The sequence below is a fragment of the Desulfitobacterium chlororespirans DSM 11544 genome (genome assembly GCF_900143285.1).
Lineage (GTDB): Bacteria > Bacillota > Desulfitobacteriia > Desulfitobacteriales > Desulfitobacteriaceae > Desulfitobacterium > Desulfitobacterium chlororespirans.
Genome location: NZ_FRDN01000013.1, coordinates 114,489 through 209,302 on the forward strand (window position 1 = coordinate 114,489; position 94,814 = coordinate 209,302).

Annotated in this window: 87 protein-coding genes, 1 tRNA gene and 1 pseudogene (1 of these 89 only partly in view); 25 read left to right on the top strand and 64 right to left on the bottom strand. The window is 48.2% G+C overall.

The features are described 5' to 3' along the window. From BUA14_RS19925 to BUA14_RS19940, 4 genes are all read left to right on the top strand, one after another. Positions 1-442, top strand: the end of a protein-coding gene (locus tag BUA14_RS19925) for an ABC transporter permease (RefSeq protein ID WP_072774195.1). The gene continues 788 nt to the left of window position 1, outside the view; only the last 442 of its 1,230 coding nucleotides appear in the window; its start codon lies beyond the left edge, outside the window; it ends in the stop codon at positions 440-442. A gap of 339 nt (positions 443-781) precedes the next feature. Continuing rightward, positions 782-991, top strand: a complete 210-nt coding sequence (locus tag BUA14_RS19930; RefSeq protein WP_072774196.1) for a helix-turn-helix transcriptional regulator — start codon at positions 782-784, stop codon at positions 989-991. Beyond that, positions 981-1,427: a DUF6773 family protein gene (locus BUA14_RS19935; protein WP_072774197.1), complete on the top strand. Its 447-nt coding sequence runs from the start codon at positions 981-983 to the stop codon at positions 1,425-1,427. Before BUA14_RS19930 ends, BUA14_RS19935 begins: the two co-directional genes overlap by 11 nt. A 103-nt stretch (positions 1,428-1,530) precedes the next feature. Beyond that, positions 1,531-2,694: a DUF4317 domain-containing protein gene (locus BUA14_RS19940; RefSeq protein ID WP_072774198.1), complete on the top strand. Its 1,164-nt coding sequence runs from the start codon at positions 1,531-1,533 to the stop codon at positions 2,692-2,694. A 137-nt stretch (positions 2,695-2,831) separates the two neighbouring features. On the opposite strand, the gene BUA14_RS19945 is transcribed toward BUA14_RS19940, so the two are convergent. From BUA14_RS19945 to BUA14_RS19970, 6 genes are all read right to left on the bottom strand, one after another. Then, the gene (locus BUA14_RS19945; protein WP_072774199.1) at positions 2,832-3,455 is read right to left on the bottom strand and encodes a DUF2812 domain-containing protein; all 624 of its coding nucleotides are present in this window, start codon (positions 3,453-3,455) and stop codon (positions 2,832-2,834) included. Then, positions 3,452-3,793, bottom strand: coding sequence for a PadR family transcriptional regulator (locus BUA14_RS19950; RefSeq protein ID WP_427846697.1), 342 nt, complete (start codon positions 3,791-3,793; stop codon positions 3,452-3,454). Before BUA14_RS19950 ends, BUA14_RS19945 begins: the two co-directional genes overlap by 4 nt. A gap of 569 nt (positions 3,794-4,362) precedes the next feature. Then, the gene (locus BUA14_RS19955) at positions 4,363-5,655 is read right to left on the bottom strand and encodes an MFS transporter (RefSeq protein WP_242954703.1); all 1,293 of its coding nucleotides are present in this window, start codon (positions 5,653-5,655) and stop codon (positions 4,363-4,365) included. Positions 5,656-5,916: 261 nt separating this feature from the next. Continuing rightward, positions 5,917-6,567, bottom strand: a complete 651-nt coding sequence (locus tag BUA14_RS19960) for a Crp/Fnr family transcriptional regulator (protein WP_072774201.1) — start codon at positions 6,565-6,567, stop codon at positions 5,917-5,919. Positions 6,568-6,695: 128 nt separating this feature from the next. Beyond that, positions 6,696-7,676: a D-2-hydroxyacid dehydrogenase gene (locus BUA14_RS19965; RefSeq protein ID WP_072774202.1), complete on the bottom strand. Its 981-nt coding sequence runs from the start codon at positions 7,674-7,676 to the stop codon at positions 6,696-6,698. A 30-nt stretch (positions 7,677-7,706) separates the two neighbouring features. Beyond that, positions 7,707-8,885 (bottom strand): M24 family metallopeptidase, encoded by a 1,179-nt coding sequence (locus tag BUA14_RS19970; RefSeq protein ID WP_072774203.1) that lies wholly within the window; start codon positions 8,883-8,885, stop codon positions 7,707-7,709. A gap of 1,156 nt (positions 8,886-10,041) precedes the next feature. Between BUA14_RS19970 and BUA14_RS19975 the strand changes: the two genes are divergently transcribed. The 3 genes from BUA14_RS19975 (at position 10,042) to BUA14_RS19985 (ending at position 12,981) form a co-directional block, all read left to right on the top strand. Continuing rightward, positions 10,042-10,308 (top strand): type II toxin-antitoxin system Phd/YefM family antitoxin, encoded by a 267-nt coding sequence (locus BUA14_RS19975; RefSeq protein ID WP_072774204.1) that lies wholly within the window; start codon positions 10,042-10,044, stop codon positions 10,306-10,308. An 801-nt stretch (positions 10,309-11,109) separates the two neighbouring features. Further along, positions 11,110-11,559, top strand: coding sequence for a hypothetical protein (locus tag BUA14_RS19980; protein WP_072774205.1), 450 nt, complete (start codon positions 11,110-11,112; stop codon positions 11,557-11,559). 33 nt (positions 11,560-11,592) lie between these two features. Beyond that, the gene (locus tag BUA14_RS19985) at positions 11,593-12,981 is read left to right on the top strand and encodes a 4Fe-4S binding protein (RefSeq protein ID WP_072774206.1); all 1,389 of its coding nucleotides are present in this window, start codon (positions 11,593-11,595) and stop codon (positions 12,979-12,981) included. Positions 12,982-13,189: 208 nt separating this feature from the next. On the opposite strand, the gene leuB is transcribed toward BUA14_RS19985, so the two are convergent. From leuB to ilvE, 8 genes are all read right to left on the bottom strand, one after another. Then, the gene (gene leuB, locus BUA14_RS19990; protein WP_072774207.1) at positions 13,190-14,248 is read right to left on the bottom strand and encodes a 3-isopropylmalate dehydrogenase; all 1,059 of its coding nucleotides are present in this window, start codon (positions 14,246-14,248) and stop codon (positions 13,190-13,192) included. Next, positions 14,241-14,729, bottom strand: a complete 489-nt coding sequence (locus BUA14_RS19995) for a 3-isopropylmalate dehydratase small subunit (RefSeq protein ID WP_072774208.1) — start codon at positions 14,727-14,729, stop codon at positions 14,241-14,243. Before BUA14_RS19995 ends, leuB begins: the two co-directional genes overlap by 8 nt. Continuing rightward, a complete protein-coding gene (gene leuC / locus BUA14_RS20000; RefSeq protein ID WP_072774283.1) occupies positions 14,729-15,994 on the bottom strand; it encodes a 3-isopropylmalate dehydratase large subunit in 1,266 nt (421 codons plus the stop codon). Before leuC ends, BUA14_RS19995 begins: the two co-directional genes overlap by 1 nt. A 249-nt stretch (positions 15,995-16,243) precedes the next feature. After that, complete coding sequence (gene ilvC / locus BUA14_RS20005) at positions 16,244-17,245, bottom strand: ketol-acid reductoisomerase (RefSeq protein WP_072774209.1); 1,002 nt, start codon at positions 17,243-17,245, stop codon at positions 16,244-16,246. 228 nt (positions 17,246-17,473) lie between these two features. Next, entirely contained in the window at positions 17,474-17,953 is a 480-nt protein-coding gene (ilvN, locus tag BUA14_RS20010; RefSeq protein WP_072774210.1) for an acetolactate synthase small subunit, read from the bottom strand. A 5-nt stretch (positions 17,954-17,958) separates the two neighbouring features. Next, the gene (ilvB, locus tag BUA14_RS20015; protein WP_072774211.1) at positions 17,959-19,644 is read right to left on the bottom strand and encodes a biosynthetic-type acetolactate synthase large subunit; all 1,686 of its coding nucleotides are present in this window, start codon (positions 19,642-19,644) and stop codon (positions 17,959-17,961) included. A 6-nt stretch (positions 19,645-19,650) separates the two neighbouring features. Beyond that, positions 19,651-21,342 (bottom strand): dihydroxy-acid dehydratase, encoded by a 1,692-nt coding sequence (gene ilvD, locus BUA14_RS20020; RefSeq protein WP_072774212.1) that lies wholly within the window; start codon positions 21,340-21,342, stop codon positions 19,651-19,653. Positions 21,343-21,475: 133 nt separating this feature from the next. Further along, positions 21,476-22,357, bottom strand: coding sequence for a branched-chain-amino-acid transaminase (ilvE, locus tag BUA14_RS20025; protein ID WP_072774213.1), 882 nt, complete (start codon positions 22,355-22,357; stop codon positions 21,476-21,478). A gap of 481 nt (positions 22,358-22,838) precedes the next feature. Here ilvE and BUA14_RS20035 point away from each other — a divergent pair, with 481 nt between their 5' ends. The 4 genes from BUA14_RS20035 to BUA14_RS20050 all read left to right on the top strand — a co-directional run bounded on the left by BUA14_RS20035 (position 22,839) and on the right by BUA14_RS20050 (position 26,031). Continuing rightward, positions 22,839-24,134: a homoserine dehydrogenase gene (locus BUA14_RS20035; RefSeq protein WP_072774215.1), complete on the top strand. Its 1,296-nt coding sequence runs from the start codon at positions 22,839-22,841 to the stop codon at positions 24,132-24,134. Between the two features lie 39 nt (positions 24,135-24,173). Continuing rightward, positions 24,174-25,067, top strand: a complete 894-nt coding sequence (gene thrB / locus BUA14_RS20040; protein WP_072774216.1) for a homoserine kinase — start codon at positions 24,174-24,176, stop codon at positions 25,065-25,067. Between the two features lie 257 nt (positions 25,068-25,324). Further along, positions 25,325-25,795: a DUF2975 domain-containing protein gene (locus tag BUA14_RS20045; RefSeq protein WP_072774217.1), complete on the top strand. Its 471-nt coding sequence runs from the start codon at positions 25,325-25,327 to the stop codon at positions 25,793-25,795. A gap of 11 nt (positions 25,796-25,806) precedes the next feature. Continuing rightward, positions 25,807-26,031 carry a helix-turn-helix domain-containing protein gene (locus BUA14_RS20050; protein ID WP_072774218.1) on the top strand — a complete coding sequence of 75 codons (225 nt, stop codon included), beginning with the start codon at positions 25,807-25,809 and terminating at the stop codon, positions 26,029-26,031. A gap of 2 nt (positions 26,032-26,033) precedes the next feature. Here the strand turns inward: BUA14_RS20050 and BUA14_RS20055 are convergent, their stop codons facing one another. From BUA14_RS20055 to BUA14_RS20065, 3 genes are all read right to left on the bottom strand, one after another. Next, positions 26,034-26,744: an SDR family NAD(P)-dependent oxidoreductase gene (locus tag BUA14_RS20055; protein WP_072774219.1), complete on the bottom strand. Its 711-nt coding sequence runs from the start codon at positions 26,742-26,744 to the stop codon at positions 26,034-26,036. A gap of 44 nt (positions 26,745-26,788) precedes the next feature. Next, on the bottom strand, positions 26,789-27,472 hold the full coding sequence (locus tag BUA14_RS20060; protein WP_072774220.1) for a YjjG family noncanonical pyrimidine nucleotidase: 684 nt from the start codon (positions 27,470-27,472) through the stop codon (positions 26,789-26,791). Positions 27,473-27,676: 204 nt separating this feature from the next. Further along, positions 27,677-28,558 (bottom strand): NAD(P)/FAD-dependent oxidoreductase, encoded by an 882-nt coding sequence (locus tag BUA14_RS20065; protein ID WP_072774221.1) that lies wholly within the window; start codon positions 28,556-28,558, stop codon positions 27,677-27,679. Between the two features lie 245 nt (positions 28,559-28,803). On the opposite strand from BUA14_RS20065, the gene BUA14_RS20070 reads away from it, so the two are divergent. Continuing rightward, on the top strand, positions 28,804-29,175 hold the full coding sequence (locus tag BUA14_RS20070; RefSeq protein ID WP_072774222.1) for a potassium channel family protein: 372 nt from the start codon (positions 28,804-28,806) through the stop codon (positions 29,173-29,175). Between the two features lie 158 nt (positions 29,176-29,333). Here the strand turns inward: BUA14_RS20070 and BUA14_RS20075 are convergent, their stop codons facing one another. The 15 genes from BUA14_RS20075 to polA form a co-directional block, all read right to left on the bottom strand. Further along, positions 29,334-30,308, bottom strand: coding sequence for a (4Fe-4S)-binding protein (locus tag BUA14_RS20075; protein ID WP_242954700.1), 975 nt, complete (start codon positions 30,306-30,308; stop codon positions 29,334-29,336). 16 nt (positions 30,309-30,324) lie between these two features. Beyond that, positions 30,325-31,278, bottom strand: a complete 954-nt coding sequence (gene cysK / locus BUA14_RS20080) for a cysteine synthase A (protein ID WP_072774224.1) — start codon at positions 31,276-31,278, stop codon at positions 30,325-30,327. Between the two features lie 73 nt (positions 31,279-31,351). After that, complete coding sequence (locus BUA14_RS20085; RefSeq protein ID WP_072774225.1) at positions 31,352-32,131, bottom strand: ABC transporter permease; 780 nt, start codon at positions 32,129-32,131, stop codon at positions 31,352-31,354. A 19-nt stretch (positions 32,132-32,150) separates the two neighbouring features. Next, positions 32,151-33,224: an ABC transporter substrate-binding protein gene (locus BUA14_RS20090; protein WP_072774226.1), complete on the bottom strand. Its 1,074-nt coding sequence runs from the start codon at positions 33,222-33,224 to the stop codon at positions 32,151-32,153. 46 nt (positions 33,225-33,270) lie between these two features. Beyond that, positions 33,271-34,161, bottom strand: coding sequence for an ABC transporter ATP-binding protein (locus BUA14_RS20095; protein WP_072774227.1), 891 nt, complete (start codon positions 34,159-34,161; stop codon positions 33,271-33,273). Between the two features lie 68 nt (positions 34,162-34,229). Next, positions 34,230-34,898, bottom strand: a complete 669-nt coding sequence (locus tag BUA14_RS28575; RefSeq protein WP_072774228.1) for an ABC transporter ATP-binding protein — start codon at positions 34,896-34,898, stop codon at positions 34,230-34,232. A gap of 3 nt (positions 34,899-34,901) precedes the next feature. Beyond that, complete coding sequence (locus BUA14_RS20105; protein ID WP_072774229.1) at positions 34,902-36,110, bottom strand: ABC transporter permease; 1,209 nt, start codon at positions 36,108-36,110, stop codon at positions 34,902-34,904. Next, positions 36,082-36,528, bottom strand: a complete 447-nt coding sequence (locus tag BUA14_RS20110) for a DUF4418 family protein (RefSeq protein ID WP_242954701.1) — start codon at positions 36,526-36,528, stop codon at positions 36,082-36,084. Before BUA14_RS20110 ends, BUA14_RS20105 begins: the two co-directional genes overlap by 29 nt. 219 nt (positions 36,529-36,747) lie before the next feature. After that, a complete protein-coding gene (locus BUA14_RS20115; protein WP_072774231.1) occupies positions 36,748-37,917 on the bottom strand; it encodes a mandelate racemase/muconate lactonizing enzyme family protein in 1,170 nt (389 codons plus the stop codon). Positions 37,918-38,379: 462 nt separating this feature from the next. Continuing rightward, complete coding sequence (locus BUA14_RS20125; RefSeq protein WP_072774233.1) at positions 38,380-38,979, bottom strand: lytic transglycosylase domain-containing protein; 600 nt, start codon at positions 38,977-38,979, stop codon at positions 38,380-38,382. Between the two features lie 217 nt (positions 38,980-39,196). After that, positions 39,197-39,799 (bottom strand): dephospho-CoA kinase, encoded by a 603-nt coding sequence (gene coaE, locus BUA14_RS20130; protein ID WP_072774234.1) that lies wholly within the window; start codon positions 39,797-39,799, stop codon positions 39,197-39,199. 29 nt (positions 39,800-39,828) lie between these two features. Continuing rightward, complete coding sequence (gene ytaF, locus BUA14_RS20135) at positions 39,829-40,485, bottom strand: sporulation membrane protein YtaF (protein WP_072774235.1); 657 nt, start codon at positions 40,483-40,485, stop codon at positions 39,829-39,831. Between the two features lie 67 nt (positions 40,486-40,552). Then, positions 40,553-42,415 (bottom strand): ABC-F family ATP-binding cassette domain-containing protein, encoded by a 1,863-nt coding sequence (locus tag BUA14_RS20140; protein ID WP_072774236.1) that lies wholly within the window; start codon positions 42,413-42,415, stop codon positions 40,553-40,555. Between the two features lie 773 nt (positions 42,416-43,188). Beyond that, positions 43,189-44,010 carry a bifunctional DNA-formamidopyrimidine glycosylase/DNA-(apurinic or apyrimidinic site) lyase gene (gene mutM / locus BUA14_RS20150; RefSeq protein ID WP_072774237.1) on the bottom strand — a complete coding sequence of 274 codons (822 nt, stop codon included), beginning with the start codon at positions 44,008-44,010 and terminating at the stop codon, positions 43,189-43,191. Between the two features lie 97 nt (positions 44,011-44,107). Next, complete coding sequence (gene polA / locus BUA14_RS20155; RefSeq protein ID WP_072774238.1) at positions 44,108-46,729, bottom strand: DNA polymerase I; 2,622 nt, start codon at positions 46,727-46,729, stop codon at positions 44,108-44,110. A 221-nt stretch (positions 46,730-46,950) separates the two neighbouring features. Here polA and BUA14_RS20160 point away from each other — a divergent pair, with 221 nt between their 5' ends. The 3 genes from BUA14_RS20160 to BUA14_RS20170 are packed head-to-tail and all read left to right on the top strand — an operon-like array spanning position 46,951 to position 48,784. Further along, entirely contained in the window at positions 46,951-47,457 is a 507-nt protein-coding gene (locus tag BUA14_RS20160; RefSeq protein WP_072774239.1) for an RNA polymerase sigma factor, read from the top strand. Beyond that, entirely contained in the window at positions 47,450-47,998 is a 549-nt protein-coding gene (locus tag BUA14_RS20165; RefSeq protein ID WP_072774240.1) for a zf-HC2 domain-containing protein, read from the top strand. Before BUA14_RS20160 ends, BUA14_RS20165 begins: the two co-directional genes overlap by 8 nt. 6 nt (positions 47,999-48,004) lie before the next feature. Then, positions 48,005-48,784 (top strand): YfjL-like protein, encoded by a 780-nt coding sequence (locus tag BUA14_RS20170; protein ID WP_072774241.1) that lies wholly within the window; start codon positions 48,005-48,007, stop codon positions 48,782-48,784. A gap of 60 nt (positions 48,785-48,844) precedes the next feature. Here the strand turns inward: BUA14_RS20170 and BUA14_RS20175 are convergent, their stop codons facing one another. Then, a complete protein-coding gene (locus tag BUA14_RS20175; protein WP_072774242.1) occupies positions 48,845-49,324 on the bottom strand; it encodes an HD domain-containing protein in 480 nt (159 codons plus the stop codon). 196 nt (positions 49,325-49,520) lie between these two features. On the opposite strand from BUA14_RS20175, the gene BUA14_RS20180 reads away from it, so the two are divergent. After that, positions 49,521-49,898, top strand: a complete 378-nt coding sequence (locus BUA14_RS20180; RefSeq protein ID WP_072774243.1) for a RidA family protein — start codon at positions 49,521-49,523, stop codon at positions 49,896-49,898. A 206-nt stretch (positions 49,899-50,104) separates the two neighbouring features. Here the strand turns inward: BUA14_RS20180 and BUA14_RS20185 are convergent, their stop codons facing one another. The 10 genes from BUA14_RS20185 to BUA14_RS20230 form a co-directional block, all read right to left on the bottom strand. Then, positions 50,105-51,331 (bottom strand): MFS transporter, encoded by a 1,227-nt coding sequence (locus BUA14_RS20185; protein WP_072774244.1) that lies wholly within the window; start codon positions 51,329-51,331, stop codon positions 50,105-50,107. A gap of 166 nt (positions 51,332-51,497) precedes the next feature. Further along, entirely contained in the window at positions 51,498-51,971 is a 474-nt protein-coding gene (locus BUA14_RS20190) for a MarR family transcriptional regulator (RefSeq protein ID WP_072774245.1), read from the bottom strand. A gap of 232 nt (positions 51,972-52,203) precedes the next feature. Continuing rightward, the gene (locus BUA14_RS20195) at positions 52,204-53,625 is read right to left on the bottom strand and encodes a tryptophanase (RefSeq protein ID WP_072774246.1); all 1,422 of its coding nucleotides are present in this window, start codon (positions 53,623-53,625) and stop codon (positions 52,204-52,206) included. A 111-nt stretch (positions 53,626-53,736) separates the two neighbouring features. Continuing rightward, entirely contained in the window at positions 53,737-55,125 is a 1,389-nt protein-coding gene (locus BUA14_RS20200) for an amino acid permease (RefSeq protein ID WP_072774247.1), read from the bottom strand. Positions 55,126-55,347: 222 nt separating this feature from the next. Then, positions 55,348-56,382, bottom strand: a complete 1,035-nt coding sequence (locus BUA14_RS20205; RefSeq protein ID WP_072774248.1) for an ABC transporter substrate-binding protein — start codon at positions 56,380-56,382, stop codon at positions 55,348-55,350. A 157-nt stretch (positions 56,383-56,539) separates the two neighbouring features. After that, positions 56,540-57,337 (bottom strand): ABC transporter ATP-binding protein, encoded by a 798-nt coding sequence (locus tag BUA14_RS20210; RefSeq protein WP_072774249.1) that lies wholly within the window; start codon positions 57,335-57,337, stop codon positions 56,540-56,542. A gap of 17 nt (positions 57,338-57,354) precedes the next feature. Further along, complete coding sequence (locus tag BUA14_RS20215) at positions 57,355-58,440, bottom strand: FecCD family ABC transporter permease (RefSeq protein WP_084078744.1); 1,086 nt, start codon at positions 58,438-58,440, stop codon at positions 57,355-57,357. Next, positions 58,415-60,220, bottom strand: coding sequence for an ABC transporter ATP-binding protein (locus BUA14_RS20220; protein ID WP_084078746.1), 1,806 nt, complete (start codon positions 60,218-60,220; stop codon positions 58,415-58,417). Before BUA14_RS20220 ends, BUA14_RS20215 begins: the two co-directional genes overlap by 26 nt. 19 nt (positions 60,221-60,239) lie before the next feature. Then, a complete protein-coding gene (locus BUA14_RS20225) occupies positions 60,240-61,991 on the bottom strand; it encodes an ABC transporter ATP-binding protein/permease (RefSeq protein WP_072774250.1) in 1,752 nt (583 codons plus the stop codon). Positions 61,992-62,010: 19 nt separating this feature from the next. Then, positions 62,011-63,384: an ABC transporter substrate-binding protein gene (locus BUA14_RS20230; protein ID WP_072774251.1), complete on the bottom strand. Its 1,374-nt coding sequence runs from the start codon at positions 63,382-63,384 to the stop codon at positions 62,011-62,013. A 526-nt stretch (positions 63,385-63,910) separates the two neighbouring features. On the opposite strand from BUA14_RS20230, the gene BUA14_RS20235 reads away from it, so the two are divergent. Genes BUA14_RS20235 through BUA14_RS20245 form a run of 3 tightly spaced genes read left to right on the top strand, consistent with a single transcriptional unit; the run spans position 63,911 to position 69,053 of the window. Continuing rightward, a complete protein-coding gene (locus BUA14_RS20235) occupies positions 63,911-65,653 on the top strand; it encodes a radical SAM protein (RefSeq protein WP_072774252.1) in 1,743 nt (580 codons plus the stop codon). Between the two features lie 59 nt (positions 65,654-65,712). After that, entirely contained in the window at positions 65,713-67,911 is a 2,199-nt protein-coding gene (locus BUA14_RS20240) for a YcaO-like family protein (RefSeq protein ID WP_207649558.1), read from the top strand. A gap of 17 nt (positions 67,912-67,928) precedes the next feature. Further along, entirely contained in the window at positions 67,929-69,053 is a 1,125-nt protein-coding gene (locus BUA14_RS20245; RefSeq protein ID WP_072774254.1) for a radical SAM protein, read from the top strand. Positions 69,054-69,110: 57 nt separating this feature from the next. On the opposite strand, the gene BUA14_RS20250 is transcribed toward BUA14_RS20245, so the two are convergent. Both BUA14_RS20250 and BUA14_RS20255 read right to left on the bottom strand, forming a co-directional pair. Continuing rightward, on the bottom strand, positions 69,111-69,620 hold the full coding sequence (locus BUA14_RS20250) for a GNAT family N-acetyltransferase (protein WP_072774255.1): 510 nt from the start codon (positions 69,618-69,620) through the stop codon (positions 69,111-69,113). 128 nt (positions 69,621-69,748) lie between these two features. Further along, the gene (locus BUA14_RS20255; protein ID WP_072774256.1) at positions 69,749-70,699 is read right to left on the bottom strand and encodes a sensor domain-containing diguanylate cyclase; all 951 of its coding nucleotides are present in this window, start codon (positions 70,697-70,699) and stop codon (positions 69,749-69,751) included. A 50-nt stretch (positions 70,700-70,749) separates the two neighbouring features. Between BUA14_RS20255 and BUA14_RS28310 the strand changes: the two genes are divergently transcribed. Then, positions 70,750-70,941 carry a hypothetical protein gene (locus BUA14_RS28310; protein WP_072774257.1) on the top strand — a complete coding sequence of 64 codons (192 nt, stop codon included), beginning with the start codon at positions 70,750-70,752 and terminating at the stop codon, positions 70,939-70,941. Positions 70,942-71,274: 333 nt separating this feature from the next. On the opposite strand, the gene BUA14_RS20265 is transcribed toward BUA14_RS28310, so the two are convergent. The 8 genes from BUA14_RS20265 to BUA14_RS20300 form a co-directional block, all read right to left on the bottom strand. After that, positions 71,275-71,910, bottom strand: coding sequence for a TetR/AcrR family transcriptional regulator (locus BUA14_RS20265; protein ID WP_072774258.1), 636 nt, complete (start codon positions 71,908-71,910; stop codon positions 71,275-71,277). A gap of 58 nt (positions 71,911-71,968) precedes the next feature. Beyond that, a complete protein-coding gene (locus BUA14_RS20270) occupies positions 71,969-73,144 on the bottom strand; it encodes an efflux RND transporter periplasmic adaptor subunit (RefSeq protein ID WP_072774259.1) in 1,176 nt (391 codons plus the stop codon). Positions 73,145-73,175: 31 nt separating this feature from the next. Then, entirely contained in the window at positions 73,176-75,554 is a 2,379-nt protein-coding gene (locus BUA14_RS20275; RefSeq protein ID WP_072774260.1) for an ABC transporter permease, read from the bottom strand. After that, positions 75,554-76,258 carry an ABC transporter ATP-binding protein gene (locus BUA14_RS20280; RefSeq protein ID WP_072774261.1) on the bottom strand — a complete coding sequence of 235 codons (705 nt, stop codon included), beginning with the start codon at positions 76,256-76,258 and terminating at the stop codon, positions 75,554-75,556. Before BUA14_RS20280 ends, BUA14_RS20275 begins: the two co-directional genes overlap by 1 nt. A 454-nt stretch (positions 76,259-76,712) precedes the next feature. After that, on the bottom strand, positions 76,713-77,939 hold the full coding sequence (locus BUA14_RS20285; protein ID WP_072774262.1) for a sensor histidine kinase: 1,227 nt from the start codon (positions 77,937-77,939) through the stop codon (positions 76,713-76,715). A 183-nt stretch (positions 77,940-78,122) separates the two neighbouring features. After that, positions 78,123-78,506 (bottom strand): hypothetical protein, encoded by a 384-nt coding sequence (locus BUA14_RS20290; protein WP_072774263.1) that lies wholly within the window; start codon positions 78,504-78,506, stop codon positions 78,123-78,125. Positions 78,507-78,733: 227 nt separating this feature from the next. Continuing rightward, entirely contained in the window at positions 78,734-79,327 is a 594-nt protein-coding gene (locus BUA14_RS20295; protein ID WP_242954702.1) for a GNAT family N-acetyltransferase, read from the bottom strand. Between the two features lie 138 nt (positions 79,328-79,465). Then, positions 79,466-80,416, bottom strand: coding sequence for a hypothetical protein (locus BUA14_RS20300; protein WP_072774264.1), 951 nt, complete (start codon positions 80,414-80,416; stop codon positions 79,466-79,468). Positions 80,417-80,732: 316 nt separating this feature from the next. On the opposite strand from BUA14_RS20300, the gene BUA14_RS20305 reads away from it, so the two are divergent. Continuing rightward, positions 80,733-81,149, top strand: coding sequence for a hypothetical protein (locus BUA14_RS20305; RefSeq protein WP_072774265.1), 417 nt, complete (start codon positions 80,733-80,735; stop codon positions 81,147-81,149). Between the two features lie 24 nt (positions 81,150-81,173). After that, on the top strand, positions 81,174-81,365 hold the full coding sequence (locus BUA14_RS29005) for a tyrosine-type recombinase/integrase (protein WP_072774266.1): 192 nt from the start codon (positions 81,174-81,176) through the stop codon (positions 81,363-81,365). Positions 81,366-81,497: 132 nt separating this feature from the next. Here the strand turns inward: BUA14_RS29005 and BUA14_RS20315 are convergent. The 11 genes from BUA14_RS20315 to BUA14_RS20370 form a co-directional block, all read right to left on the bottom strand. Next, positions 81,498-81,584: transfer RNA gene (locus tag BUA14_RS20315), tRNA-Leu, on the bottom strand. 111 nt (positions 81,585-81,695) lie between these two features. Further along, positions 81,696-82,655, bottom strand: a complete 960-nt coding sequence (locus BUA14_RS20320; protein ID WP_072774267.1) for an acetyl-CoA carboxylase carboxyltransferase subunit alpha — start codon at positions 82,653-82,655, stop codon at positions 81,696-81,698. Next, positions 82,655-83,572 (bottom strand): acetyl-CoA carboxylase, carboxyltransferase subunit beta, encoded by a 918-nt coding sequence (accD, locus tag BUA14_RS20325; protein WP_072774268.1) that lies wholly within the window; start codon positions 83,570-83,572, stop codon positions 82,655-82,657. Before accD ends, BUA14_RS20320 begins: the two co-directional genes overlap by 1 nt. 2 nt (positions 83,573-83,574) lie before the next feature. Further along, a complete protein-coding gene (locus BUA14_RS20330) occupies positions 83,575-83,775 on the bottom strand; it encodes a putative signal transducing protein (protein ID WP_011459626.1) in 201 nt (66 codons plus the stop codon). A 139-nt stretch (positions 83,776-83,914) separates the two neighbouring features. After that, a complete protein-coding gene (gene coaD / locus BUA14_RS20335) occupies positions 83,915-84,406 on the bottom strand; it encodes a pantetheine-phosphate adenylyltransferase (RefSeq protein WP_072774287.1) in 492 nt (163 codons plus the stop codon). A 26-nt stretch (positions 84,407-84,432) separates the two neighbouring features. Then, positions 84,433-88,005 carry a DNA polymerase III subunit alpha gene (locus BUA14_RS20340; RefSeq protein WP_072774269.1) on the bottom strand — a complete coding sequence of 1,191 codons (3,573 nt, stop codon included), beginning with the start codon at positions 88,003-88,005 and terminating at the stop codon, positions 84,433-84,435. Between the two features lie 133 nt (positions 88,006-88,138). Next, positions 88,139-89,452: a DRTGG domain-containing protein gene (locus BUA14_RS20345; protein WP_072774270.1), complete on the bottom strand. Its 1,314-nt coding sequence runs from the start codon at positions 89,450-89,452 to the stop codon at positions 88,139-88,141. A gap of 136 nt (positions 89,453-89,588) precedes the next feature. Then, on the bottom strand, positions 89,589-89,846 hold the full coding sequence (locus BUA14_RS20350; protein WP_427846698.1) for an alpha/beta-type small acid-soluble spore protein: 258 nt from the start codon (positions 89,844-89,846) through the stop codon (positions 89,589-89,591). A 290-nt stretch (positions 89,847-90,136) separates the two neighbouring features. After that, a complete protein-coding gene (locus BUA14_RS20360) occupies positions 90,137-90,838 on the bottom strand; it encodes a metal-dependent hydrolase (protein ID WP_072774273.1) in 702 nt (233 codons plus the stop codon). A gap of 42 nt (positions 90,839-90,880) precedes the next feature. Beyond that, positions 90,881-91,927 (bottom strand): glycosyltransferase family 4 protein, encoded by a 1,047-nt coding sequence (locus tag BUA14_RS20365; RefSeq protein ID WP_072774274.1) that lies wholly within the window; start codon positions 91,925-91,927, stop codon positions 90,881-90,883. 55 nt (positions 91,928-91,982) lie between these two features. Continuing rightward, positions 91,983-92,450 carry a tRNA (cytidine(34)-2'-O)-methyltransferase gene (locus BUA14_RS20370; protein ID WP_072774275.1) on the bottom strand — a complete coding sequence of 156 codons (468 nt, stop codon included), beginning with the start codon at positions 92,448-92,450 and terminating at the stop codon, positions 91,983-91,985. A 271-nt stretch (positions 92,451-92,721) separates the two neighbouring features. Here BUA14_RS20370 and BUA14_RS20375 point away from each other — a divergent pair, with 271 nt between their 5' ends. From BUA14_RS20375 to BUA14_RS20385, 3 genes and pseudogenes are all read left to right on the top strand, one after another. Next, positions 92,722-93,219 carry an Lrp/AsnC family transcriptional regulator gene (locus BUA14_RS20375; protein WP_072774276.1) on the top strand — a complete coding sequence of 166 codons (498 nt, stop codon included), beginning with the start codon at positions 92,722-92,724 and terminating at the stop codon, positions 93,217-93,219. Beyond that, the gene (locus BUA14_RS20380) at positions 93,216-94,379 is read left to right on the top strand and encodes an aminotransferase class I/II-fold pyridoxal phosphate-dependent enzyme (RefSeq protein WP_072774277.1); all 1,164 of its coding nucleotides are present in this window, start codon (positions 93,216-93,218) and stop codon (positions 94,377-94,379) included. The genes BUA14_RS20375 and BUA14_RS20380 overlap by 4 nt, the downstream gene beginning before the upstream one ends. A 243-nt stretch (positions 94,380-94,622) precedes the next feature. Further along, positions 94,623-94,814 (top strand): annotated as a pseudogene (locus tag BUA14_RS20385) (IS21 family transposase); the annotation flags it as partial.

The window sequence follows — 94,814 nt, forward strand, 5'->3', positions numbered from 1 at the left end:
CTCCGGCCCGCTCTTTAAAGAACGCAGTGCTGATAAAGTCTTAACCGAAATTGGCCTCAAGGGATTTTTGCGCCACCGTTCCAACATGCTCTTTTATCTGCAAGTCGTGGGCATCTATGGAGCTTTTCTTACGATCTTGCCTTCTCTATGGCAATGGATCCTCTGGGGTGGGGCCATCTTCTTTTTGGCCTCCCTGGGAAAGCTGCAGTGGCTTGAGTGGATCAACTCCCCCTTCGTCTCCTTATTTGTCCTGGACCGGGAAATAAAGCAAAAAGCCGCCGGCCGGTTTCTCTTTTTCTTCATTTGTCCCGGGCTTATCTTTTTGGGTTTGGCGGTCACCCTCTTGACACAACAATGGCTTTTAGGGCTGGTGTTACTGCCTGTTGGGGTTTTCCTCAGCAAAATTACTGCGGATAGCCTGACGTTCTTTCAAAGCAACTAGATACTCATGCTCCATCTATAGCACAAAGGGTATTGCTCTATCTTGATAATGACCCTCACGAGGATCGATAGTATCTGGAGATCCAGTCGCCCTAGGTCGCTGGGTCTTTTTCTTTTTTCTTTTCAGCTTTTTTAAGTAGATACAAAAACTGCGTTTCGTTTACAATTATTCAGTTGTCCATTGCAAAGCCTGCATCTCACTCTACAAAATGGCTTCTCTCCTTTCAATTAAGGAAGGAGGGAAGCTTAACACGTCTTTATGTAATATATAATTGACATTTTGCTTATTTTGATTTACTATATGAATTGTAAAGGGAGAAGAAAGGGGGCGGAATAACGATTGAAAAATCTTAGATTAAAGGGGGCACGGGCCGGCTTGGATATGTCCCAGGAGCAATTGGCCGAAACCGTGGGAGTGACACGCCAGACCATCGGCATGATTGAGTCCGGTAAATTCAACCCTTCTTTACAGTTATGCATAGCCATTTGCAGGGCCCTTGGCAAAACTTTAAATGACCTTTTTTGGGAGGATGATGAACATGAAAGATGAACGAATCGAACAAGCCCAGAATAAAATTCGCAGTGAACTGGCTGTGATCACTTATCTGGCCATTGCCTTATCTTTTCTCGTCAAAACCTTAGCCTTTGAGATGAGTCTCACTGAATGCATCACAGAATATCTGATCCTGATCTTCTTTCCTCTTTATCAGTTTGTTCGCATGCACACTATGAAGATCAGCCTCTATAGCTCTCCCGGCAGTAAACAATATCGCAATAATCTCTTGTTCGTTGCCTCAACCTTATTGATTACAGCCGCCTTGTTTGTTTTCGGAATGCTGAACCGATCCACTATCGTCGATTTTCATAAGCCCGTCCTTTTCCTGGTTTTGTTTATGGTCCTGTTCGTTGTTGTTTACTTTATTGCCAACGGCTACAATCGGCATAAAGCCCATAAGTATGAAACAGAATTTGATGATGAAGATTAGCACCGGAAGGTGCTCTTTTTTTACTCATTATCATGTGAGTATTGACTCCAATCCCTAAAATTTGCTACCTTTATAGGAGTGCTAAACAGAAGGAGCTATCGAGATGAATAAAAACGATGTAGCAAGTATCCGCAAAGAATTTAAAGTGAATAATACGAAACTAAAGATCGCCGAAGTTGTGAGCATTTATGTTAAAGGGGATTTAAAGCAGGTCATCGGCATCGAAAAAGAGTATTTCGAAAGAATGGATGCCCAAAAGCAGGATCTTTATCTTAAGAATTTTAAGAAACTCCTCACCGGACCTCTTGATGCCAAGGTTTTTGAGCTGGAATTTACCGATAATAAGCTGGGGCAAAACCCCTTCCAAAGGGCGCTCATCGAAACCTTACACCCCCATCATTTCGCTGTGGGAACTGAAGAAATCGCTCATCGAATCATTGAAAACTGCCAGTATGAAGGGGATTACATGCTTACCTTTTTACGGGGTGAGGTCTATAAGCCCTCGAAAAGAAGCTCCGCCGAGGATGATTCAGGGCTGGATGACGTGGTCTTTTCTTTTGAATTTTTCATGGGGAGTATTAATCCCGTCATGCTTCCCAAGACCGCCCTTAAATTCGATTTTGAAGATCGAGTGTTCAAAGCCGATATCCCCATGGATGTCACCATCAATCTGTCGGCTCCTTTGGATGGGTTTATGTTCCCGGCCTGGCATGATGATGCGGCGGATGTGAATAAAGTGGTTTATTATTCCAGCAAAGCCAATGCCCCCAACCCGGAGTTTCTGTCCCAAGTGCTGGGATGCGATTTTCAGAGGACGGCACAAACAGAAAAAGAGCAATTCCTGGAGATCGTTCAGGAAGTGGCGGGAAAAGAAATCGAAGCGGAGAAGATCGCCGATATCTACGAAAGCCTCAATACCCTGATCACGAGGAATGAAGAGGAAGAAAGCCCTGAAGCAGCCAGCGTCGGGCTAAAGGATATGGAAAAAATTCTTCAGGCCAGCGGGGTCGGCAACACCCAGGAATTAGAAACCGCCTTCCTGAAGGTTACGGGTACGGAGAAATATGAATTTAAGGCGGCCAATATCGCTCCCAACTTTAAGGGAAAGTCTCTGAAAATCGAGAACAATACCGTGAGTATTTCCGTAAACCCTCAGGACTTACGCTATATTAAACAGGTCAAGCGGGACGGCAAACGGTATTTGTTGATTGAAATTGATGAGACCGTCAATCTCGAAGGCTTTGAGTTAAGCACCGAAGCATTTTAGAATGAAGAATAAAGCAGTATTTAGACAGGAAAACGGCATAGCTGGTTTGGCTATGCCGTTTTCCTGTCTTGTTTCGTTCGCTCGGCCCTTATTTATCTGTAAAGAATACTATGTTCTCTTCAAGTTATGCCTTTTCCCTATTCGAACAGCTTGCTTTCCTCTTTTAAGCGGCTGACTAATGAAGCATAGTTTATTGCCGGGATCATAAACAAAACGCCAAGGCCGGCCAGGAGAATTCTGATCACCCATGTCATAGCAACAGACATTGACGATACATTGGGAATAAAGGTTATGGAAATCAGCCCAAGCAGCAAAAGTACAGCCCAAGTATAGGCATAGACAACGTTCTTGTAAGTATGCAGTTTATCACTCACATCGGTATGCAACTCAAAGGGCTTGCCATCCCTCTTTTTTTCCAAAATCAAAAGCTCTTTATTGTACCCTCCGGGCGCTGTGGCAATCTGCCCCATGCCCTTTCCATAGGGCCGCCACCTTACTTTTCCATAATTGAGATTGATGTTTTTGGTAAAGGTACGAAAACCCATGCTTTCAAGATAGTCACGATAATCTTTGGCTTTGGCATAGGCTTTCTCCCCGACAAACTCAACGGCATATTCATATTCATTTGGTTGGCACCGGTCGAAAGTATAGGTCATTCTACCGCATTTCTTTAACCGGTAGCCGCGCCCGGCCATGCTGTTCAACCATTTTTCCTGTCCATCCAAAAAATCAAAAAAGTAACGAAAGAAGGTTTTGCTCATTGATCCTCATCCTCCCTTATTATTGTGGATGCCAACTGCAAGACTTCTTCCATGCGTCCCAATTCTTCTGCAGCTTTTTGTTTTCCGGCACCGGTGATGATATACTCTTTTTTCTTGCCGTCCGCTTCATCGCCAAAAGGGGCAATCCATTGCTTCTTTACCAATGCATTGATAGCGCCATATAAGGTGCCTGCGCCCAGAGTGACCCGCCCCTTGGTCGCAGTTTCAATAAACCGCATAATACCGTATCCGTGGTTGGGTTGATAGACAGCCAGTAAGACAAGAAATGTTGTTTCTGTCAGCGCACCGCCTTTGATATTGTCCCTGATAGAAATCACTCCCGGCTAATATTACGTTTACTGTAATATAAATTATATCACTAAACGTAATAAGGTCAATAGTTAATATATATTTGCGGGGAAAAACACCGTAATAAGATCATACTTAGATGTCCCCAAACGCGACAACGTTGTCGCGTTTGGGGACAATATCAGAAGGACCTTTCCAAATACTTCGGATGTTCGTTCGAAAAATCAGTCTTTCAGTGACCAATGACGACCAAGCTGATTTGGTGCTCAGCAGCCAATTTACTGACTGTTGTTCTCCCTTAATAATTAAAGGACCACTTGGGCTTTTAATTCTGAAACTTCTCCTCGTCCTACTCATGCTTTCTTCATTATAACTTAGTTTTTCTAAATTATGTTAGGTCTCTGAGTTTAGTATATATTTTGTTCACAAAAACAGGGCTTAAATGCTGAAGGATACCCTACATAGACGTAATTATTTTTCTGTTTCTAGCCAAAGGAGCGTGTCAAGTTACGTTTTTCAAAACGTAACTTGACACGCCCTTCGTCAGACAATTGAATAAGGCTGTCTTGGGTAGGCCCTCATGATGACCTCACTAGGTTTACTCAAAGCCAGGCTTCCTTGTCAGCGCAGCAGCTACCGCACCCAATACCACAGGAATCAGCAGAATACGTAATACACCAACCGGGGTCATGCCCTGAGCAATTAATATGCCTATGACAATGGGAGCAATTGCTCCCCCCAGACGGGTCACACTTGCGCCAATCCCCAACCCTGTTGCGCGTACTGCCAACGGGTAGTTTGCCGCCGTAAACGGATATAGCATGCCCTGCATCATCAGTGTGAAACCAAATAGGAATAAGATGACTCCAAATATAAAAGTAGATGTCTTGATAGTTACTAAGAACAGGAAGATACCATTTAAAATGTAGTAAGTAAGGATTGTATACTTATACCCAATTTTTTCGGCGACTTTGCCTGCCAAAATAAAGCCGCAGCAGGATCCTAAAAAGTAAATAGTGTTCAGCAGTAAAGCGGATTTCAGTTCATAACCCATTAAAGTAACGATCTTCGGGAACCATACCAAAAAGGTAGAAATTATACACATATTCACAAAGAACATTATCCAAATCAGGATTGTATTCCAAGCCAGCCCGTTTTTGAATAATTCCCCTACGGAGCCTTTCACTTTTTGCTCTTCATCCACTGCATACTCATCATCCGCCTGAGGAACAAAGCTGGGGTCTGCTTTGGTTAAAATCGATACAACTTCCTTCTTATCATTTTTTTTCAAGATTAGGATCATCGTTTCAGGAATAAACTTAACAACCAAAGGAATCAGAATCAGTCCAAAAATTGATACACCAAAAAAACCTCTCCATCCCAGTAAGGGAATCAGCCAAACTGCCAAAAGCGAAGTGGTCATCTGACCCAACGTTACACCTATGCCATTAGTTGTAAGTAGAAATCTTCTTGATTTTTTAGGACTGTATTCAGACAAAATAGCATTCGATACTGGTGTTATTGCAGCGATTCCCATCCCGGCGAAAAAACGCCAAATCGCAAAAAGGTAAATATTAGAACCCACCATTGCGCAAAGTGCTGTAAAAAAGCTAAATAAAAATACGCAGGCATTTAATGTTTTCTTTCTGCCAATTTTGTCGGTTAAAAACCCTAAAAGCAATGCGCCCAGGACAGATCCCCATAAGCTTGCACTGCCAAGAAGCCCACTGACTGTAGGATCCAGATTCAATTCCTTCATGAGTACCGGAAGTGCTGCACCATAAACTGCTTGATCAAAGCCGTCAACGACTAAGGCAAAAAACAAGACGATCCAAATAGATCCAAAGAAATTATTCATCTTACCATTGTCAATAGTTCTATGAACATTCACTCTTGCCAAAAATTCCACTCTCCTTTTCAGGTTTTAAAAAACATATCATTCCAGAAAACTTCATTAACTGTTCTTCCTATCCTCCCTTATTAATTATAATTTTGAGTTCATTCATTTAAATTATATAAATCCATGTAATTCCAGTCTGTTAAACATTTTACAAAGCAACAATAATTTTTAGAAATTTAAAAACATCCTGAATTTAGCCAATAAAAAAACCGTGCAAAAAATTTTTCGCACGGTTTTAACCTGAATTCTTATTTATAATGCTGATTTTTTAAGGAGCTTGTAATTACTTCTGTTCATCACTAGTTCACCGGACTTATTTAACTCTCCAATAATTTGCGATACCCTCACCCTTGAAGAGCCTACCATTTCAGAAATTAACTGATGAGTAAGAGGCACTGTCACAACCACACTGTCTGCTTCATGCTTACCCAAAGTTGCCGAAAGCGTCACTAGCAAATTCTCAACCCGATTTTCCACATCATCAAACGTTTGTCCATTGAGTTGGGAAGTTAATTGTTTATTCATCTGGATCACGCTCAATAGTAAATAAAGCAATACTTCTCTGTCACCTTTATTAATATCTTGAGCACTTACAACCGCAACCTCAACAGCTTCCAAGCAAATAGCATTCACTAAAGACGGGGATCCGTCCAATGTTGAAATTCCAATGAAACATCGTGGCTCTCGAATTCCAAACACTTTTCTCTGTCCATCCTCATTTTCAGAGCTGATTTCAATCCGTCCTTTAAGGACCAGAAAGCACACATCTTTTTTCTCTCCTTGGCGGTAAATGAATTCGCCTTTAGCATAATTTCGAACCGGACAAGTCGTAAGAATCTTTTCAACAATCTTATCATTAAGTTCATTGCTCGACCAGCAAAGCCACTCCTTGTTGTAAGACATTCTTTTCTCCTCCATCCGCATGTGAAATTGTTTTCTATATCTTAGTTTAGATTTTCGAAAAAGTCTATAGAAAATTCGTTGGAAATAAACAGCATCAAAAGAAAAACTAAGTTAAAACGGTTCTTCAACTACCAACCACGATTCTTATCAACTTCAAATAACAGCTTTTGATCTCTATAATATCTCCGGAGATTTTCCAGAAAGACTTCATTGGCCCGGTCATTATAAAATGGAGATTGGGCAGCGGAATGCGGCGTCAGAATTACATTAGGCATATCCCATAAAGGACTGCTTTGGGAAAGCGGTTCCTGGACGAAAACATCAAGCCCGGCACCAGCAATGACTTTATTTTGCAAAGCTCTGATCAAGGCATTCTCATCAATTACTCCACCACGGGCAATATTGATTAAAAAAGCAGAGTTCTTCATCATTCGGAGCTCTCTCTCCCCAATCATGTTTTGGGTTTCAGAGGTTAAAGGGACAATTGCAATAACAAAATCACACTCTCCCAAGAATTCTTCTATCTGGGCATTAATGTAGCACTTATCGACCCATTCGCTTTCAATAGGATTCCTCTTCAAACCGACAACTCTAAAATCCAACAGCTTGCACTTCATGGCCAAATATAATCCAATGTTTCCTAAGCCTATAATGCCAACGGTCTTATTATACGTCTCATCACATAAAGAATATGCTGCATCCCCCCATACTTTAGAACGCTTATATTCATTAAAGTGCGGAAACGCTCTGAGAAAGGAAAAAATATATGCCAAGACATGATCAGCGATGGGCATACCGTGGATACCTTTAGTACTGGTAATCCGAATATTCCGATCCTGGATTTCCGGTTTCATAAACCCATCGACCCCGGAGACAACGCCATGGATCCACTTTAAACTTGGAGTCTTTTTACAAAAGTCCGCTATACCTTCCACGTAAGGAAAAGTAAGAAGAACATCTGCATCTGTAGTTTTTGCCATGAGTTCACGCGCGTCATCTGCATAAATGACTTCCACTTCAGGTATAACTTGTTTCATATCTTTAACATGATGTTTCTGGATGAACGGACGTGGTTTATTATCAAGTATAGCAATTTTATTTATATTCATAGCATCCTCCAAACTTAATTGATAAATTGGTTAGACAGAAAAAACGATTTGCGGCGTTTTGTTCAAAAGTTCTGCCCCTTTCGCAGTAATGAGGTAATTATCACAGCTGAAAGCCAATGCTTTATTGTTTGCAGCCGTCGGATGAATCGCTAAAAACATGCCTTCTTTCAGCAACATGGTTTCTCTGGGAACAAAGGCCGGACGCTCTACCATGTCATATCCCTGCCCATGAGCGAAATAACGTTTTTCAGGAGCATATCCATGGCTTATCAAAAAATCATTATTAGCTTTAAACAGGTCCGACGGAGCAGCTCCGGGCTTAAGCATCCCGGCTATATATTTCTGTGCTTTTGTTGCAATTGCATAGGCATCGAGTACATCTTGGGATGGCTCACCTAAACACCATGTTCTAGCAATTTCGCCATAGAAGCCGCCCGGTCCATTGACCTCGATCAGAATAACCATTCTGTCACCCTGTTTGATTTCTCGATTATCAAAAAATGGGTCAACAATAAATGCTTTGTCATTAGCTTCTGTCCCGACCACGATATTTTGCTCTTCACTACCCATATCCATTGCCAATCGTTTTAATTCACTGCGAATTTCCGACTCCTTGCGTCCTGGACGGAAAAGGACCGGCACAGCTTCCGCAAGGTGATCATGTAACGCAACAGTTTTCCTTATCAAGGCGATCTCGTCTTCACTCTTTACAGCTTTGATCGCGTCAACCAAATCCGTGGCATCTACGATCTCCACACCAGGAAGCTTTGCAACAATGTACTGATATAACGCCGCACTGATTAAACTTAATCCTACCAAACCAATTTTTTTGTAGTGTGAATCCTTAATTTTCTCTACTATAGCCTGAGGGGCGTCGTAGTCCGTATAATTAAGAGTTTGAATAATTGGATAGGTTTTAGACGCCAGCACTCCCCGCGTTGCCCATGCAGGCGGAACAGCAGGGCCGTCAATAGCGCCGTGGCTGATGACGGTCATTTCTTCATTGACCGGGAAAAAGATTGTTGTCCCGTAAGTGGGAGCAGGAATGTCTAAAAAATAACGAATATATCCCCCAAGAAACTGATTATGATTTTGGATAATGAGGCCGTCAATACTTTGTTCCTTCATCGCTTCTCTTATTGCTGACCACCGACGTTCTAGTTCCTTATTAGGGATCGGGCATTTGAATCTTTCACCTAAATTAGTCAATTTGTCATTCTCCCTTCATTTTATCTAAGATTTCACAGGCTCATGTAGTTATTGATGAATTTGTAAAAAATTATTTATATTTTAATAATAGTTTAATACTTCAAGTCAAAAAACTCTGTAAAGTGCTATACAAAAATACCCGGACAATAAACAAAAAGTCCCTCGAAGCTAGTCCACGGGAACATAAAACCAACTATTTTCTATTCCGTAAAATATGAACATGTCACCTGATGCTCCTCAAATCGTGATGAGGATGGGCAATGGGTCTATGGCGTCAATTTCAGGTCTAATAGCACTATTTTCCAAAAGCTTTGGAGATTTGTCCATCACAATTTAAGATTCCCCAAAAAATAATCTGGTACTGGGGGAAGTATTTACCGCCAGGCCAGCTAATACAGAAATATTATTTAAAAGAACATTATTATTTCATTCAGCAAAAAGTCTATAATTGTTTTATTGAAAAATAAGGAGTCTTCCTTCCTTGAACGCAAATCATTAAAGGCATACTTTTAAAGCATTTTCTGTACCATGACATAATTATATTGAGATTCAAGGGCAGAATCTTCCTCATACTTTTGCAGAAAAAATTTTTCTACCAATTGCTTTGCATAATTATCTATATATGAAATTCGATTATTGTTGCAATCGGCACACACATGAAGAAGAAATTCATAATACCTGCTGCATGTCCCCAAACGCGACAACGTTGTCGTGTTTGGGGACATGTTTTTCGTCTGAACTATACTGATTTCATTTTCATTTATTCAGAATAACTTTCGGCAAGTACAATTCCTTCTCAGCGGTGGCCATGGAGTATTTTTAAAGTGTAAGATTTGATTACTCTCCTGAATTATTTTGTTTTTCCGATTGTTTGGCATTCTTTTTAGTTTTCTTGCTTTTGTCGCTCATGATAAATCGCCCCCCTTTCAAACTTACTAAAACGTATCCGAAAGCCTACGTGTTTCAATCATGGAATGAAGTCGGCTCCCGTTTGTCTCTTATAATAGTCTGTTGCATAACCTTTTGCAGTATTCGTGAAATATTGACCCGGAGTTGAGTAAGAGAGAGTTGAAATTATGTACTTTATTCGGACATAATTATGACTGAATTTTATTCAATTTTTTAGCGCAATAGTAACATGAAAGGAGCTGATTTAATGCCTATCATTCGTCCGATGGCTGATCTGAGAGACACAGGAAAAATTTCTGAACTATGTTGCCAAAAAGATGAACCTGTGTTCATAACCAAAAATGGAATCGCGCATCTTGTTGTTATGAGTATAGATACCTATGAGAAACAGATGGGACTTCTGGAAATCTATCGGAAACTAAGTGCTGCAGAAAAACAACTTGAGGAAGGGGTACCTCTTCTCACAGGAAGTGAAGTCTTTGGCAAACTAAGGGAAAATGTTCTACCTTATTAACTCTGAATGTAAAGAGGTTGTTATTATGCGTGTTTTTTATGGAGGCGCGGGGATATCACAACTTGCAAAATAAAAATCCTCCTCTTCCTGCACGAATGGAATGAGGAGGATTTTATATACTTATCAAAGAAGAGCACGCAATGATCTACCTTGCACCAAGTGAGATAACTTATTACCCAAACATAATCTTGCGACTATGGCTAAGCAGAATCGCCACCCCAAATGATGGTTCGTTCGACCATACTGGATATCTACCCAGCCTGCTTTAACCTTACGGCTAAAGTAGACCGAAAAATTTACATATAGCAATGCACCTTTGGAGTGTATCTCTATATATAAAAAATCTTCCAAAACCCAGCACAATCTTAGCTCGACCCAAGCAGATAAGTTGGAACCCCTAGATAATCAAGGTTAATCGACTAGCTAAAAGCTTTTCCCTACCCACAAGAATCTTCTCTCCGACAATTTATAAACGGACGCCTATAAATCATCTTTGACCGACTCATATATACCCCGATTATGAAGCACATATAAATCTTGGCTCAACCATTACGTACCCTTCGACATTATAATGTGCTTTTAGCGGATGAAATATTCAAGTCCACTTAGCCAATAAAAACCATAATTGGCAAACCTCCATGTCATTGAATGCGTCTTGCATCACGCAGCTTAAGTATTTATTCCTGGTTTTTGTCATCATATCTCTCTTCATTAAAAAATCATAGGATATTTACAAGAAAATCAAATTATTAAGATAAAATTCCATTGTATTTCCTATTATTTTGATCGGAGGAATTAGTTTTGAAGAAAAAAAAGATTCTGATTGGAGGGATAAGCTTAGTGCTGTTGTTTCCATTTGCCTCTGTAGCCATAGCTGATGAAGTGACTTCTGCGGCAAGTCAAAGCACAGTACAAATTGTCGCGCAAACAGCAGCACAAGCTCAATCCCCGACTGAAGCAAATGGCCATATTACCGTGGGAATGGCCGGTATGAAAGGCGGTTCAATGGATAGCAATTCAACGGAGATAGACTTAAATGAAACCTCACATGACATGGATATGGATAAGCCGGATGTGCAGGAAGGCGGGCAAAAAGCTGAGGAAGACGGACATGGCCAGTCGGAAAAGACTCAAGGCAAGGAACACGGTGAAGAGGAGCCGGTAGGGGTTAATTGGCCTGTGGTTTGGGGCTTTTTAGGCATTAACTCACTTGTTATTGTCAGCGCGGGAATTCTCAAGTTTATGAAATAGGTGATAAATTTTCTCGGTAAAGGAGTAAAATTGATGGCAGTCATTAAAAAAGCAGATCCAGTCAGACATCCGGATTCACCCAAAAAGAATTTGCTTGATAATAGGGTGATCAAAGCTATGCTTAAGAGCCGGTGGTTTCCAGGAATCATTCAGTGGCCGGTTTTATTCGTTTTTGCACTTATTGTTTTTGAGCTCATGGCCGGACCAGGTTCAGCCCATGATAATTTCGGCACGGCAGGAACCTGGGTACTCTGGTGGCCGCTGATTCCGATTATTTTCTTGCTTCTGGGACGTTTTTGGTGTGCAATTTGCCCCTTCGCCACTGTAAGCGACTGGATACAAAAGTTTGTCGGCAATAACCGTCCTGTTCCTAAATTTTTAAAGAAATATGGCATATGGCTGATTGATATTTTCTTTATACTAATCACATGGGCGGACCATACCTTTGGGATCGTTGAAAGTCCCAGAGGCTCGGGTGTACTGTTACTGATCATCACAACGGGTGTGATAATCAGCGGAGCCTTCTTCGAACGCCGTACCTGGTGCAGGTATCTGTGTTTTCTCGGCGGCTTATCGGGTAACTATGCACGGTCGGGTTCCCTTGAGCTTCATGCTACTCCTGAAAAATGTGCACAATGTACGACTCAATCCTGCTATAAGGGAAAAAGCAAAGTTGCCGGCTGTCCCATGTTTGAATTTCCCCGTACCATGGATAGCATGGCCAGATGCAATCTCTGTGCCAATTGTATTAAAACCTGTCCCAATGATTCGATTCAATTGAGCACCCGTGTCCCGACCAAAGGATTATGGTTTATTAAAAAACCTAAATTTGAAGAATCTTTCTTAGCCGTTATCATTATGGGAATTGTTTTTGTACAGAATATCACCATGCTGGAAGTCTGGGGAAAGATGCTTGCTTCCCTGGAGAATTTTGTTGGAACAGATAATTACTTTGTAACCTTTACCATCACCTTTATTATTGCTATGGCCATTCCTGTACTTGCATTATTTGCAAGCAGTTATTTTGCTAAACTCTCCAACAAGAAAAGCACTATCCAAAATTTTGCTATCTTTGGCTATTCTCTGATACCTTTGGATCTGGCCGGGCACATTGCTCACAATCTGTTTCATCTTCTGGCTGAAGGCAAGTCGGTCCTCTTCACTTTCCTGGCCTTATTCGGAGTTGAAACTCACGGTGCTTCAGCTGCTATCTTCAGTAATTCAACCATTCAAATGCTTCAGTTTGGTTTAATTGGACTGGGTACCCTGGGATCAATCTATACAGCTTACCGAATCTCGAAATACAATTTTGCGGCAGAAGGAAAAACTTTTGCCAGCTTTATGCCTTTCGCGGTATTAAGTGTTATTCTGGGGATTGTTAATGTCGGTCTGTTTATCCTTCCCATGGCTATGCGCATGTAGCTGAAGCTAAGGGCAATGTCCTTAAAGAGGTAAAGAGAGTACCGGAGGGTCTGAAAACAAGCAACAGACGAAGCAAGAGTGTACCGAGGTAAATCGAGAGCCCCAGGGATAATGACCCTGGGGCTTTGCAGTGAGCATATTATATTGATACGAGGATATGGAAGTTTGTTATATAACTTCTTTGTCGGCAAAAGGCACTAAGCAAACCTTATAGCGCAGCTAAGACTGCATCGCCCATCTCTATCGTTCCTACAACCTTATCTCCTGCTTGGGCCAGATCCCCGGTCCGATACCCCTGCTCCAGGACCTTTTCCACAGCATTTTCAATGCGCAGTGCTTCGGCTTCCATACCGAAGGAATAGCGAAGCATTAATGCCGCAGAAAGAATGGTAGCCAGGGGATTAGCCAGGTTCTTACCGGCGATATCCGGGGCAGAACCGTGAGCCGGTTCATACATCCCTTGGCTGCCGCTTAAGCTGGCTGAGGAGAGCATACCGATGGAGCCTCCCAGCATCGAAGCCAGGTCGGTGAGAATATCTCCGAACATGTTCTCCGTGACGATGACATCGAATTGCTTGGGGTTGCGAACCAATTGCATGGCCGCATTATCCACATACATATGAGTGAGTTCCACTTCAGGGTACTCTTTAGCCAATTCATTGGCTATCTCCCTCCAGAGGCGGGAGGTTTCCAAAACATTGGCTTTATCCACGGAACAGAGTTTTTTATTGCGGAGCATGGCTGTCTCAAAGCCTTGGACCAGAATGCGCCGAATCTCTTCTTCTGAATAGCTCATCTTGTCGTATGCTGAACGGGGATTATCTGAACGGCCTTTTTCTCCGAAATAAACCCCTCCGGTCAATTCCCGGATCACTACCATATCCACCCCGTCCAGGACATCCTCTTTAAGGGTAGAAGTGGCTAACAGGCTGGGAATCATGCGCACAGGGCGGATATTGGCATAGAAATTCAGCCCCTTGCGCAGGCCTAAGAGAGCCGCTGTCTCCGGACGCTCTGAGGCCGGGAGATGATCCCATTGATGTCCCCCTACCGCACCTAACAGAACTGCGTCAGCTTCCCGGCACCCCTGCAAGGTTTCATCCGGCAGGGCTTTCCCCACCAATTCGATGGCTGCTCCCCCTACGGGATAGTCCTGAAACTCAAAGTCAGCATCCGCTTCCGCCAAGACTGCTTTCAGCACCCGTACTGCCTGAGGAATAATCTCCTGCCCGATGCCATCGCCGGGCAATACTGCAATTTTAGGCATGTTCTCGTCTCCCTTTCACATATGGAATAAGTCCCCCTGCTTTGATCAGATCCTGCATAAAGGGCGGGAAAGGCCGGGCTTCGAACTCAGTGTTTCTGGTCAGATTGACGATCTTTCCGGTCTCCAGATCCACAGAGACCTCATCCCCTGCTTCGATACCTTGAACTGCCTCGGGGCATTCCAAAATAGGCATACCAATATTCAGGGAGTTACGGTAAAAGATCCGGGCATAAGAATCGGCGATGATCGCTTTCACCCCTGCTGCTTTAATGGCTACCGGAGCATGTTCCCGGGAAGAACCGCAGCCAAAGTTTTTGCCGCCGATGATCACATCGCCGGGCTTTACCTCTTTGGCAAAATTAGCGTCAGCATCTTCCATGCAATGAACCGCTAAATGCTCGGGAGTATTTTGATTTAAATAGCGTGCCGGTATAATGACATCGGTGTCGATATCATCTCCGAATTTCCAGGCCTTAGCCATTATAACACCTCCTCTGGATGTGAGATTTCCCCGGTTACTGCCGACGCTGCCGCTACAGCCGGTCCGGACAGGTAGACCTCACTTTCCGGATGTCCCATCCGTCCGACAAAGTTCCGGTTGGTGGTGGAAAGAGCACGCTCCCCTTTGGCTAGGATTCCCATATATCCGCCTAAGCAAGGTCCGCAGGTAGGAGTGCTGACCACAGCTCCCGCATCGATAAAGATATCGATCAGGCCTTCCTTCATGGCTTGCTTATAAATATCCTGAGTTCCGGGGATGACAATTAAGCGCACATCCCCATGGACTTTCTGACCCTTGAGGATCTGGGCTGCCACCTGCATATCTTCCAGGCGGCCATTGGTACAGGAGCCGATGACCACTTGATCGATTTTGATTCCTTTCCCTTCACTGACGGGTTTGGAGTTCTCCGGCAAATGAGGAAAAGCCACTTGTAGGGGAATATCGGCCACATCCCATTCATAGACTTCCACATACTGAGCCTCAGGATCGCTGTGATAGACTTTATAAGGACGTTTGGCCCGTTCATTCACATAAGCCAGGGTCTTTTCATCGGGAGGGATAATGCCGTTTTTGGCCCCGGCTTCCACAGCCATATTGCACATGGTTAAACGGCCGTCCATGGACAAGGCGGCGATACCTTCCCCGGTGAATTCCATGGCCCGATAGCGGGCGCCGTCCACCCCGATTTTGCCGATAGTGTAAAGGATCAAATCCTTGCCGCTGACCCAGGGCTGGAACTTGGTCCCTTTGAATATGAATTTGATGGATTCCGGAATTCTGAACCAGGCTTCCCCGGTAGCCATACCGGCGGCTAAATCCGTGCTGCCCACTCCCGTGGCGAAAGCACCCAAAGCCCCGTAAGTGCAGGTGTGGGAATCGGCGCCGATGATCACATCCCCCGGCAGGGTCACCCCTTGCTCAGGAAGAAGACAGTGCTCAACACCCACTCTTCCCTGCTCCCAATAATGAACAATCTCTTGTTTTTTGGCAAATTCTCTTAAGGCTTTGCTTAATTCCGCAGAAGCGATGTCTTTGTTGGGGGTAAAGTGGTCGGGAACCAAGGCGACCTTGGTCTTGTCCCAAACGGTTTCCACACCAAACTTCTCAAATTCCCGGATAGAGACCGGGCCGGTTATATCATTGGCCAAGGCCAGATCCAGTTGGGCGGTAATCAATTGACCGGGTACCACCTTATCCAGACCGGCATGCTCGGCAAGAATTTTCTCAGTGATGGTCATTGCCATATCTCTCATTTCCTTTCCTCTTATATAGAGCCACTTATATAGAACCATGCGCTTTGTTATTACGAACAAAGCGCATGTCATTATCTGATAAACAAGTTTGATGCAATGAGCAAATAAATTTCGTAACGCTCCGTGGGTCGGGTTAAACTCTTTCTGGGAGAAAGGTAAAAAGGTGGTGGTTGGGGCGGGAGACAGCTAAAGGTCCGGGTAGCTGAAGGAGGCTTCCCCCCGAGGGGGATTCAAGTATGGTTATTCACCGGGCTTCTTAATAAAGGGCATCATGGCACGAAGCTCAGCTCCCACTTTTTCGATAGGATGCTCGGCGTCTTTGCGCTCGATAGCATTGAAGGAAGGACGATTGATTTGGTTCTCTAAGAGCCAGTTTTTGGCAAAGGTGCCATCCTGGATTTCCGCCAGGACTTTTTTCATTTCTTTGCGGGTTTCATCGGTGATGATGCGTTTCCCGATCATCATATCCCCATACTCGGCGGTGTCGGAGATGGAATAACGCATCCGGCTGATGCCGCCTTCATAGATGAGGTCGACAATCAGCTTTAATTCATGCAAGCATTCAAAATAAGCACTCTCCGGTTGGTAGCCGGCTTCCACTAAGGTATCAAAGCCTGCTCGGATCAATTCGGATACCCCGCCGCAAAGTACGGCCTGCTCACCAAAGAGGTCGGTTTCCGTTTCTTCCTTGAAGGTGGTCTCCAGAACTCCGGCCCGGGTACAACCGATACCTTTGGCATAAGCCAAGGCTAGATCATAAGCACGGCCGCTGGCATCCTGATGAATCGCTATCAATCCGGGGACTCCGGCTCCTTCTTCATAGGTTCTGCGCACCAGATGGCCGGGGCTTTTGGGAGCGACCATGAAAACATCCACATCAGCGGGAGGTACAATCTGACCAAAATGAATATTAAAGCCGTGAGAGAACACTAAGCATTTGCCTGCGGTAAGATGGGGTTTGATTTCGTTCTCATAGACGGAGGCCTGACGCTCATCAGGGAGAAGAATCTGAATTAGATCAGCCTGAGCTGCTGCTTCAGCCACAGTGGCAACTTTTAAACCGGCTGCTTCAGCCTGTTTCCAGCGGCGGGAATCGGCACGCAGACCGATGACGACATTGAGACCGGAATCTTTTAAGTTCTGAGCCTGAGCATGACCTTGGCTCCCATAACCCATCACTGCAATGGTTTTGCCTTGGAGTAATTCCAAGCTTGCATCAGAATCATAATACATTTTTGCCATGATAAACGCTCCTTTTGAATCCCCTGAAGATTAATTTTAACTGAGGATTACCTTATTAATATAATGTTTTGCCAGCCTAAGATGCATTTCTAAGAAATAGTGAAATATAAGGATTAGATGTACTATCTCATGATAGCACATCTAATCCTGTTGTACAACAGAAAACAGCATTTAGGCGGTTTTATAACAACTCTGTATATTGGAAATGTTTAGATAAAGACAGCCTGATTAGCCTTCCAAACGGGTTATGGCAATCTTTCCGGTCCGCACCAATTCCATCAGCCCAAAGGGGCGTATGGTTTTTACGAAGGCATCAATTTTTTCTTCGTCTCCGGTGAGCTCTACGGTCAGGTTGCTTCGTCCCATATCCACCACCCGGCCCCGGAAAACGTCCACGATTTGCAGGACTTCCAGGCGGGTATCTGCTTTCACCTTGATGCGGATTAAAGCCAGCTCCCGATCCACCACCGTCTCGTTGGTCAGATCCGTCACTTTATGAACTACCACCAGCTTATGCAGCTGTTTGGAAACCTGCTCAATCACTGTATCATCCCCATCGACAACGATGGTCATCCTGGAAATGCCGGGATTCTCCGTCTGACACACCGAGAGACTGTTAATATTGTAGGCCCGCCGGGCGAACAATCCGGCCACTCTGGTCAATACACCAGGGTTATTTTCGACAAGAACCGCTAAAGTATGCAGCATTTTCCTCACCACCCCAACATTTCTGTGAGTCCCTTCCCTGGGGGGACCATGGGAGAGACCACTTCATCTTCGGATATAATGAAATCCATGAGTACCGGACCGGGATGATTAATAGCTTCCAAGAGAGCATCGCGGACTTCGGAAGTCTCCGTAACGCGGATTCCGTGAATGCCGTAAGCTTCGGCAATCTTGATAAAATCAGGGTTGGCGGTAAGCTGAATCTGACTATAGCGTTCATCGCAAAAAACCATTTGCAGCTGGCGAACCATACCTAAAACCCCGTTATTCATGAGGATAATCTTCACCGGAAGCTGGTATTGCACGGCGGTAGCCAGCTCCTGAATGCTCATCTGGAAGGAGCCGTCCCCTGTGACCAGAAAAACAGTGCTTTCAGGAGCAGCGACTTGAGCTCCGAGAGCTGCAGGCAATCCAAAACCCATGGTGCCCAGACCGCCGCTGGTGATAAAGTGCCGGGGGGCTGGAACCGGATAGCCTTGGGCGGCCCACATCTGATGCTGGCCCACATCGGTGGTGACAATGGTATCTTCCTCGGCAATTTCGCCTAGAGTCTCAATAATCACCTGGGGATTGAGGTTGGGATTATCGGTCTTGAGTTTTTCTTCCTGCCACAAGCGGAGTTGCTCCCACCAAGGCGAAATTTCCGGTTTGCTGATTTTCGGCAAAAGATCTTCCAAAACCAATTTGGCATTGCCCACAATGGGTACCTTGGTTCTTGCGACTTTGCCGATTTCGGCCGGATCAATATCGATATGAACGATTTTGGCTTTCGTGGCAAAACGATGGCCTAAACCGCTGGTGACCCGGTCGTCGAAGCGGACCCCGATGGCAATCAGCAGATCACAATCATCTACGGCATAATTCGCCGTCACAGTCCCGTGCATCCCCACCATGCCCAAAACATTGGGGTGGTTTGTGGGCAGGCTTCCTATCCCCATCAGGGTAGTGACCACCGGAAGGTTGGCCTTTTCCACCACTTGCTGAAGGATTTCACCGGCTCCGGCCGTGATCACTCCTCCCCCGGCATAGAGAACCGGCCGCTGGGACTGAGCAATGACCCGGGCGGCTTCTTCGATCTGCCCCGCATTCCCCTTGGTAAAGTACTTATAGCTTTTCAGGTTCAGCTCTGCCGGGGCCGGACTGATATCTGTTGCTGCCAGAACGTTTTTAGGCAAGTCGATTAAGACAGGGCCGGGTCGTCCCGTGCTGGCAATATAAAAGGCCTCCTTGACGATCCGCGGGATCTGCCGCGGGTCCTTGACCAGGTAAGAATGTTTGGTGATGGGAAGGGTAATCCCTGTGATATCCACTTCCTGGAAAGAATCCGTCCCCAATAGACTGGTGGGGACTTGCCCGGTTAAGATCACAACGGGTATGGAATCCATATAGGCATTGGCAATCCCGGTGACTAAATTCGTTGCTCCCGGCCCGGAGGTGGCCAGACATACCCCTACTCTGCCGCTGACCCGGGCAAAGGCATCGGCGGCATGAATCGCAGTCTGCTCATGCCGGGGCAGCAGATGCCGGATCGGGCTGTTGATCAGAGCGTCATAGATGGGCAAAACGGCTCCGCCGGGATACCCGAAAAGGACTTCTACTCCTTCCTGGACCAAGGAATCCAGCAAAAGAGCCGCTCCCGTGGCATAGGTAATACTCTCTTTCTCATTCCCCAAATGTTATCACTCCTTTACTCGTCGTAAGGCCGCTCCTTTAGAAGCAGATTGTACGAAATAGGCATACCGTCCCAGGTAGCCTTGGCGTAGTTCAGGCTTGAGATGATCGGGCTTAACTGCCATAGCTGCGAATTCTTGTCGGCGCTGTTCTCTTTCTTCTTCAGATACGACCCACTCAAGACGGCCTTGACCAATATCAATGCGAATTTTATCTCCATCCTTTAAGAGGGCGATGTCCCCTCCCAAGGCGGCTTCCGGTGAGACATGACCGATGGAAAGGCCGCGGCTGGCACCTGAGAATCGTCCGTCTGTGAGCAAAGCCACATCGGAATCCAGGCCCATACCCGCTAAGGTCGCTGTCGGCCCCAGCATCTCCCGCATACCCGGCCCGCCTTTTGGCCCTTCATAGCGAATGACCACTACGTCGCCGGCTTTGATTTCCAGATTGCGGATGGCCTCGGCGGCGGGAACCTCTCCATTGAAGACCTTGGCTGAGCCTTCAAAGACAAAGTCCTGACTGCTTAACGCACCTTGTTTAATGACCGCTCCTTCAGGAGCCAAGTTGCCGAAGAGGATGCGCAATCCCCCTCTTTGGGAGAAGGGGTTGGATTGGGGGCGGATGATCTCAGGGTCCACGACTTGGGCATCCTTTAAGCGTTCTGCCATAGTTACTCCGGACACAGTCATGGTGGAGCCGTCAATCAATCCGGCATCCAAAAGCTGTTTGAGAACCGCACTGACCCCGCCTGCTTCATGGAGTGCAGCCAAAGGAGTTTCCGAAGCCGGGGCAAGTTTACAGATTTGGGGGGTTTTTTCACTGACTTCATTAACCTTGCCCAGATCCCAGTCAATATCCCCTTCGTTGGCGATGGCCGGCAAGTGAAGGATAGTATTGGTGGAACAGCCTAAGGCCATATCCACGGCTACTCCATTTTTCAGAGTGCTTTGGGTGACAATATCTCTGGGTCTAAGGTCTTGACGATAAAGCTCCATAACCTGATGGCCGGTTTCTTTAGCAAGAGCTAAACGCTCGGAGTAGACTGCAGGAATGGTGCCATTGCCCGGTAAAGCCAGGCCGAGAGCCTCGGTCAGACAGTTCATGGAATTGGCGGTAAACATCCCGGCACAAGAGCCGCAGGTTGGGCAGGCTTTGGCTTCCAGCTCATGGAGCCAGGCTTCGTCCTTTTTGCCGGCGTGGACCTGTCCCACCCCTTCAAAAATTGTGCTCAGGGTTACGGTGTTGCCTTCAAACCGGCCGGGCAGCATGGGACCGCCGCTGACCACAATGGCCGGGAGATTTAAGCGCATGGCAGCCATCAACATCCCGGGAACCACCTTGTCACAGCTGGGGATTAAGACCAAGGCATCCAGCTGATGGCCCTTGGCCATGACCTCAATGGCATCGGCCACGATTTCACGGCTAGCTAAAGAATAATGCATCCCCTCATGACCCATGGCAATTCCGTCACAGACCGCTATGGTAGAAAACTCAAAAGGGGTTCCACCGTTTGCCCTGATCCCTGCTTTCACGGCTTCTGTGACTTGTCTAAGATGCATATGACCGGGCACCAGCTCGGTAAAAGAATTGACCACACCGATAAAAGGTTTGCTGAGCTCACGATCCGTCAGTCCCAAAGCTTTTAAAAGGGAACGATGGGGCGCCCGGTCAATTCCTGTTTTTATGGTATTGCTGTTCATAGTTTTTCCTCCACTATTTCTGTTCAAATTATCTATATCTATAGTATTGGCTTTTTTTCAAAATTTTCCTTCTTCATCCTATTGTTTGTTCATTAGAACGAGACTTCTTTCAGCGATAACCTTTCGCCGGAGATTATGCTTTATTAATCGGCACCCCGTCCACTAAGGTCAAATCCCGGAAATCCTTCAGAAGCTCTTTAAAAATTTCACCAGGCTGGCCGTCGGCGATGACGCGGCCGTCGGCTTTAACCACAGGAATTAATTCGGCTGCCGTACCTGTTAAAAAGCATTCCTCTGCGTTATAGACATCATGGCGGTTAAACAGCTCTTCCCGAACTTCGAGCCCCCTCTTTTTGGCCAGTTCGATGACGGCGTTGCGGGTAATACCCTCTAAACATCCCGATGACAGAGGGGGGGTGAGCAAGGCTCCCCGGCGGAGGATGAAAATGTTATCGGCGGTGCCTTCCACAACATAGCCTTCTTGAGTCAGCATAATCGCTTCCACTACACCGGCTTGAATGGATTCGATTTTGGCCATAATATTATTGAGATAATTCAAGGATTTCACCCGGGGGCTAAGAGAATCCGGGTTGGTCCGGCGTACGGCCACGGTTTTGACATCCAATCCCTGCTCATACATTTCCTGGGGGTAGATTCTAATTTGGTCGGCTATACAGATAATGCTGGCGCCGACACAGTTATTGGGGTCCAGTCCCAAGTCCCCCACGCCCCGGCTCACAACCAGACGGATATAGGCGTTATCCAGATTATTCTTGCGCAGGGTGCTGCACAGGACTTCTTCCATCTCCTCTTTGGTAATGCCGATATTCAGCATGATGGTCTTAGCCGATTCATATAAACGGTCAAGATGCTCTTTACATCTAAATATGCGGCCATGATACGCCCGAATACCCTCGAAAATTCCATCTCCATATAAAAAACCATGATCAAATACCGAAATTTTGGCCTCCGCTTTGGTTACAAATTCACCATTAAGATAAATTAACTTTTCCATACAAAATCTCTCCTTTAAATATGCTAAAACTATGCTAAAACTGTTTATAATAGAAAATTTCCTGAATATTATAAAGAAAACCCGGCTTCGCCGTGTCTTTTAATCACGCATCCAGAAAGGCGAAGTCGTTGGTTGCACTTATGCTGGAGGAAAGTATGCAACGAAGTTATACTTTCTGACAGTGTAGAAAACCGAGCGGTGTTCCTACCCTCTCGAGGAACTTTCCGCTCGGGTATTTTCTGCCCACGGTGTAAATCCATGCTCTGGATTTTGTACCGCTCGGACCAGACGGAGCAACTCCCGGAACCCTAGGTACACTTCCTACTGTTATAATACATTCTTTCATTTATAACTAAGTTTATAATACACAGTTGGCAGTGTCAACCCATTTTGAAAAAGTCTTGTCAAAGAAAAAAAACCATATTATAATGTCCACAATGCAAACACATTTGTTTTCACAAAATGGATTGGAGGAGAATTGATGCAGATCGTTAAGATTGGACTGCTGGGTCTCGGAACCGTCGGCAGTGGCGTAATTCAGATCCTTGAGCAAAATGCTAACGATATACAGAACCGTTCCCAAAGTCAGATTAAAGTCTCCAAGGTCCTGGTGCGGAACCTTAAGGCTCCCCGCTCAATCGCAGGGGATTTTACCCTGACCGATCAGGCCGCCGATGTTCTCTCCGACCCCGACATCAGTATTGTCGTCGAAGTGATGGGCGGCATCGAACCGGCCAAAACCTATATATTAGAAGCTTTTAAACAAGGAAAGAATGTGGTGACCGCCAATAAGGATCTTTTGGCCCTGCATGGACAAGAGCTTTTGGATGCGGCTAAAGAAGCGGGCAAAGACCTTTATTTTGAAGCCAGTGTAGCCGGCGGCATTCCTATTATCGCCGCCCTGAAGCAGTCTCTGGCCGGAAATAGAATCTCTGAGGTCCTGGGGATTATTAACGGTACCACCAACTATATTCTGACTGCTATGACCGAGCAGGGCCGGGACTATCAGGAAGTCCTGACGGAAGCTCAAGAGTTAGGTTATGCGGAAGCCGACCCCACCGCAGATGTGGACGGCCTGGATGCCGCCCGCAAACTGGCCATCCTCGCTTCTATCGCCTTCAACTCCCGGGTCACCGTAAACGATGTCTATGTGGAAGGAATTGCTAAGATTACCTCTGAAGACATCGCCTATGCCCGTGAGCTCAATTCCACCATCAAACTTCTGGCTGTGGCTAAAGCTCAGGCCGACGGCATCGAGGTTCGTGTCCATCCTGCCTTTGTCCCCGACAGCCACCCCCTGGCTGCCGTCAGCGGGGTTTTTAATGCCATCTATGTGGTGGGAGACGCCGTTGGCGAAACCATGTTCTATGGCCGGGGTGCCGGTTCACTTCCCACCGGAAGTGCCGTTGTCTCCGATATCATTCAAGTGGTCCGGAATATCAATGCGGATTCTACGGCTAACATTAATTGCACCTGTTACAATGAATTAGCCATCAAAAGCGAACAGGATTTCAAAAGCGCTTTCTATATCCGACTGCGGGTCAAGGATGAACCCCGGGTGCTGGCTACCTTAGCCCTCCTTTTCGCCGAGGCCGGAGTGAGCTTTGCTTCCATCATTCAAAAACAGAAAAAACGCCAGGAAGCGGAAATTGTTCTGGTCACCCACCCCACTCAGGAATCCTGCTTGCGTGAAGCTCTGGATTCGGTCCGGGCCTACAGCAAAGTGCTCTCCATCCACAATGTAATCCGTTTTGAATCCGGCGAGCATTATGATTAAGCCCTGGGCGGAAGTCAGTAAGAATTAAGGAGGATCATCATGGTTTGTGTCAGAATACCGGCCACCTCTGCCAACTTAGGGCCGGGCTTTGATTGTCTCGGTATGGCCCTTTCTTTATACAATGTTGTCCGGATAGAACCCAGCGATGCTTTTCAGATCACCTTAAAAGGGGATTATACTGCAGACATCCCTGCGGATGAGACCAATCTCGTTTGGCAAAGCATGTGTACTTTATGGGAGGCCATTGGCTTTGAAATACCAACGGTTTCTTTGGATTTGGAAAACAACGTCCCCCCCACCCGTGGCATGGGAAGCAGCTCCGCAGCCATCGTCGGCGGCTTGGTGGCGGCCAATGAATATGCGGGAGGAGTCTTAAGCAAACAGGAAATCCTTCAGATCGCTAATCGGATCGAAGGGCATCCTGATAATGTGGCTCCGGCACTTTTAGGGGGAGTTACCCTGGCCGTCACCACAGAGACCTCAGTCATTGCCAGGATAGTGCATTCCCAGCCTCAATTCATGGCCTTAGCCATCGTTCCGGACTTCTATCTATCCACCGAAAAAAGCCGCAATGTGCTGCCTGTCTCCATTTCCCGGGCAGATGCCGTCTATAATCTATCCCGGACAGCCCTGCTGGTGGAAGCACTGATCCATGAGAACTACGAGCTCCTTAAGGAAGGTATGCAGGATCGGCTGCACCAAAACCAGCGGGCAAGCCTCGTTCCCGGTCTTGGGGAAACCTTGCAGGTGGCACTGGATTCCGGGGCCTACGGTTCCGCTCTCAGCGGCTCCGGCCCTACCATTCTTGCCCTGGTCTCTTCCGATAAGGCTGAGCAAGTTTCTCAAGCTATGGTGGACTCCTTGGCAGCTCATGGCTTAACAGCCAAGGCCTACCTCCTTTCCGTCGACTCGGAAGGGGCTGCAGTTATTTAAAAGGTTATCATCCTTATAGAATAAGCCAAAATTCGTCCTGATTTTGACCGGTTTGATAGAAAAGGCCGTTGCCAAGTGAACTTTAAAGTTTAAGGTTCCTCAGCAACGGCCTTTTCTTATCGGGCAAATTACCAACCGGTTGGTAATTTGGCAAGAATAAATATTGATATTCAGAAAATTAATATTGATTATCGATATATTATTTGATATATTATAAGCAAATACAGTTTGAATACATTTTGGAGGAGGAACTAATTATGAATTCCGCAGAGTCGGTATCCAAATTCCTTATAACCCTTCTTAATATAACCATTTTTTTCCTGGTTCTTTTAGCTTTTGCCGCTTCTAGTCAATCTTTCCTTGATCATTCAACTGCAGGGTTAGATCTGATCATCAGCACGCTCTTTACCTTTATCTTTTGCGGCATTTTTATTTTTATGATTTTCAAATTGAAATCAATTCTTTTAACGGTTAAGATTGGTGATCCCTTCTGTCCGAATAATATTAAAAGCTTTTACACCATAGCCATTAGCATTTTCGTATTGGGAGCATTCGATCTGATAGGCAATCTGAATTCCCATCAAGGGATTATACTTATTGGCACCCCCAATTTTGTGATCAAGGCTACTTCCTTTATCTATATACTTTTAGGCTGTCTGGCCTTAGTTTTAGCTGAGGTATTTAAAATGGCCTATAAAATAAAAGGGGAAAACGATCTAACTATATAAAGGAGTACGCCATGCCTATTTTAGTCAATCTTGATGTGATGATGGCCAAACGCAAAATTTCCCTTGCTGAATTGGCGGAAAGAGTGGATATCACCCAGGCCAATCTCTCCATCCTCAAAAACAATAAAGCCAAAGCCATCCGTTTTTCAACCCTTGAAGCTATCTGCCGGGAATTAAACTGCCAGCCTGCCGATCTGCTGGAATATTATGAAGAGAATAACAGTGAAGCCAATTAGATTCATTTCGAATACAGGCTTGACGAGGATACTCCTCCGTCAACGGGGAAAGCACCTCCTGTTATGTATCCGGCCTCCTCGCTCACAAGAAAAGCCACCATGTTGGCAATATCCTCCGGTTCCCCAAGCCGCTTTAGGGGCACACGCTCCGCACAACGGACAGCGGCTGCTTCATCGGGAAAACTCTTTTGCAGGAGAGGGGTATCGATTGGCCCCGGCAACACACAATTGACCCGCACTCCGCAATCCGCATATTGCTGGGCAAGGCACTTTGTCAGCATAATAAGCCCCGCTTTTGTGGTGCAGTACAGAGGAGATGTCAATTCGGGCACAAGTCCCAAACACGACGCGATGATAATGACCGAGCCTTGTGCTTCTTTGATTTTAGCAAGAGCATTGCGTGTCATCAGATACGTTCCTTTAATATTGATATCCACCATGTTGTCTATTTCCTCATTGGTGGTATCCTCCAAATATCTCTCAAAATAGATCCCTGCATTGTTCACTAAAATATCCAGTTGCGGGATATGGGATAGTGCTGACTTAATTTGGCCATCATCGCGAATATCAACATGATAGAACGGAAACTCCTCCGGCGGCTTTTGAATATCAAAGATAATGACCTCTATCCCCGCCTCTTTCAGCCTCCCGGCAGTAGCCAATCCCATTCCGGAACTGCCGCCTGTGACAACCGCCACTTTTTTACCTTCCATAACCATCACCTATCATCAAAGAAATTCCTGACTGTGAAAATATATTATATCACCGGCAATATGTCTTTAAGCTGCAGCAAATCCGCAATAATATAATCAATCTTCACATCAGAATCCGTGTTCTTATGTTTTGGATTATACCAGCAAGAGTCCATCTTGCTGTTTTGAGCCCCGACCATATCCGCTTCAAGGCTATCGCCGATGAGCAGCACGTCCCTGGGCTCCAACCTGCTTCTTCTCAAGCACTCCTCAAAAAATCGGACACTGGGCTTTTCATGGCCGATATGGTCAGAGACAAATACATCTGTAAAATAAGGCAATAAGCCGGCTAGCTCCAGACGTTTCAGCTGGGTTTTCAAAATACCGTTGGAGGTCACAAAGAGTTGGTAGCGAGCGCTTAAATAGCCCAGGGATTCCGCCGCATGGGGTTCAGTGAAAAACTCTTCCGCCAATCTCTCCTGAAACATCGTCTGCAAAGGGATATGGGAGTTCCCAAGCTTTAGCTGTTTAAATAATTCCTGAAATCTAAGGTTGATAACATCTTGAACGGTAAGTTCGCCTTGTTTTTGCCGAAGCCATAATCGCTGGTCTATGCTGCGGAACAGCTCGTAAACGGTGTCATTGTAGTCCATACTGAAATGACGGAATGTCTTGCCCAGTGCTTCCCGACTGCACTGTTCGAAATTCAGAAGGGTATCATCCACATCAAAAAATAACGCTTTATACACTGAGCTATCCTCCTGAGTTATCTATTTTCGCCAATAGCCCCCAAGGGTTTATTTCATCTTTAGTATAACAGGTATAGCTTCTCAGACGAAGCGCTTTTGAGCGTTCATGTTTTACCCCGTTCACGAAAGGCCCATCCCAAATACGACGGCACTGTCGTATTTGGGATGGGCCTTTGCTTATGCTAGGGATATTTCGCTCCTGGTCTATCCCTTTTTCATCTCATCCAGATATTTAATGGCGCTCAGAGCCGCCGTTCCTCCTTCCCCTACCGCCTTGTTCAGCTGATAGGGTTGTCCGGAGCAGTCTCCGGCGGCAAAGAGTCCCGGAATACCGGTCTCCAGCTCCCGGTTCACCTTGATGGCGCCTTTCTCGATTTCCAATCCCGGAACGATCTGCTCCGCCGGCAGGCTTTCCCGGAGCACGAAGACACCGTCAACTGAGATCTCTTCATTATCCAAGACCAGCTTTTCTACCTTTTGGGTGCCGGAAATCTCCTTAACCCTGGCTTTCTTTTGAATGATTCTGGAATCAAGCTGCCCTACCTCTTTGTAGAAAGGCAGATAATAGACTTCAGCGCAGATCTCAGCCATGAAATTGGCTTCAGCTTCTCCTTCGTGGCTGTAGGAAACAATGGCCACCTTTTTCCCTTTGTACAAAGGTCCGTCGCAAGTGGCACAATAGCCCACTCCCCTGCCCAGAAGCTCCGTCTCCCCGGGAAGAAGCTTGGTAGGCGATACCCCTGTGGCCAAAATCACCGCATCGGCTTCAAAGGATTCATTATTGCCGACCAGGGTGAAAGGCGGTCCGGGATAAATATTGAGAACTTTCCAGGGTACAACCTCAATGCCCATGGCTTTTACGTGGTTTAAGAAATTCTGCCGCAAGTCCTCCCCTTTGATTTCATGAAAACCCAGGTAATTATCAATCTGGGGAGCTTTAGCTAATTTAGGACTGCAAAAGTCACTTCCCAAAAGAATAAAGTCTTTATTTCGAATTTTGGCATTTAAGGCGGCAGACATCCCGGCGGGACCGCACCCGACAATAGCCAGTTGATAACGAGATTTTAATTGAAACCCTTCACTCATCTTCTATAACCTCCTTTGTTATCTTTATCATATTCTCCAGAAACTATCGGAATCCCTTTTCTCTCAGCAAGACCAATTTTAAGATTATTTAAAGCCAACCTTTTACAATAGTTAGTATCGGCAAAGACGATGAGCACCAACCATAAAAATTTTAATTGTATCGGATTAATCTTTTATGCTAAAATTTGTTTTACTGTGTTTAATCATTGAAGCCATCACTAAACTTGAGAAAAGGGAGAGACACCATGATTTCTTTTATTCTGACCTTAAAACGATTACTATCCGCTGTTTATCGCATAATGAAGGAAAAAGCCTTTAAATCTTTACTGGTATCCTTGGCATTGATTTTGCTTTCCGGCACTCTTTTCTATAAACAAGTCGAAGGATGGTCCTTGCTGGATTCTTTCTATTTTGCTTTTGTCAGTCTCATTCCCACCAGTGTCTCTACCGGTTTTGTTCCCCAAACCGATCTGAGCAAGTGGTTCACGATGATTTATCTTGTTGTCGGTGTCGGGGTTATGCTAATGATATTAATCATGATCGGCTTTGCCGTTGTCAATTTTGAAAAATCGGAGCAGGAAGAGCTTAAGCAGAAAATAGTCGATAAGATGGATTAGGACTTCTCATCCAGCAAAAAACCACGCTTCATTTGAGGCGTGGTTTTTCATCTTCCGTGTTCAAGTCATTCACTTGAGCTGCTCTGTGCGAACCGACTCTTTAACATGACTTCTTCCCCCATTATAGGCAGCCAGGACCAGCTCGATATAGCTTTCACTCAGTCCCGAAAAGCATTCTGGAATTTACGTGTCAGAGCTCCGCGCTTTTCCAGATGGGCCAGGCAGGCGCGCAGGCAGCCCTGACCGACGCACAGCCCGGCAGGAGAGTGGAAATACTGCTGGGCGTTGCGGGCATAGCTTACCTTGTCATTGACATTGGCTGCGATTTCCTCTCTGCTTGGGCGCGGTTTTCCGTCTGCGGTATGGGTTTTGGTGCCGTCAATGATATTTTGCGCATAGGCCTTGACTTCGTCCGGTGCGAAGGGGCTGAGGGCCCCGCTGCCATGAGCAAGAGCGCATTTCCCTTCGTCCAGGGAGAAGCGTTTGATAAGGGTTACATTGGGGACATCCACGTCGTCCTTTTCGTTGCTGAGCAGGGCTTTGGCGGGGCAGTGACGGACGCATTCCCGGCATCCGTCGCAGATGGGCGTTTGCAGGATGGGACTCGGCGTCAGCGGGGCGTCTGTGATCAAGAAAAAAATACGCTGGGCAGGGCCGAATTCCGGTGTCAGCAGAACGCGGCTGAGACCGATCTGCCCAACGCCGCACAACACACCCGCGATGCGGTGATTGATAAAAACATCCGGAGCCGGCTTTGCCGTACCGTCCCCGCCCAGGGCCGGCTTTCCCGGAGGAGTCGTTAAACGGCCGCTGCTGTACATCACGGTGGTTGCTTCGTAGCCGTGATCTTCAATAAAGCTGGCCAATTTGCGCTGCACCATGGGAGCAAAGATAGTATTGATATCTGAAAATCCCGTCAAGGTGTAGGCACTGAAGTAGGTGCCCTCTTCCACACCGCGATAGGAACCTCTGTGGACCCGAAAACCAATGCAGATCACTGATTTGGCTTTGGGCATAATTGTTCGGGGATGATTTTCAACAGGCGCATGATCCCAGCGGTCGATGGAGCCGATGCCAACCAGATCCGCTCCGTATTCACGGGCGGCGCGCTTTACCTCTTCTGCTTTTAGCATAATCACACCTCTGATCTTAAAAATGGTTGGATCCCTCATCGTAGGGAAACAGCGGCGTTGACAGGTACCGCTCACCGGTATCCGGCAGAAGCACAACGATTTTCTTGCCTTCCAGTTCTCTTCTGGCCGCAATCCTGGTGGCCGCATAGAGGGCGGCGCCGGATGAAACCCCGACCAGGAGTCCTTCCGATTTCGCCACTTCTCTGGAGGCTTCAAAGGCTTCCTCGTTTTTGACCTGGAATATTTCATCCACGAAGCTTGGATTGAATACTTTGGGAATAAAGCCGGCGCCAATTCCCTGAATAGCATGTGGGCCCGGCTGTCCGCCCGAAAGAACGGGAGAATTATAAGGCTCAACAGCCACAACCTTGATTCCTGGATTTACCGCCTTCAGGGCTTCTCCTACGCCGGTAACCGTTCCGCCCGTACCTACTCCTGCTACAAAGACGTCTACCTTCCCTTCGGTATCCTTCAGTATTTCCCTGGCTGTCGTCTCCCGGTGAAAGGAAGGGTTGACCGGATTGCTGAACTGATCGGGAATAAACGCTTTACTTATTTGTTCTTTTAATTCTTCGGCCTTGCGGATGGCACCGCCCATGCCCTGAGTGCCCGGCGTCAGCACCAGGTCCGCGCCCAGCGCCCGCAAAAGCCGCCGTCTTTCCACGCTCATGGTATCCGGCATGACCAGGACAATCCTGTATCCCTTGGCTGCCGCTACAAAGGCAAGGCCGATGCCGGTATTGCCGCTGGTCGGCTCAATAATCGTCGTATCCTGATCGATAGCACCCTGTTTTTCGGCATCCTCGATCATGGCGTAAGCGATTCTATCCTTGACACTGCTCAGTGGATTGAAGTATTCCAGCTTGGCGATGATTTCAGCGAATAGGTTTTTGCCTTTTGCATATCGGTTCAAGCGCAGCAACGGCGTTTTTCCGATTAAATCCGTCAGATTATCTGCGATTTTTGGCATAGGGTTCCTCCCTCTTTCATTGTTGTGTCCTTACAGGCAAGGTTTTTCAAGGTGGTCAGGTGCCTCCCCAGTCTCATGGCGTATCCGCTCCGTCCCGCCAGCGGAAGCTGCGCTTTTCAACCTTTTCAAGAGTATAATTGAGGGTTACGCCAAACACGGCCATGACGATCAGGACAGCGTACATTTCCGGGATTTTAAAATTGGACTGATAGAAGAAAAGAGCATAGCCAAGCCCCTTGCTGGCCCCCATCATCTCTGCGGCGATCAGGATCAGGATGGATACGGTGGCGGAGATGCGCATCCCTGCAAAAATATAAGGCAGGGATGCGGGCAGGACAACGGTTCCGAAGAGCCGCAGGCTGCCGACGCCCATGGAGCGCGCCGCCTTAATAAGCTGAGGGTCCACATTGCGCACACCGGCTATGGTGTTGAGGAGGGTCGCCCAGAGAACCCCCCACAAGATGACCATGGTTTTGGAAAACTCCCCGATGCCGAAGAACATGACGAATACGGGCAAAAGGGCCAGGGTAGGCATGTTCCGGAACACTTGGAGAAGAGGATAAAGGAACACCTCTGCCTTTTTAAACCATCCGATGACAAGCCCCAAGGGAATAGCGACAAACATTCCCAGAGTAAAGCCGCTGAGGGAACGCATCAGACTGATTGAGCAGTGTTTCCATAACTCACCGCTGGCGGCCAGGCCGTATAATGCTTTAATGACCTTGGAGAACGGGGGGAAAAACACCGGATTGAAAATCTCAAGGCGCGCGCAGATTTCCCATATCAAGATGAAGACAATAATGGCAAGGGATGAATTGAACAGGTGGGTTGCCTTTTTTGTAAATTCTTTCATAGATCTACTTCCCTATCGCTTACTTTCCTATATTGGCATCGGACGCGGGGATGTCCTCGGGGACAAATTGATTGGTGTAAACCTCTTCGGGGCTGATATCCCCGTGTTCCCAAAGACCCATCGTTTCGGCGATCTCAAACCAATCCTCGATATACGCCGGGTCGATGCTTTTGTTTTGGTCAAAATTGTTGGAGCTTAAATCGGCCGGATCCAGCTTCAGATATTCACCGGCCTCTTGCTTGGCGTAATCCAGGTTGTTATTCACAAATACTCTGGCGCGGTACATGGCGTTGACAAATCCCTGCACAACGTCGGGATGAGCTTCGATAAACTCATCGGAGAAAGCCCGGGCTGAGAAGCCTGCTCCAGGGCTATGGAAAATATCCCAGCTTGTAGCAAGCAGACGCACATCACCTTGTCTGAGCGCCACACCGCCATAAGGTGTATGGGAAGTGGTAACGTCGATCAGTCCCTGAGTGACGGCCTGTTCCGCCTGACCCGGCTGGTTCATCGTCACAAATTCAACGCTGTCAGGATCAAGACCCTTGTTTTTAAGATAATACTTGATGTATCCGTCCGTGCAGACTCCGCTGAAGCTGACGCTCACCTTTTTCCCCACCAGATCGTCCAACGTCTTAAGGGGACTGTCTTTTTTGACGAGATACATGATATGGGGGTTATCAGCATCGTCCACAAAGCCGGGGGCCACCTGGGTTATCTTGACACCTGCCAGACGCGCCTTCGCAATATCCGCCGGGTGTCCCTGAGTAACCACATCGATAATTCCCTGGGCCAGGGCCTGATATTGGGTCACCCCCTGTCCCAGGGAACCGACATACTCGATTTGAATGCCTTCGTCTGCAAAAAATCCCAGCTTATCGGCGATGATAGTGTCGCTGAAGGTGGTCTGCGTAACCACTTTAAGTACGAAAGGTTTGCCCTCCGCTGTCGCTCCCGGTTCTGAAGAACCCTGGGGTGCCGGCTGAGGGGCACTTGCCGACGAAGTGCAGCCTGAAAGTACCAGGGTCAGCGCCATGAAGAAGGTGAGGACGAGAGAGCTGAATCTTTTTTGTTTTAAAAGGGATTTTTTCATTTTAATACCTCATTTCTTGGTCATTGCAGTTTGCATGTTGATTAGGTTACAAAAGCGCTGAAGGAGAAATTTCATCAGCAATGCTCCCATGGCTGTGATGTTTCCCGGGTTGCTCCACATCGTTGAGAATTTCCCAGATGAATCGGGTGATGGAGCTGTAGTCGGCCGAAGCGCGCATATCTCCTGCAGTGCGTGGACGGGGAAGATTGATATCCAGGATTTTTTTAATTCTGCCCGGATGTTTGGTCATCACCACGACCCTGTCCGAAAGCAGCACAGCCTCCTCAATGCTGTGGGTGATAAACAGAATGGTTTTTTGGGTTTTTTCCCAGATGCGCAGAAGCTCATCCTGGAGAACCTCCCGGGTCTGCACATCCACCGCCGCAAAGGGTTCATCCATCAGAAGAACTGCCGGATCATAGGCAAGGGAACGTGCGATAGCAACCCTTTGACGCATCCCACCGGAAAGTTCATTGGGATAGCGGTTTTCGAAGCCGTTCAGCCCCACAAGGTCGATATATTTTTTGACAATAGCCTCCCGCTGCTTTTTCGGTACACGCTTGACTTCCAGGCCGTATTCCACATTCCTCTTGGTGGTGCGCCAAGGGAAAAGGGCGTATCCCTGCATGATAAAGCCGCGGTCCAAGGCAGGACCGGTAGCCCGCTTGCCGTCGATATAGATTTCACCCTCCTTTGACTTGGTAAGTCCTGAAACAATGTCAAGAAGAGTGGATTTCCCGCAGCCCGAGGGACCGACGATGGATACAAATTCCCCCTGCCGGATGGACAGGCTGAAATTTTCCAGTGCCACAAATTCCTCCACACTCTTTTGTCCCGGATTGCGTATAAAGAAACTTTGCCTAAGATCCTTGAGCACGATTTTAGCATCTTCTCCGCTGTTTGAAGCCGAACCTCGCTTCTCCACCGCTACTGACATATACATTCTCCCTTTCATAAGTTTTCTCTGGATAGCTCCGGACGTTAATCCGGAGCCCCCCTCCTTTTTTAAGCGGGCTCAACCAGCCGCCCCCTCTCCATAATCAAATGTCGATTGCCGTATGGGATAAATTCAGGATTATGGGTGACAAGGACGATAGCCACACCGCTCTTCGCTACGGAGGAAAAGAGCTTCATGACCTCATCCCCTGTTTCAGGATCAAGATCTCCCGTCGGTTCGTCCGCCAGAAGCAGAGTCGGAGAGTTGATCAGGCTGCGGGCGATGGTGATTCTGCGCAGTTCTCCACCAGAAAGCTCTCCGGGGTAGGCGTTTCTCAAATGGGGAATGCCCATTTGCTCCAGCAAGCCCCGGGCCCTATCCACAGGCCCTTGCCCCGGGCGGTAAAAGCGGAACGGCAGCAGCACATTATCGAGAACGGTTAAATTTGGGAGCAGGCTCTGGCCCTGGGGAATGAAGCCAATCTGTTCGTTGCGCAGCCGGGACAGCTTATCGTCCCTGAGGTTGGAAAGCTTCCGTCCGTTGAAAACAACCGTTCCCTGGGTTGGGGGCAACAAACCGGCCAGCAGGTTTAAAAGCGTACTTTTACCGCTGCCCGAGCGCCCTGTTATCAAGATAAAATCCTCTTTGCCAATGGAGAGACTGACATCGTTGAGGGCTAAAAATGGTTCTCCGCCTCTTCTATATTCCTTTTGGAGGTTTTCAGCCTGTAAAAGCATTGGTCAATCACCTCCCGGCCGGAGCGCTTTGTCCGTCAGGCTGCCTATTCTGGCCGAGGAAACAGCTGAGGTAAGAAGCCCCACAGCAACCGCTATCACAAATCCGCTCAAACTAATGACGAGGCTGCTTAAGTGCCCGGGTGTTACATAAGGCAGTGATAGCTCCCGTTCAATCAGCGGACGGAATGAAAAGGCCAGAACACCGAATAACAACACACCCGCCCCGGCTCCCGTTATACTGGTCAGGAATGTTTCCGTCAGGATCAAATAGGTCAGCCATTTTCGGGAAGACCCCAGCGCTCTGTAGACGGCAAACTCCCGTTTTCTTTCATTGAGCGTGACGGCAAATACAATCATCAGAACCCCCACGGACACCCCCCACAAGATGATCAGCAAAGCGAAACAAAAGGTGAGCAAGGCGTTGATATGCTGGGTCAGGCTGCTGATCATGTTTTTCGTGAAGATGAATTCAAGCCCGCTCCCCCTGTATTTGTCGTTGATATAGCGCTGAAATTCGGTGGTATAGCCTCCAGGAATATCGGCGGTCACCACGGATACGGCGTGAGTCTGATCCGGGATCTGAGCATCAGTGTAATAAACGTATTCCTTAAGGGCCGCCCTGGCGGTCTCCATGTTGAAAAAGACTGACGTGTCAAAGCCCATACCTGTTTGGTCAAGCTTGGCGACCACCTGATAGTAGGAATCGAAAAAAAGCAATTGATCCCCGATATCAGCCTGGATATTCGCGCCGATCACGATATCTTTGAATTCCAGCTTCTGAGGCCTGGCGGAAGACAGCCACGGCCCAATCACGAAGTCGGTATCAGGATCATAGCCGATGAGCTGTACAGGAAAAGCGCAGTGCTCCGAGTCCAGGGTGGCGATAAAAAGCTGTGGCGATGCTTGGTCGAAGTCGCCGCTCTTAAGCACTTGCTCGGCCCTATCCCCATCAATATAGAACGTACTGGGTTCCCCCTGGAGCAATACACCTTCCGTTTTCTGTTCATAGCCTTTCGGCACAACGAGCACATCCGCTCCCAGCCGGGAGGAAACACTGTGCAGACCGTTGAACAGGCCATAAGAGAGCATCCCTCCGGCAATCAGCGAAAAGGACAGAAGAGTGACAAGCACAATCAGGCCTATGCTGCGAAATGGCCTCCGGCGCAGGTTTTTTAAGGATAGGTCAATCAAGCTCGGAGGAAACGTGCGCATCAGGAACAGACTCCTTCCTGTATTTTACGAAAAGAAACCCGGTGCTCCCGGCGGAGATGATGATGGACAGGATAGTAAGTATGTTCAGGGCCGGAAGAGTTACAACCCGGCAATCCATAGTCGCCTCTCCGCAGACCCCAATCAGAAGATTCGGGATCAGAAAAGCCAAAATACTATTGAGCAATACTGCCAAACTAAGTCCGGCCAGAAGGGGTGTGCTTTTCAGAAAGATGACCGCTGCGCCCAGCAAAGCAATGACTCCCCCCACGCCAATAAGAGCTCGTGCCGTCCAAAAGCAGGCTGTTGTTGTGCCGTGATGCTGTTCGCAGATCTTGAAAATATACTGCGGACCCAAAGCAATGAGGATACCCAGGATAAGAATGAAGATGCCAAGCGCCAGCCGGGAAGTTCTTTTCATACTCATTTTGCCCCCTTTTTCACCTTTGACTGAAATGAGCTGGCTTGCCAAATAAAATAACCAGAGGACTTTGTGTTGTTCAAGCAACACGCGGGCCTCTGGTTTTTCCAGTCAACTCATGACATACAATTCATATATGTTTTATACGTTTTATGTGTTATATATGTTATAACGTCAAAACCTTGTTTTGTCAATACCTATATTTTTATATATTAGAAATTACTCCACCGTCACCCGAATGCTGTTGGCGTAGACATACTCGGAAATCTCATTGCCAAGCCCCGGCAGCTCAGGTACCGTTAAATAGCTGTTTTCAGGCTGATAATCGTGGATGCAGAGCTTGCGGTTCAACCCATTCGGAAAATGATGCTCGTGAATTAAAAAATTGGGAATCACCGTCTCCAGATGCAGAGCGGCGGCGATGGCAATCGGGCTGCCGCAGACATGAAGCTGTACGCTTATGTCATAGACATAGGCAGCATCGCAGATTTTTTTGCCTTCGGTAATGCCGCCGGTATTGCCCAGGTCGGGCTGGATTACCTGGAGAGAGCTGTTTTCAAAATACGGCGCGTACTGCCACCGGGAATAAATGCGCTCCCCGCTGGCCAGGGGAAGATCCAACTTGCTTGAGATATAGGCAAAGGTCTTCGGATTGGGCGTAGTCGGTTCTTCATAATAGAAAATATTGTATTTTTCAATGCGTCGCCCGATCTGAATGGCGGAAAGGGCATCGGTGTTGGCATGATTCTCCACAGTGATGTCCACATCCGGCCCCACCGCCTCCCGGGTCGCTGCCACACGCTCCTCCACCAGATTCAGGTAATGGGATGAGAGAAGGCGGGTCTGCTTTTCACTGGTCAGGCGGGCGCCCTTTTCATCATAAGTGAAAAAATCCACCTTGACAGCGTTGTAACCCTCCGCCACAACCTCTCTGGCGACCAGCCCGTAATCCTCAGCTTTGTAAAGGGGACCTCTGGTCTCGCTCCATCCGAACTGAAGCTGACTGGCGTAAGTGCGCAGCTTTTCCCGCTTTTTGCCCCCGAGAAGCTGATAGACGGGCTTGCCGTAAGCCTTGCCTTTAATATCCCACAGGGCGATGTCGATGGCCGAGATGCCTGCAAATACCACTGGACCGCCGTTTTGCCCCCAAAAGGTGCCTTTGTAGAGCTTATCCCAGATGACCTCGTGTTCCAAGGGGTCAAGGCCAATGATCAGGGAGGCGAAATCTTTGACCATGCCGAAAGCCGCGGGTGCCGCCGTCGCATAGGCAAGGGCCGCTTCGCCGTCTCCGTAAATGCCTTCATCTGTAAAGATGCGGCAAAGAATAGGTCTCCAGTGCTTGTTTTCCGCTGTGTCAAGTTGAAGAATATCAACTTTTATGATTTTCATAGGGAAACCTCCTTTTACTTTTTTCGTTTTTTGCTATTCAATTTTCTCTTCCGGCTTATCTCGTAAAACTATGACTGTCTCGGAGACAAAATCCAGCACTTCCCAATTTACTGTTAACATACTCCATCCCCCTTTCCCTCCGGCTCCCATAGGCAAACAAAAAAGGCTCAGCATCCTTTCCCCGCTTGCCGCATGAAGAATAATGCAAAGCCTTTGGTTTTCCAATCAGCGCACCGAATATTCCTTTAATTCTAAGCTAAGCCCCATGTCCGGGTGGTCGGATCGTATTTCATTTCTTCCCTAACTTTTATCTCGTTAACCTAATTGATAAGCATCTTTTAGAAAAACATACTTAATCAATATGATTAGTGTGTTTTTCTAAAAGATAGCAAAAGGGCTCTTATGTTGTCAATAGGGTATTAAGCAAAAAGATCATGATTATAGGGACTAAAAAACCACGCTTCATTTGAGGCGTGGTTTTTCACCATAAAGATCCTGATACTTTTCGTAGTTATCCATAACCCGCTGCACATATTCCCTGGTCTCCCGGAAAGGAATATCCTCCGTATTCAAGTCATCCACCTTGAGCTGCTCTGTGCGGATCCACTCATTGACATGACCTCTTCCCCCATTATAGGCGGCCAAAACGAGCTCGATATCCTGAAATTCCTTCTGCAGGCTGGCTATGTACCAGGTTCCGTACTGAATATTCTTTTCCGGCTCCCTCAGCTTACTTTGGTCGAAGGTTCCATCCCCTAAGGTCTCGGCAATCCAGTCGGCTGTATCCGGCATCAGCTGCATAAGCCCCAGGGCGCCCTTATGGGATTGGGAATAGGGCAGGAATTTACTCTCAGCGCGAATGACCGAGATAACCAGCAAAGGGTCCACATGATATTCCTCCGCATAATGTTCGATAAGGGATTTATACGGATAAGGATAGATTACTTTCTTAATGGGGGGAGACGAGAACAAGAGTATAAAAGCAATCACACATAAGACCAGGGTAAATAAAAAACCTGATCTTTTTTTCTTGCGCCGCACTGTGAACCCTTTCTTTTTCATGGGTACTCCTTGATTTCATCAGTATTTAAGTCTTAAGCATTCTAAGGATTGAACGAGGCTTCATGCAAGGGAAGATTTGAACCCGCTCAACCTTAGCCGAGTCCATGGCCGAGCTTAACATAGGACATATTATACTTTGAGAGGCTCGTATTAAGGAATAGAACGATAGACCTAAGTTAGACCTATTGCAAGACCTATTCTGGCCCATTGCTTCATTCTATAGTCCCTGCTCCCTATTTATTCTTTCCATTTCTTTCCTTAATTGTACTACTGTTTCTTCCCATTTTCCAGAATTATCTATAACTACATCTGCTTTATTGCGTTTCTCCCCCAATGAATATTGGGCTTGAATGCGCAAGGCCACTTCTTCTGCACTTAAGGCGTCCCGTTCCATGACCCGTTGTTTTTGAATATCCAGCGGTACCCAAACCACCCATAACTCGTCCATCTGGGACCCATACCCCGCCTCAAAAAGCAAAGGAACATCCCAGACACAGATCCTCTTCCCTGCCTGCTCCAGTGCCTTTTGTTGTTTTTCCATGGCAACTCTGACCCGGGGATGGAGAATCTTCTCCAATTGTTTACGGGCTTGATCATCGGCAAAAACAATTCTGCCTAAGGCTTTGCGATTGATTTCTTTACTATCCGTCAGGATATCATGACCAAAGGCAGCCGCAATGGCTGCAATTGTCTCCGGTTCATGATAGAGCTCATGCACAGTACGATCCGCATCGATAATCGGAACACCTTGTTGGGAGAGCCACCGGGAGACTGTGGATTTTCCGCTCCCGATCCCCCCGGTTAACCCAATAACCCACATAGTATGACACCTCGAATTCATTATTTTAATCAAATCAGTTTTCCCAAAGCGATGAGAATAAGCATGGTTCCCGGCAAAAGGCCCAACTTCCCTAAATACTCTTCGGGAAGTCTGCCGGCTAAAGCCTGACCACATTTGATCATAAAAATTTGCATCAAGGCCACCCAGGCAATAACCGACAGCGAATTAAAGATTCCCACAGCAAGACCCAATACCAGGCCGGAAGCAAAGGCATCCAGGGATAAGGCCGTGCCCAGCAGCACACTTTCCTTGGCACTGATCACACCGGAGCCATCAAGATCGGCCTGTTCCGGAGTTTTGAGAACCTGCACAACAACGCCCAGGATTTTGAATTCCAGCTTAAGGACCGGCTCCCGGACAGCTATCGTGCTGGCAGGCTCAGCCCTTGGCGTCTCCTTTTTAAACAAGTGTGGAACAGCCTTGATCAGCTGATAGCCCCCTAAGGAAAGTAAAATTCCCGCTGCGATAAGATTAGGCGAGACGATGGTAATAACACCCATGAGGACATCGCCAAAGAATAGTGCTGTTCCCATGGCTACTACCGTACAAAGAGTTATGATCAACATCGAAAGAAGGGGTATGCGGATCCTCCGTATTCCATAAGATACCCCTACGCCAAATCCATCAAAACTTAAGGCTATAGCGAAGAGTATTGTAGCTCCCATAATCATCCTCCTGTAAGTACCTTTACTTTGCAGGATAATATATGGGTAAACCCTTCTTATGGTGCTCTTATTCTTCTGTTATTTCTAACCACTCTATCATAATACTATCCAGTAAAGCCTTTTTTTCCTCAAAGAGCTTATGGAGCTCCAGGGCTTTTTCATAATTGGAAGTTACTGCAGCCATTTGTTCCTCTAAGGACTGGATTTCTTCCTCCAGTTCAGCTATCTGTGCTTCTAATTGCTGGGCCTTTCTCTGGCGCCGTCTTGCTTCCCGTTCCGCCTCCTTGGACTGTTCATGAGGGCGGGTTCCGGCAGCGGTACCGGGGGAGGCGCTCCCGCCCGCGGAAGCAGCCTCATCTTCCTGGACTTGCGCCTTATACATGCTGTAATCCCCTTCGTAGAGTTTAAGTCCCCCAGGAGTCAAACGGGCAATTCTGTTCACGACCCGGTCCAGGAAATACCGATCATGGGAGACGACCAAAAGGGTTCCATCATAATCCTGAAGTGCTTCCTCCAGGACATCCCGCATACGGGTATCCAAGTGATTGGTGGGTTCGTCCAGGAGGAGCAGATTTCCCTGAGAGAGAAAGAGCTTAGCCAGGGCCAGCCGGCTTTTTTCTCCTCCGCTTAATACGGAAACCGCCTTAAAGACCTCCTCACCCACAAACCCGAAACGGGCCAGCAGGCTGCGGATCTCCGGATCAAGCAAATCTGTGTCTCCTCGGATTTCATCCATAATACTGCCTTTGCCGTGCAATTCCTCGTGTTCCTGGGAATAGTACCCCAGCTTGACATTAGCCCCCAGGCGAATCTCCCCTTGATAGGGCAGTGAACCTTTGATGGCTTTGAGCAGACTGGTTTTGCCGATTCCGTTTTCTCCGAGCAGGGCCACCCGGTCCCCCCGGCGCAATTCCACATCAACCCCCTGGAACAACCTGCGTCCGGGAAACTCCACAGAAACGCCTTCCAGCATAAGGGTCCGATCCCCGCTGCGCCGTCCTGTGGCCAGGGAAATATGCAAAGACTTGGGGGTTTTATTCACCTCAACAGGCTTAATCTTCTGGAGCTGAGATTCCCGGCCCCGGGCTTGCTTGGATTTAATACCGGCTTTATAACGCCGGATATATTCCTCCAGGCGGGCGATCTTTTTGCTTACCCGCTCCGCTTCCCTGACCAGTGTAGTTTCTTCCACCGCCCGCTGCAGTTCATACTCGGAATAGTTTCCCGGGTAGCTCTTCAATCCCCCATTCTCCAGATGCAGGACTTTCTGAACCACATGATCAAGAAAGTAGCGATCATGGGAAACCACTAAAATCGCACCGTCATAGCCTTTCAAAAACCCTTCCAGCCATTCTAAGGCATCCATGTCCAAATGGTTGGTCGGCTCATCCAGAATCAAAAATTCCGGAGAACGCAGCAGGAGTTTGCTCAAAGCCAGCCTGGTTTTTTGGCCCCCGCTTAAATGTTGAATGGGGTGCTCAGTTTCTTTAGTGAGCCCAAGACCGGAGAGGATCTTGCGCACCTGGGCTTCCAGGGCATACCCGCCCATGGTCTCAAAGCGCTCCGTAAGGGCACTGTATTGAGCAAAAACCTTCTCGTCCGCGGTATGAGCCATCCGTTCTTCAAGAACATGAAGCTGTTCTTTCATTTCGATGAGATCGGCCCGTTCCGCCAACATGCTCTCCCAGACGGTGCCCTGATCTTCAACTAAAGGATTCTGGGGAAGGTATCCCCAAGTGCCGGTAAGAAATACCTCGCCGCTTTCCAGAGGATGCTCCCCTAAACAAGCCCGCAGCAAGGTCGTCTTCCCCGCCCCATTGGGGCCTACCAGTCCCACCTTCTCCCCCTTCTCCACAGCAAAGGTTACTTGTCGGAAAAGGGCTTCCCCGGAAACGTCCACGCCGCAGCTCCGACAGTAAAGAATACTCATATCTTAATAACTCCTTTGTTACAACTCTAAGTCGTTTGTCCGATTCGTCCGGGTCGCGTAGCATTATGCATGACGAATCTTCGGGTCGCGTAGCTTTACGCACAACGCGTACTCCATAGTTCCAGGGCTGGTCCACTCGCTTTCTTAACAGCTACGCCAAACCTCCGGGTAATACCTGATGTGAACCGTGGCTCCGCTACGTTAAGAAAGCCTCGTTGACCTGACCGCCCCTCCGCTAAATCCGTCCGCTTTTGTACATAAAGCTACTTCTTACGGGTTTCTTTAAGCTCTTCTCTGAGGTCCCGAGGGCTTGGAGTCTAGAAATCCGAGGCCCGGGGGCTCTCTTTGTGAGGCATTGCGAGCATTTCCGGGGCCAGCCCTTCTTCAGAGCCCTTCTGAGGTTACCGACCTTGCCGCCCCAAGCGGCGTCAGTAAAGACGGAGAAAGCGGCTTGAATAAGATATCTTTCCCCACAGCTCCCACAACGCCCCACCCCCCTCAGGCCCGAAAAGTAGCCCAAGGATTTTGATTTACACAAGGGAAGCGACTTTAAGCGAGCGGAAACAAAACTTCGCGAAAAGCACTCAGCGGAGTCGGGTTGGAAACAGGACGTTTCCAACCGCCCATTGAGCAGGAGCGATTTGGGCGGGCACCCGACGGAGCGGCGGGCTTTTCGCGTTAGTTTTGTCCGCGCAGCTTATGGAGCGACCGGTGTAAACTAAAATCCTGGAGACTCCGCTTTCAAATCCTTCTGAGAGCAGGCGAAATCAATCTTACACCTGACAGCGGGGGCAAAACACCGTAGACCTGCCGGCCAGACGAATTCTCTCCAGAGTATGGCCGCACTCTTTGCAGGGTTCTCCCCCACGTCCATAGACCTTCAATTCCTTCTGAAAGTCCCCTCTTTCCCCATTAGCATCCTGGTAATCCCGGAAAGAGGTGCCATTGGCGGCGATACCCTCTTCAAGAACCTGACAGATGGCAGGGTAAAGCTTCTCAACTTCCTCTTTCGTCAAGGAATTGGCGCACCGCTCCGGGGCAATTCCCGCTCTGAATAAAGCTTCATCCGCATAGATATTGCCTACTCCTGCTACAAGGGTCTGATCCAACAGAGCTGCTTTAATGGCCAGTTTGCGGGGAGCCAGGCGCCGTCCCAGTTCTTCAGCGGAAAAATCCTCCTCCAAAGGTTCCGGCCCCAAGCGGGCTAAGGAGGGCTGCTTGAGGCGTTCTTCAGTTCTAACTAACTGCAGCCGGCCGAATTTGCGCGTATCGGTAAAGTGAATCTCCCCGGCAGAAAGCTTAAGCACCACATGGGTATGCTTCTCCGGTTCCTGGTTTTGAGCATGGTAAACCATACGCCCTGTCATGCGCATATGGGCGATAAAGGACCAGCCCTCTTCTAAAGTAAACAAAAGGTATTTCCCACGTCTTTCGATACTTTGAAACTTCAGTCCTCTGACAGCATCGGCAAAGGTTTTCTCCTCATATCCTTCAACAGCACCTGGCCAGCGAATCAAGATCTCCTCAATCCTTCGCTCAAGAATATGCTGACTCAGGCTTCTGCGTATGGTTTCTACTTCTGGTAGTTCCGGCATAATTACACCTTCATATATAAGAATTGATGGAATGCTCTATTGACTGTATTAAAATTGATGGTACTGCTTTACTAATAGCACTGCTCTTCTGATGGTACTACTCTAAGGAATAAGACTCCATATTATACCAATTTGGTCCAGTTTTACAATCCGCGATCAAGGGCACGGAGAGGGGGAAAGCACTTTCCATTTCTTCACGGACCACTTTCGCCACTTCTTCCAGATCCTCCGGAGCGACTTCAATCACCAATTCATCGTGGACCTGCAAAAGGAGGTTGGCCCGATAGGGTTTCAACGCTTCTGCCACTCCCAGCATCGCCAGCTTCATAATATCCGCCGCTGTGCCCTGGATGGGGGTATTCATGGCAATCCGCTCTCCGAATTGACGCTGCACCCGGTTAGGATGGCGCAATTCGGGAATCCGGCGCAAGCGGTTGAGCAAAGTGCGGACCTGTCCTTCTTCTTTAGCCTTGACCACAATCTCTTCCAGATAACGTTTGACCCCTTCATAACGATGGAAATAGGTCTCGATATAGGTTTTGGCTTCCTTGCGGGGTACGCCCAAATCCCTGCCCAAACCAAAATCCGTCAACCCATAGATCAACCCGAAGTTAACCGCCTTGGCTTTGCGGCGCAAATCCTTCGTGACTTCTGCCATAGGAATTCCGAAGACTTCCGAAGCAGTACGGGTATGCACATCCTGATTCAGAGAGAAGGATTCGCAAAGAACCTTATCTTGAGAATAATGGGCTAAAATCCGCAGCTCGATTTGGGAATAGTCCGCTGATAAAAGCACCCAGCCTTCCTGAGTCGGGGTAAAGACCTTCCGCAGTAAGCGCCCCAGCTCAAGACGGATGGGGATATTCTGCAGATTAGGCTCGGTACTGGATAGGCGTCCGGTGGCGGTTACCGTCTGCTGGAAGGTCGTATGAACCCTTCCCTCGTGAATCTGAGCCAGCAGGCCGTTGACATATGTGGACATGAGCTTGCTTAACTGGCGGTAGTCCAGGACCCGTTCCACGATAGAATGCTGATCCCTCAGCTCTTCCAAAGTATCGGCATCTGTGGAATAACCGGTTTTGGTCTTTTTCATGGGAGGCAGCCCCAGCTTTTCAAAAAGGATATGACCTAATTGCTGGGGAGAATTAATATTGAAGGTTTCCCCCGCGTCGGCGTAGATCTCCTGCTCTAAACGCTGAAGCTCCACCGTCAATTCCTGACCAAATTCCTGCAGCCTTGGGACATCCACCGCAATTCCCTGCTTCTCCATCTCTGCCAGGATGGGGCTTAAGGGTTCCTCCATTTCATGGAGAAGAGCACTCAGACCAAGCTCTTCAAGGGTTTCCTTATAGGAATCTGCCACCTGAGCCAGAGCAGAAGCCTCTTCAGCCAAATTGGCGAATTCCCCTGCGCCGGGGATGTATTCCTTAACCAGCTCCAGGGGCTCAAATTTGTTGCGGGTGGGGTTAATCAAATAAGCCGCCAGTCCGATATCCAAGCTGACTCCCCGCAGAGTGATCTCTTCATTGAGGAGCAGGCTGTACAGCACTTTACTGTCCGCAACCTGCTTAGGCACCTCAGGATCTTCCAGCAATTGGCTAAAAGCCATCTGAACCTCCGGAGCCGCGTCGGTCCAATTCAGGATAAAGGATTCCCCACCGGCAGCTATTCCCCAAGCGGTGATCCTCGCCCAATGAGGATTCCCCCCTGTATTAGCGCAAGTTACAACAAGGGTTGCTTGATCAGCCTGCCATTGAGGGAGTCGCACCAACCACTCTTCGCCAGTCAGTTCACAAAGGGGCCAGGGCTTGAGGACTTCTTCCCGAGGGGTATCCTTGCCCTCTTCTCCTGCCCCATGATGTTCATGCCAGATTCGGGCCACACTTTTGAGGACATACTTATCCAAAGCCGCGGTAAAGGTCTTCTCATCCGGGCGGCGGTAAACTAATCGATCCAGATTAATTTCCAGAGGTATGTCATAAAGCATGGTGGCCAGCTTCTTGCTTAAGAGGGCCTTATCTGTGTTATTGCGCAAATTCTCCTGGAGCTTCTTGCCGGAGATTTTATCGATATTATCCAGGACATTCTCCACACTGCCGTATTCCCACAAGAGCTTCAGGGCTGTTTTTTCCCCTACACCGGGTACACCGGGAATATTATCGGAGGCATCTCCCATCAGTCCTTTAAGATCGATGATCTGGGCGGGCCGGAGTTGATACTTTTCGTAGAGCGCTCCTTCGTCATAAGCATCCACCTCAGAGATTCCTTTGCGGGTCAGATAGACCGTAGTGCGGGGAGAAATCAGCTGCAGGGCATCCCTGTCCCCGGTATAAATCTGGGTCTCCCATTCCCGTTGCTCAGCCAGGGAGGTAACCGTAGCGATGATATCGTCGGCTTCATAACCCGGACATTCCAGAATAGGCATGGCAAAAGCAGTTAACAGTTCTTTGAGGAAATCAAACTGCGGTTTCAGCGCATCGGGAGTCTCTTTGCGCTGGGCTTTGTAATCTGCATATTGCTCTATTCTTACCGTAGCCTTGGTCTTATCAAAAGCCACCACCCAATAATCCGGTTTTTGTTCAAGCAGCAAGCGTAAGAGCATGGTCATAAAGCCATGGAGGACATTGGTAGGCTTGCCATCGGCGGTGGTCATCATCGGTAAAGCATAAAAGGCCCGGTTGGCCAAACTGTTCCCATCTAATATAAGGATTTTTGCCATATAAAAAAACCCCTCACTTTCCGACTTTACTATACCATACCGAAGGATACCCTGCCAAACCCTTTACTGCTTTTTCCGCCGGTACTCTTAATTCCGTGAGGCAACAGATTTTTTGCTGACTGAAACTTCTTTGCTTTCTCATGCAGCTTTTATATAATTTTAAAAGACATTGTAACAAAACCCTGTTCATTTGACACTAAGCTTATGAGAGGGGGAAATCTATGGCTGATTCAGTCATGCAAAAGGTCTATGAACAGCATAAAGATGCCGTCTATGCTTATCTGTTAAGCCTTACTCATAGCAAACCCCTCTCAGAGGATTTGACCTCGGAGGTTTTTATCAGCGCCCTTAAATCCCTGCCCGGGTTTAAGGGGAATTCCGATCTTAAAACCTGGCTGTTCTCGATAGCCCGCTACACCTGGTATAGGCATTTAAGAAAAAGCAAAAAAGAGCTTACCCCGGAAGATTTGCTGGAAGTCTATTTTGCCAATCCGGCCGGTCTGGAATCAACCATCCTCTCCAAGGAGCTGCTGGACAGGATTCATGATTTGTTGAACCGGGAGCCTGACAAAAACAGAGACATTGTTTTGATGCGGATTGACGGCTATTCCTTTTACGAGATAGCCCGGAAGCATCAGATTTCCGAAAGCTCGGCAAGAGTCCTTGATTTTCGCACCAAGCATAAAATCAGAACGATCCTGCTCAAGGAGGGATATAGCTATGAGTAAGATTTCCTGCTCTGTCTGCCTGGACTTAATGCCTCTGGTCAAGGATGGCGTCGCCAGCGAAGACAGCCGCCTGCTGGTGCAGGAGCATCTTGCAGGCTGTGAACACTGTAACCATAGTTGGGGAGAAAAAACAGGGGCGGAGATAGAAGCAACTACTGCAATGGATGACACTGTGGTGTTAGGCAAAATCAAAAAACAAATGCTCGTCTTTCTGCTCTGCATTATGTTGGCCGGAACCCTGCTGGGAATGGTCATCTCCGACGGTATGCTTATGTTTTACAATGGGCTTATCATGCCTGCCATCGGCGGTTTTGGCTATATACTGTTTAAAAGAAACGCCTATTTTGTTCCTCTGGGCCTATTTGTATTTTCCTTTATCTGGGCATCCCTTCGTGGACTCATCGACGGAATCCTGACTTACAGCGGCATCATTGACTTGATTTCCATGTCCGCCTGGTGGTCCGCCATTCTTTCCGCTTTCAGTGCCGTTGGCGTTCTGATCGCCTGGCTCTTGCATTATGCATTTAAGAAAGAGGTGTAAAATGCTATGAACATCAAGAAACTATTGGCCGGTATAACCGGCATCGGCTTAATTGTGCTGCTGTTGCTTTTTGTCAACGCCTGGGTGGGCAACCCTGTCTCCAATCTATTGGCCAAACAAGCCGCGCAGAAGTATATTGACGCCAACTACAGCGACCTGAATCTGGAAATCCAGCGCTCCAACTATAACTTCAAATTCAATGCCTACCTGGTATTTGTGCAATCGTCCCTGAGCGAAGATACCGCTTTCAGCATCTATACCGACAGCTATGGCAAGGTACTGCGTGATGACTATGAATACGAAGTGGCCAATAACTTCACCACCTACAGGCGGCTGGATGCCGAGATGCGGGAGATAGCCAAAAAGTTGATCGGCAGCAGGCTGGATTATGATTTTGACTATATTTCTTTCCAGTTTACCAAAGAGGACCATGATCCCATGAAGCTGGAACGTGATATGAAGCTGGATATCAGCCATCCTCCCCTACCCCTCGTCGCGGACGTTGTCCTCTACAGTGAGGACCTTTCCTACAACAAAGTCGCCGAAGTAGCAAAAGCTTTGGAAGCGATTCTCAAAGAAGAGAGCATTCCGGTCAGCCAGTACAGCGTTCGCCTCCTCCCTCTTGCCAATAAGCCTGCCAAGGAAGATCAAGCGGCCCCTTGGGTCAACTCTCTTGCCCTTTCCGATTTCCCCGCGGAGCACATGGCTGAAGACAATCTGCCTCAGGTGATGGAACAGTTTGAAGCGGACCGGGTGGCGGAGCTTAACGCCAAAGATAAAAAGTAAAAAACAAAGTGAGACACTCTGCCCATCCATCCCTGGAGGAAGCAAAGTGTCTCCTTACTCTTAACTCTCTAAATTCAATTCCCCCATGACCTCTTTGAGCCGGGCCAGATGATAGGGTTTGCTGATTTCATCACCATGAAAATAGCAGTCCAAAACATCCGCATCCTTTACGATTTCGTCTAAAGGACTGCCCACCTTATCCTTTTCGGAGTGGCGGACTACCGCTTGAACGACGGCTTCTTTATCCTCTTCCTTTAATGAGGAACTCTCTAAAAAGCACCGGACCGGCTCTTCTCCCCGGAGGGCGTGATTCCTCTGCAGTCCGGTATACCAGCGGCCAATATCATGAAGAGAACAGGCTAAGGCTGCCAGCTCCAGATCTACACCACGCTTTTGCGCCAGCAACCTACCCACTTGAGCACAGCTGGCGGCATGGGTCCGCTCCCAGGCTATGGGATAATCCCGCTTTATTTCCTCTTGCTCTAAATTCCCCAGAAGTTCATTGATTTTCTCCATATGATTAATGAATGCCCATTTCATCTTGATTCCCCTCTTCCCGGTCTTCCGTTGTCTTCAATATACCATACCGGGAATAACCTGCCAAACCAATCTCTGCAAGAAAAATGTCGCCATGACGGATACATAAGATGGATAGATAAGACGGGTACATAATAACGGGACCATTAGGTACAATAAAATCAGAAACTCCCACTAACGTTACAACAGGAGGTCAGCTATGTCTCTTAAGATTTTAAACACTGAGAAAGCCCCAGGGGCCATAGGGCCCTACTCCCAAGGAATTCAAGCCGGCAACCTGATCTTTACTTCCGGCCAATTGCCCTTGAATCCGGCTACCGGAGAACTGGCAAGCGACATTCGTTCAGCCACCAAACAATCTCTGGAGAATGTCAAAAACATCCTGGAAAGCACCGGTTCTTCTCTGGACAAGATCGTTAAGACCCTTATTTTCCTCCGGGATATGAACGATTTTGCCGAGATGAATGAAGTTTACGGCTCCTACTTCCCCACGAACCCTCCGGCCCGTTCTGCCGTACAAGTGGCGCGCCTTCCTAAAGATGCTATCATTGAAATCGAAGCCATTGCCTTAGTTTAGGGTTTATGAGGTATAAACGTTCATACAATGAAAGCTGAATAATGCACTCCGTATGACAAGTACGGATTCAGACTGTAGACAAATAGGGTATCAGAACTTAAGAACAGGTTCTGATACCCTATTTAATTGAACCCTATAATTGCCCTCTATAATTTAATCCTGTAATCCAGAGATATCCTTTTATGAAGAAGAGCGAGTATACATATTTACTGGGTCCTTTTATGCAAAACCGGTATTGCCGCCGCGATAAGGATCATCCCCATAAAAGCAGGTGCGGCATGACCCAGGGATACATAGATTTGCCCGCCAATGATCGGCCCCATCATTCTTGCCAAGGCCTGAATAGACTGGCTGCCACCTTGAATCCTGCCTTGCTCACCGGAGGGGACAGATTTGGAGAGCATCCCATTGAATGAAGGCCCAAAGATCGAATCGCCAAAGCCAAAGATAAACATTCCGGCAATTAAAAGAGGATAGAATGAGAACAAAGCCGATGCGGCAATAAAGCTGTAGCCGATGACCTCCGCAGCCATGCCCAGCATGGCGATCTGTTGATCACTGAGTTTCAGCAAAAGCTTTGGCATGATGAAGCCTTGGGCAATGATGTCCTGGACGCCCATAATGGAAAACATAAGTCCGATAAGGGCGGGCTGCCAATGAAAGGTGTCCAGTGTAAATTGTGAAAAAACTGCCTGTAACGATCCGTTGGGCAGCCAAAGCAAGAAGGCTGAAACGAGCAGCCTGGTTAAGCTTTTCATGGAAAGAATGCTGGCAAGCTGGATGAATGGATTCAGTCTTGCTAAGGTAATCTCTTGCAGTCGCTTATGCTTATCAAGACTCTCCGGCATATAGAAAAGTCCATAGACAACATTCAATAACGTGATGAGTGCACCGAAATACATGGGTACAGAATACCCGAACTTAGCCAGCAATCCGCCCAGAGTTGGACCGATGACGGCGCCTACACCTACAACCGCACTCACCCAGCCAAAGTATTTGGTTCGCTGTTCTGCAGGGATGATATCGGCAAAATAGGCGAAGATCGTACTAATGCTTCCGCCTGTTATCCCCTCGATGATGCGCCCGGCAAATAGTACCCACAGAGCTCCTCCGATGCCAAAAACCAAGTACCCGATTGCGGAACCCAACAGGCAGATTAAGAGCAAGGGACGGCGGCCATATCGATCGCTCAAAGCTCCCAGCACGGGGGCAGCCAAAAACACACAGGCTGCATAAACAGAGGTCAGCAGCGTAACAGCGATCGCTTGCTCTTCCGGATTGCTGATATAAGGCTGCACTAAGAACGGGACGACAGGCGTTATAATACTGAAGCCTATTCCGCAAAGAAATACCGACATAAGGCCGAACAGCAGAGCCTTTTTATCTATAGTTTGCTCTGTGTTCTGTTTATGGTCCGAGCCGTTTTTGAACATTTATCTTCTCCCCTCAGAAGTTCTATTATTAGAGTTTGACTTTTTTGAGTCCTAGGAAACATGATTATCGTATCACTGTTTTGTTTCCCCGTCAACAAAATAATCGCAATAAAAGGCAGCCTTCCTCACTTGAGTTAGGCTGCCTGTGGCTTTTGAATATGGAAATTTACTCCGACTTCATGGGTATCTCCAGTTTTTTTATCTCTGTATCCAAATGCCTGCTATACTTTTCCACGAAGCTCAGCATACTGTCAAATTGTTCTTCGCTTATCTGCTCGAAGACGGCTTTATCACGCTCTTGAAACTCTTGGTGCAGATGCTCATGGGTTTTGTAAACCGCTTTCCCTTGGGGAGTCAAGCGAAAATAGATTTCTTTCTTGTTATCCGGTTTCTGGTAGCTTTCGATCAAGTCTTTTTCCATAAGCTTTTTGGTTATTTTACTTATGGCACTTCTCGTCATATAAAAAGATTCCGCAAGTTTTGTCACGTTGGAATCGGCATGCCTGCCAATATACTCAATACAATGTACTTCAGAAGGCTTATAATCCTTAAGACTTGCTTCCATCTTAACTTTATTAAGCCAAACCAGTTTATTAAATAAGTCCCTGAAGCTCATTATGACCTGTTCTTCTTTATTCATGCCGGTCCCTCCACCCCTTGGTGCATTAACCATAGTATATTAAACTTTTGTTTCCATTTCAACTATACTAAACATGATTATTGTAAGAATACCGATAGTCAAACGAACAGATTCACATTGAATTTGGGGGCGATCAGACGCCAAGGGGGTTTTGCAACGAAAATAATTCGTTCCAAAACCCCCTTGGGCCGTCAAAGACAAGATTAATCCATAGGGTAAGGTATGCTTGATTCTAAGGCACCATCGGATTGACATCTTCTCCCGCTTTGGGGTCGAGGCCAATGGGTTTGAGCTTGCAGAGGAAATGGCGCAGGACCTTGGGTTCATAAGCAAAATCAAGACCTTTAATCTGGTCACGGCGTTCCGCGATTTTAGCCAATCCATCCACAATAACATCCATATGCCGATCCGTATATACCCTTCTGGGAATGGTCAGGCGCATGAATTCAGCACCGGCAACTTTTTGTTTTCCTGTTTCCGGATCCCGGCCCAAAAGAAGCGAGCCAACTTCAACAGCACGAACACCGGTTTCGATGTACAGTTCATTGGTTAAAGCCTGGGCCGGGAATTGGTCACCGGGGATATGGGGTAAAAATTTCTTGGCATCGACGAATACGGCATGGCCGCCCACAGGCCACTGAATGGGGATACCACGTTTCCGCAGTTCTTCTCCTAAGTATTCTACCTGGCCGATGCGGCTTTCCAGGTATTCTTCATCCAAACCTTCATAAAGACCCACCGCCAAGGCTTCCATATCCCGGCCTGATAAGCCGCCGTAGGTTACAAAGCCTTCCATAGGCACGCAGGTGGCACTGGCTGCTTGGTAGAGTTCGGTATTGTTTTTAATGCCGATAATACCGCCCATGTTGACGATCGCGTCCTTTTTGGCGCTCATGGTGAAGGCATCCCCGTAAGAGTACATTTCGGTGACGATATCCTTGATGCCGGCCCTCTCAAAGCCCCTTTCACGCTGCTTGATAAAGTAGGCGTTTTCGGCAAAACGGGCGGAGTCTATATCAACAAAGATACCGTATTTATCCGCAATCTGCTTCACAGCACGAATATTCTCCATCGAAACCGGCTGCCCGCCGGCGGAGTTGCAGGTAATGGTGATGATGATAAAAGCAATCTCTTCTTTGCCTTTTTCTTGAATGAACTTCTCCAGCTTTTCCAGGTCGAAATTGCCTTTGAAAGGATGCTCTTTTTGGGTATCAAAGGCATCATCAATAACCAGGTTAATGGGAACTGCACCGTTGAGCTCGATATGAGCCATGGTCGTATCGAAATGCATATTGCCCAGAACATATTGGCCTTTATGTTTAATCAGGTGAGGAAAAAGAACCTGCTCTGCTCCCCGGCCCTGGTGGGTGGGAATCGTATATTCATAGTTAAAAATATCGGCTACGGCGTCTTTAACTTTATAGAAGGATTTACTGCCGGCATAAGCCTCATCCCCGATCATCATCGCCGACCATTGGCGGTCGCTCATAGCTCCTGTTCCGCTGTCTGTGAGCAAGTCAATATAGACATCTTCGGCTTTCAGGGCGAAGGGATTATACCCCGCTTCCTGCAATGCCCGCTCACGCTCTTCTCTGGATATCATGCGCATGGTTTCCACCATTTTTATGCGATAAGGTTCTGCTTTTCTCACCATAACGATCCTCCTTCAGTAGCATTGGACAGTAGTATTAGAAATTCAGAGTTATCTTCCCCTTGGCTTTCCCTTTTATGACCGTCAGATATTTCCACCCCATTAACCCGGCGGCTACTCTCTGTGGAGCGGCTTTGTCTCAGGATTACGTCTCAGAAACTTATACCCGATGTAGAGAATAATAATCCAGATGGGTCCAATATACAGGGAGTAAACCATATCAGGAATATAAGCCATCAACACCACGACCATGGCCAGAAACGCCAGAGCAATATAGTTGGAAATGGGATAGAGAGGCATCTTGAATTGCAATTGATCCTCCCGCCCTTTTTCTGTTTCGACCTTTCTGAACCTAAGCTGGGTTACCAGGATCATGGCCCAGTTAAAGATCCCGGCAATGGTGGCGATAGAAATTAAATAGAGGAAAACCTTCCCGGGAACAAGGAAATTAAGGATAACCGCGATTAAGGTGACTGCAGAAGAGGCAAAAACCCCATTAATCGGTATGCCATTGCGGCTTACTTTGGTCAAAAACCTGGGAGCATTTCCTTGCAGGGCTAATCCGTGAAGCATACGTCCATTGCTGTAAATCCCGCTGTTATAAACGGAAAGAGCCGCTGTTAAAACAACAAAGTTTAAGATATGAGCGGCGGCGGGGATTCCGATGGCGGAGAAAATCTCCACGAAAGGGCTTCCTGATGTTCCGATTTGATTCCAGGGATAAAGAATCATGAGGATGGTCAAGGCACCGATATAGAAGATGAGAATCCGCCATACGACCTGGTTGATGGCTTTCGGAATAGAGCGCTTAGGATCGTCTGCCTCCGCCGCCGTAATCCCGATCAATTCAACTCCACCGAAGGAAAACATCACAATCACCAGGGATAGAAGCAATCCCCATACACCATTAGGCAAAAAGCCTCCATGGGCCCAAAGGTTGCTGAATCCTACAGCCCCTTGTTCCCCTAAGCCAAAGAAAATCATGACCAGGCCAAAAGCAATCATCGCCAGAATCGCGACAACCTTAATCAAGGCAAACCAGAATTCGAATTCCCCGAAGGCTTCCACATTGATCAGGTTGATCAATGTGATGATCACCAAGAAAGCCAAGGCCGTTACCCATTGGGGAACATTGGGATACCAAAAGTTGATATACACTCCCACAACCGTTAACTCAGCCATACTGACGGCTATGTAGTTAAACCAATAGTTCCACCCGGAAAAGAATCCGGGGAAGTCACCTAGATATTTATAGGCAAAGTATGAAAAAGCGCCGGCAACGGGCTGATCAACACACATCTCTCCTAATGCCCTGACAATAAAAAAAATGGCCGTGCCGCCCAGGAGGTAGGACACGATAATCGCCGGACCGACCAACTGAATCGTCGTCGCCGAACCATAAAACAATCCGGTTCCAATCGCACCACCGAGGGCGATCATCTGAATATGCCTGTTCTTGAGACCGCGGTGAAGTTCCACATGATGATCTTTTTCTGAACTCATTTTACATCCCCCTTCTTAAACACAGAGTGGAATCCAAGCTTATGTTAACCTTTATTTTGTTTTAAATACCCTTTTGATACACCTGAAGGGACTCAATGATTGAGCAATCTTAAAAGAATACCTTTGTTTTGTCCCGTATAAAAAAACAGGCCACAACAGCCGAAACTGTGTGACCCAGGAATTCCTCTACTTTTCATTTTGAATCATTGCTAAAATGGTGGCTTACCGAAACGCTTCGGGATGCAAGGTTTTGGCAATGGCTTCAAGACCATCAAGGCTTTGCAGCCCAGGCCATACCATAAGGCCGGAAAGAATGAGGAAATTATCCTCAGTGACCGCCGTTACCTTGACAAAATCGGCAGAATTTTTGATAGCGTCCTGCTTAGCCTGGCCGTCACCCGAGGTGAAATAGCTTGTGACAACCACATGCTGAGGATTTCGCATAATGATCTCTTCGGCGGACACCTCCGGATACTGTGTCATCAGTTCGGAAAAGATGTTCCTGCCCCCGGCCGTGGCAATCAGGTAATCCTCCAGTGTCGCACCGCCTGTGGTGTAATAGACTCCTTCGCCGATATCATCAAGGGTAAACACCGAGACCTCTTCCAGACCCGCAACCGCCTTCTTAACCGCATTTTCCCTGCTGCGGAGCTCCTCCACCAGGGAGGCAGCTCTGTCTTCAATATTAAAAATGATACCGATATTGGTGATGTCGTTATAGACATTTTCCAGTGTGGGCTGGTCCACTACCGTACCTTCGGAGGCATAGATGTTGATCTTATTGGCCTTGTAATCCCCAGGTTCCCCGCAATTGGCGGCACGGAAATTATAGGAGGTTCCCCATACGAAATCAGGACTTTGGGACAGAACCACTTCCAGGTTGGGCACACCGTACTGAGACAGCCTGGTGCTGTCGAACACGGGAAGACCGGCCACCTTTTCCCGATACTCCTCCGCCACTTCTTCAATCCGATTCATGCTGGGCGTCAGGGCGACGATTTTGTCTTCAATACCCAAGGCCACCATGATCTCCGCCTGGGAATAGCTGAGCACAACCACCCGCTCCGGCGCGGCTTCATAGGTGGAAGACATTCCGAAATTCTCCACCGTCACCGGATAATGGCCTTGTGCGCTATCCGCAGTTTCCGGTGCTTTAGAGGCCTGCTCCCCGGAATTTGACTCTGCCTTCTGGGCACAACCGACCAAAATCCCTGTCAAAACCAAGACGGCCAACATCATGGACATTACTTTTTTCATCTTCATTCTCCTCACTGTTGTTTATTTTTATCCTATATAGACAAAACACTTTTATATGGACGAAGCATCCCTTACCATAGGCGAAACATCTCTTGCCATAGACAAAACATTTCTTAACTAAAGACGAAGCATGGTTGACTTGGCCTGTTCACCTACCCTATAATGCGCGCCGGTACAGGATTCTGGCGGTGCCGTGTTCATCAGGAACGATGTCGGCATCAATCCGGAACACGTCGGCCAGCAGCTCCTTTGTGCATATTTCCGAGGGATGGCCCCAGGCCACAATCCTGCAGTCATGGAGTATATAAAGGCAATCGCAAAAGGCGCAAGCCAGATTCAGCTCGTGGAAGACGGCGAGGACGGTTTTGTTGAGGTTGCGGATGGTTTCCATCAGATGCCATTGGTAGTGAACATCCAAATGATTAGTGGGCTCATCCAGCAGCAATATATCCGCCCCCTGAACCAGGGAACGGGCAATCAGGACGCGTTGTTTTTCGCCGCCGGACAGGGTGGCAAAACTGCGGTTGGCCGCCTGGCTCATATTGACGTTTTTCAAGGCCTCCATAGCGAGCTTCTTGTCGTCGGAGGTGTCCCCTTCGAAGAACTTCCGGTGGGGAGACCGCCCCATCAGCACCATCTCCATAATGGTGTAGGGGAAATCGGAAGCGTTTTCCTGCCTGAGAACCGTGACCTCCCGGGCCGATTCCTTATAGCTGTAATTCTCAATCTGCCGGCCGTGGACAAAGACCGTGTTTTTATCCGGCGGCAGAGCCCGGTACACATGCTTGAGCAAGGTGGTTTTGCCGCTGCCGTTAGGGCCGATCAGCCCTACAAACTGGTTTTTTCTGACCGAGAGGTTGATTTGATCGAGTATTTTCCGGGAATGGATGGAATAGCTGAGATTTTTTACGTCGATGGCTGTCTGACCGTCAGCCACCTTCTGCCTGGTCTTCATACCTCTGTTCACCACCTCTATCTGGATTTTTTGGTCTGCTGGTAAAGCAGCATCACAAAGAAAGGTCCGCCGCAAAAAGCGGTTAAAATACCGATGGGCAGTTCTTGGGGGGCCATGACAAAACGCGCCAGCAAATCCATCCACACCAGGAACAGGCTTCCGATCAGAAAAGACAAAGGAAAGAGGCGGCGGTGGTTGGTGCCGAGGAGGAGCCTTACCACATGGGGAATGACAAAACCCACCAGGCCGATAATCCCGCAGGAGGATACGATCAGCCCTGTAACCAGGGCGATCACCAGGGTGGTCAGCAGCTTGACCCGCACCACATTGACTCCCAGGCCGATGGCCGTTTCGTCACCCAATGAAATCAGATTATAAGAGCGGGCGTTTCCCAGGAAGAAAAGCAGGCCGAGCACGCTGCCCAGAAGCGGAATGGCCACATTGTCCCACCGGGCGCCGGCCAGACTGCCCATCATCCACATGGTGATGCTTCGGGAGGTGTTGACCGCAGACATGGTGATGAAAAACTGGGAGATGGCATTGAGGATAATGGATATGGCCATTCCCGCCAGCACCAGCCGCGTGTTGTTGGAGGCCACACCCCCGGACATGCCCACCCCGTAGACAAGTGCCATAGATAAAGCCGCTCCCAGAAAAGCAAAGGTCTGCAGCAGCCCGGTCTGGGCAAAGGTCCCGCCGATGAAAAAACACAGGCTGACCGCTGCCGATGCCCCGCTGGAGACACCCAGTATGTAAGGGTCCGCCAGGACATTTTGGGTTATGGACTGCATGGCCGCACCGCAGATCGCCAGCCCTCCTCCGGCGGCAATGGCCAAAATGGCTCTCGGCAGACGCAGGTTCCAGACAATGTAGACTGCCGATTGGACATTGGCATCATCCTGGATTCCGAACAGCTTCATCTTCAGAATATCCAGCACGGTCCTTAAGGACAATTCCGCCGAACCAAAGGCCGTTGCCACTAAAATGCTGAACACCAGGGAAAGAAACACCAACACCGAGAGAAGAACGAGGCCGAACCTTACCCTGCCGATCAACGAGGAACTGCTTTCTTCGGTACTATGCAGAATCGGTCTGCTCAGCATAATCACCTCCTAACAGTTGTACAAAATAGGGACAGTTGGCCACTAATTGCTCATAGGTACCTGTGCCTTCGATTTGACCGTCCTTAATCACCACGATGCGGTCCGCGCTGCGGATGGTGGAGGCCCGGTGGGCGATAACAATGGTGGCCCTGCCTTTTTTTAAATTGTTGATGGCCTTATTGAGCTGCCGCTCGGTTTCCGAATCCAGATTGGCCGAGGCCTCGTCCAGAATCAGGAGGGGGGAGTCTTTTAAAAAGGCCTGGGCAATGGCCAGCCTTTGTTTTTCACCGCCGGAAAGCCGTGTGCCCCGTTCCCCAAGGACCGTGTGCCAGCCCTGAGGCAGCTTTTGAATAAAGCCTTCGGCAAGGGATTTTTTCAACGCCTCCTTCACCTCCTCCGGCGCAGCGTCATGTTTGGCCAGCAGCAGATTGTCCATGACACTGGCGTTAAACAGGTAGACCTCCTGGGGTACCACCGTGATGATCTCGCGCAGAGCCTCCAGGCGCAGGGTCCGGATATCGTGGCCGTTCATGGTGATCCGGCCCCCGTCCACATCCCAAAAGCGCTGCAGCAACCGGGCTATGGTGGTTTTTCCGCTGCCCGACGCCCCCACCAGGGCCACCGTTTCCCCCTTGCCCACAGAAAAGCTGATATCCCGGAACAGCACCTGGTTGGCCGTTTCCCCGTCCTGAGCGGGATAGGTGAAGGATACGGACTCCAAAGCGAGGGTGATATCCCCCTGTTGGCCCTTCTCCGTCCCCATGACCTGGAAAGCGCTGGCCTCCCCTTTGTCCTCCACCGTGCTTTCCATCTGGAACAATTCAAACAGGCGTTTCGCAGAGCCAAAGATCATACCGTAGTTTATGCTGGTCAGCAAGGCATCCTGCAAGGGGCCGAAAAATACCGAACATAAGATAAACACCGGCAACAGCCAAACCATATCGGCCGCCCCTTGCATAACCAGGAGGACCGCCAGGATCTGGCCGCAGAGGCTGCCGACTCCAATAATCATTTGGAAAAGACGGTTTTCATCCCCGCCCCGCAGAGCATAGGCCAGCTGTGCCCTATGGTAATCCCGGACCGATTGAGTAAAGCGCTGAAAAAATTGCCTTTGCCACTGGAAGGAAATGATGTCCTTGAGCCCTTGAACACCGTCCACTATGCGCGCATTCAGAATGGAGAAGTTTTCCCGCATGACATATCCCTGAGCGTTTGCTTTTTTAGCCGCTCTAACCGGGACACATATGAGCACAATCACAAAGGGGATCAAGCCAAGGGGCAGAAGCGGCGAGATCAGTCCCATGGCAATCAGGGCGGCCAGGGAGATGAGCACCGCCACGATGATCTGCCCCAGGGTATGGGCGTAAAACCATTCCAACTGCTCAATATCCTCAAGAACGATGCTTGTCAGCTCTCCGCTGTGGCGCCCTTCCAGGGCAGCCGGGGCGATAGCGTCGATCTTGTCATAGGCGGCATTGCGCAATTTCGTCAAAATCTTGTAGGTTGTATCGTGTGACACCAGGACATCCAGATAAGAAAAAAGTCCGGAAAGCACAACCAATAGTGAGACCCAAATGAACATCTGCCAGATATGATGGGTGTTTCCCATGATGGCGATGCTGATCATATAAGAGGTCAGGAGGCTGATGGCGATGGGGGTGAGTTTGAACAGCAGATTGCACAGGATGGAAACTACAATATACTTCCACAGCCCTTCAATGTATCTGCACAATTTCAAAGTGTAGCCCACTCGGCCCAGCCCGGATCGGATGTTATCCATGATGCGCTCCTTGCTAATTTTACTGACATTCCATCTGGGAGCCCATGAGCAGCCGGTAAGGGGCGGAGGCTTCCATCAGCTCTTCATGGGTTCCCGAATCGACGATTTTGCCCTGCTCCACAACGCAGATCTGCTCGGCCTGCATGATGGTGGACATTCTATGGGCGATCACCAGGGCCGTTTTCCCCTGCAACAGCTCATGGAAGCTCTGCTGTATCTCTATTTCGTTCCTCCGGTCAAGGGAAGAGGTGGCTTCATCAAAAATAAGGATGGGGGCGTTCTTCAGGAATGCTCTGGCGATGGCGATCCGTTGGCGTTCTCCCCCGGAGAACCGGGCGCCCTTTTCCCCCAACAAAGTATCATAACCTTTGGGCAGCTCCTGGATGAAATGATGAATGTTGGCTTTTTTCGCCGCTGCCACAACCTCCTCAAAGGTGGCGCTGTCCCGGCCGATCCGGATGTTGTCCAGCACGCTTCCGTAAAACAGATGACTGTCCTGCCAGACGGCGGAGATCAAACCCTGGATTTGCGCAACATTCTTTTCGCTGAGGACTTTATCTCCTATTTGGATGCGGCCGGACCCTACAGGATAAAAACCGGCCAGCAGGCTGGCTATGGTGGATTTCCCGCTGCCGGAAGGGCCCACAATCGCCATCATCGTTCCCTGGGGAACTGTAAATGAAATATCGTGCAGCACCTCTCCTTCCGCCTTCGGATAGGCAAAGCACACCTTGTGAAAGACAATGTCGCCGCCACATGATTCAGGCTTCAGAGCAGAGCCAGCCTGGACCTTTGGCAGCAGGGACAGCCGGACCGGCTCCTCCAGCAAAGCATGGATGGAATAGGAAGCGGTGATGCCCCGGTACCCCATATGCCAGGAGCTGCCCAGCTGCATCATCGGCGAAAAACAGGCGCTCACCAGGAACAAAGTGTAGACAAGATAGGCGGAGGCACCACCCCCTGCCGCAGCCTGCACGACGGCCACGGCGATGGAAAAGGCGCCGCCAAATCTGACCAGAAACTCCATAATCCCCGTTTCCAAAACCGTTATCCGCAATTGGGACATAATGTCCCGGCGCAGTTCTTCCCCTTTGGCGCGGATGTACTCTCCCCGTCTCCGGTTGGCATTAAAGGCCTTGAGGGTCACCATCCCCTGAATGCTGTCCAGACAGTCGGCATAATACACCGTATGAGCCTGCCATTCCTTTTCCCCCCGCTCTTTGGTCAGGGAATAAAATAGCATGGGGCAGACAAACAAGCCTATACAGGAGAGCAGGCAGATCAGGGCGGTCACTCTGTCCAGCCCCTGCAAAACCACCAGGATGAGGATGGCGTTGGCCGCCGTGGAAATACAGGTGGGCAGATACATGACATAGTAATTGCTCAGCCACTCCACCTTGTTGGAGATGGTATTGGCAATATCGCCGGTTCGCTTTTGGGCGGTATAAGCGGGGCCCAGCTGAAACAGCTTCAGCATCAGACCTTCCCGCAGCCGGGCTTTGATGCCAATGCTGCTTTGGTTGGCCAGATAGGTTTTTTGCTTAACCAGCACAAACCGCATCATCAGAAGGACGGCAATGACGATAAAGGGCTGCCCGATATGGCTGAAAAAAGGCAGGGGCCGGGCGCCGATCATCATCTCAATAGCAAAAGCCAGACATGCGGCAATGCCGGTTCCCATCAGTGTCACCAGCAATTCCAGAGCGCTTGCAGCCGCCACAAGGGAGCCGTTCCCCCTGGCGAATTGAATCAGGTTTTTGTTGATGAACATAAGGCAACTCCTTAGGGTTTTAGAGCAAATTCGGGTAAAAGGCGTTGATCATTTTTTTGATGGCCCGGGTGTTTTGGGCGCTGGGGAACACCTCCAGCAAGGACAATTTCAAAAACCGGTTGTTTCTGACCGCCGATGTGCCCTTCAATTCACTGCGTCTCCGCAGATAGGCGATCTTTTCCTCCGCCGTCATGCTGTCGTCATACTGATGGACGATGATAATTTCCGGGTCCCTTTTGGCGATTTCACGCCAATCCGTGGCAATGTATCCGGATTTTTTGTCATGAAAAATGTTCTTGCCGCCGGAAAGATGGATAAGGTCATTCTCCAGGGTGTCCCCGGCAGAGGTGTAGGGAGCCGCTTTGCCGCCGTCATAAACAAACACCCGCAAATCGTTTTCCACGGTCAGGCAGCGCCTCAGACAGGCAATCTCCCTTCGCCATTGTTCAACCAGTTGAACGGCTATATCCCCCACCCGGAACAATTTGCCCAGGTTCAGGATATCCCGGTAGGTGCTTTCCAGGGTTGCATGGGCGGGAACCGTCCCCTCGTGTATGTATATATTGATGTTGGGCTGCCTGCGTTTGAGGGTTTCCATATTGATGGTCTTTGTCGAGTAGAAAGAACCGATCACAAGATCCGCCTCTAAATGAATCAGCTCCTCAATGGTGGGCACCCCTTGGTCCTGATAAGTGAGAACAGGTATGGACTCCAGCAGATTCCTGTAGTGGGGCAGCACATTGGCCAGGGTGGTTTCCGCCGGCGCCACAGCGATCAGCGGCCCGGATACCCCCAGGGCGGCCAGCAGCTCCGCCGTTCCATAGGAAAGGGGCACCACCCGCTTGGGAGCTGCGGGAGAGGAGATGATCGTGCCCATATTGACCACTGAACGCTCCGAACAGCTGTACATGGAGGAGATTTCCTTGGACAGATGCAGGTGAAAAGGATCGATCTGTATTTCCTCCAACTTGCTGCGCAGGCGTTCCACATAAGCCCTGCCCACCATAATGCGTTCACCGTTGGACATAATGGCTTCCATTCTGTGGTTGTCGGCGTTTCTCACACAATGCAGATAGGCAAGATTGATCATGCAGTTCTTGCTGACCCGGACAAATACCGTGTTGTCCAGCATTTTCTCCAATTCCAGCAGGCTGCTTTTGCACAGGAAAACCCGGTGTTCATCGTAAAAAAAGGTCTTTTTGTCAACGCTGTCTATGTAGAGAACGCAGTCCAGGGGAATGTAAAAATGCTTGTCGTCGATATGCCCCTTGATGGAAAAGGAAAACTGGCGGATGTAATCTACCAGATATTTCAGCCGTTTGTCCAGGGAGCAGCAATTGATGATAACCTCTGTCTCCTTGATGTTCGGATTCTGGTTAATTGTGACTTTCATCCCTTAATACCTCTTTCAACACCTCTTTTATACTTGGTTGACTGCACTCCACGATGTCTGGATAATCGCCAGTTAGCCGAGGCTTACTCTTTGTTCTAATTATATTTCTTCCAGCTGGAAGATCAATTCTTTTTTGACCAACTGCCCTAATCCGGCACAGAACAACCAAAATCACTTGAGGGTATTGACGCCTGAAAATAAGTGGTATAAATTGGTGTTAGCCGACGCTAACTCAGCTGTCGAAATACACTACGAAGGGAGGTATACCCTGTGACTATCGCCATCATCAGTGAAAATCAGCCAAGCACTACCTCTATCAACAACAGCGATCATCATCGTATTTGCTAGTATGACAACGAATCGACTTGCCCTGGAAATGGTTCAGAGGTAAGGGCTTAGCCGGGGGTCACCTTCGCCGTGACCTCCGGTTAACTCTATATCTTTCCCAGGATATCAGTGTGTAAATTAACTATTGTGAGTTTATTCATATATACCCCTGCGTAAATCCGTCTCAAGGAGCGAGTTCATGAAGACCAATGATACCACAAAAAAGATTCATATCCTCTGCGTTCCCTTCACCTCCCTTACTATGCCTTCACTTGAGATCTCCACTCTGAAGGCTGTTTTAAAGGAGCATGATGTGGACGCCGAAATCCTGACCCCCTTTTATGACTATGCCTGTTCCCTAGGCGGGGATGTATACTGCCGCATTTCCGAGTCAATCGTCGGGCAGGCGATATTCTCCGCATTGCTGTTTCCCCACCACCAACCGGCTTTAGAGAAAGGAATCGGGGAACATATGCCCCCCGATGAATTCCGGCAGCATATACAGAACAGCGAATGCTTTTGCCGGGAGTATGCCGATGGATTGGCCGGCAAGCTGAAGGAAAGCGACATTGTTTTATTCCATCTGTACGTCAGCCAGCTCTTCCCTGCCCTCTATCTGGCCAAGCTGTTGTACGAAAAGCATGGTGTTCAAGTCTGGTTCAGCGGTCATCATTGCCAGGGACAATGCGGCGAAAGTCTGCAAGCGCTGTTTCCCTTTATCCGGCAGGTGATCGGCCGGGACCTGGAACACAGGGTATTGCAGCTGCTTGGCCAATCCGGCCTGGCGCAACCCCATCAGATGTGGGAATACCCGACTCCGGATTATGACGATTTTGGGGCGGCGATGAACAGGCTTCCGGCCGGATTCAAAAAGGAGCATGTGGGACACTTCTGGCTGCAGGTTGAGTTCAGCCGGGGATGCTGGTGGAATCAGTGTTCATTTTGCACCTTAAACTGCCAATGGTCATCCTTTGCCCACAAGAGTGTGGACGGGATCATCAGGGACTACAAATCCCTGCTCTCCACATACCAAACGACACAAATCCTGGTCAACGAATTCAACAGCGACGATCAGTGGGAAAACCTCATCCGGCGGCTCAACGAGGAATTCCCGGGAATGCGGGGCACCTACTACCTCTTGTTTAAAGTATCTGCCGTCAAAGAAGAACGGGCCATGCAGCTGCTGGCAGAAAACCATATCCCGATTCTAGTCGGAGTGGAGAGCTTTGCCAAAGACTATCTGCGCTTGATCAACAAAGGACACAGGGTGATCGAAAGCATCCAGCTCTTGAAGTTTGCGGAGCGGCATCATGTGAATTGCAGCTACAATATTATGTTTTCCCTGCCTTTTGAGCGGGAAGAGGATTATGACGAAACGAAAAGGGTCATTTCCTATATCAAGCATCTGGTTCCCCCCTTCGATCTGGAAGTGTTCCGGCTCACCTATGGTTCACCGATTTATAATAACCCGGACCGGTATGGAATTGAGAGGATGATGCTGCGGAAGGATTACGAGGGCCTGCTGCTTCCGGCGGAGATCCATGATCACTATACACCGTTTTTCTACGATTTCGACTCCGTCAACCCCGGGATTCGGGAGCGGGAAGCCCGTTGGCGGGAATTGATCCAAGGCTGGATCGACCTGTATTATGCAGATGCCAGAAAAGGGCAGTCCAAGCTGCATTGCCTTCTCTATAAGCGGCAATGGGACAATGTACTGGATATCTATGATGCCCGTGAAGGCAAAGGGTATCATGTGCACACTTTATGGGGAGTAGAGCGGGCCCTGTATGAATACTGCGACCAGGTTCGTGAATACCGCGACATTATAGAGCAATTCAGCACTGTGGAAGAATCCTGCCTGCAAACCCTGCTGGATGCCTTCGTATCCCAAAAACTAATGTTTAAGGAGGATGCCAACTACCTGAGTTTGGCTGTATAGATATGACTTATAATCCGCAAAGCGTACCAAGAATCACCCCCTCTTTCAGCAGAGTATCTTTGGGAAAGGGCCGTGTAGCCACCACTGTGAACGGTGAGTTTAAGCTTATCCAGTGCTCACCTTCCGCCCTTGATGCGGTGCTCGCTCTGATCGATGGCCAAAACACTTTTGAGCAGATTGAACAGAACCTGCAAAGCAAGTACCCCCTGGATGGAATTCGGACCTATTTATCCATACTGCTTCAAGAGCAGGTCATTGAAGAAGCTGCCGACAGCCCCCCCGGCAATCCGCATCCGTCAACCGTGCTTGTGGTGGGTGAGGGCAGAATGGCACAGATCTTGAAAGAGCAGGCCCCCCGGAGGAATATGAAGCTCCTCTCCTTCCCTGCTGAAAACGCCTCATCTCTCCCCGATATCCTCGATTTTGCAGCCGACCTTGCCGTCATAGCGCCTTCCGCCGCCCATTACGGCCAAATCTTCGAGCTGAACAGCGCATTTATCCAGAGGAATATCCCCTTTGTATCCTGCTACTACAATGGCAGCGCCGTGGTTGTCGGACCTTTTGTCATTCCGGGCAAAACCTCTTGCCTGGAATGCGCCGCCACTTACCACTTGGAGGAGCTCAACCGCAAATTGCGCCCCAGTCAACGGCTCCCCATCGCTGAAATTTCCGATCTGCAAATGGCCTACCCAATTCCTGATGCTTTCAAAGACTCATTATTGGAGTATTTGGGGGATATGATCCTGGAGGAGATCGGCCAATTTCTGAACGGCTCCCCTTCCCTTCATCTGCTGGATAGCGAAAAGCATTTCTTTTCCGGTCACTGCACCCCACAGGAAATCAAAACAGCCCCCACTACGGCCTGCCAATGCTGCCATGGTCTTAGCCGCACCTATATCAGGCAAGGCGAAACCAGCCTCCCGGGTTTTACGGAAGTTTTCTCGCCGGGCCACCGGCCGATCCGGTATACAACCGGAGGCTTCCGCTCCTGCAGCCCTGAAGATACACAGAACTTCATCCGGGAAGCCTTGAGGAAAACCGGGCTTGATATAAAGATCACGAGAGTGGAGAATAATCCCTTTGACCGTTTTCTGCCGGTCTTCCGCGGCAGCGTCAAGGCCAATCACCACAATCAAACCCCCTACTATTTCAAGGATTTGGTTGTACACGGCAAGGGCCTTCACGAAACACAGGCCTTCTTATCGGCATCCTATGAAATGGCGGAGCGTCTGAGTGCGAGTTTTTACGGCGACCTTCCCATCGTGGAAGCGCCCTACCGGGACATAAAAGAGCGGGCCATTGATTTGAAGGCCTATGTGGAGCGGATTGTCAACCAGGACACAAGTTACGAGACCTTCCGCGATGATCTCCCCATCGATTGGGTCTGCGCCAAGTCCCTGGTCAGCGGGGATAGCAAATTCGTACCCGCACACATGGTTTTCCTGGGAGATAATCGTTTCAAGGGGCAGCTCTTCAGCAACGGCTCATCGGGCCTGGCAGCGGGGGCAACCCTTGAGGATGCCATCCTGCAGGGATTGTTTGAGGTCATTGAACATGATGCCTGGATGATCGGGCAGGCCAACCGTTTCACATTGCCTCTGGTAGACCACGCCTCATCGGGCAATCAGCAGTTAAAAGACCTGATCCATGGGATTCATTCCCTGGGGTATCGTGTCATCACAAGGGATTACACAAACGACCTTGGCTTTCCGGTATTCCGGACATGGATCGTCAACCCCAACAGCTACACCCACTATGGGTTAAGTGGTTTTGGCGCATCCCTGTCTGCTGAAATCGCCCTGGAGCGCTCGGTGACCGAAGCCATCCAATCGTCGGATAATCGCTCCGTGGCACGTAAGACCTTTTTCGGCAGACACCGGGCCGCTCATCTCGCCGATGCCTCGGATTCCATTTACAGCCTGGACTACTTCCATCAGCGCGATATTCTGGGGCAGGGGGCAGTCAACAAGGTGCCGGACAGCTTGGCGATCAGGGATAAAAGCGTACGGGATCTCATCGATATGACCATTGAACAGCTCAGGAGCAACATGCCGGACTGCGATGTCCTCTATGTTGACTTGAGCCGGGAAGTGCTGAATATCCCGGCTGTGCGGGTGATTGTAACCGGTGACATCCAACTACTCAATTACCCCCTGGTGCTGGTAAGCCCCCGAACTTACCATTTCGGAACCGCTATGCAATATTCCCAATCTCCGGCCGCATACAAGGACCTCTACCTGGGCCGATATCCTCACTGAACGGGGAGGCAATGGTTGTGACTTTTGAATTTCCCACGGAAACAGCAGGGATCTATGGCAGCTTTGCGCCAGGCACCAAGACCCTGAAACTCCCTTCTCAAACAATGACCTTCCACCCTAGCTGGGAGGACGAGACCGGCAGACTGTACATCATCTTCTCCACGGAATGCAACCTGAGATGCGTCTATTGCTTTCAAAACGGCATGCGGCGTTCCAACGGGGATTTGGATATCGGACAACTGCATACCTATATCGGAGAACTGCAAAACGAGATCCAGGAAATCGTTCTGTTTGGAGGCGAGCCCTTGCTGCACAGCAATCTTGAAATTATCGCTTCTGTTTTGGAACGCTTCGACTATCTCCGCTTTATTATTTTTACCAACGGCAATTTTGACAGGGAGTATCTGGATTTAATCGATCGATACAGCTACACCATCGCCGGTATCACCATCTCCCTGGACGGTCCCCGGGAAATCCACAACCGCAGGCGTATAAACCCAAGGCGGGATTCCTATGCTGCCATTATGGAAAACCTGCTGGCCCTGGCCAAGCTTGGTGTCAATACCACGGTATCCATCAATGTTGACCGGTCCAATGCCGGGGCAATCCACCGGCTGTTCGACGATATCCTGAAATTCGCAAGCCTCCACACCATGAACTACATGCTCAATCCGGTAAAATATATCCAAAACGCCCTCACCTACCAGGATTTATTCGACCTGTATTTTTCCCTGAAATCCCGCTATCCACTGAAAATCTTCTTGAACAACCGGCTTATCGATAACTTATCCAGCCTGTTTGCCAACAAGCCCTTATCCAGAGCCCGCTGCAACCTGGCGAAAACCCTCGTTCTCAATATCCCCGAAGGCAGCATCTTCGCCTGCCCCCAAAACGCCGCTACCAAAATCGGGAGCATGACCCCACAGGGAATCACGGTTGATAAAACACCGATTGACCATTATCTCTCTCTGACCAGGTACAGCAATGCCAAATGCGGGGCCTGTGATCTGAATTATCTCTGTCCCTTCGGCTGCCCTTTCATTGAAACGGAATCGGATTGCCGTAACGTGGTGGAGCTCCTGCTGCAAAAGGCCCTGGATCATTTCGAGCTGCTGGTTGATGTAAAGGAGTTGGGTATGTAGCCAGCCTCGACAATAAAAAATCATCCCCATCAGGAAAGATGAGGATGATTTCATTGCCTAAATACCGAATTCTTTGGCATAGGTTACAGCGCCTCTGATCGGTTGAGCCTTCTCCTGCAATTGTATGGCCATAAAGTTTTCCTCAGGCATTCCGTCAGGAACCTCAATCCCTAATCCTTGAGCGGGAATATAGCCTGAACGGGGATAGTATTTCTCACTCCCCAATACAAGGGCATACTGGTATCCTAATTCTCTGGCAGCCTTGTGCCCCTCTGCGATAAGTGCGGTGCCAACTCCCTGTTTTTGATACTCAGGCAATACGGATAAAGGCGCTAACACAAGCACTGTATTCTGACCCACTTTCCCTTCAGTGAACATAATATGCCCGGCGATTTGGCCATCAATCTCCGCGACTAAGGATAACTCCGGCACAAAGGACTCGCCCTTTCTTAAAGCAGCCACTAAATTCTGCTCGTTCCCATCGCTGTGTTCTATGGTTGAAAAAGCTGTTTTTACAAGCTCATATACCTGATCATGGTCTTCCTTTGTTTCTTGTCTTATCAGCATTGGCTTTGCTCCTTTTTTCTTGCAGGACCACTCATCCCAACACACAACCCTACCGTCTATAACTATACCTGAAAACATGCATAAAGCCAGCTGCTTTCAATAATGCTATGAGGGTCGTTACCCGGCCATCACTTGAAAACCTGGCTGCTTCCTAACGCTGTTACTCTGTTTTTCCCTGCGTTCTTTGAAGCGTACAGGTTTTCATCTGCTTCAGCGATAATAGCATCGATGGTCATTCCGGCCATTTTTCTAGTTGAAAACTCTGCGACTCCCACGCTGAATGTAGGTGAAAAGCCGAGTTCGTTCATACAGGCAGTGCGAAATGAAGTTGAAATTCGCTGCAGAGCTTTGATTACAAGCCGGGAAACCATACCAGGAAAGATCAGCATAAACTCTTCACCGCCAAACCTTCCTACGATGTCCTGTTTGCGTGTGTTTGTGAAGGCTACGGAGCAGAACAGGTTGAGAACCCTGTCCCCTGTCAAATGACCATACCGATCATTTACTAATTTAAAATCGTCAATGTCGATCATGGCCACTGTCAGACCCTCCTTCCCGGTCGTGAGATTCTTTAGTGAGTTAATAAGAGCATATTTATTCATTGCTCCTGTCGCAGCATCCAGCGAAAGCAGGTTTTTGAGCAATTCTTCATATTCCATTTGGGTTGTGATATCTACGAAAGACAGGATGCCAAGCACTTCATCATCTGTTTCAACACGTGATGCGCTTACCTTAAACCACTTCTTCCGATTGGTCCCATCAATTATGAAATCGTGTTCGACAACCGTTTCCAGGATATTGGCGCCTTCCTTCATGGCGGTACTGAGAACCTTGCGCAGGCCGCAGTTATTGCAGTGGTCGCCCTCTCCACAGCTTTTCCCGGTCAAATATATATCAGAACATTTGAATGCGTTACCGAGCATGCGCTCATGAAAGTCCTGGGGATCAATATTGAAGGTTGCAAGCATATAGTTATTAATTCTTTTTAAAGAGGTATCTTCGTTCACAACGACCAGCCCGATCGGACTGTTCTCAAACACCACCCGAAACAAATGGGGTGAAATATTATCGTTGAGCATTTTATAGTTCACTCCTTTTTGAGCTCAAGCTTGCCGATGGCGCTTCCCTAATGGCATCTCTTCTATTCAAAAAAGCGGCGGTGGGATTTTATGCTTCCCGCCGCCGGTTCCTTTTCGGATTATTTCCGGGTTCTCTCTCTGGAGTATTGCTTACGCAGGAGGAAATCGGCGGCGAAGCGAGCTGCAAATACTACGGAGTGATTATCTCCTGTGCCACCAATCGTATCAGTGAAATAGTGTAGATGAGGCCCGCCTCCCCAATACTGAAGAAGGTCTGCTTCTCTTGGGCATAATCGGTTTCCGTTATGATATATTGCGCCCCCTCCGGCAGGCCGGCAATCATGATGCTCTGATTTCCATTAACTATATCATAGCTTGCTGAACATATTCTGAACATGTAATAACAGAGGGGTTTGCTTCCCAGTGAGAAGCAAACCCCTCGATAAGATTAGTCAAGAAATCGCTAAAATGGCCTTATAATTCCCATAAGCTGTTGAACAATTCCTGCCTAGATGTGACGAGCACTGGAATTATCTTTCCCTTCTTTTTGGCGTATGCGGAGCGTCCATGATTCGCTATCTTTCGTAGACTCCATACTTCAGGATATCCACATACTTTGCAAACAGCTCGGCATAGCGTACGATATTCTTATCGATCTCATCCTTGATAATGGTGTTCAGATCCTTGCCCTTTAAATCATTGGTGATTAGCTGGCCCACATAATAGGAAACCATATGCAGCAGATCGTCCACCAGGTGAATATCAATGCCCGGTCGGAAACCCTCGTTGTTCATATGTCGGAACAGATTGTCGTGAGCTTGGTTATGCCTGGCGTCGATCTCTTCTTTAAGTTCCGCCGGCGTATTGACAAAGGCCTGCAGCATAAATAAAAAGATCTCCGGTTTTTTCTGCATTAATTCTTTATAGTACTCACCCAGATTATCAAAGACATTGATGTTGATAACCGGGCCGCCCGCGTATTCCTCAAAATAATCCTGGATAAAAAACTTCATGATATGCTCGACAAGATAAAGATAGAGATTCTTTTTATTTTTAAAGTAGAGGAACAGCACACCTTTGGAAATTCCCAGCCGTTTGACAATGGTATTGGTGGAAGCGTTTTGATAGCCGTTTTCAATAAATTCTTCGATACAAACCTGGATAATTTGCTCCTTTTTACCGTCCGGCAGCTTCTCGAAGGTTTCGTACATGAGTTCAGCTTTCCTTTCTGTCAGCGATTCATTTCGTCCATTTTATCATAATTTGTGCTTATTGTAATGGACTCAGGATTCGCGTTCCTTCCTCGATGCTGTTATCGGGGGCGGACAATACCGTCTCTCCCTCCTGCAGTCCCTCCGTGATTTCGCACAAGGACCCATTTTGAATTCCCCTTTGCACCGTCCGCAGGACAGCCTTTCCCTCTTCGACGGTGAAGACGCAGCTCTGACCCCGGTAGTCGAATACGGCGCCGGCGGGCACAATAACCACGCCGCTCTTTGTTTCGGTAATGACCCTGACGTCCACCTCAGACCCCGGCAGCAAAGCAACCTTGGCATCGAGAGGCTTGATGGTTATGGTGACCTTCTTCTGCTTGACGCCAAGAGAGGATACTTCATCCTCGGCTGTGGGTGCGATCTTGACCACGGTTCCCGCCAGTGCCTGCTGCTCTTTCGTGCGGACGGTAAGGGTAGCTTTGTTTCCAACTTGGATCCTGGCGGCATCTTCAGCCAGGATTTTGGTTTGGATCTCCAGGTTTTCCGTATCGCCGATGGCAAAGGCCACTGTTCCAGGCACGCCAAAGGCATTGACTTCGACCCTTTTTTGCAGAATTGTGCCCTTGAGCGGCGCCAGGACCTGCTGCTTGCTCAGGGCCAGGGAGCTGTTGGCCACGCTCAGTTCAGCCTGTTCCAGCTCCGCCTGATTGCCGGAGCGGACTGCGTCGGCACTCCTTAAGGCAGCTTCCTTCTGGGTCAGCTCCCACTCACTGGCTGCTCCTGCCTCGGCCAGGGACTTGGTGTTGTCATAATCCTTCAGCGCCATGGTATAGGCTTCTTCTCCGGCAGCAGATTGGGCTTTGGCTTGATTCAGCAGCTCTGCCGCATTTTTCAGGGAAATTTCCAACTGCTCCCGATCCATGCTCAGAAGCAGATCTCCTTTTTGGACCTGCTGACCTGTTTCGACGGCAATGCGCTTGATCAGCCCGCTTCCTTCCAGATAAACCGTCGCGGAGTCGCTGCACTTCACTTCGCCGGTCTCTTCTACATATTTTTGGATATCGCCGAGCTTGACGGGTGCTGCTTCCGCCGGCGTGCCCCGATTGGAGAGGGTCCAGCCCAGGCCTGCCGCCAGCACGAGCAGGATACCGATTACCCAGAGCAGCTTTTTAGTCAATCTCATGTTCCGTTTATCCTTCTTCACTTTCTGCAAATCTGTTGGGATGTTCATCTTTTTCAACCTCCTTATCTCGTTGGCACCTTCATTCGGCACTTTTCAGGGATTCGACCATATCGATGGCGGTTACTTTGTTTCTGAGCAGCCAATTGGCGATTGCCGTGAAGGCGATAATCAGGGCGGCAGCGAGCAGGTAATTGGCCGGCTCCATCACCACCGGCAGCTGCATGGTCTCCGTGGCCTGGGTATCGATGGCCACCTCGGCAATAAACCTGCCCAGAGGGGCGCCGATCAGTATGCCGAAGGCGCTGATAAAGAAATTCTCATTGAATACCAGGCTCTTCAGTTCTGCGGAGGTGAAGCCGAGTACGGAAAGTGTGGCAATCTCTCTCCGACGTTCAAAAATATTGATATTCGTAATGTTGTAGATCACGGCGATGGTTAATATACTAGCCCCGAACAGCATGAAAAAGATGATACTGTTCATGGATTGGAGCTGCTTGTTGGTATTGGCGACCACTTCCGCTTTGGACTGGATCGTATTGATCGTCAAAATATCTTCCAGTTTTGCCGTCACTTCTTTTTCATATTGCCTATCGTCCAGCTTAATATGGGCCCCATTAACCACCGCGCCTTCATCCAGCAGATAATCGATATAATCCATACTGCAAACCGCGCTCTGTCCGATAAACTGCGACGTTTCACCCTTCACAACCACCGTTTTTTTATCCCTGTCCGTGTTCTTGCCCGGATAATAAGAGCGAAGTGTCACCCGGTCGCCCGTCTGCAGACCCAGAGTTTCCATGAGCCGGGCCGGCAGGAGGACCCCGTCCGACGGCAGAATCGCCGCCTTCCCCTTCCGGTCATAGACACCGTATAATTGGGCTTCCCGGTCCAGCGCCAGGACGCCAATATCTTTCTTCTTCCAGCCATGGCTAAGTTCCATGCCGGTCTCCAGTACCGGTTCAACGGACTTTACGTGAGCCAGACTTCTGATAGTGCTGAGTTCATCGGCAGCCAGCATTTGTGTAAAATTGATTTTCAGATCAAACTTCTGAATTTCTTCATACTGCACGGCCATCAGATTGCCCATGGAGCTCCGGAAGGCCAGGGCGATGAGCAATAAGGCCATGGAAAAGATGACCCCGACGGAGGCCATAGCCGAGCGCCGCTTATACCTAAACAGGTTGCGGAAGATGATCTTCCAGCTGAAATTAAGGCGCTGCCAAAAGAAGCCGAAGTTTTCCAGCAGCGTCTTTTTGCCGGAAGCGGGCGGTTTCGGCCGCATGGACTCCGCCGGTACCAGGCGCAGCTCCTTGCGGCAGGCATTATATCCGGCGAATACGCAGAAGAACAAGGCTGTAAGCGAAGCCGGCACCACCATGACCAGCTGAACGGACGAATTCTCCGTCGGCAGATTGTAAAAGCTGTTGAATATGCCGAGCAGAGCTTCGCCGATGAAAAATAACCCGATCAGGGAGCCCAGAATGCTCCCCAGGATCCCCACCAGCAGCGGATAGGTCTGGTAGTGCAGCATAATGTCCCAATCGCTGTAACCCAGCGCCTTGAATACGCCCATCAGTGTCCGCTGGTTTTCTATCATGCGGGTCATGGTAATATAGATGATGACCGCAGAGGCGATAAAGAACAGCATAGGGAAAATCGCCGCCATGGATTGCAGTCCTGTTTCATCCGAGTGAAACATGCTGTAGCTGATCTGATCTTTTTTCTCGACAGTGCTTACCAGGCCGTAAGGAGCCAGAATCTTTTCCAGCTCCGCCTTAACCTTTTTGCTGTCGCCATCTTTGGCCAGGAGGACGCTGATATCGTTTACCGAGCCTTTGTAATCGAGGATGGTCTGCAAATAGGAGGCTTTGACATAAACAACGCCGAACTTTTCATGATCGGGGAACACCTCCGTGGCATCGCGGATTTCATACATGTATTCAGGGCCTTTGACCGTTCCTACAATTGTAAGCTTCACCCGTTCCCCGTTGACAATGGGCTCGATGGTCTGGCCGATCACCAGATGATTGGCCTTGAAGAAGTCTTCGGATACAAGGCATTGGTTTGCTGCATCGGCCGAAAAATAGCTGCCTGCTTTGAGCATGATGTCGTTGATGACAGCCCGTTTTTGGTCGGGCAGGGAAATCAGTCTGATTATAGCGTTCTTGTCTTCCCCAAAGATCCGGGCATCCTGCAAGACCCTTCCCTCCGCCATCTTGACTCCGGGAATCGCCCGGACCCGCTCGACCACCCCCTCCGGCGCCCGGTAAACCGTACTCGATAAATCGGCCAGCCTGTATTCTGTGAAGTACTTCTGCCCCGCTCCGGAAAAGATGTCCAGGGCCGAATACAGGCCGGTATAGAACATGACCCCGATGATCACCACCGCCAGGACCGATATGAACTGCCCTTTGGCCTCCTTCAGATCCCGCAGGGATTTTTTCAGGAAGATCAGCATTACCATTCAATCCTTTCAATGGGCAGAGGATTGCGGTTGATTTCCACGGCTTCCACTCTGCCGTTTTTTATTTTGATCACCTTATCCGCCATCTGGGCAATGGAACTGTTGTGGGTAATGATCATCACCGTTTTCTGAAAATCGCGGCTCACATCGTGGAGCAGTTTGAGAATCGCTTTGCCGGTGACATAGTCCAGCGCACCCGTCGGTTCGTCACATAAAAGCAAGGTGGGATTTTTGGCCACCGCTCTGGCGATGGAGACGCGCTGCTGCTCTCCACCGGAAAGCTGGGCCGGGAAATTTTGCATCCGTTCCCCGAGACCGACGCTTTCCAGAATCGCGGCGGCCTGCAGCGGCTCGTCGCAGATCTGTGCCGCGATCTCGACGTTTTCCAGGGCCGTAAGATTGGGCATCAGATTATAGAATTGAAAAATAAAGCCAATGCACTTTCTCCGGTATAAGGTCAGCTCGTTGCGGTTGAACTGCGTTATATCCTGGCCGTTGACCACCACCTCGCCGGAGGTGGCGCTGTCCATACCGCCTAAAATATTGAGCACGGTGCTTTTGCCTGCGCCGCTGGGCCCGAGAACCACCACCAGTTCGCCCTGCCCGACCTCAAAAGAAATTCCGTCCGCAGCTCTGATCCTGATTTCACCCATGATATATTCTTTTACTACCTCCGTAAGCCTGATCATCGGTTCCATTTCCCGCCCTCCTCTATGGAAACATTCTGTTTTGCTGGATTCAGCCCAGCAGCAAAAGTTAGTTTCTTCGAACTTTTGGCCCTATGATTATTGTAAGAGATCTTTTTCCGCTTGTAAATGACCATATGGTCATTATTTAATTATTTTTTAGCTGCATGCGTTATGGCGCATTTCGGGGCACACCCGGCAGCCGGATTCCCCAACCGCTAATCAGGGCTGATCGCGGTACGTTTTGAGCGTCTTAGCGGCAAACAAAAAACGGTCTGAACGAAGATCCATCGTTCAAACCGTTGCTATGCTAGACTGATTAGCCTTTGCTTTGCCTCCCTGTTCTTGCTTTAAGCGCTGCTTCAAGGGACCTGCCAACACATATACGGCCAACTTTTTCCGGAACACCAGGTGCAGGCTTTTCGCCGTAAACAATAATTGCGTCAAATATATATTGCGCCCCCCTTTATACGATGGTGTCTGATACTGTTATTGTTACCGCAGTTCCTTCTCCTTCTGTGCTCTGAATATCAAGCTGTGCGCCTTGCCAACTCTTTACACGCCTGCTGACATTGAAAAAGCCGACTCCGTCGTTTGACGATTCGATGTTCTTTAATTTATTGAGCCGTTCCGGCTGCATTCCTATCCCTGTGTCGCTGATCTTTATGATAATAGTTCCTTCGCTTTTTTGCGCTGATATAAGGACGGTTCCGCCAGCGTACTTTTTGCACAGTCCGTGCTTTATCGCGTTTTCCACCAAAGGCTGAAGGCAAAATGAGGGTATTTCCATGCTTAGCAGCTCCGGTTCAATAGTATATTCAATATTGATTTGCTCACCGAAACGGGCTTTTTCTATGGCAACATAGGCCTTAATCAATTCGATTTCTCTCTCTAAAGATACCAGCATCGATTTATGGTCGACGTCAAAAACAAGCCTTAAATATTTACTAAAATTGATAAGCAGGCTCGCTGCCCTTTCGCTGTCCGTGTAGCAAAACGATACCATCGTGTTGAGTGCGTTATATAAAAAATGAGGCTTGATCTGGGCCTGCAGAAAAGCAAGCTCATTTTTAGCCGCTTCTTCATGGGAACTGGTAATCGCCGCGAAATTATCGTGATAGTGCTGTATCAGCATTTTCGCCATTAAATATGAGCCAACGAACATTAAGCAGGTAATGAATATCTGCATAACCATACGGCTGTCCATATTCCCGGTGACATACATTTTAACGCCAAACAGCATAAGTGAAAGCATACTCGCCAGAAAAACCCAACGAGTTATCTTCACTTTTGAAAAAATTGCCGAAATAAATATGGAAAGCATGAAGGTGCATAGTAAAACGACTGCAATCTCATGAGCCATAATGAGGTAGAAGGAATAGATTACGAGGATAAAGCTGCATAAATACTCTTTGGCCTGAATCGGAACCCGAGCAGAGCGAACCAATAAATCGGCTAGTAAATTCAGGGCACAAATACCTATCGTGGGTGCAATGATAAAGTATTTCAAATAAATATCAGGAGGATTGACAAGGTAATCTCTTGCCCCAAAATACCAGGCGACATGGGCGAAGGCCATTAGAGCAACGCAAATGTACCCGATATTTACGATATAGCGGCACCATTTGATTGAATCCATGGGTGTTTTGATTTTGTATGCGGCGTCTCTGTGTATAACTGCTCTTTTCAACATAGAACATCTCGCCTCTCAAACCTTATCCCTTTGCTAGTCAGAAATAATCTTCACGCTTCCGCTAATATCAGATTTTAAGGTAGTGCATAGTTCCTGTACAAAAAAGATATAACTCCCCCTTACCGGGAAATTATATCTTTCTGGAACAATCGTGAACAAGAAATTTTCGAATTTCCCATGTCGTTACTTAGATCTTTCCCATGCATTTGTTTGGTTGTTTTTTTGCAGCTTCAACTTATATTCATCATTTCCACTGTAAAAATATATTTCATCGCAAGATGGGGATAACTCAACTTGAAATTCGTTTTTAGCACCAATATTACTGTTCAATCCGTATGTTGAATAAAAGGTAATGCGTTTTTTATTGCCGTCTTCACTGGTTTTAAGCGTTCTTACGTACCCCATACTAGTTGCTACACCCACTTTTAGGGTCATTATCTTGCCATCTTCGGATAGTGAGTAATCGACCAGCATAGCACTTGCCATTTTTCCACCAGTACATAAAAACAGCAACCCGATTACTATGATTATTGTAAGTATAGCAATAACTCCTAGTTTCTTTTTCATAGAAGCTTCTCCTTAGATTTATCTCGTGAAAACATATCAAACCTGCGTTTGCGATTCCTGTTCTAAGTATGGGAGCAATAATTTATAATTATTTTAACACTTAGGAAAACAAAAAGAAACCGCTAAATTTCCTGCCGAAATTATCGGTTTCTTTGGCGTCATGATGAAAAAAGTTTTTACGATCATTTGATCTTCAAATTGAATTTATATGTAAATAAGTCATTATCCTAAATTACATCAAGTATCATCTGAATATGTGGAATTCCATCCTCAAGGAATTCTTCCGAAACCTGCTTAAATCCTTGCTGTTCATAGAACTCTTTGGCATATGTCTGTGCTTCTATTTTTATAGCAGCTGCCCCTAACCTATTCTTGGCAACCTTTACTCCTTCTGAGAGGATTCTGCTGCCTATGCCACACCGTCTTTTCACAGCGATCACTCTGCCGATTGATACCTCATTAAAAGAGACGCCCTTATCAACAACTCGTAAATATGCCTGGATTCCGCAATCATCCTTCAGATATATGTGAAATGATTGTTTATCTTTGCCGTCGATCTCCTGATAAGGACAATTTTGTTCAACAACAAACACTGCAACTCTTATTTTAAGAATCTCATACAATTCCTCGGCTGTCAGCTCTTCAAATCTTTTTACTATAAGTTCCATTATTACCCTATCCTTCGTCTTTAAATTCTTGTTTGTCTGTATCGTAGTTATTAAAACCAAGACTGCATCTATAATACCAGATTTTCGGGCATGAAAAAAGATATCTCTTCTATATGCCTCTGACCGGGGATGTGTGACAAGTTTAAAAAGCAAGAACCCCCGTTCGACCACCAGGAGTTCTTGTTTTTATATTAAAGAAAGGAGCAATGACCATCACTACCGCAGCCCACTATACTATATGTCCATAACGAGTAAAACGTGACAACCATATAAAAAGCAGAAGCCCTGTTTCTAATCTCTGATACTTACTTTTCTCTTTTTGATTTTATATATGAGCCGTGGATTATAATCTTTTAGATCTTCAATATTGATATATATTTTAGATCCATTTTCACGTCTACCATAGAAGTGCTTGAAAACAAATCTTATGTATAGATACATGGTCATTACATACAGAGAAGCAAATAAGTAGTACATTTCGAACTTAATTTCGTTCTCTTTTTCAAAGTACCCGTTCAAAAAAAATAAAATATATGCCGTTATTCCTAATATAAAAATAATCATTATAATATGAGTTGTAACTTGTCGTTCAAAATGCTTATACTTTCTCCTTATTATAGCTGATCGTTGCCTTATGTTAATTCTATTAAATGATAAAATAATTAAACTCCAGTCTACTCGCCTATCTCCATTAAAACCAGCATAGTTCCAACACAAGCCAAAAATAGAACCAAATATTGTAACGGCGATAATGAATACTATGCTAGGTACTTTTAAGTTTATCCCTATTCCATACACACAATAGCAAGCCACTGTTACCGAGACCAAAAAATAACAAATTGCGCCCCATCTATGTATTTTAAAAAATAAATCTTTAAACCTATTATCAACCTGATCATATATTTTTTTATTTCCTATTCTTTCCGAAGTATCTATTTCTTTTATGCACTCGAACAACCTAGATGAAATCTTAAGGATTGCGGCAATTGAATAAACAATACAAACTAAAGCTGAAAAAATAAGTGGTACTATTATAACTTGAAGCATTTGTTCATTAGATAAAGGTTCCCGAACAAATAAATCGCTTACAAACATGATCATTTCTGCTAAATAGAATGTTAATAACGCTTCCAAAGGAGCTTGAATAACATTTCCTTTGTGATAATAGATAATATCTCTCAAACTGCACTTTTTACTAATCAAAGAGATCTTTTCAAACCAACTTACGAATTCACTGCTCATTTTCTCCCTCCCATAAGATTTCAGACTATTCCATCTTTCGCTGAGTATCTCATATTCAATCTGTCGAAGTCTCGTGAAAAATGTCCGTAAATAGAAAAGCAGAAGCCCAGCGCATCAAATTTGCACCGGGTTTTTGCTTGCGGAAAGACATTCACTCACTATACTATATGTCCCTACCGTCATCGATGTGACAGGCACCGATTAGTTTTCGGTGCTTTTTTCGTGGGCGATTATCCTATAGACTTACATCAGTAGCAATAGCCTTATGGTTTGAGTATAATTTTGGTAAAAGCAATACAGATTGGAGGGATTGATATTGCCTGTATTTGGAAGCAGGGACTGGTATGGAAACTTTGCCTGTAACTTCATGTATGTTCAGGGAATTAGCGACTTTGATGACAATAGCAGTGTTAAACTTACTCAAGAAGATGCAGAGCAAAGGCTTTCTATCGCTTTGCGAATAGGGAAAGATAAAACTCCCAAATACCTCTTTTACGACCAGATAGTTTCCATCGAAATTAAGAAGAAGCATGGAACAAGAAATCGCGATTTATCTATCAGCTATCATCCAGCAAATAACCCTGACGATGTAAAGATTCTTCTATTCGAGATTGTCGACGCTTCTCTCCATTGGAGAAAATTCATTGGGGCACTCAAGAGTAAAATTCCTCAGCCACCTGAACCTGAACAACTTGATTCTCAGCCTGAGCCAGAAGTTTCTCAATATCTCTAGGAAATCACTTTTAATGAAGGTAAAATGCCAGCTCATACAGAACTGGCATTTTGTTTTGTAAGAGAGGCTAGAGACGCTGTGACGTTGGCCTTAGAAATTGGCGCCAGAGCCGGCGAGATCCAATCACTAAAATGGTCAGACATAGATTTCGATACCAGGATGGTGAATATCTTTATGCAGGGGATAATGGCGAAAAAGCAAAGCGAAGCAAACTAAAAAAGGCCAACCCCAAAGGGCTGACCTTAGCTTAAATCAAATGTTTCAGTTTTGTTCCACCTAATTTTTATTATTTCGAATATCGAAGAAATAAAAAATCCCTGCAATGTCTGCAGGGATTGGCTTTTCGATTGGTGCGAGTGGTCGGAGTCGAACCGACACATCCGTAAAGATAACGGTTTTTGAGACCGTCGCGTCTGCCTGTTCCGCCACACTCGCATGCTGCCTGAGCAGGTCACCTCGGTAACAGGTGACTTAGATATAATAGCATAAACATTAAAAAAGTGTCAAGCCTTTCCTTTAAAAATATCTGATGCTTATGAGCTTGACTTATGAGTCCGCTGCAAATTCTCCGTAGTTCATAAGTTTTTCATAGCGCATAGTTCGCAGTTCATCCGGTGGGAGTTCACGCAGTTCCGCCAAGGCTTCGGCAATTGTCTTCTTCATTTCTTCGGCGGTCCGCTCCACACTCCGGTGGGCTCCACCCAGGGGTTCCTTGATAATGCCGTCGGCGATTCCCAGCTCCAGGAGATCCTGGGCGGTGAATTTTAAAGCGGAAGCAGCTTCCTTAGCTTTGCCCGGATCCTTCCAGAGAATTGACGCACAGCTTTCCGGGGCAATGACCGAGTAGAAGGAATTCTCCAGCAGCAAGACCTTGTTCCCCACGCCTAAGGCCAGGGCGCCGCCGCTGCCTCCCTCTCCGATCACGGTGCAAATAATCGGAACGCTGTATCCTGCCATGGCCTGTAAGCAGCGGGCAATGGCTTCCCCTTGCCCCCGTTCCTCCGCTTCAAGATCACAAGCCGCACCGGGAGTATCGATAAAGGTGAGGATGGGGCGGTGGAATTTTTCCGCCTGATCCATTAAGCGGAGAGCCTTCCGGTATCCTTCCGGATGGGGCATGCCAAAGTTCCTCTGGATATTCTCTTTGGTCCCTCTCCCTTTGATATGGGAAACCACCGTGACGGGAATCCCTTGAAAGATGGCGATACCGCCCACGATAGCCTTGTCGTCGGCAAAGAGGCGATCGCCTTTGAACTCCATGAAATCCTCAAATAGCAAGGGGACATAATCGTAGAAATTCGGCCGTTCCATATGACGGGCAATCTGAACCTTTTGCCAAGGTTCCAGGTTGCCGTAAATTTCTTTTCTTAACCGTACCAGTCTGCGCATGAGCTTGGAGATTTCCGGGGAGAGGTTAATATCCTTCTCTTTGGAGAATTCCTGCAGCTCGGCAATCTTCTGCTCAAGCTCAAGGATTGGCTTTTCAAAATCAAAGTGTTGAGCCATTAAACTGCCCCTTCCTGATGATAACGCAGCAAACGTCCTAGAACCTTTCTCATCTCTGCCCGCTCCACTACACAATCAATCTGCCCGTGGCTCTGATTGAATTCGGCAGTCTGAGCACCTTCCGGAAGTTCTTTACGCATGGTTTGCTTGATGACACGGGGACCTGTAAAGCCAATCAGTGCACCCGGTTCAGCGATATGTATATCTCCTAAAGAAGCATAACTGGCTGTGACTCCCCCGAAAGTAGGATCGGTCAGTACGGAAATATAGAGCAGCCCTTCCTCGGCCAAACGCCCTAAGGCCGCACTGGTCTTAGCCATCTGGTACAAAGAGAGGATTCCCTCCTGCATGCGCGCTCCGCCGGAAGTGGAAAAAATAATCACCGGACAGCGCAATTGGATAGCCCGCTCAATAGCGCGGGTAATCTTCTCTCCGGTCACAGAGCCCATACTGCCCATCATGAAGTTCCCCTCATTAAAAGCCAGAACCACCGGGATTCCTTCGATACTGGCCTGGCCAGTCAGCACGGATTCCGAAACATCGGATTTATTATTGGCTTCCGCCAGCTTTTCTTCATAGTCGGGAAAACTCAGCGGATTCGTGGTCTGAAGCTCCTGATCCCATTCTGCGAAACTCCCCGGATCAACCAGGTGTTCAAGCCTCTCCCGGGCCGGGATGCGGAAATGATAACTGCAGGCCAGGCAGACCCTTTGGTTCTCCACCAAATCCTTATTAAACAGCGCTTCGCCGCATTTGGGACACTTCACCCAGAGACCGTCAGGGAGCTCTTTGCGGGTGGATTCCTGTTCCGGAGAAGGCTCGTCGAAATAAGCCCGCTCCCCTGCCGATGAATTTTTCGGAGGCAGCGAACTGAGAGTTGCGTATTTGCGTTTTTTACGAAATATATCTTTTAACATACCTAGCTCCCCATATAGCTAGTAATAATTTCATGAGCTTCTTCCGCCTCTGACTCAGGGACCAGGATCTCCACCGATGCGTGATCCCCCAGGTGAGCTGAGCCAATGGGTCGAAGCTGAACCAGCATTCCTTCTTCAGAAAGGGCTTTTTTATACTTCTCGGCAATTGCTTTATTGGGCGCAATATAAATAACGGTCCACATGGCAAATCCTCCTTGTTCAAAAAGAGAAACATACCCTTTATTCTGTAGATTAAGCACCATAAGTACTAATTTAAAGACCAGATAATATTTTTCATAATAACACAGGGAAAAGCATCTTGCAAGAAAGCCTGTCCGTGCTTTAGTCATCCATCTCTGGGTGATATTTCTTGTAAATAGCTCTTTCCACATGGGGCGGGACGAATTCACTGATGTTGCCCTTTAAGCTGGCAGCCCATTTAATCGAGCTGGAACTGATAAACGAGAATTCGCTCTGAGTCATTAAGAAAATCGTTTCAATATCCGCAGCCAGCTTTTTGTTCATCAGGGCTAATTGGAATTCATATTCAAAATCCTGCATAGCTCTCAGGCCCCGGATGATGGCATTGGCGCCGCATTGTCTGGCAAACTCCACAGTCAGCCCCTCGAAGCCCCTGATTTTGACCTGGGACAGCTCCCCGGCAGCGGTCTCCAGGAGCTGAATACGTTCTTCCAGGGAAAAAAGGGTGGTCTTATTACTGTCTACAGCTACGGCAACGATCACTTCATCGAAAAATTCCGTTGCCCTTTTCAGGATATCCAAATGCCCATTGGTCACGGGGTCGAAGGTTCCGGGATAAATAGCTATTCGCACTTGTCCTGCTCCTTTTCGCATCGTTTTTACATGGCATTGACCTTCCATACCACATTGCTTTCCCCTAGTATGTTTGACAAGGCCTGAACCAATTCCTCCAAATCATTCACCCAAAGTTCCCGGTTTCCTTGAATCAGTTTTTTATCCTGCTCAAAATAGAACAGCACCGGATGGGTTCCCGAATAATGACGCAGGATCGGCAGGGTCTCTTCGAGAAGAGGCGTCCCTTCGCAAGGAAACCTTAAGTAAAGCTTCCGGGCAGGCACTGCACCAGGCTTCGCGGAAGGTACTGCACTAAGCTTCGGGGGAGACTGGGTTGGGGGCTGAGTTGGCGGCTGGGTTCGAGTCTGAGCTTTCTCCCGGGTCTGAGTTCTCTCGTAGTCCTTGTACCCTATCGGTTTATTTCGCTCTGCCCCATTCTCCAGATCCGTGATACGCTCCGCAAAAATCTTGCGTTCATCATCCCGGATGTTGTATCTTCCTTCCACCACCACGACCTGATCCTCCGTCAAGCGGGCACTTTGGGCAAAAATCCGTGGGAACACCAAAACATCTATGGTTCCGGTTAAATCCTCCAGCACAAAGCTGGCCATCATTTCTCCCCGCTTGGTCACGGTGGTGCGGTATCCGGTGACGATTCCACCCAGGATGACCTTCTTTTCCTCATCTCCTTCGAGACAGGTCAGAATATCCTCAGAGACAGCATTCTTTAGCTTGGGAAGAACACTTTCCAGGGGATGGCCGCTGAGATAAAGACCCAGATATTCCTTTTCCATCGTCAGGAGTTCTCGAGGTGAATACTCTTCGACATCAGGGAGTTCAATCCCTTCATCCAGATTATCACCAAAATCGAACAGGGAAATTTGTCCGCTCTCTTTATCTCTCTGGCGCTGCTGAGCTACCTCCAGGATAGAATCCAAGGCTAAGAGGCCTTGAGCCCTCTTGCACAGCAAGCTGAAGGCTCCGGCTTTGAGGAGACTTTCCAGGACCCGCTTATTGAGAACCTTGGCATCCACACGAATGCAGAAATCATAGAGGGATTCAAAAGGGCCTTCTTGGCGGGCCTCAATAATCTGCTCCACCACATTGACCCCCACATTACGGATAGCCCCTAAGCCAAAGCGAATGCCCCGGCCTTCAATGCTGAAACCCACCTGACTGTACTGAACATCCGGAGGGAGAATTTCAATCCCGCTTTGCCGGGCTTCATGGATATAAAAGGACACCTTGTCCGCTGAACTCATCACCGTGCTGATTAAAGCCGCATTAAACTCCAGGGGATAGTTGGCTTTAAGGTAAGCTGTCTGATAAGAAATTACGGCATAGGCTGTGGCATGCCCCTTATTAAAGCCATATTCGGCAAACTTGGCCATCAAGTCAAAAATTTCCGCAGCCTCTTTTTCCGTAAGGCCAAGTTTTAAGGCACCGGGAATAATATCCTCTCCGGTGGGGCTTTGCAAACCATAGATAAAGCTTTGCCGCTCTTCCTCCATGATCTCCTTTTTCTTTTTCCCCATGGCCCGCCTCAGCAAATCCGCGCGGCCCAGGGAGTAACCCCCTAAATCCCGGGCAATCTGCATGACCTGCTCCTGGTACACGATCACCCCGTAGGTGCTGCGCAGGATGGGCTCCAGCAGAGGATGGAGGTAAGAGACATTTCCCCCATGCTTGCGGCGGATAAACTCAGGAATCTGCTCCATGGGGCCGGGACGGAACAGGGCCACCACCGCGATAATATCTTCAAAACAGGAAGGTTTCAATTCCTTAAGGACATTGCGCATTCCTCCGCTTTCCAGCTGGAATACGCCAGTGCTGTTGCCTGTGGAAAGCATATCAAAGGTGGCTTTGTCATCCAGGGGCAGGCTTTGCAGATCCAGCACTTCCCCTCGATTCCCCTCAATTTGTTTTAAGGTCTCCTGGATGATGGTCAGGTTGCGCAGCCCCAGGAAGTCCATTTTAAGGAGGCCCACTTCTTCCACCGTCTTCATGGGGAATTGGGTCATGGTGAAGCCCCCGTCGGAAGTCCTTTGCAGGGGGATATAGGTATCCAGGGCATCCTTGGCGATCACCACACCGGCGGCATGGGTGGAAGCATGACGAGGCATTCCTTCGAGGGAGCGGGCGATTTCATAAAGTTTCTTAATCTCCCCATCCTCTTCCAGGAGCTTCACCAAATCGGGGGATACAGCCAGGGCTTTTTCCAAAGTCATCCCTAAGTCACTGGGGATAGCTTTGGCCACTTTATCCACCCGGGCCAGAGGAATTCCCAGCACTCTGCCCACATCACGAATGGCCGCTTTGGCGCCCATAGTTCCAAAGGTAATGATCTGGCAGACCTTATCGGCGCCGTATTTTTCCATAACATAGTTGATCACCCGCTCCCGGCCGTCCGGGTCAAAGTCTATATCAATATCCGGCATGCTGATCCGCTCCGGATTCAAAAACCGCTCAAAAAGCAGATCGTGCTGCATCGGTTCTACGGTGGTGATCCCCATCAGATAAGCCACCATACTGGCGGCGGCCGATCCCCTGCCCGGCCCCACGGCAATACCATTTTGACGGGCATACTGACAAAAGTCCGCCACGATCAGAAAATAGCCGGAGAACCCGGTTTGGGAGATGACTCCTAACTCATAATCCAGCCGCTCTTTTTCTTCGCTCCTTTGGTTGGGGTAAAAAAGCGGAAAAGCTTCATAGCATTTTTTTCTCAGATAGGTATCCAGGGTATATCCTTCCGGAACTTCAAAGACCGGCAAATAATTGTCCCCGAATTTAAAGTCTACCTGACAGCGTTCTGCGATCCGGGCCGTGTTCTCCAGAATCTCCGGATGCTCACCAAACAGCAGATTCATCTCCGCTTCCGATTTCAAGAAAAACTCCTCGCTGGAAAAGCTCATACGGCTGGCATCGGTGAGGTTCTTTCCGGTCTGAATGCAGATGAGCACATCCTGGATAAAGGCATCCTCTTTGTTGACGTAATGGACGTCGTTGGTGGCTACCATGGGAATCCCTGTTCGGCGCTGCACCTCAAACATTCCCGCATTAACCCGCTGCTGCTCCTCCAGGCCATGGTCCTGGACTTCCAAAAAGAAATTCCCTTTGCCGAAGATCTCTTCATACTCCAACGCACTCTCTACCGCTGTCTCCAGCTGATTATTGAGGAGATACTCCGAGACTTCTCCCGCTAAGCAGGCGCTTAAGGCAATCAGCCCCCGGCTGTGCTTTCTCAGGATATCCTTGTCCACCCGGGGTTTATAATAAAAGCCCTCGATATGAGCCATGGAAACAAGTTTAATGAGGTTTTTGTACCCTTCTTCATTTTCAGCCAGCAGCACAAGATGGCGGTTGTTGTCATCCCGCCCCGGCACCCTCTCCGTCCGCCGGTGGGGGGCCACATAGACTTCACAGCCAATAATAGGCTTAATACCGGCCTTTTTGCAGGCTTTATAAAAATCAATAATACCATACATGACACCGTGATCGGTAATCGCCACGGAGGGCATACCCAGATCGACGGCTTTTTTCACCAGTTTCTCAATCCGGGCCGCCCCGTCAAGAAGGCTGTATTCCGTATGGACATGGAGGTGAACAAATCCCATAATCAGACCTCCTTTTTGTACTCGCGTCGTAGCACGTTCACTTTCAGTCAAATGACGTCACTACGCTATTCTCATTATGAAAGAAAGACCCTGATAACTCAAGGCCTTTCCCCTATTTAATTCCACTATTTAATTAAGAAACCTTTTTATCGCCCATTCTGGCGGTCATCAGGGCTTTGGCCAAAAGCTGATTATTGGCATAGACATCAATCTCAATGTTGCAGTGTTTTTTCGCCACCAGCAGCAATTTGACCGTAATGCGGACTTCCGTCCCTACGGGGATGGGCTGCAATTGATAGAAGGTAAAATTCTCTGTAATCGCATCCAGCCGGTATTGCTTGCGCAGGGCAATGTATCCGGCCATATTCATTAAAGTCACCAAAACCCCGGGACTGGCGGAACCAAATTCATTGATCATAAACCGGGTAATCTCGCCCTCGATAGTCAGGTACTCGGGGTCCTCCACATAACGGAAACCGCTTAAAATCAGATTGTCTACGGTTTCACCGAACTGAGGCTGCTTCTGGATCTGCTGATAGGCTTCCAAGACGTCCTGCAAGCTGATAATGCCGATCAGCACTCCTTGGTCAACCACTGCGGCAATCTCCCAGCCTTCCCAAAGCATAATGCGGGAAATATGGGTTACGGAGTCTTCCCGGCCCACCACATAAGGGTTGGGATTCATCACTTCCACCACGGTAGTATTCATCTCGGCGCCGGCTACATCGATGGCCGTAATCATGCCGACCACGATATTCTCCTCGTCGACAACGGGAAAGCGGCTGTGGGTTGTTTGCTGAGAAAGCTCGTGCCAATCCCCTACGGTAGCACGGGTGGTCAAATAATTCACATCCTTGACCATAATATCCTCAACCAAAATAAGCTCTTTTTCAATCAAACGATCATAAAGAGCCCGATTGATCATGGTGGTCACGGCAAAGGTATCATAAGGAGTCTGAATAATGGCCAGGTGATTTTCCTTAGCCAGCCGGATGATATCCTCCTGGGGTTCAAATCCTCCGGTGATCAGCAGAGGGGAGCCTTTCTGCAAAGCAAGCAATTGGGCATCGTGGCGATTCCCGACGATACACAAAGAATTGTCTTCTAAGTATCTCTCCATGGCATCCAGTTCCATCGCCGCAATCAAAAACTTATTGGGCGAGTTATCCAGACTTTCAAAACCACAAAGCACAATCCCTTCAGCAATTTGCGAGACTTCGCGCAAGGTTAAATCTTCAATGCGTCGTTCCTTAGCTCCTTCAATCCGGATGGTCCCCACTTTGGGGATGGAACGGACATATCCTTTATTCTCTGCTTCTTTAATGGCCCGGTAAGCGGTTCCTTCGCTGACATCCAGCTCTTTGGCAATAAAGCGGACAGAGACCTTGCTGCCTACGGCAAGGCCCTCAATGAAACTTAAAATTTGTTGATGTTTCGTCTGACTCAATCGTAACGCTCCCTACTTTATCAAGCGATTTTCAGACTCAATTATACCACATCCGGTGGTCTGAAAGGCATATTCCCGGTTTTATTTTGAAAAATATTTTGTCGAATCAGCATCTGTTATATAATTCAAAGCCAAGCTAATCCAGGGAATTATCTTTCCCCTGCTGGCTTCTGCTTTTGATGCGCTGCGTCATTAAGCCCCCGATTTTTCCGGCGTCTTTTGCTGAAAGTGAATGCCAGCCCTTTAAGCGCACCTGATCGATAAGGCCTAATTCTGCGGCAATCTCCATTTTCAACGCTTCCAGCGGATCTGTTCTTTTCAGCTTAATATGTTTTTGTTTTCCTTTCATCAAATCATCCCCCTGCTCATCCCTTGTCCCTCGAAATAGGGACAAAGATGCCTTTTCTCAATGGGTTGTTGTTTTAAGCGACAGCGACCCTCAACGTAGTAGTAACAGTTAGCAGCACAAGGTCTTCGTGTCATTGTGAATCAACTCCTTATCCAAAACTTGCCAGGCGCAGAGTGTTTACAGGTGAAAGCGTCTGATGAGCCGCGTTATCTATCCATTGCTTATTTAAAGCATAGATAGGTATAAAGAGAGTTTTTCCGAAACACCCATAAAAAATACCCACCTTATGCGGCAGGTATTAAAACAACAACTCTATCAATTATTAAATGATAAGATTAAATGAACAGAGATTGGCCAGGGGCTAAAATCTCCCCTTTGCTGGCCGGGAACTTTCTCTTTAAAAGCTCGATGAACTCCTGAGGGTCCTGTTGGATAATCGGAAAGGTATTATAATGCATGGGAATCAAATAGTTGGGCCTTAAAAGGGTAGCGGCATAGACCGCTTCCTCCTGCCCCATGGTGTAGTTGTCCCCAATCGGCAGCATGGCGGCTGCCAAGGGGTGCCGCCGTCCGATCAGCTCCATATCCCCGAAAAGCCCTGTATCCCCCGCATGGTAAATCCATTTGCCATCCATCTGGATCAAAAATCCGCAGGCCATACCGGCATAAGTAAAGGATTCTTCTTCTCCTGGCGGTTCAAAGACCGAGCCGTGCAGGGCTTGGGTCAAACGCACCGTGCCAAAGCTAAAGGTATGCTTGCCGCCGATATGCATGGCATGGGTCTTCGCCCCATACTTGGCACAGAGACGGGCCAGCTCAAAGACACAAATAAGGGGAGCTCCGGTCTTTTGTGAGAGTTCGATGGCATCCCCCAAATGATCGGAATGCCCGTGGGAAACCAGAATCCCGTCAAGGTGCGTGAAATGTTCCGGGCCCACATCGGCGGCGGGGTTCCCGTTCAGGAAAGGATCGATCAGTATTCTGCCCTTTTCCCCAATGATTTCGAAGCAAGCATGACCGTGAAAGCGAATTTCCATTTTTACCACTCCTTAAGTGCAACTCATCAACACTCATTATACTTATTTGCTGTGCTTCCGGCTCATGACACTGAGCAAGGCGGTACGACGCATTAAAATGATCACCAAGAGAGCAAAATCCGCACTTAAAAGGGCTGCCGCCCAAACCCAGGAACCCAGGGCGCCTAATACGGCTGCCATGCCAAAGCATCCGCTCATGGCGTAAAGCAGCAGCACAGCCTGAGGCTGGCTAAAGCCGGCATCCAACAAGCGGTGGTGAAGATGTCCCCGATCCGCCGTGGCGATGGAATGGCCCCGCAATTTTCTGCGGATGATGGCAAAGGTCATATCCGTCAGGGGCATACCCAAGACAAGGAGAGGAAACACCAAACCCAGGACCGTGGCGGTTTTCAATAACCCCATAATCGAGATTCCGCCGATAATATAGCCCAGAAACATACTCCCGGAATCCCCCATAAACACCCGGGCCGGATGAAAATTAAAGAATAAAAAGCCTAAGGCCGCACCGGCTAAAGCCAAGGTCAGGTGGGCTTCCGTTACCTCATTAATGCGGATGGCCGACCAACAGAGCAGCAGAGCGGCTTCAAAGCAGATCCCTGCGGCAAGACCGTCCAAGCCATCGGAAATATTCACTGTATTCACCAGTCCTACAATCCAAAAGACTGCTAAGACCAGGCCAAGCCATCCTAAACCAATGGACACAAAATCCAATTTCATCCCGATGATGGGAAGAGAAATCTGACTCATCGAAAAACCGAAGAAAAGCAAAAGGGCAGCCGCAATAATCTGCCATACCAATTTCACCATGGGACGCAGGTCAAATATATCGTCCACAACCCCGACGATGACAATAATCGTACTGCCGAAAAACAATCCCCAAATCTGCCGATCCCATATACCCATAATGATCACGGCAATCCAGAACGCTGCATAGATGGCAATGCCGCCGATCCGGGGAATAGGGGTCTTATGTACGCGGCGGCCTCCTGGGTAATCGATGGCTCCCCAACGTCTCCCCAGTTTCATGGACAAGGGAGTGGCGATAACGGCAATGATCAAGGCAATAACAAAGGTTAAAACAAAGGTCATGTCTTTTCCTCCAGAAGTCAAACAATACTAATCCTAAGTCAAACAATCCTACATTTTATACGAGTCCTGGGTTTCCCCACTGGCGCAAGGCTTCATAGACTACTACAGCTACAGAATTGGAAAGATTTAAGGACCGGGCATCGGCACGCATAGGCAGGCGCAGAATCGTCTCCGGATAGCGGGCCAGAATTTCCGGAGAGAGCCCCTTGGTTTCTTTGCCAAAGAGGATATACCCTCCCGGTTGGTAGTGAATATCCGTATGAAGGCGTTGTGCTTTGGTGGTTGCCAGGTAGCGGGGGCCTTGGGGATTCTTGGCTTCGAATTCAGCATAGTTTTCGTAAATGCGAATATCCAGCATATCCCAATAATCTAAGCCGGCTCGTTTTAAGTGCTTATCGCTTATTTCAAAGCCTAAGGGTTTGACCAGATGCAAGGCGGCTCCCGTAGCGGCGCAGAGCCTTGCTACATTGCCTGTATTGGGGGGAATCTCAGGTTCGACTAATACTATGTTAAGATGTGCCATTAATCTACATATCCTTTCGCAATGCGCAATAAATCATCACTCTATTATACCCTAAATCTTGAAAATGCCCAAGAATGTCTCACTAATTTGTCCAAAAAACGGTCGGATTCTGCTTAAAGTAGATTAACAATCAAGTTTTTTCGTGATATGATATTTTAGAATCTTCTTCCTTTCTTCCCTATCCTATATAATAATTTGTATTATCCTCTCTTGTTGTACTACAGAATAGTGTGATATGATGTTTTAAAACTTAATTGAAAGGAGTTTGTTCATGCTCACACATGATGAACGTAAGCTTCTCGAACTCATTGCCAATGATTTCCGCTTATCCCTTGAAGAACTTTCGATTCAGACCGGTTTGTCGGAAGAGTTTATAAAAGAGCGCATTAAGCAATGGGAAGAAGAAAAAGTTATTGCTCAATACTGTCCGCTGATCAATTGGGAACGGACCGGCGAGCCCATGGTAACCGCTTTAATCGATGTTAAGGTTCTTCCTCAGCGAGGTTATGGGTTCGATAAAATAGCCCGCCGTCTGCAGAAATTCCCTGAGATCAAAGCGGTTTACCTGATGTCGGGAGGTTATGACCTTTCCCTATTAATTGAAGGGAAAACCATGCAGGAAGTAGCCTTATTTGTGGCCGAAAAACTTGCTCCCCTGGAGCATGTCACCGACACAACCACCCATTTTATCCTCAGACGCTATAAGCAAAATGGCGTGGAGCTCCTTGGGGAAGATGATAATCCCGAAAGGCTGGTGATTTCACCGTGAATCAGTACCTTTCACCGATCGCGGCCAATTTACCGCCCTCAGGGATCCGCAAATTCTTTGATCTGGTCTCAACAATGAAAAATGTGATCTCTCTTGGTGTCGGCGAACCGGATTTTGTCACGCCATGGACCGTGAGAGAGAGCGGCATCTTTTCCCTTGAGCAAGGACAAACCATGTATACCAGCAACTCAGGACTTCTGGAGCTGCGGCAGGCCCTCTCCTGGAATATGGAGAAAAAGCTGGGCCTGGAATACAATCCTAATGATGAAATCCTGATCACCGTAGGCGCCAGCGAAGCCGTCGATCTGGCGATGCGCGCCCTGCTCGGCCCGGGAGACGCCCTCTTGCTTACAGACCCTGCCTATGTCTCTTACGGCCCTTGTGCAACCCTGGCCGGTGCGGAAGTTCATTATGTTCCCACCCGGGAAGAAGAAGATTTCCGGGTGCGGGTAGAGGATCTGGAGCGGGTCTATACCCCCAACGCCAAGGTTCTGGTGCTCTCCTATCCTAATAACCCTACCGGAGCCATCATGACCTGGGAAGACTACCAACCCATTGCCAAGTTCGTCCAGGATCATGATTTGATCGTTGTGGCTGACGAGATCTATTCGGATTTGAGCTACGGCGGCAGCCATACAGCCTTCGCCAGCTTGCCCAATATGAGAAACCGCACCTTGCATATCAGCGGTTTTTCCAAATCTTATGCCATGACCGGCTGGAGAATCGGCTATGTGGCCGGACACCATGACTTTATCCAGGCCATGACCCGGATTCACCAATATACAATGCTCTGTGCTCCCATCACCGCCCAACTGGCCGCTTTAGAAGCGGTCCGCTCCGCCGAACAGGCCATGCAGGATATGGTGGCAACCTATGATCGCCGCCGCCGACTGATGGTTCATGGCTTCCGCAAAATGGGCTTATCCTGTTTCGAGCCACTGGGCGCCTTCTATACCTTCCCCAGCATCAAAGCTACTGGGTTGACCTCGGAGGAATTTGCCAATGAGCTTCTGCGGGAAGAAAAAGTAGCCGTGGTTCCCGGTACAGCTTTCGGCCCCTCGGGAGAAGGACATATCCGCTGCTCCTATGCTTATTCCACGGAACAGATTCAAGAGGCCTTAACCCGGATGGAGCGCTTCGTCAGCAAGCGCATCAGGTAAGAAGCCTTTCCTTTACTGTATAAAGCAAAACTACGCTGGAGTGTGCCCAGAAACATGGCGTTCTTGGTACATTCCAGCGTAGTTTTATTGAGGAGGGCACTTTTTGCCTTTTACTATTCTAGTAGTGCTAACATAAATGTTGACCACAAAAATAGGGTTTGCTAACCAAAAAGTTGACCACCTCCAGAGCCTAATTCTGTATGATTGGAGTTGCTGAGACAACAATCGTACAGGGGGAAGGACATGCTAGAGATGGTCGATAAAGAGTATATCAGAAAGAAGCATTTCGTTGAAGGGTGGTCCATCCGAAAGATTAGCCGTAACTTGAAAGTGGCCCGGCAGACCATACGTAAAGCCCTCAATGATTCCCATATTCCTCACTATCAACTGACTAAAGAAAAGCCCTCGCCCGTTTTAGATCCCTATAAAGAAATT

Excerpts from the sequence above, each read along its gene's own strand:
- BUA14_RS20200 (WP_072774247.1), bottom strand. The coding sequence starts at position 55,125 with ATGAGTTCAGAAAAAGATCATCATGTGGAACTTCACCGCGGTCTCAAG.
- BUA14_RS20160 (WP_072774239.1), top strand. The coding sequence starts at position 46,951 with ATGGCTGATTCAGTCATGCAAAAGGTCTATGAACAGCATAAAGATGCC.
- BUA14_RS20210 (WP_072774249.1), bottom strand. The coding sequence starts at position 57,337 with ATGAAGACCAGGCAGAAGGTGGCTGACGGTCAGACAGCCATCGACGTA.
- polA (WP_072774238.1), bottom strand. The coding sequence starts at position 46,729 with ATGGCAAAAATCCTTATATTAGATGGGAACAGTTTGGCCAACCGGGCC.
- BUA14_RS20045 (WP_072774217.1), top strand. The coding sequence starts at position 25,325 with ATGAATTCCGCAGAGTCGGTATCCAAATTCCTTATAACCCTTCTTAAT.
- BUA14_RS20290 (WP_072774263.1), bottom strand. The coding sequence starts at position 78,506 with ATGAAAAAGAAACTAGGAGTTATTGCTATACTTACAATAATCATAGTA.
- BUA14_RS20090 (WP_072774226.1), bottom strand. The coding sequence starts at position 33,224 with ATGAAAAAATCCCTTTTAAAACAAAAAAGATTCAGCTCTCTCGTCCTC.
- BUA14_RS20255 (WP_072774256.1), bottom strand. The coding sequence starts at position 70,699 with ATGCTCAACGATAATATTTCACCCCATTTGTTTCGGGTGGTGTTTGAG.
- accD (WP_072774268.1), bottom strand. The coding sequence starts at position 83,572 with ATGTTAAAAGATATATTTCGTAAAAAACGCAAATACGCAACTCTCAGT.
- BUA14_RS20115 (WP_072774231.1), bottom strand. The coding sequence starts at position 37,917 with ATGAAAATCATAAAAGTTGATATTCTTCAACTTGACACAGCGGAAAAC.
- BUA14_RS20235 (WP_072774252.1), top strand. The coding sequence starts at position 63,911 with ATGAAGACCAATGATACCACAAAAAAGATTCATATCCTCTGCGTTCCC.
- BUA14_RS19965 (WP_072774202.1), bottom strand. The coding sequence starts at position 7,676 with ATGAATATAAATAAAATTGCTATACTTGATAATAAACCACGTCCGTTC.
- BUA14_RS20330 (WP_011459626.1), bottom strand. The coding sequence starts at position 83,775 with ATGTGGACCGTTATTTATATTGCGCCCAATAAAGCAATTGCCGAGAAG.
- BUA14_RS19935 (WP_072774197.1), top strand. The coding sequence starts at position 981 with ATGAAAGATGAACGAATCGAACAAGCCCAGAATAAAATTCGCAGTGAA.
- BUA14_RS29005 (WP_072774266.1), top strand. The coding sequence starts at position 81,174 with ATGCCAGCTCATACAGAACTGGCATTTTGTTTTGTAAGAGAGGCTAGA.
- BUA14_RS20195 (WP_072774246.1), bottom strand. The coding sequence starts at position 53,625 with ATGGTGAGAAAAGCAGAACCTTATCGCATAAAAATGGTGGAAACCATG.
- BUA14_RS20140 (WP_072774236.1), bottom strand. The coding sequence starts at position 42,415 with ATGAGTATTCTTTACTGTCGGAGCTGCGGCGTGGACGTTTCCGGGGAA.
- mutM (WP_072774237.1), bottom strand. The coding sequence starts at position 44,010 with ATGCCGGAACTACCAGAAGTAGAAACCATACGCAGAAGCCTGAGTCAG.
- BUA14_RS20185 (WP_072774244.1), bottom strand. The coding sequence starts at position 51,331 with ATGTTCAAAAACGGCTCGGACCATAAACAGAACACAGAGCAAACTATA.
- BUA14_RS20340 (WP_072774269.1), bottom strand. The coding sequence starts at position 88,005 with ATGGGATTTGTTCACCTCCATGTCCATACGGAATACAGCCTTCTTGAC.
- BUA14_RS20250 (WP_072774255.1), bottom strand. The coding sequence starts at position 69,620 with ATGCTGATAAGACAAGAAACAAAGGAAGACCATGATCAGGTATATGAG.
- BUA14_RS20275 (WP_072774260.1), bottom strand. The coding sequence starts at position 75,554 with ATGCTGATCTTCCTGAAAAAATCCCTGCGGGATCTGAAGGAGGCCAAA.
- BUA14_RS20190 (WP_072774245.1), bottom strand. The coding sequence starts at position 51,971 with ATGAATAAAGAAGAACAGGTCATAATGAGCTTCAGGGACTTATTTAAT.
- ilvC (WP_072774209.1), bottom strand. The coding sequence starts at position 17,245 with ATGGCAAAAATGTATTATGATTCTGATGCAAGCTTGGAATTACTCCAA.
- BUA14_RS20375 (WP_072774276.1), top strand. The coding sequence starts at position 92,722 with ATGCTCACACATGATGAACGTAAGCTTCTCGAACTCATTGCCAATGAT.
- BUA14_RS20205 (WP_072774248.1), bottom strand. The coding sequence starts at position 56,382 with ATGAAAAAAGTAATGTCCATGATGTTGGCCGTCTTGGTTTTGACAGGG.
- BUA14_RS20220 (WP_084078746.1), bottom strand. The coding sequence starts at position 60,220 with ATGGATAACATCCGATCCGGGCTGGGCCGAGTGGGCTACACTTTGAAA.
- BUA14_RS20075 (WP_242954700.1), bottom strand. The coding sequence starts at position 30,308 with ATGCTAAAAGCAGAAGAGGTAAAGCGCGCCGCCCGTGAATACGGAGCG.
- BUA14_RS20170 (WP_072774241.1), top strand. The coding sequence starts at position 48,005 with ATGAACATCAAGAAACTATTGGCCGGTATAACCGGCATCGGCTTAATT.
- BUA14_RS20085 (WP_072774225.1), bottom strand. The coding sequence starts at position 32,131 with ATGAAAGAATTTACAAAAAAGGCAACCCACCTGTTCAATTCATCCCTT.
- BUA14_RS20035 (WP_072774215.1), top strand. The coding sequence starts at position 22,839 with ATGCAGATCGTTAAGATTGGACTGCTGGGTCTCGGAACCGTCGGCAGT.
- BUA14_RS20300 (WP_072774264.1), bottom strand. The coding sequence starts at position 80,416 with ATGAGCAGTGAATTCGTAAGTTGGTTTGAAAAGATCTCTTTGATTAGT.
- ytaF (WP_072774235.1), bottom strand. The coding sequence starts at position 40,485 with ATGGGAGCTACAATACTCTTCGCTATAGCCTTAAGTTTTGATGGATTT.
- BUA14_RS19985 (WP_072774206.1), top strand. The coding sequence starts at position 11,593 with ATGGCAGTCATTAAAAAAGCAGATCCAGTCAGACATCCGGATTCACCC.
- BUA14_RS20175 (WP_072774242.1), bottom strand. The coding sequence starts at position 49,324 with ATGAAATGGGCATTCATTAATCATATGGAGAAAATCAATGAACTTCTG.
- BUA14_RS20360 (WP_072774273.1), bottom strand. The coding sequence starts at position 90,838 with ATGGAAATTCGCTTTCACGGTCATGCTTGCTTCGAAATCATTGGGGAA.
- BUA14_RS20125 (WP_072774233.1), bottom strand. The coding sequence starts at position 38,979 with ATGAAAAAGAAAGGGTTCACAGTGCGGCGCAAGAAAAAAAGATCAGGT.
- BUA14_RS20110 (WP_242954701.1), bottom strand. The coding sequence starts at position 36,528 with ATGAAAAGAACTTCCCGGCTGGCGCTTGGCATCTTCATTCTTATCCTG.
- BUA14_RS28575 (WP_072774228.1), bottom strand. The coding sequence starts at position 34,898 with ATGCTTTTACAGGCTGAAAACCTCCAAAAGGAATATAGAAGAGGCGGA.
- coaE (WP_072774234.1), bottom strand. The coding sequence starts at position 39,799 with ATGTGGGTTATTGGGTTAACCGGGGGGATCGGGAGCGGAAAATCCACA.
- BUA14_RS19995 (WP_072774208.1), bottom strand. The coding sequence starts at position 14,729 with ATGGCTAAGGCCTGGAAATTCGGAGATGATATCGACACCGATGTCATT.
- BUA14_RS20180 (WP_072774243.1), top strand. The coding sequence starts at position 49,521 with ATGTCTCTTAAGATTTTAAACACTGAGAAAGCCCCAGGGGCCATAGGG.
- BUA14_RS20285 (WP_072774262.1), bottom strand. The coding sequence starts at position 77,939 with ATGTTGAAAAGAGCAGTTATACACAGAGACGCCGCATACAAAATCAAA.
- BUA14_RS20230 (WP_072774251.1), bottom strand. The coding sequence starts at position 63,384 with ATGAAAGTCACAATTAACCAGAATCCGAACATCAAGGAGACAGAGGTT.
- BUA14_RS20095 (WP_072774227.1), bottom strand. The coding sequence starts at position 34,161 with ATGTCAGTAGCGGTGGAGAAGCGAGGTTCGGCTTCAAACAGCGGAGAA.
- leuC (WP_072774283.1), bottom strand. The coding sequence starts at position 15,994 with ATGGCAATGACCATCACTGAGAAAATTCTTGCCGAGCATGCCGGTCTG.
- BUA14_RS20165 (WP_072774240.1), top strand. The coding sequence starts at position 47,450 with ATGAGTAAGATTTCCTGCTCTGTCTGCCTGGACTTAATGCCTCTGGTC.
- BUA14_RS20365 (WP_072774274.1), bottom strand. The coding sequence starts at position 91,927 with ATGACCTTTGTTTTAACCTTTGTTATTGCCTTGATCATTGCCGTTATC.
- BUA14_RS28310 (WP_072774257.1), top strand. The coding sequence starts at position 70,750 with ATGGCATCTCTTCTATTCAAAAAAGCGGCGGTGGGATTTTATGCTTCC.
- ilvD (WP_072774212.1), bottom strand. The coding sequence starts at position 21,342 with ATGAACAGCAATACCATAAAAACAGGAATTGACCGGGCGCCCCATCGT.
- BUA14_RS20320 (WP_072774267.1), bottom strand. The coding sequence starts at position 82,655 with ATGGCTCAACACTTTGATTTTGAAAAGCCAATCCTTGAGCTTGAGCAG.
- BUA14_RS19975 (WP_072774204.1), top strand. The coding sequence starts at position 10,042 with ATGCCTATCATTCGTCCGATGGCTGATCTGAGAGACACAGGAAAAATT.
- BUA14_RS20280 (WP_072774261.1), bottom strand. The coding sequence starts at position 76,258 with ATGGAACCGATGATCAGGCTTACGGAGGTAGTAAAAGAATATATCATG.
- BUA14_RS20215 (WP_084078744.1), bottom strand. The coding sequence starts at position 58,440 with ATGCTGAGCAGACCGATTCTGCATAGTACCGAAGAAAGCAGTTCCTCG.
- BUA14_RS20105 (WP_072774229.1), bottom strand. The coding sequence starts at position 36,110 with ATGCGCACGTTTCCTCCGAGCTTGATTGACCTATCCTTAAAAAACCTG.
- BUA14_RS20225 (WP_072774250.1), bottom strand. The coding sequence starts at position 61,991 with ATGTTCATCAACAAAAACCTGATTCAATTCGCCAGGGGGAACGGCTCC.
- leuB (WP_072774207.1), bottom strand. The coding sequence starts at position 14,248 with ATGCCTAAAATTGCAGTATTGCCCGGCGATGGCATCGGGCAGGAGATT.
- thrB (WP_072774216.1), top strand. The coding sequence starts at position 24,174 with ATGGTTTGTGTCAGAATACCGGCCACCTCTGCCAACTTAGGGCCGGGC.
- BUA14_RS19940 (WP_072774198.1), top strand. The coding sequence starts at position 1,531 with ATGAATAAAAACGATGTAGCAAGTATCCGCAAAGAATTTAAAGTGAAT.
- BUA14_RS20265 (WP_072774258.1), bottom strand. The coding sequence starts at position 71,910 with ATGTACGAAACCTTCGAGAAGCTGCCGGACGGTAAAAAGGAGCAAATT.
- ilvE (WP_072774213.1), bottom strand. The coding sequence starts at position 22,357 with ATGGAAAAGTTAATTTATCTTAATGGTGAATTTGTAACCAAAGCGGAG.
- BUA14_RS19945 (WP_072774199.1), bottom strand. The coding sequence starts at position 3,455 with ATGAGCAAAACCTTCTTTCGTTACTTTTTTGATTTTTTGGATGGACAG.
- BUA14_RS20065 (WP_072774221.1), bottom strand. The coding sequence starts at position 28,558 with ATGAGTGAAGGGTTTCAATTAAAATCTCGTTATCAACTGGCTATTGTC.
- BUA14_RS19960 (WP_072774201.1), bottom strand. The coding sequence starts at position 6,567 with ATGTCTTACAACAAGGAGTGGCTTTGCTGGTCGAGCAATGAACTTAAT.
- ilvN (WP_072774210.1), bottom strand. The coding sequence starts at position 17,953 with ATGCTGCATACTTTAGCGGTTCTTGTCGAAAATAACCCTGGTGTATTG.
- BUA14_RS20270 (WP_072774259.1), bottom strand. The coding sequence starts at position 73,144 with ATGAACATCCCAACAGATTTGCAGAAAGTGAAGAAGGATAAACGGAAC.
- BUA14_RS20070 (WP_072774222.1), top strand. The coding sequence starts at position 28,804 with ATGATTTCTTTTATTCTGACCTTAAAACGATTACTATCCGCTGTTTAT.
- BUA14_RS20055 (WP_072774219.1), bottom strand. The coding sequence starts at position 26,744 with ATGGAAGGTAAAAAAGTGGCGGTTGTCACAGGCGGCAGTTCCGGAATG.
- cysK (WP_072774224.1), bottom strand. The coding sequence starts at position 31,278 with ATGCCAAAAATCGCAGATAATCTGACGGATTTAATCGGAAAAACGCCG.
- BUA14_RS20050 (WP_072774218.1), top strand. The coding sequence starts at position 25,807 with ATGCCTATTTTAGTCAATCTTGATGTGATGATGGCCAAACGCAAAATT.
- BUA14_RS20370 (WP_072774275.1), bottom strand. The coding sequence starts at position 92,450 with ATGGCACATCTTAACATAGTATTAGTCGAACCTGAGATTCCCCCCAAT.